A 106,937-nucleotide genomic window follows, 5' to 3' on the forward strand; every position below is an offset into this window, starting at 1 on the left:
GGTGCTGGAGGGCGTGCGCAGCGTGCCGCCTGCGATGATCGTTGGTTGCGCGGTGTTGTAGGCAGGGTCAAAATTATCCATCTTCTGGACAACGACGATGGTGCTGGAGGAAACGCCCAGATTGAGGGTTTGCGTCACAGCAACGCCCGACGATTTGACCCGCATGGCAACGGCTCGCGCCGTGTTATCCAGCAGAATGCCGGGGGCAAGATCCGTGGTGCCGATAAAGGTTGCCCGCAAGCTGACCTGTGTCGGTTGACCGACCAACGGCGTTACATCCCCCGTCAGGATCTCGTACCAGTCATCATCGCCGGACGGCTGGATTTCCCATATGACCGAGGTGCCAGCCGGGAAGATGCCGTTATAGAGCAGCTGGATCTCTGTCATGCCGAGAGGGCAATTCAGAGTGCCGAAGTTGATGACCGTGCGCGTTCCTTCGAACTTCGCCGCATTGATGCGAAACGCGAAGTCGTTCAGGTTGTCGCCCTGCGCCCAAACGCCATCGGTTGCCCAGAACAGCGAGCCTTGAGCAAACTTGTTGCCGCTCACGGTGCGCAGCGCATGGTTTCCAACCGTCACTGTGTACCAGGCGAGGCGCTTTCCGGCCTCAAACAGGATCGGCTTGTCGAAGGTGAACTTCACATAACCGATTGCAAGTTCGTTGGCTTCCCGGCTGGCATTGCCGATGACGCGGGTGAATGTCGGCTGCCCCGTCTGGCTGACTTCACAGACATAGAGATAAACCGCACCACTGGAGCCGACACGCTCAAACGGCAGATCGATGGACGTTGCCAGGAAGGTCTGACCGACAAGGAAGGTCTGACCGTAGATGGAGCCGTTGATGCCGTACTGCTTCACCTGCTTTTCCCAGTAGGTATAGGACCAGGTGTCGTATTGAACGGACTGGACAGCGTAGCCCTGATGGCCTTCCGATTGCGGGTTGGCGTTCCAGCCGGTGGCGTCCACCGTCTCGCCACCGAACTGGAGCGAGGGAAGCGTGCCTTCCACAAGTCCGGACGAGACATAGGATTGGCCGTTGACCGAGAAGACTTCGCCAGCGCGCGCCGCCTGCCCAACATCCGACCAGCCTGCCATATTTTCGCAGACATGGAACGACGGGCCGTAGCTGATGGAAACACCGGACGCCGTGCGTTCTATTGCCGTCTCAACCGTATGAACGCGGTCAGAGATATCCTTGTAGCCATCGTTGCCATCCACTTCGATGCGGACGACTTCGGTGTACTTCGGAAACGCCATGCCGCCGCGAAATGTCAGCTTCGGATCTTGAGCCGTTGTCAGAGCCAGCTGGTTATTGACGATCTGGTCATAGCTGGCGCGCACGCCTTCGCGAATGCGGGCAAGCCAGTCTGCGTGCGTCTTGTCCCATACCGTTTGCAGCAGGCCGTTATCATACCAGTAGGCGCGTGCCTCAGCCGGCAGATCCAGCAACCGGCGAGCGGCACCAATATCGCGCTGCATCTGGCGAATGATTTCCGGACGCGGAATCGTGGTCAGCTGCGAGGTGATGTTCGCAACGTTCGTTTCCAGTGCCGCCGTGCGCTGGATTGTGAGATCGAGGCGCCCTTCCAGAATGGTCACGCGTCCGTCGATCTCGTAGACGGATTTCACGCGCCATGCATTGCCGGGCTCTATGTCCTGAATGCCCGCCGTGGTGATGCGCACGAAGCAAACGCAGGTATCGCCCGCGTTGACGGTGGGCCGCACCTGCGGAGCGGGACCAAGCGGCCCGCCCTGAATGAGAAATGACACATAGCGACGGTCGATTTTTGGGACGCTGGTGTTGACCGGCACACTGGTCGTCAGCGGTTGTTCACCGGTTTCAATCGGGCGATCCGAATTGATAACTTCCGTTTCTGGTCGGGCGATGATGGCCACCCACCGGTCATCACTGGCGACGACCGGAGACCAAGACTGCAGATCGACGGTGGCAGCCACATCCATGCGGTAGACGATACCATCATCGTGCAGCTCGCCTGCCGTGATCGAGATCCGCGTGACGGAGTCCTGCGCAACAGTCAGCCTCGCCCAATGGTTTTGCCAGCCCAGACCGGATACGGTCACGCCATCCATGGCCTGACGGGCGAAAATACCGATATTGGTGAAATCCTGGGGCGGTGCGATTTCAGCCTGATTGAAGTTGAGGATCTTGTGCATGTGGTTTTCACCTGAGCGTTGAGCGCGGCCTGAAGGATCCGAACTTGGCGTTATCGCCGAACTTGATGCGGTCGCCGAACCGGATGCGGCGACGATGGGTAAAGCTTGCCGTGTATTCGCAGTGCTCAGCCTTCGCCGCGCGCGCGGCAGCCTTTGCCCGCTCGATCGGCTCCAGCGAGGGAGGGCGAAGTGCCGCAAGCCCAATGGCCGAACGACCGATGATGAAGGCGTTCACCGGCTTTTCGAGCGTGACCTTGATGAGATAGCGCGCCTTGAACGGCGGGTGATTGAGCGGCGTAATGCCCAGCGCCGACTGGCCAATGACAAAGCGGGCCGGATAGGCCACGCGGTCGAGGACTTCGGCGCCGACAAACCAGAGATAGCGTTTCAGACCCTCAAACGTGCCTTTCAGCTCTGCCAGCTGTTCGCCGGGATAGATGGTCGAGACACCCGCGCACTGCGCAATCATTTCCCGTTTCGTTGCCTCTGACCAGTCGTCATACCAGAGATCAACCGAGTGATGCGCCGCAAGCCAGGGCAGAAACCGCACAGGCGTCTGGTACGGGTCCATGATCTGCGCATATGGCACTGGCAAATCATCCGACATTCCTGCGGCTATCGCAAATTCGAACGGTCCTGACGAAGACGGCGGCATAATCGCCCGTACATCACTCATGATCGGACCTCCGGTGTGATCGTCAATGCAGTCATGGCCGGCACCTTGTATGGATCCGGCGGGATAGCGACCGGTGACAGGTCACGCACCTTGATGATATTTGCGCCGTAGGCACTGCCTGCCAGCAGACCACCGGGGATTTCGCCGCCAATCAGAGTGCGCTGTAGCGCAGCGGCTCGCACACGTGTTTCCGCTTCCGCGACCAGCACCGATGGTGCCGGACCTGCGCCCGGAACCTCAATCACCAGAGAGACCGCATATTCCACTCGCGTGGCCGCCAGCACTGAAACCGCCACACCTTCCGGCGAACGGTTCACTGCGCGAACCGCATTTCGAACCGCTGTCAACTCGCCAGACGTGGGCAGTCGCCCGGATGGGCCGATGATCACCACGTCCGTATCGCCGCGCCGCCCATGCACATCAAAGCCATTCACGCGGGCGTCCCAGAGACCAAGCGTTTTATCTGCCGACTGCGGCCATGCGCTCCAGGCATCGAACAAATAGCGACCGGCAGAACCCGCTGCAGGCGCATCATAGGAAAGCAGATAGCGCCGAAGAAGTGCCGCATCGCCTTCCATGACCTCGGCGGCATTCGCGGTGGCGGGCTGGGCAACCAGCCTCTCGATATTTCGGCTTGCGACCACGTTATCAAGGTCCGCACCGGTCGCACGAACGGCTAGAAGCGCCATGATCCCATCGTTGACGCGCTGACGATCATAAAGCCGCAGATTGCTCCAGGTGCGCAGTTCGGTGATGACGGGATCGGTCTTGATGTTCTCGACCGTGTATTCCTTCAAGCTCGGATCAATGGCACGCGACGCCGCATAATCGGCCACAAACCGCTCAACGGCTCCGGCAAACATCACATCGAAATCCAGCGGCTCAATGGCGGCAGGAAGCGGAATTCTGGAAAGGTCTATAGCTGTCGGAGCGTAGATCATGACAAGCTCCGCAGCGGCTTGGCCGCAATCGAGAGATCGACGGCAATCTCATAATTCCCATAGCGACCTTCCGGGTAGTAGATGCCGCCATGGCGAAGACCGAGCGCGCCAGCCTCCGAAAGCCGGACCAGCTGGATCTGCTTCAGCTCATATTCCGGCTCCCAGCGCGCGGCAGACGCGGCAAGCTCGCCATAGATCTGAAGGGCAAGGGCGGGTGTGAGATCTTCAGCCAGATAAGAGCGGAGCCGGTTCCCGAAATCGAGCAGCATCGGCATGGTATCGACCGGCGTCGACCAGATCTTGCCGAGCGATTGCGCGAGATGTTGCGGGCCGGTGATGATCTCACCTGTCCGGGCATCGCGTCCGCTCCTGTATCTGATCTCTCCTGCCATGCCTTTTTCAAATCCTCAAACCTGCCTCAAACGTCCTTTGAAGCCGCTTCTGTCGTCTCTTCCTCAGAAGCTTCGGGCAGCCCTTCCGGCCTGATGTGAAGCGCCAGAAGTTCGCCCCGCGCTTCCTCTTCCGTCAGGCGCAGCACATCGCCTGCCTGAACACGGCGACCGGCCACGCGCGGCGGTGCCTTGTCGCTCACCACATAAGCAGAGCGGTCGTCGATGATCGGGCTGACAGCTGCCGAGGATGTCTTGGACTGAGGTGCCTGACCTTCTTCGGGCTTTGTTGCCGACGGTGCCTCTGATGCGGATCGTGGTGCTTTCGCCATGAGGCGTTCCCTTCTTCGGTTAGCGAGGTGGCGGGCCGCTGAGATCGCCGCCCTTTTCAACATTGGTGTGGGTGTGGCCTTCGCCGATGTAGACATCCTCATGCGTCAGCGTTCCGCCTCCGGTGCGGACATTGCCGACGAGATAGATGTCTTCGGCCTCAATACGGATCGGCCCTGCCTTGCGCTTGAACACGCTGGTATCGCTGGCATCCGATGGCGATTGATGATCGCGGTCGAAAGAGGCTGGAACGGCAATCGAGCCTTCGCCGATCGTGCCGGACATCGACACCATCAGCATCTGTTCGCCTTCTTCCGGCTGGCTGTGAATGGAAAGCGCGCCGACGCCTGCTTCCTGCCAGCGAAGCCAAGGGGAAAGCACCGGCTCACCTTTCGACGTCTTGCCGAGCACGAGGCGAAGACGGCGCTTTTCCGGATCGACCGGGCCGACCTTGCCGGAGATCAGCATCTGGGCAAGCCGCCGCTCGGCGGCGTTGATCTGGGCTGCCTGCCTGCGCAATTCCAGCGAATAGGGATCACGCATCATCGGCGACTTCCCTTGCCGGTATCCAAGGCGAGATCTCCTCGATCTGTTGCGCCTGGTCGTATTCGATGAGGCCGGTATCCTCGTTGAAACGGCCGAGATGATCGGGGAAGATGCTGTCGCCGATATCGATGATCTCCTGCGACCAGGTGACGGCATAATAGGCGGTGCCCTGGTCGGCATCCTTGATGGTGAAGATCGGCTTCAGCTCCGGAATGCTGGAGCCGGGAACCGGCATCACGTTCGGGCGACCCCACATGGTCGTTTCCAGATCCGAGAGAATGCGCAGCAGCTGCGCGCCGATCGCAAGACCGACGGCTTCCTTCTCGACGCGCCGGTTTGCCACGGCCTTCGCCTCGGCGGCGATATAGGCGACCCATTCGACCGTGCAGCAGTAGGAACCGTCGGAGAGTGGTGTCGGGCGAATGCGCGACCAACCGATGCCGATGCCCGGAGCGACCACGACCTTCCGCGCCACCAGTTCGGAAAGATCCACCTTGCCCGGATGCAGTGTCACGGAAACACCGGGAAGCAATGGCTTCAGGGTTTCCACAATCGCGGCATGGGTCGCAGCCAGCGGATCGGAGGTCAGAAGAACGGAAAGGCTGACAGGCTCGATCATAGCAGCATCCCGAAGTGATCGGTGACGAGTTCAATGATTTCCCGCTCGTTCTCGGACGAGATCCCGATGAAGGGTCGGGCGGGAATGGTGACCTTTTGAGCGGTCACGTACTTACCGCCGATTTTGAATGACAGAGCATCTTTCTCCTTCGGCACGATGACAGCGCCGTCCTGGTGGACGTGGGCATATTCCCATGTGTTGCCCCATTCGGCCTGATCGGCAGAAGCCGTCCAGGCGAGCGAGGCCAGAAGATGCTGGCCGCTTTGCATCAGGATCGACGTGCCCTCGTGGTTCGGCTTCCAGGGCGTACCGTCAGGTGCGGTCTTTTCTTCTTCGATGCGACGGCGTGTTTGCGTCTCTCCGATCGACGCAATGTCGGTCATCAGTCCTTCAGCGTTGAAATCGAAGATCGGCCGCAGCTTCCTGAAGATGCCGTCGAGGTCGGCGGCATCGATGGTGATCGAGATCCCGCTCATATCCGGCCAAGCCTCTCGCGGGTGAACATCCGCTCCGGTGCGGTCAGCACGACCTCGTTCTGGCCGATGTCACCGGCCTCAACGCCTTCTGTTACCGGAGCGGTGCTGGTGACGGTTCCCAGCGCACCTTTGCCGGAAGCGATGGCCTCAAGCCGCTTCACCGCCTGGTCGTAGCGTTCCTTGATGTTTTCCGTCGAACGGCTGAAGTCGAGCGCGATCCGGTAGAACGCAATGTCGATGCAATAGAGCTTCAGAACCGCGAGAGAGGTTTCATCCAGCGCGGAAAGATCAGCCACTGAGTAGCGGGCAGCCAGAATGGCGCGGATCTCGGTCGAGGCATCCGCAATACAGGCCTCGATCCGGACATCGTCGCGCAAGCCCGTCTGTTCGTCAGCCGCCGTCAGCGTCAGCAGATCACGATACCGCGCTTCGATGTCTGCAATGGTGGCGTAAGGCTGCATGATAACGTCCTGTTTAAATGAGGTGCCGGTCTCTCCCGGCTGTCGCGTCCATTGTCAGACGTTGCAGGCTCCGTGCGCGCGGGCCTCGCCAACTTGCATCTCCCGTCATCAGATCCGCCGTTTAAGCTTTGGGGCGGGTGGCCTGACCGTTGTCGCCGGATGCTTTCGCTCGGTATTCTTCAGTCCGTTTCGTCGGCAGGCCGCTCTTCGTAACGGCCATCGATCTTGAGGTACGGGTCAGCGCGAAGGGCTTCAACGGTAGCTACCGGATCGTCACCCAGATCTTCCCCACGAAGCTCGACGGGGACCGGGCCGAACGAAATCCCAGCACGACGGCGCGGGCCTGCCGGAGCGGAAACAATGAGTACCTGTTCGCCGATCATCATTTGCGAGGCGACGGGTGCGTCCTTGGTGGACAGATCGGGATTATCCTTGGCAGCCAGAACCATGGCAGAGATTGCCTTGCTGAGGAGAACATCACGCTCAGTTTCTGGCAGCGCATTCCACTGCTCAACCGACAGACCAGACTCCTGCTGTGTCACGAACACGACTTCGCCGAGCTGCAATTTGAGGTCGGGCGCAATCTCAATCAGGTCCGGAAATGTGTTCGAGCCATTGAGCGTCTCGTTGTCCTTCAGCTTCTCGGTTGTCTTCGCAGGCTGCTTTGCCATGACTGTCTCCGTTGGGTTCTCGGGAAAGCGGCTCGATCAGCCGTTTGCCGGAAAACCCGCTGACCCGATTGCGCAGGTCAGCGGTGCTAAGCGTTTGGCTAAATCAGCCGAGCATCGGCGCGTGCATCAGCTGCACAAGGTTGCGGTCCACGTTCGTGGTGCCGTTGACCTGTTCGGACATCAGGATGTCGCGCGCCTTGAAGTGATTGGTGTTGCCGACGATGAGATGCGTGGGCTTGATGTTCAGCTTGCGGCCCTCGTCATCGGTGAAGTTCGTCATCGCCGTATAGGCGGCGCGCAGATTGGCGGCGGTCAGGTCCGCCTTGGAGCCGAACGCCATCTGCCAGAAGCCGAAACCGGCTGCCACACGGGCATCGACACCATAGAGATACTGATCGCGCATGAAGACGTGATCGGAGGTCTTGCCGTCTTCCTTGGTCGTGAAGTCGTAGTCGCGGCGGCGCTGGAATACGAAAGGCTTCAGCGGACGTGACAGGTCTGCCAGGATCCACGTCTCGCCAGAGCCTGCCTGCATGTTGGAAACAGAAACTTCCTGTCCCGGCTGGCCGACCGGATGATCGGTGTCGAAGAAGAACTGGCCGTCATAGCAAAGCGAGGTGAAGCCGCTGTTTATCAGTTCGAAGGTGATTTCGTCCGGATGCTGGGCGGCGGATTGCCCCATCATCTGGAAACGCGCCGAGTAGAGGCTCAGCTTGTCGTCTTCGATATCGTCCCGCTCGACGCCGATGGTCATTTCGAACTTGCGGTTGACGATGCTGTAGCCCTTGGCCGTCAGCTGCTTGACGCGGCGATCACCGATCCATTCGCGCATCTTTGGCATGTCGCCGAGCCACGAATAGACTTCCTCGCGGCTGTTGGACGGCACAACCGTCGCAACCGAAGTATACATGGCCGTCGTCGCAGCGAATGCCATCTGATAGGTCGTCTTGAAGCCCTTGAAGGCGGCATCAAGCAAGGCGGGCGTAATCACGCGTGCCATGGGGTTTCCTTTCTGGAGAGGTTAAGCGCCGATGCGCACGAAGACGCCATCGGCATCGACTTCGATGACCTTGCCCGCAATGGAGCGGGTATTCGTGCCGGAGGTCTTCGCCACCGTCTGGTCATCGACGATGTAACAATCCTTGCCGATATCGGCGGCGGTAACGGCATCGGTGGCAAGGTTCGCAAACTTGAACGTGCCGCGTTCGACCGGCACCTTCTTTGCGCCATCAGCGCCGGAGTTCACGACCGTCACTTGCGCGATGCCAAGCGCGATCAGGCCGGTGGCCGTGCGGCCGGGAACAGCGAGACCGCTATCCATGACGACAAGGCCGCCCTGGTGGATGGTCGTGGCACCCTTGACGGGTGGGTTATACTGGCGGCCCTCGGTCTGGACGACGGGTCGGGCCTGGCTCAAAGGGGTCATCTTTGTCTCCAGAGATTGAGGTTAGGCTGCCGTCAGGCCGTTGGCCTTGCGGTAATCGTCTTCGGCGATGCCGAGCTGCTTCATGATGTCCCGGTCTTCCGCAGACAGGGTGGCGACCTGATCGCCCGGCCGTTTCTCATCGAGATTGGAAGCCGCGAGCACGGAGGTCACGGTTCCGAGCAGTGCCGTGACTTGGCTCAGACCTTCCGGCGTGGCGCAGAGGGCGGCGTAATGATCGCGCTGGGCAGGCACGATCTTCTTCTCCTTCAGTGCACCCTCGATCAATGCATCGACCTTGGCCTGGTGTTCGCCCTTTCGGATCGTCTCCAGTTCGGCAGACAAGGTCGTGACCTTTTGCAATGCCTCCGCATGGATTGCGGGATCGATGCGGGATTTCAGGGCAGTCAGAGCAGACAGGCAGGACTGTTCGGACGCGTCCTCGGTCAGGCCGAGGGCGAGAGCAATGGCTTTCAGCATTATGGGCTCCTGGGAAGCAGACGGTGTTTTCGAAAGATCAGCCGAGGCAACGGCGGGCATGGATGCAGCGGGCGCTGCGACCAGGGCGGCGGAATGCAACCAATAGGCTTTGCCGTTGTCATCGTGCTTCAATGTGGGAGAGACGTAACGATGGGTTCGTGCGGCCAGAACCTTCAGGCCCTCGTCGAGCCATTCGACCTTACCATAGAGGCCGTCGGTGCGGGCTTCGAGCTTCGAGATCCAGCCAACTGCCGGAGCGCTTTCGCCAAACATCGCCTTCTTGACGGTGGCGTGATCGACATCAATGGGAAGATCGACTTCGTCTTGAGCAAAACGGGCAGCCAGCAATTCCGGATCGACATCGAACACCCGGCCGTCACGCGCCGTGAACTTGCCACGCGGCGCGACCTTGATCCATTCCGGGCCGGTCTTGGAAGCTGCCGCTGCCGGATCAGCCAGATAGGCATCGAGAACGGTCAGGCCCGTCATCGCATCGGCGAGGCCAGAAGCGTCGGGAGCAAGTGTCGAAAGGGTGAGTGGCTGTTTCGTCATCATGGCGGCAGTGATGCCACCGATTGAGCAAGGCGAGCGGCTGACAGCTGTCAGCAGGATCAAAAGGGATCAACTACGCCTGCACGCGTATCTAGCGCCGGTCGGGGGTGAGGATCAAGACCCGTTCGAAAATTGAAGCCGTTTTGAAGGCCGTGGACGCGCTTCATGGGCCAATCGCGGCCCATTGGTCGTCAGAACCTGTTCGTGCGCGTCTGTGGCCTTCCTTGCAAACTCACCCAGAAGAGATTATCTTAACCACTGCGCGGCGGTGAAACCGATTGGCCTCGATGCCCGCTGTGAGGATGCCCGGTGAAAGTCCGGGAATGTCGCCCTCCCTGCCGCGTTTCAATTTTCATTCGTCATTTTTTGCGCCTGAACGTCTCGTATCTGGTGCAACGAGGTTGCGCGCAAATAGCCGTTGATCGACTTCGTCACGAAGGATCGCCACCAAGTCTTGCCGATCTGCATTAGCACCGCCCGCACGGAACTGTCGCCACGCGGATCACTATAGATTTGCCCTTCGGTCAGGATCTCCGGCAAAAGTGCAAAGTCGTCGATAGGCATTTTGTGTTTCTCCATCCGTTCCTTGATCGTTTCGCTGGTAATCGAGACGACAGGGGAAACGGCACCCAGCTCGGCAGCGAGCGGTGCGCTATGCGCAGCCGGTAACCAGACCTTTTCCGGCAGCTTCGGCGCGATCTTGAGGTAGGGATCGGCCCACAAATCCTTGAGCACCCGCACGGCATCGCCGGGGTCAGCAACGGCCAGTTTCGTTTCAAGGTTCTGGATGAGTGTCGAGGCGCGCGCGAGACCCGGATTGGTTTGCCAGCCGGGATCGATGCCGGGCGGAACCATCGAGACTTCACCAGTGCGGCGATTGCGATATTCGAGATCCGGACCAAGATCCGGCACCTGGTCCGTGTAGCGGACGCGAATCTCGTTGCCGTCTGCATCCTTGCCGTAGACGCGCTCGGTTCCGAGCAGACGTTCGGCCTCACGGGCCGATATCATCCGCACCTGACATTTGCAGAGCCAGCCATTCGGTGGCCAGTGAGTGTTCCAGAACGGGTGATCGATCGGCAGGATGGTGCCGACCCACAGCAGATGTTCAGGCCTCGGATCGCCAGACGTGGTGCGCAAATAGAGCACATAAGGCAACGTCTTCTTCGATCGCTGGGCGCGTTCCCATTGTCCCGCGGCACGTGCGGAATTCATGTTCGACCAGAAGATCGTCTTCAACCGCCGATCGGACGAGAAGTTCACCATCCGCTCCGGCTGGATGCCGCTCGGATCGGCAACCATGCGCGGCTGCCACCAGCCGAGCTTGGTCAGTTCTTTTTCGATCAGCGGCTTCCAGTTGTCGAAGCCTTTGCCTTCCGCAATCGCCTGGGCAATCGTACCGCGAAAGGCGTTCAGCACATCCAGCTCCACCGCCTTGGCGACGGTGAACCTGTAGGCATGTTCCTCAGCCCAGACATCCGCCCAGGAGAAGGCAGGCGTTGCCGTCTTGCGGTCAAAGAAGCCGGTCACCTCGACAGGTGGTGCAAAGCCTTTGCGGATCTCAGCCATACGGTTCGATCCTTTCAGTCTGCTATGTCACCGATGCCGCGAGCGATCGCCGTCAGACGGCCGAGCCGATCGGCAAGCTTCGAGGCGTCCGGAAAGCGTGTTTGAAGCAGGCTCAAGGCCTCTTCAAACGATCCTGCCTGATTGACAATGTCGGCAATCGGCTGGGTGATCGGATCGACGATCACCTGCCAGTCATCCAGCGCATCGGCAAACAATGTTTCCACCTGGTCGAGCGCGTCGGGCTTGCCCGCTTCAGCCGCCAGAAGTGCGGTGCAGGCTCCACATTGGCAGGCGCGCTTGTGATCGGAAACGATGGCAGACAAAGCGGCGACCTTCGCCTTCACATCCTGCGGCTTGGCATCCGCATTCGGATCTTGCTTCGCTCCTGGCGTCTCCTTTGCGTCAGGTTTCACAGCCGGTGGCGCCAGCGGATCGGCAACCGGCTCCGGCCTGGACAGAAGTTCATCGCTATCGGCCGGGTCGGACAGCCCCAACTTCTCGCGGATCTCCGATTGCTTTACCTTCAGGCCGAGCGGAACGAGGACGCCCAGGCTGTCGGACAGAGCCTTGACGTCCTCCGGATCTGGCACCGGCAGTTGCACCAGGGGATAAACATCCTGCGGCCCGAAGTTCAGATCGACGAAGGGACGGATCAGATCGCGGTTGATCGTCTCGGCAAGCTGGCGTCCGTCAGCGCGCAAGATGTCGAGGCGAACTTCATTATGGATCTTGGCCTGACCGAGTGAAGAGCCATTGTCCGATGTCATGGTCTGGCCGACAACCAGCTTTGAGATCTGCTTATCGATATAGTCCAGCAAGCCGCCGAACACGGCAGCCCCGTTCGTCCCATTGACCTCATGAAACTCGATTTCCATGCCTGCCGGAATGATGGCAGCGGCATCATTGGCAATTGACGCAACTGCCTTGAGAAGGGTTCGCTTGTCTGATGCGCTGGCAGACGCGTTGTATTTGCCGACCCGGAGCGGCATGCCGTAGACTTCCGAGAAAGCTGCCCAATCCTGCAGCGTGAACTGCTGTATGAGATAGGCCCAGGCGGCGGGCCGTGCCATGCCACGCCGAAGAGGGAGGCCGGAGCGTGGACGCGGCAAATGCCGCAAGAACTTTGCCTCCGGCAAGGCCTCTCCCTCGATGGAGCCATCAACGGCAAGACGCAGCGTTCTCAGCGTCAGCCGATCCAATTGAAAAAAACGCGGATCGCGGTCAACATATTGAACCGGCCGCAATGCGCCACGTTCGAACTCCCACATCATCTCGACGACAGCATAGCCTTTTGAGATACCATCCGGCAGATGGCCGCGTGCTTCCGCGAACCCGTCAGCCTCGATCAGCTCGTTGACGGCATCGACGATTTTGGTGGGCACTCCCTCGCTTTCGACGGTGATGTCGATGCTCTCGATCGCAAGGCGGCGTGTCTGGAGCTGGGACGCATAATGCAGGTATCGCTCCTCCATCTCTTCCGCGAGCGTGAGATAGGATCGGGCATTGCCCTCGGCCGCATCACGCAGGATGGTGCCGAGGCGCTCCGGTGTGATGCCGGATGCTACCCGTTCTTCATGGGTGCGGCGAACACCGGCAACCGTCGGTGTCGCGACCTCTTCGCCAAGAGTACGGATGACGATTGGATTACCGTCTGGACCGAGAATGGATGAAGTGCGGTCTACCAATGCCGTCTCCCGAAATCTGTATCATCGTCGTCATCGAGCGCAGGCCCGCCGTTGTGTCCGGCCATCTGGGCGTAGAGATCGCGGATCGATGTATATTCGTACTGGAACCACTGCTGACGGCTGGCCCAATGGGCGAGCGCCAGCGCAATCGAGAAGTCGCCGTGACGCTTCTTCGAACCTTCGCCGGTTCGGACATCCGGCACCTTCGGCACGCCGTTGACCACGCGCACGATGCGCAGGTCTGTCAGATGCTCATCATCCTTGATGAGAGCGATCATGTTCTCGTCTTCGAAAGCAGCCTTCAGCGGCGGCATGTTGAAACGATACCAGTCGGTCGAGAACTTGACCGGCGCGATCAGCCCGCCGTCATTGTCTTCGGTTCTGAAGCCATAGATCCGGCCCATGTCTTCGGCAACCGTCCAGCCCATGCCGGTGGCATCGAAGGCAGCGCCGACCAGTCGAGGTGCCGCCTTCAGGATCATGCCGACCAGCATCTTCTGCTCATCTCCCGGCACGTTGCGCATTTCGAGTGTGAGCACTTCCTCGCGCTTCAGCAGGTTATCGATCGACAGCAGCGTTCCGACAGACAGGTCTGCAACGCGGGCAAAGTCGAAACCGAAGGCGTGGCGGCGCTCGCGCTTCAGTCCAGAGATGGCTTCCTTCACCTGGGCAATCGGCCCCGCCATCAGCATGGCGCGTTCAAGACGCGACAGGTGCAGGAAGTTCGCGGGCAGTTCGATCCGGATGATCGGGTTCGACACTGTCATGCGCGCTTCGATCAAGGGTGCAGGCAGCCATGCGCCGGTTCCGGCTGTTGGAATGCAGAAGAGTTCTTCGTCGGCACCATCGCCATAAAAATCGATGATCTCCTGACGCCACTTGGCCTCGCCTTCCGGCGTCCATTCATTGCCGTTGACGAGGCAGATCCGCTCGTAAAGCCCTTCCTTCAGCGCCTGGTCGAAATCGATCCGCAGGTGATGGTATTTCGAGCGGCCCGCCAGAATGTTCTGGATCTGCTTGTTGAACTCGTTCTCGGTCCCGTTATGCGTCGAGCAGACCACGACCTGGCCGCCCCACATAAGGAAGGCGAGCGCTGCCTTCAACAGTTCCGGCAGACTATCGACGAAGGCGGCTTCATCAATCATCACCACGCCCTGCTTGCCGCGAAGGGTGCGCGGCGCAGACGAAAGCGCCAAAATCTCGAAGCCCGATGCAAAGCGGATGCGGAATGCCTGAATGGACCGGTCGCCGGTCTTGTCGCTGTCATCGAACAGGAATTCGTCCACGGCCAGCGCCGCATTCGAAAAGGCACGCGCCCACATGGCGCAGGCGTCGATGAACTCACGCGTCATCTCCTGAGAATAGGAGATGTACATCACATCCATGCCGCCCGCCGATTTGGCACGACCGGCACGAAGGGCGGCGTAAGAAGCAAAGCCGAAGGTCAGGCCGATGCGCCGGCTCTTTTCGATGAAGAGCACCCGGCAGGCCGAACTTTCCAGAAGCTCCAGCGTTCGGGCCTGATAGGAAATCAGCGCCTTCGGCAACCCGACCTGATCGACGAGGCCCGGTAGAACCTCTGTTGCGGTTCTCCGGGCCTCGGCCCATTGCGCCTCGGTGATCGGTGCGCTCATGTCTTGACCCCGAGGATCTGGCTTAAGATGTCCTGAGTGGTCTCAGCAGACAGCCCCTTGGCCTTGGCGACCTTGGAGACGGCTTCTTCCGCCTGTTGCTTGAAGTCCGCCTCGATCTTCTTGCGCCGGTCACTGGATACGGTTTGCGCCTGCGTTGCCTTGTGGAGCGCGGCGGCAAGTGCCATGGCTCCCTTCGGATCAAGACCGGCCTCGCCCGAATTGGTCAGCAATTCGAACACCAGCGTCTTGATGGCCTCGGCCGCGATCAGCGTCAGATTATCGGAGGCTTGCGGATCGAACTTGCCTGCGATGGCGGTGGCAATCTCTCGCGTCTCATCCAGCCGCCGCGTCATGTTGGCAAGCTTGATCGAATAGCGATTGAAGGCTGAGAAGCTCGGGATCTTGATCTCCAGCTCGCCACGATACTCACGTTCCAGCGCCTGAAGCTGCGAGACAAACTCCGCATAAATATCCGTCTGGGTACGATCACGATCCTGAAGCGCATCCGCTGCCCAGGCGACGACCGGCCCGCATTCTTCCGGCAGAAGCTCGATGTGGTTGAGACGCCCGCGGCCCATGGATCAACTCCCCGGACGCGATGGACGCTTGACGCCCTCGATGTGGCAATGGCGATCCAGATGGCGACGGCCTGTCTCGGTCAGCGTGGCGATCTTCACCGATCCGGCCTGGATGACTGTGACGGCACCCATGGTTTCCAGATAATCGATCTGCTGGTGAACCCATGCCCGTTCCATGTTGATGGCAAAGGTTGCCAGCACCTGCTGCAGGATGGACGAGTTCAAGGTCTCGTTGGTCTGTTCGCCCAAGGCCTTCAATATGGTGAGGCGGGCTTCTTCCCGCATGATGCGGCTGAAGTCGGTTGCAAGTTCGCGGTCACTCATTTCTTCGCTTGCTCCACCAATAGCTCATTCATGCGTTCGGTTGTGGCGCGGATCGGCTTCAGGGTTTCCGCCATGGTATCGAGACGGCCGCTCATCTTCTCGACGGCCAGTTCCAGCCGGTGCGCCATGTCTCGATCTGGCAGATGCTTCATTTCGCTCTCGACCGCCTGAATTCTGCGGTCATGTTCAACAAGCTTCGTTTCGACTTTCGCCAGGCGCTCATCGAGCTTTTTCTCGCCCTGGGACATCATGGTCCGGATGTGAGCGATCAGGTTCAAAACCGAGACTGCCAGGGCTACCAAACCGCCAGTAACTGCGAGATCAAAAGTCATCTAAGGTATGCTTCCTTTTCCACGATCTCCTGACATTCCAGGCAGCGTGTAGCCGAGGGATGGACGCGACGGCGCGCAGGCGAAATGGTCGCGCCGCATTCGCATTGCTCGCGGCCTTCCTGTTTCAATGCGTGTCGGGCGGCAGCGATCCGGGCCTCTCGCTCTTGCTCAACGCGGGCTTCGCCCAGCTCCCGGTCAAAATCACTGTACATGTGCGGCTCCGACAGCTGCCGATCGGCGGGTTTCGCAAACGCGCAGCGCAGTGCGATCACGACCCCAGAGACTTCCGGTTTCCTGATCGGTCAGATCCCGATCGGGAAGTGTGACCGGAGCCGGGCATCTGATCTTGGCTTCTGCCGGGATCTCCGGTGTGACGATGACGGTGCGCACGATCGGCTCCGGTTTACTGTCGGTTGAGCAGGCGGACGCGATCGCGGCCAAGGCCACAAGCGCCGCCATCGGGCAAAGCCGCATTCTCGGCCTCCATTTCGGCAAGCTGTGCCGCATAGGCGGCGACTTCGGATCGAGCGGCCGCCTCGGCCGCCATGGTCTCTTTGAGCTTCTCAGCGATAAAGGTGGCTTTCGCCTCCTCAGATCTTGCGATCTCTGCCGTCCAATGCGCATCCCGTTCGGCCACGGCTGATGCCCTCGCTTTGTCGGCAATGCCGTCCACGGTGCGGAGTGCAAGCCAGCCCAGCAAGAGGGCGGCAACAACCATCGCACCCAGAACGATCAACGGCGTGACCGCCTTCATAAGCCACGCCGGGATCATGGGTGTTCCCCCATTCCGTCCGGAGAGTCCCGCGGGTTGAAGGCGAAAGAAGAGGACGAAGGCGTTTCAGGTGCCGCCTCGCGGGCTGCCCTATAGTCGAGCGAGCCAAAGCCGCGATGAATGCCGAGCATGGCCGCAATCAGGAAGATCATGGCTGGAACAATGGTCGGGGCGAGATCAACCGCCTGGCTTGAACCGGTGACCGCTTTGACAACAACCAGAAAGATGACCGCCCAGGCGAAAAAGAACGTCCACCACAGCTGAAGGCGACTTGTGCGATAGGATGGCTTGTCAGGCTTCATTGCGGGAAACCTCACCATATGCCGAGAGATCGACGCGACCGCCAACGGGATCGCCACCGGTCAGAGGCCAGCGGATCGCCGCAAGCCGCTCTTTATCAATGCGCGTGATGGAAACACTGTTCGACTGATTGCCGCCCAGGACGTGAAAGTGCGTCTCGTCTTCGCCGACGTATAAGCCGACATGACCGCCGCCTTCGCGCCGGAAGGTTAGGATCGCGCCGACAGAAGGCACCTTCAATGGCCGTCCGAACTTCGACCAGTTGAGCGCACCGAGCGGATTGGACGGTATCACCTCACGGGGCAGCGTGACGGAAATCCAGGCGGCAACAGCCAGACCGCACCAGGGCGTGTCATCATTTTTGTAGAACGAGGCAACCCAGCCACCGAGGCGGGCAGCCCAGCCAAGAATGGTCGGGTTGGATTTCGGACCCGCAATTTCGCGAAGGCCCATGTATCGACGCGCCTCGCGCATCCAGACAGGTTCGGGCGGGATATCAACCGACTTGGCTGGTATGCCGACAACAATCGAATTGTTCCGGGGTGCCTGACGCAACAGATCGACGGTGGCCTCATTCGCCAGACCCGTGACCGGCAGACCGTTCAGCTTCTGGAAGGCCTCGATCCCGCGTGACATTGCACGACCAGGCGCACCGTCGCCGCGACCCGTATAGAGGCCATGCGCAATAAGTCTGGAAATAACCCACTCGTCGAATGTCATGAAAAAAACCCCGATGTGCCGTGTGGCAGATGGGGCGACTATGCAATCTCGATGGGATTTGCTGGGCTGACAGCTGTCAGCAGGGCCATTTAGAAAAGGCTGCCCTGCGAGCCGTCATCTGCTTTCATGCGCCAAATCGTGCGCTCGTGCAAGCCGCTTATGCGTGCTGCCTCACGCACACTCTTGCCCTGATCCAGAGCCGACTGCGCCCGACGGCGGGCCGACTTCAAAAGCGCGGTCGGTCCTTTCGGAATGACCTCGGCCTGCACACCCTTAAGCTTACCGTCAGGATCGAGCGTGGCAAGGGCACGGCAGATCTTGTCGGCGACATCAATTCCAACGAGTTCAGTCAACCAATGTTCCGGCTGGGCGCGCGGAGGAATCGACACACGGGTGCCACCGTGGCTTTCCGCAATGAGGAAAGCGACGTCCTTGCCAGCGATGTCGGCGATCTCGCCGAGTATTCCAGGAAGTGTGCTCATCGTTTCCATGTGGTTTCGAGACGCAGTTCGATTTCGATTTGCTGGGCTGTCAGTTGCCGCAGCTGGTTTTCTCGTCTGATGCGGGTTCGGGCATCAACACCGCCCTTGGCGAGCTTCTGTTGCAGCTCACGCCGCTCTTTCCGGATACGATCCAGTTGGGAGCGATCAAAGAGCGGCAGCGAAGGTGTCATTTCAAATCGGGCTCCACCTGATAATGACACCCTCGAAGCGGCTGCCGGGGTTGTTTTCCCGCCAGAACCTCCCCATGGTTTCGCGAGCGGTGGAGCCGATCAGTTTGGCTGGTGCCAGCCCTCGCAACCGATCCGGCGCAAATCCGTCGCTGATCGCAAAGGCTTCGATCTCGTCGCGCCGAAGCGGCATGCCGTCGATCTCGATGTATGCGATGCCGCAGCTGATCAGGTCGGTTGACATGATCACAATCGGCAGCACTTGGCGGCAGATCGGATCGTCAATGATCTTGCGGCAGTGGATGGTCCGTAGGCCGGTGAACAGTTGCACCGGCTCGCCGGGATGCGCATGGCGGCGACGATGCCCCCTGATGGTGTGGGTCTTGGTGCCGTCTTCGATCTGCGGGCCGAAGAACTTTTTGAAGCCATAGGCGACCATAATCAGATACCTCCGGCCGTTTCTATCGCTGCGGCTTTGCAACGATCCCACGCCTTGGCACAAAGGCGATCCAGTTTGACGGCCATGATCCGGTTGGACGATCCTGCCGGATAGACCCAGAAACTGTTGGAGCCGAAACGCTTCTTGTAGAGACGGAACAGGCGATACTTCCTTCTGCGAAGTCGCGAAGGAACGGCCATCCAGTGGGGCCCACAAATCCACTCGCTGCAATCGTGCTTGGTCGTGCGCCGACAAAACGGAACACAGCAGGCAACCCGCTCGCTCATCACGCACCCGCCTTTCTGGAGCGGATCTGCTCACCAAATCGGTTCATGACAACTTGCCATTCCCGATCGGTGACAGCGGCCAGATAGAGCACGCGCTGGCCGATGATGGTGGCGACCGTCTGATCAAATCCACGCCGGTTGATGCGGTCGGCCGCTGGGTTCAGTATCCTCCACTGGGCCCAGGCGATCTTGGCGGTGTCGCGTTCCATCCAGTCGAGATTGTCATGGCCGGTAAACGTCACACCAGCTTCCCGCTGAAGCCACGCCTTCAGCGCTTCGATAGCCGATCGTGCGTCTTCGGCATGGTGGAGAAACCGGGCATGATCCAAACCGGTCTGACGCTTCACGAATGCGATCAGAGCAGCATCGCGGCGATCACGCACCACGCCAAGATTATAGCCAGAAATCCAAAGCGCCTGGAGCTTTTTCGCAAACTTGCCTTGAAGGCCTTTTTGAGATGTCTTTGAAGAGGCCTCAAACCCTTCATTGCGGAACACGGTCAGCACCTTCTGGCGCTCGGCCTCGGTCATATCCTTGGCAGAGGACTTGCCAGTGATGTTGGATAGCTTGGCACGGTAGGTATCTTCATCGAGACCGAGCTGCTTCCTGGCGATATGAATGGCTGCGATTGAGGAGGTCATTTCAGTCTCCTGTCGATCTGACGGGCAAGGGTATGAAGGTTGACGTCCATCATGTGGATGCTGCCTTCCGGTTCATCGGCAACAATTCGGGCATAGGTCTCGCCTTCGAAGCCGATGATCTCGCAGCCGTCTGCGGCATACTCTTCGATCAGGGCAGACAGGATGCGATCGATGCGGGGCAGATCATCCTGCATCTGTAATCCTCCGAATGAGCTGACCTTCAACAATCTCACCAAGGCCGCGCCGATCGGCGACCGCTTGGGCGGCATTTGCTGATGCCGCGATAATGGTGCCGCCGTAGCAGCGACCGTCTGCCGGATTGCGAAACGACGTGACGAAGATCAGGCCAAGCACTGTGAGATGTTCGCGGATCTCGTCCTGGAAACCGGATGCATCGTCGAAGCAAATGCCGTTTGCGATGGGGCGAGATGGGTGAACCGAGATCATCGCCACCTCACTTAACTAATCGGGCGATTGAGAAACCGATCGCCAAGGCAGCCATGAACAGGAATAGCCAGACGTAGACCTGAGAAACACCAAGCCGGATTAGCATCTTGCAGATCTGTTCAAGAACGAACGAGAACCCGAAGGCAAGTAGGAGGAAATCGAGCCGCATCACACCACACCTGCCTTCGCCGCATCCGCTGCGGCTTCCCGGTTGAGGGCTGCCGCAGCAACGTGGCTGCCGGATGGGCAAGGCTTCGAGACCGCGATTTCGTTGTTCGCGATCACGAACTCAGCCCCGCAGGCAAAGGTGCTGATGGCGAAGGCGATACCGCCGCCGCCATTGATGATAGTCTGTCCACAGGCTGGGCAGTTCGCCTGGGCAACAAGCTTGCGGACGCGGTAAGACAGGAGCGAGGTCAAAGGATTTGCTCCTTCGAAGGGGCTGCGTCTAAGGCCAAAAGGCGATTAGCCAATGCAGTAAAGAACCGAGAAAGTTCAGGGTCTAGTTGTTCTCTGGACTGCATTCTGCATTGATCAGCAAGCTCTGAGAGCGTCCACCTGTCAAAACGCCCTCCGTCGATCTCCGGCACTACATGTATTGAGGGCGTTGGATGCGCAGCAAGGAACTCGTTTGCTACCCGCAACGATGCAAATCTAGCACCCGCAAGAAACGCGGCGGCGATCCCCTTTGATGCGACGCTCTTGTCGGCCTCATAGGATTTTGCGACTACCTCAAACGGCGCAATCGTAGGGTAAATGTTGGCTTCAGGTGCCGCCGATGTTGACCGACCAACCTTTGCGAGTGCGGTCATCAGTTCGATCTGGAAGCCCATAGTAATCGGGCGTCCATAAAATGGACGTATGACCTCAAGAACTTCCTCATCCAGATCGGAGACTCGCAAAGGGGGTGCTGGATGTGCGGCGAGTTCGTACCTGAGCGAAGCAACAGCATCCGATAAGGGATCGCCGTCCCATTCCGGATGCATCTGCTCGCGGAAATGCTTTTCTGCCTCTATGACTTTTTGAGCCGCATCCCGAAGGCCTGGCCAGTCTCCGATGCGGCGGATCTCGTAACCATCAGCGGCAAGGCGCTCCATGATCCCCTTGACCTCTTCGACCTCGATGTTTTCGAGGCTCCACGTCAGTGCCAGAGCAAGTGCTACCCGCTCTTCATGCGTGGAGCCGACCGGCAAAGCAGGCTCCAGTTCGCCCACTAGAGGCTTCAGTCCCATTTCCTCAAGAACAGAGAGCAGATATTCAGCCGCTCGGGGAAAGGTGATTTGATCTGGCCAGAGCTTTTCGAATTGCTCCGCTGGCATAGAGATCTTCTGATCAACTGAACCGGCATCGGCCATTGTAACCTGATGCATAACGATCTGATCGCCATCATGCTCGGCGTAGAACAGTACGTTGATCCCCGGACGAATCTTTTCGATGTGGCAGAAGTTGAGTGCGTTAATCAATGCATCCCCCCGTCAACGATGATGGTTTGCGAGTTTGGACGGTTTGCGGCGATGAGCGCGGCGACCTGACGTGAAAGCTCTTTATCTACGGTCTGGCGCATTTGCTTCCGGATACGGCTATCCCCGATCGCTGCCATACTTTCCGCAAGGCTTGCTAAAAGAGCGCCGATCGCAGCATTGAGCATTGGCGTCTCAAACTGCTTGGCTGCCTCCTGCATTGCCGTCTCAATGGCCTTGTGAAGGATCTCAGTCTGCCGGGCACGTTCCGCCCGATAGGTGCTTTCAGATATTGTCATGCCGCACCTGCCATATCGCCGAGGGCATCCATCGTCAGCATGTTTGCCATATGGTTGGAGAGTGCCGGGCACGGATCGGCGGCGATGATCGTGCCCGTGGTCTCGGAAACGATGAACGAGGATCCGCACTGAAAGCGAGCGGAAACGCCAACGTGGCGCAGTGCCAAGCATGCGGGGCAGCGGGTCAAAATACTCAATCGAGCTTTGAGGAGATGTTTCACGCGCCTTCTCCCTTCTTGTGTTCCGCGGAAAGTTCATTGAGATTTTGACCCGGAAAGAGCTTCCGCAGATCGAAGCCACCCGTTGACCGAATGGTCATGGTTCCGTCTCTGTTGAGTTTCATCGAAACCGTTACCGGCTTCTTGCGAGGTTTCGACTTCTTAGCCATGTCCCACCTCAAGCCTTGGCGAGGTCGATGGTGATGGCCTCAAAGCCATCTTCCAGGGACTTGCGCTGGTAGAACCGGACATATTCCTTGGAACCGGTGACGCGGATCGAGGCCCGTATTGCTTCCATTGCCCGCTTCCAGCGATGATCGTCGATCTCCAGGCGCAAGAGCATGAACAGCTCGGATTTGTTGATCTGGCCTTCCTTGTCCGTGTTGAAAGCACGGGTCACGATGGACTGAATTTCGGGGCGGGAATCGGCTGACCATTCATTCAAGCACTGGTCGATCAGCACCTTGGCGATCTGGAGCTGCGGTCCGAATGCGATCTGATCAGCGACCTGCACCTTCACCTGCATCAGTCCATCGATGGACTGATAGGTCTTGTTGCCCTTCTTGCCACCGACGGATGTTCCGTACTCCTGGGCGAGCAGCTGATCGAAGCCGGAGATATCGGCCATGGTATGATCGCGGAATCGGGTGATCTGCGCATTCAGCTCGACCGCGAAACCGATGATCTTGCGGACCATCTCGTCTTCCAGCTTGTCTTCAGCCTTGATGTTGGCAACGGGCACAAGATTGCCCTTTGCATCTGTCATGTATTCCCGGCCGTTGACGATCGTGACGCCATCGGTGCGGTCTGTCTGTTCAATGAGGACGGCTTGCATATTGGTTCTTCCTGTCTGGAAATGACGTTTAAATGCGCTTCAAAGCGCAGGATCAGGGCTGGTGGCTGTGAGCTGACGGACGCCGGATAAACGGCACGACATTGCTCTTCTCGCCACGGAAGGCCGACAACACGGCAGCACCCCGTCCATTGACCAGGACACGGCAACTGATGCCTGCCTGCTGGAGCCGATCGGATTCGATCAGCCTGGCTTCCATGGAGCGAGCCTGTGCTGCAAAGCGGCTGAAGTTCTGGATCGTTTCTTCCAGTTCCTCGCCTGTCAGAACGATGCCGCCGTGGCGGAAATCTGCCATTCTGTCACGAGCTGCCTTCAAGGCGTCGGAGAGCTTTTCGAACTCCTGTGTCATCGTGCAATTCCCTTGATGTCGATGATGGGGGAAGAAACCAGCATGCCGTCGAGCGCCACATGCGGGCGGCCGGAAGCAATTTCGACGCGTTCCTCAAGATTGCGCGCCTCGATCTCGAAGGCGCGAAGCGAGAGCATGAAACTCGCCATATCTTCCGGCAGACCGTTGGCATGTACGCACTGGCGCAATTCGCGCAGAGCATCAGAGAGCATCGTCATCTCCTTTTGGTGAAAGTCGGCTGTTGGGGCAGTTGGCGCGGCAGGCATGAAACATTGCTGCCCTGTGCGACGAGGTCGCCGCGTAGGGCTTGGACTGCCAGTCGAGGCAAACGTTCCGGGCGATGTCGCCCAGCGCTGGGCAGATTACGGTTTCCGACATCAAAGCACCGCGCACCATCTGCTCGACGCGGCTGATGTCTCCTTTGTAGGAGTTGGAAAGCACGCTGCTAACGACAGCGGGCGAATAGTCGATGCGCTTGGCAACGGCTGACTGGCTGTTGTGACGGCAAGTTTCTGCCAGCACGACAACCCAATCCGGCAATGAGTTCCCCCATGCCGCATTTGCCTTTTCAACGGGATCGACAGTGCTTCTGGCCGAAAGAGGTCCGCGGTTCATGTGCGGTCCTCCTCGGCAATGAGATCACCCAGCACCTGATTAGAGTTCGGGTCGAAGACGAACTTCGCCTGCATGCGACGAGGAGGCTTCGGGCCAGTGTTTGCGGAACCCTTCAACACATAGATGTTGCGGTTCTCGCCACGCTTTCCGGCCTTTTGCAGAACAAGCAGGCCAGCCCGGTGCAAAAGGAGGCAATATTGCTTTGCCGTATTGCGGGCGACGATCGCATCATCTGTGCTTGCGTCGATCGTCAATTCGTCAACGGTGAAACCACCACGGCGACGGCGCATGACGTTCCACATAGCCTGAAGACGTTTGCCCATCAGGCTCTCACGCTCGTTGACCGAGACAACGGGGCATTGGCTCTGCCGCTTGATGAGCCGGAACGTACGGGCGCTTTCTGTGGTCGGTGTCCGTTCGATGATGCCCGCCTTTTCCAGCTTTCGCAGGAACATCCCGAGCTGCTTCTCGTGGTATGGCTCAGAGGCACCGTCCAGATCAGCATAGGTGAATGACTGGCCCTCGCGGGTCATATCGAGGATGAGCTGCCACCAGAAAGCACTACCATTGCGTAGAGGCCGCGAACCCGAAACGTCTATTCTCACCTGGGTACGCATCAGCGCGTCCTCCGGGGTGCCTGACCCGTGAAGTAGGTGCCGGAATAGTCTGCCAGGGCAATCGCTGTAAGGCCGTTGGCGCGGGCAAATTGCGCGATTTCCGCAAGCGACGTTACAATGCGGGATGCAACGCCTCGGGTTTTGGAAACCACTTCCGCCAGCAGATCGTCACCGAATTTCAGGTTGCGGTGATAGATGCCTGCCAGTGCCCTGGCATCGTCCAGATCCGAAGGGTTGGCCATGCCATAGGCCGTGACGCGATTTTCGCACCGCTCATAGCGGGCAAGCTTCTGCGGCAGTTGCTCTTCGCCGACCAGCAGCACCGGAATGCGCGCGCCCTTGTAGATGTCGCGCACCAGCTCGATCATGTTCTTGTCAACGAGCTTATCGGCCTCGTCGATGATCATCAGCCGGTTAGGATCGTCCTGAAGCAGGCGCAGCGCCTGCATCATCATGCCAGCGATGGTTCCTTTCGGTCGATCGACGCCCAATTCGGAGAGCAGGCTTTCGCAGAAGGTGCGCTTGGTCCAGAAGTCGAACACTTCAAGATAGATGGCACCCGTCTTGTTCTGGACATAGGTGCTGGCTTTGGATTTGCCGTAGCCGGATGGACCATAGAACAGGCCAAGCCCGTCCACGCCTGCCGGTCGGTCGATAATGCGCTGCGCGACTGCGTAAGCGCCAGCGACGTTCTTCAGCGGTGCGACAGTCCCAAATCCGGGTGATATGTTGACATTCGTATTCATGGTAGTCATCTTTCTGATTGCTCGTTCATCCCTAGAGGCCGTTGGGTTGCCGCCCATCAGGCCTCTCCTCGTTTCAGGTACGCAGTCCCGGTGCCTGATCACCGAAGTCGTCGTAGAGCGCCTTTTGTGTCTTGAACTCGGCGCTGTTGGCGTAGTGTCCCGCCCAGTAAGCCTCCTCTTCTGAGACCGGCGCTCCCGCCTTGAGACGCTGGTCGACATCCAGCCAGCGGCGGAATTTCTGCGCTGGCGTGACAGTGGTTCTGATGGGTTGGATGTTTTCAGCCGTCGCCTTCGGCGTCAGTTCCGCCATGATCTCGGCATGGATCTTCTCGCGCCGCTGGTCGGCATCCGCGAAGACTGCTGGAAGATCTGTTGCAGAAGGGACGTCGAGTGCCGCAGCGATCTGAGGCGTCACCTGTTGTTGCTCGCGCTTTGGCAACGGAATCACGTTCGGGACATCCCGGGCGGCAACCTCCAGAGCCTTTTCGATAAGGGCTGGACCGGAGGTGATCGCCTTGATCTCTGCCTTGATCGGGTCGACACGTTCCTTCAGCAGCTTAGCATTCAGTTCCTTACGGGCCTTTTCGAACGTCTGCGGATGAATGCCAGCCAGTTCCGGGCAAATCGCCTCGCCAAGAAACTCGGACTGGTCGAGGCTGAACACATAGGCGCGGCCGGAATCGGTTGGGTCCATACGCACAAACACTTCGGATCCGGCATGCAGACTGGCTGAACGGTAATAGTTGTGATTGATGCGGATGCCGAATTTCGTGACTTTGCAGCGACCATTGTTCCGGGCGACCGGCATCAGAAGCACGTCGAGAGCACGCTCCGGAACCATGCGCGGAATGTATCCGGAGGCGTTCGCGACGTTGAATGGTGTGCGCCTTCCGAGCCCTTCGTGCTCCCGGTGCTGGTACTTGTCCTCGCACCAGCGGTCGGACATCTCCTGGAACTCGGCGGCCGTGCATTGCACGTTGAAGGCCTCCGCCGTGTCCTGGCCCAGCCGATCGGCAAAGCTTTTGCGGTCCTCGATCGCCTTGCGATCCGCCACCGAGTGACCGACATACCCCGGCAACAGCGTGACAAACGAATGCTGCCATGTCTCGATCGCGCGTTCCACATGGCCCTTCTGGGCAGGGCTATAGGCGTCAGATGGATCAGGCTCAATGCCAAGAGCAGCGAAGAGACGCTTTGTTTCGTGCGCTACGAAATCCGAACCGTTGTCCGTCTTGATCGTCTTCGGCGTGCCCCAGGCGAGGATTGCCTTCCGGATCAGCATGCCGACAGCCGCTGCGCGCGGTGTCTTTGAGATGTAAGTCACCATGCGACGGGTCGCGATATCGATACAGACATAGACCGAATGGCGACCATCGGTGCAGAGAGCATCAACCGGGGACGCGTCAATCTGCCAAAGCTCATTCGGGGCTGTAATGTCGGAATACATGCCGCGGCCGGAGGGCAGCATCGTTGACCGAAACTTGTCTGGATTGGTGAGTTTCAGAAGCTCGACTTTGTGATTTTCCTTCAGCTCCTTGATGAAATGCTGAAAGGTACGAAGCGGCGGCATCGGAACGATGGCTATAATGCCCTTTGAAGCCACGTTTAACGTGTCTCCAAAATCCGCACGGATCTGTGTCCGGACTGCATCTGCTGAGAGCTGCGGGGCGCTGGCGATCAGGCCGAGGATACGCGCGCGAACCTTGCCGCTATTGGCGGTTTCCAGAACACCTGATCCGGCGCGAGCCTTTGAACGATCGACCGCCAAGGCATCCGTTATCCCAAGGCGCTGAATGCTCAGCCATCGCCATAGAGTGCGGCGGGAAACGGAAGGAATGAGTTCCTTCACCCAGTCATCAACCTTCACAGATCCCATCTGGTACTTGTCGCAGAACACCTGAATGCAGGCCTGACGATTCAGTCGAAGGCCGCGAGAGAAGATTTCGAAGGCATTCAGGATCGCTAACCGCGCATCGCGTTCGATGCCCGCCTTACCGGTGATGACGGGAGCTTCCGGAGCAGCGCTTAAGGCAGTCGCAGTCTCTCCGACGACCATGTGTTTCTGCACATAAGCAACCTGCGCCAGCGTCGGCAGAATGCGGTAATGGTACTCCATCCCGCCGCCGCGACCCTTGCGAGGCCGCGCATAGCTCGGATGCGAGTCCCAGGCTGATCGCTCTGCCAATCTAATGATCGCGCTTTCCGTCGTGGGCAAATCAGGCAGCTTTTCTGCTGAAATTTCGCGTGCTGTCAGCCACTCTTTCATCGGCATCCTCGTGAAACATCGATCCGCGGACCCGTTGCAGAGGGGTGGCTGAAACGGGTCCGCAGGACTCGGATGCCGGACGCAAAACCTTGGCGGCATCTGAAACTGAGAGAAGATTGAGGCGCGCCCGAAACGTGGGAGGCCGCACGGGCGCGCTGCGCCTTCAAGCCAACGAGGCAAGGGCAAATAGTCAGCCTGGTTGACGGGCGCATGTGCATTACAAGCCAAGCCCCGCGAGAAGGAGCACGGTTGCCAACAGAAGGCCGATCGCAAAGGAACCGTATGTCAGAGCCTTCTGAATCAGTGCTGGGCGGCGGAAGGCGTAGATCTGCAAAAACGTCGTGCCGATCGTGGTGCTGATCCAAAGGGCTATGACGATGACGCCCGCTTGAAATGCTGTGAGCTGGGAAAGAAAGCCTTCCATCAGGCAGCCCTTTCCATCTCGCTGGCGAGATCGCGCAAGAGGCCAACGATCAGACTGGTTGCATGACGCCGGGCATTCGCTTCAAACTCCGCGACCAGTTCATCCAGCATCTTGGTGCTGATTGCGCGCAGATCCTTTGCCATAGGCTCAACTGGCGCGATATCAGCCGGGAAAGCAGGCGAGAAAAACGGCTGTGTAAGGTCTGGCTGCTTCGGAGCTTCATCTGCGATCGACGCGCTGAGCGCCTCTTCCAATCCATTTATGTCCTGGACTTGTGCCGCTTCCAACACCTCTTGGCGTTTGTCGTCTTCCGTGGCCAGAGGGCGAGGGATCAGGCCCTGTTCCACTTTGCCAATCCACTCGTTCATGACAGGCTTCGTGGGCTTTTCGTACCCGATGAACTCCATGTCCTTGCAGAACCCGATATAGATCGCATGGTCACTGACAGTCTGGTGATGAGCGCGGTCCCACGCGGCCTGCAAGGCAGGCATCGCAAATCGCGGCAACCGGTCGAAATAAGGCAGTTCCTTCACGTTGGTGATATTCATCGCTGCTTCGCCCTCCATTCGGCGTCTGCTGCCTGCTCCTCGCGCTCAAGCAGCACCCGCAGTTCACGGGCGCGCTCGCGCTTCAGAAGCGCCTCATATTTTTTGGGAATGGCGATCAATCCGGCCTCTTCAAGCAGTACATTGAGAGCGCGGGCATCGCCGGTTATCGCGACCAGAGCGGCAAGCCGCACGGCCGAAATCTGGTTCTGTTCCTTGGCCTGGGATGTGTAGGCATCCAGCGTGGCTTTGGAGACGGTGGATTTGGTGACCTCAGAAAGATCGGCGGCGATCTGCTCACGCGTCATGCCGCTTTCTTCGATGGTCAGCGCGACAGCCTTTGCCAGCTTTCCGGCCAGCGACCATGCCTTGACCTGATCGTCAGCGAATCGCTCGACGACAGGCTCGGGCTGATAGTCCCTGAACAGATCCAGGCTAAAGGAGTCGCGCTTGCGGGCCATTACTTGCGGCCCCGTTTGGCGTACCAGCGGGAAACGGCTGCCTCATTGAGGTCAAAGAACCGATCCTGCTGCGGCTCCTGGAGACGGCCGAACTCCTTAGCCATCTTCTCCCAAGGTGCGATCGGCAGCTTCGGTCTGTTTTCAAGAAGAGCGAGAGCATCTTCGACCGTGACAGCCTTGCGGCTTACGATCAGATCAATGACCGACGCCTGCTTCTCCAGATCCTTGATGCCGCCCAGCTCATAAAGCTCACCTTCAGATCTGGAGAGCGCATGCAGCTCGATACGTTCGCGTTGAAGTGCAGGAATGGACGCGATGCGCAGCGCACGGAAAACAGCAGCGCGGGAAATGCCGAGGAAAGCCTGCGCAGCTTCTGAGAAGCTTGCTGTGAACTGCTCACTGGCGGTCGAAAGCTCATCGTCTGAATTGAGTCTAAACTTTAGACTCAATTCATCGCCGCTCTTCGTGGCAGGCTTTGGTCCCGGCTTAAGGACGGGTTGTGCCGCGCGATAGATCGCACACCAGTCCGCGATTGCAATGCTGCGGTAGAGAGCCGTCAGAGGATTCCGAAGCATGTTTTCGGAAATGGACCGCAGCCGCGGCTCTGCCTCGGAAATGAACTCCGAAGGCGTTTTAATGATCGCCGCAATGACAGGCAGATTAAGATGCGCAACAGCTTCAAGGCGCAGCCGGCCGAACGTCAGTTGGTAGCGGTCGCCAATGCTGAGCACTTCGATAGGCTGAAGTTGACCGCGAACTGCAATGTCCTCGGCCATGGCCTGGATAGCGAATTGCGGATGCTTCCGATGATCCTTGGGGACATCGATAAGCGAAACTGCGATGTTGTGCACTTCGGGAGCTTCGAGCGCCGTGTCAGCAGAAGGCGTTTTGATAGACACGATCGTCATGCAACGCTCCGAGCATTGTCAGCGGCGGAACCACGTTTTTGACTCGCCTTGCGATCGGCCTTGCTGGTAGTCTCGCCACCATCATGACGGCCCAAGGTGTAGCTGTCGGGAAACATCTCGCGAAACGGAATGCCAAGGGCTGTGGCAATTGCTTCAGCCCCTGGGCGACTGGCTCCGATGATGCCTGCTCGGCATGCGCTATCGTAAAGGCCAGCATCGCGGGCAATGCCAGTCAGGGTTTTACCCTGTCTAAGCAGCTCCGCCTTGATGGCTGCGCGGTCCCACTTTTTGGTGGCCGTCATGGTTGCTCCCTATTTTCTGACCTCTGCGAAAGGTCGGTTGGTTGGGGGTATCGGTTCAAACAATGTTGCAACTTCATATTCGCGTAATTGCTTGATTCGGTCAACAGATTTCACGCTATTCCGTGGTCAGAGTTCACCGAATTAAGTTAATCCAAGGAATTTAGGGAAAACCCCGTGAATTCAGTGGCTTGCAGACGCGATCAGACGCAAGGGGACTCTCTGACGTTAGGTCAGAGTTCACATAATTATGTCAGAGACATTCCAGCAAAGACTTGAAGAACTGATTGGCGAGGAATCGATTCACGCTTTTGGAAAACGCGCTGGCATCAATGACACCTCTATGCGCGCCTACTTGAAAGACACCATGCCTGGGCTGGACAAGCTGGTCGCTATCGCGGAAACAGGAGGCGTTACACTGGACTGGCTCGCGCGTGGTATCGGGCCGAAGCGAGTAGATTCAGGGGTGGATGGAGTTATAAACACCCCTGACGGCCGTGCCTTAATGATCCAAGCCAAGCGCACGGCACCTGATGGTTTCGCGCTTGTTCCTCGCCTTGATATCCAGGCGTCGGCAGGTAATGGCAGGCTCGCAACAACCGAGGAACCTTTGGATTACCTTGCCTTTCAAGCCGATTGGCTGCGGGGACGGGGAATTAATCCAGCTTTCGCGCGTATCTTGACGGCGAAGGGTGACAGTATGGAGGAAACGATCCGTGACGGCGACGTTCTCCTCGTCGATACGTCGATCGACCGCGTGCGGGATAACTCTATCTATGTTGTGGTTTATGGGGATATGGTGCTCGTAAAGCGCATTCACGGCCGCATTAATGGCTCTTTACAGCTCATCAGCGACAATCCGCGCTATCCGCCCGAAGAAGTCGCGCCGGGCGAGGTCGACCAGCTAAACATAGCCGGTCGCGTCATGTGGTTCGGCCGGTCCATTTGATCGGTCGAATCCGGCTAGACTGCCAAGTGATTTTGCGCGGCAGTTTTTAGCCTCGTGTCAGCGGAAATTACTCAACGCCTTTGTTTGCAGGGCTTTTCCGCTGATTCCCGGATATTCTCGGATAATCCCGCTCACTGCCATCTGTTATTGCGGGTTACACCAGCGGGCCGTGGACCGAATGGGGCAGCAGGCGGCAGCTGTTGCGATTGCTCTGACGTTTGAGAAATATACGCGCGCCGAGATCAGCTCGCCGGGCGGGTATTTGCGGGCCATGACCGACCGCGCCGCGAGCGGAGACCTTCATCTAAACCGCTCCATCTTTGGGCTGGCAGCCCGCAACTCGATGGAGGCACACTCGTGATAGGAAATCGCTTGGTTGGAGCCGCGCTGGCCGCGCTTTTGTTCACCGCGTCTTCTGCAGCGGCCGACTATTCAGGCCGGGCGCGAGTGATCGACGGTGACACCTTCAGCATTCGCCAACAGAGGATCCGTATCGCGGCCATTGACGCCTGTGAGCGGGATCAGACGGGCTCCAAAAACGGTGTGATATGGAATTGTGGGATTGAGGCACGTCGCTTCCTCGCCCGCATGATTGATGGCAAGCATGTCCGCTGCGTTGAAGTCGATCGAGACCAGTACAAGCGCCTTGTCGGCCAGTGCTTCATCGACAACTCGGATATTGGCCTTCAAATGGTGAAGGCGGGCCAAGCCAGCCTCTTGTTGCGGTATCTGCCAAGATCCCATCCGATCGATCTGGACCAGTATCGCCGCGCCGAGGCAAGAGCCCGGCAGCTAGGCCAAGGCTTGTGGGGCGCTCAGGTTGAATCACCCTCCTCCTATCGCCGCAGCCATTCCGGCAATTGAACGACTGGCGGCGCTGATATGGGCAACAGATGGCGAGATCTCATGTTTTGGGGAAGCTCTGGGTTACCCCAGCCTCTTATTTCAGGCTGCTGGTTCGGCTGCATTCAGCACAATCCCGCCCTTGACCTGTGCCGAGGTCCCATTTGTCGAGGTGACGTATTGCTGCAAGCGCTCAGGCCCCACACCTCCAAAGTGGTTGCTCTCGATGCCCGTTCGCACGCCGACACGGTTGGCGCAAAGCCGTTCGTCTCCAAATTTTCCCCGCCTCTAGCTTCCTCGCGAAACAAAATTTGTCTCCGTCCAGCCTCCTTCGCTGCGCTCCGGCCTACGGTGCGCACCGCTTTTCGCCGTGCCTAATGAACGATCATCGCAACCACCATAGAGGAGTGATTAGCATGAGCATGACCAACTTCATTCAGTTCGACAAAGACGACATCGACAACGCCAAGGGATCCGGCCTCATCTCCACCATCGACCGGGACCTGGACATCAAGGTTACACCTTTCGACTCCACCAACGAAAAGGCTCCGACGCATCGCGTCTATGCCAAGTCACCTCGCGGCCACGACATCGAAGTTGGCGGCATCTGGAAGAAGACCAGCGGAGAAGGGAAGCCGTACTACACCCTCTCCATCAAGCGCCTCGGCTTCAACGCCAACTTGGGCCGCTACCCCGGCCAAGATGACGTGGCACTGCAGGCCATCATCGAATGGGAACCCCGCGATTGATTGCTCTGGGAGGCCCGATCAGAGATCGGGCTCCCACCATAAAAGAGCCGCTTACCCCGCATTCGCTGGATATTTGGCTCTTTTTGTGATAGGTTGATCAGTAACTGGAGGCTCTGCCAATGAGGCGCCTGCCCTTAGGCGAGACGACATAATAGTTCCGCTTCGGGATTGCGGTTGCGACGATCTCGATCTGCCGTTCATTGAAGCCGATGCGCTCGTATAGCTCGCGCGTACCCGGCTCCCGCGCAGCACCATTCGGCAGGCAGATTCGTCGGGCAGGATTCCTTCAACACGTCGATGATGCCGGAGCGTTCCGCATCCGAGATCGACTGGGTTGCAAGCACCACGGCGCAATTGGCCTTGCGCAGCACCTTCAGCCATTCCCTGATCTTGTCGCGAAACGCCGGGTGGCCGAGCATCAACCACGCCTCGGCAAGGATGAGCAGGCTGGGCGCGCCCGTCATGCGCTTCTCGATGCGTCGGAAGAGATAGGTGAGGACGGGCACGAGATTGCGCTCGCCCATATTCATCAGTTCCTCGATCTCGAAGCACTGAAACGGTCCAAGCGCCAGGCCGTCCTCTTCCGCGTCGAGCAATTGGCCCATCGGTCCATCGACCGAATAGTGATGCAGCGCATCCTTGATCTCGCGCATCTGCACGCCCGATACGAAATCCGAAAGCGAGCGGCCACAGGACTTTGCCATCAGCGCCAACTGCTTGGAGATGGCGTTGCGATAGTCTGGTGTAATCGTCACGCCCTGGAGAGCCACGAGCATTTCGATCCACTCGGAAGCCCAGGCTCGGTTGCCGTCGGTCGAGAGATCCGCCAGTGGGCTGAAGGATAGCACCTGGCCCTCCCCTCCCCTCCTCCGCTTGGTCTGGCTGTTCTCCACCGATGTTGTAGTGGTCGCCATTCAGGCCAAGCGTCAGCGGCAGCATGGAGCCGCCGTTGTCGAAGACGAAGATCTGAGCCTCCGCGTAACGCCGGAACTGCGCCGCGATCAGCGCAAGCAGCGTGATTTGCTGGAGCCGGTTGGCCGAAAGATCAGGGTATGACCGACATCATCAACATGCCGGTTGAGCCGGAATGGCGTTGATCCGGCTGCGACCTGCATGAGTGGTGGCGAGGCTGGTGGATAAAAGGGGCAAGGCGCGACCTGGCTACCGAACCAGATCGAATTGAGCGGAATCAGGTCGGCTAGATTGCGGGTGTTGATCAACGGCTCGCGGATATTGGCATAGGACACGCCCGGCAGGCTGCCGATATAGGCATCGGTGGCGTTCAGGGTTTCGATCCGGGCGCCGAAACCTTCCGCCTGGATCAAACGGCGGATCGCCTCGCAGTTCTCCTGAAGGCGCTGGTGGTCCTCATCGAAGATCGCAATGACCGGCGTATAACAGCCGTAGGCAACGAGTTGCGACGAGGCCTCGGCGATCGCGTCCTCTGTTTCCGCCACCATGAGCATGGCGTCCTGGTCGAGCGACCGCGACTGCGTCTGGAACAACTGGTCGAAGAACGGCCGCACCTTCTGCTGCCATTTCTTGCGCGTGCGTTCGAGCCTCGCCCTGGCTTCCTACGCATCGAGAAAAACGAAGCGCGACGACCACCGGTAGGTCAGCGGCATCCCATCCGGTCGAGCGTATTGAGAATGCCCGGCCAGCTTTCGGCGGGCAGCCCATCGATCGCCACCACGGCGAGAAACCCGTTCTCGACGAGTGGCGTCAGGCCATGCTGAAGTTCGGCTGTCACCAGCCAGTCGAGTTACATGGGGATTTCTGGCAACCGCATAGGGCGGTTCTCGCCTGTGATGCAGAAGCGGATGAACTGGAACAGCTCGTCGTATCGCGCGACTCGATGACCGCCGCGCCCGGACGTTTCGCGTGTGATCATCCGTCGGATCGACAGGACATTGGCAAGATACTGTTCGACCTCGCGGATCGACGTCAGGAAGGTTTCCAGCGCCTTGTCGGCATAGGTCGCAGACCGGCTCCCGGCGTCGGAATAGACGTATCGCGTGAGCCCCGACCGTCGAGGTTCCGGAGGGCGCCAGGTCAGGATCAGGGCATGGCGACTCTCGTAGTGCCCCCTCTCCCTTTGGAAATGCGCCCGCCGCTCGGCGTCGATGGCGCGGGTAACGGGATCAGGGAAATGGCTGGCTTGCTCTGGCGGGTAATCTTCCGTCGCGACCCGGACAGCCTCGACCTGGACCATCCAACCGGAACCGAGGCGCGACAGGACGGCGTTGATCTGGCGCGACACCTCGTTGCGCTCAGCGTCGGTCGAACTTTCGCTGTCGGGCCCGGCAAAATACCAGCCGGCCATCAACGAGCCGTCCCTCAGGAGAATAACGCCGTTGTCGACCAGTCCCGCGTACGGAACGAGGTCTGCGAAAGACGGGCCGGAATGACGGAAGGACTTGAGAGCGACCATGCCGATAGCCCTCAATAACTGCGCCACGGCGACGATGTTGCCCGGTAGAAGGTCTTGTAGGAGATATGCCGGATATAGACCCGACGCATCAGCGGATCGGCCTTGGCCATCATGCGAAGTGCTGCGACGGCAACCAGCCAGACCGCAATGCCGAACAGCGCGGCATACCAGGTCAGGACCACGAAGATCAGGATGACGGCGGCGAGCGCCGTCACGAGCACAAGCTCGCGATCGACGCCCATCAACATGTTCGGGCGTGACAGGGCGCGGTGCACGCGCGACCGCGCAAGGGACGAAGTGGTATCAGCCATGAGCCCCCTCCCCTGCTCTGGTCTCGGCAAGAGGCGGTGTTGGCGTGTGCTGCCCAGCCTGTGCAGGAGGCCTGCCGATCGAGGCCCCGGTTGCGCCGAACAAGGCGACGATCTGTGTCGCGCCAAGCAGTACGCCGCCGACCAGCGCCACATAGCAGAGCCTTCGGGCGAAATCGTTCAGCTCCCCTCCGAAGATCAGCATGGCGCCGACTATGGCGACCGCGGTCAGCGCAATGAAACGCGCAACGGGTCCGGTGATCGACTGCTGGATCTGTTGCAGCGGCGATTCCCATGGAAGCCCCCCTCCCCCGGAAGAGGCGACCGCGGGGTCGCAAAGGCTTGCGGCTGCAGTGGCGAATATCACGGAGGCAAGGATGAATTTTGTCTTATGCGACATGGCTGTCCTCGTCGATCTGGGCGTAGTGTTCGGTCTGGTAGTGGCCGTTCCGGTATCCTTCGATGTGGATGACCTCCCGGACGCGCCTCCCCTTCCCCGTGCGCTCGATGGAGACAACCAGATCCACGGCTTCGCCGATCACCTCCTGCATCGGCTGCTGGCTTGCCTCCGCCGTCAGTTGTTCCAGCCGCCGCAAGGCGGACATCGCTGTATTGGAGTGGATCGTTGTGATCCCGCCTGGATGACCAGTGTTTCAGGCTTTCAGAAGCGTCAGGGCAGCACCGTCCCTGACCTCGCCGACGATGATCCGGTCGGGCCGCAACCGCATCGTGCTCTTGAGCAGCCTCGCCATGTCGATCGTGTCGCTGGTATGGAGCGAGATCGCGTTTTCCGCCCCACACTGGATTTCGGCGGTGTCTTCGAGGATCACCATGCGATCGTCGGGAGCAGTAGAAACCACTTCAGCGATGATGGCATTCGCAAGCGTGGTCTTTCCGGAGCCCGTGCCCCCGGAAATGACGATGTTCATGCGAGAATCGATCGCGCTGCGTATCACGGAGGCCTGCGCCTCCGTCATGACCTTGGTCTTTACTTACTCGGTTAAAGGAATGAGACGTGATGCGCGGCGGCGGATCGTGAACGCCGGTCCAGACACCACGGGCGGCAGCAACCCCTCGAACCGGTGTCCGCCGATCGGCAGCTCACCGGAAATGATCGGCCGATCCGTGTCTGCTTCGGACTGCAAGGCGTGGGCGACGCTGCCAATGACGACCTCTGCAGCTGCAGCGGTCATCGCACCGGCTGGCGCCACGCCGTGTCCTAATCTCTCGATAAAGAGTCGGCCGTCAGGGTTGAGCATGATTTCGACCACCGTCGCATCTTCAAGTGCGACGCAGAGCTGATCGCCAAGCGCGTCCTGCAGCTTCCGGACCAGGCGTGGATGGGAACGGAGCTGGGTCACGCAGCGCTCCGGATATTTTGGCGCGCAACGTTCGAGAAAACGGACAGATAGCTCATTGGACGGACGCGATCGAAGCTCTCCTCATCGGCTGGCAGGGAGCCCGCGATCGCGATCGTATTGCCGATTTTCCTCGGCTCCCCGAGCCGCTTCATCCGCCAGCCGGCGCGATTGAGGATCCGCTCGAAGCGGAGGTCGGTCGCAGTGACGATCTCGCTGTAGCCGTTGGCCATCGACCATTCGACAATGCCGGCGAACATGGTGAGCGTGGCGAGATGAAGCTGGCCCCCTCCCCTCGCTTCAGCAAGAGACGTGTCGACACAAAACCTCGAACTTTCGACCATCGTCGGCGAGGCGCCGAGTGAACCGGTTCCAAGGAGCTGGGGAAAGGTTCTCTCCAGCATGGTCGGGCCTTGCGTAGGGAGAAGTCGTGCGCATCCGACCAAGCGGGCGTCGTCGGTGATCGCAAGGATGTAGGTTGGATCAAACCTGTCGTACTCGTCGAACTCGCCCGATTCGGTTACCGTAACATCCCATTCGAGGCGGCCGCGGAACACATTCGCGCGCAGACGATGCATCTGTGCCAGTTGATTCGAATGATCGGCATAGCGATCAGGTGGGACGGTCAGGATTCGCATTTTTCTCTCCGCTTGTTTCGGACATGCGGAGAAAGATCATCTGAAAAACGATGTGGCTATCTGCAGATCTGCAGCCGGTGATTCTCGTGAGTCGCAACGGCGAAACCGGAATCTGCGTCGGAAATCTCTTGGCTCGTTCTGCAGATCTGCAGGTAGCTGTTGAAAGCGCCGCGTTCTACTTTTGCTTTAAGTCGCGGATTCGGCTTCCTGAATCCGGTTGCAGCGCAGATTCCGGAAAATGCGTTAACCCCTCGTTAACCTTAAAGATCTTGCAAAGATTGTCGAAATGAGGTGTCTTTGGACACGGCAAATTGCTGTGTTTACGAAAATTACCGTGTGTACGAGAGGAAGTCGTGGAGAATCCCGCCAAGCTACAGAAGGCTATCCATAAACTGATAGCGGCGCACGCGCGAGATCTCTCTAGCGCGCTCCACGAACATCGCGTGAAGCTATATCCGCCTGAAGCGCGTAAGACGCTTCGATCTTTTTCGTCCATCGAAGCTGCCAAGCTCATTGGTGTGAATGATGGTTATCTCCGCCACCTGTCCTTGGAAGGGAAAGGGCCGCAGCCGGAAGTGGCCGCGAACAACAGGCGCTCATACTCCGTTGAGACCATCCAGGCTCTCCGCGAGTATCTCGACGAAAATGGCAAAGGTGATCGTCGATATTCTCCTCGACGAACGGGTCGCGAACATCTGCAGGTCATAACGGCCGTCAATTTCAAGGGTGGATCTGGTAAAACCACGACGGCTGCTCACCTCGCGCAGTTCCTTGCCCTCAACGGTTATAGGGTCCTCGCAATCGATCTCGATCCCCAGGCCAGCATGTCGGCCCTGCATGGTTTTCAGCCCGAGTTCGACGTCAAGGATAACGAGACCCTCTACGGTGCAGTGCGCTATGATGAGGAACGCCGTCCGTTGAAGGATGTGATCAAGAAGACGTACTTCACCAACCTCGACCTCGTACCAGGCAACCTCGAGCTCATGGAGTTCGAACACGACACGGCGAAGGTGCTTGGCTCGAATGATCGTAAGAACATCTTTTTCACGAGGATGGACGACGCAATCTCGTCGGTCGCTGATGACTATGATGTCGTAGTTGTCGACTGCCCTCCCCAACTCGGGTTCCTAACGATCTCAGCTCTCTGCGCTGCAACGGCAGTTCTGGTTACAGTTCATCCGCAGATGCTCGATGTGATGTCCATGTGTCAGTTCCTGCTTATGACGTCGGAGCTTTTGAGCGTGGTGGCCGACGCCGGTGGCAGCATGAACTATGATTGGATGCGATATCTCGTGACCCGCTATGAGCCTGGCGATGGACCACAGAACCAGATGGTGTCGTTCATGCGGACCATGTTCGGTGAGCACGTCCTCAACCACCCCATGCTAAAAAGCACGGCCATATCGGACGCCGGTATCACCAAACAGACCTTGTACGAGGTCAGCCGCGACCAGTTCACAAGGGCGACCTACGACCGTGCAATGGAATCGCTCGATAACGTGAACCGTGAAATCGAGCAGCTCATTCAATCGGCATGGGGGCGCAAGTGACCGATCGCTATCACTCTTTCCGAGAGGCATCGGCGGAAAAGTTGCCAGCCGGAAACTTTGATGAAGTTGGCCCTCAACCGCCTGCCTACGTCGAGCTTTGCGTGATTCAGAAAGGAGGCGCGGATGGCTAGAAAGCATCTACTCTCCGACCTTAAGATACCAAGTCAAACGGCTGCCGAGGTAGCTGAAACTCCAGACCAAGAATCAGCCCCTCCGCAATACGCGCCTAGGGGAGCTATCGGTGCGGTCTCGCGTTCTATCGAGCTGCTCAAGTCACAGTCACTGAGTGAACTTGATCCGGATCTAATCGATGCACCGCCGGTGCGCGACAGGCTTCCCGAAGACGAGACTGACTTCGAGGAGTTCGCGCGCAATATCCGCGAGAACGGGCAGCAGGTACCAATTTTGGTGCGGCCGCATCCGACGGCAGAAGGACGATATCAGGTCGCCTACGGGCGTCGTCGTCTACGCGCTGTCAAAGCAGCGGGGATGATGGTCAAGGCCTCTGTTCGCCCCCTCACCGATGAGGAGCTTGTCCGAGCCCAGGGGCAGGAGAATACCGGACGACGCGATCTTTCGTTCATCGAGCGAGCGCTTTACGCGGCCGAGCTTGAGGCAAACGGCTTTGACCGCCCGGTCATCATGGCGGCGCTTGGCGTCGACAAAAGTAATCTCTCGCGGCTCATTCAGGCTGCGACGCAACTGCCGAAGGACGTCATCCAATCGATCGGTGCGGCTCCAAAGACGGGACGCGACCGCTGGTACGAACTGGCGGCTCGGTTCGTCAATGAAGATACTGTCGGGTTGGCACGAGCGCTTTTGGTGGATCCGGGAACTCAAGCACTATCGTCGGACGAGCGTTTCTCGCGGGTCTTCGACGCCGTTGCACCTAAAAAGGCCAAGAAGGACAAGCCGCGGCCGCAGGTCTGGCAAGCCGACGACGGCGTCAAGGCACTAAAGTACCATCAGGACAAGCGGTCAGTCACACTGACGATCGACAAGAAGGCTGCGCCGGAATTTGGCGAATACCTTCTGTCGGCCCTCCCCGAAATCTACGCTTCGTTCAAGAAGGCGAAGCGGTAGATGAAGCCAACCAACGAAAGGTATCAATAGCGCAAAGAAAAAGCCCTCCGAAACGGTGTTCCAGAAGGCCTCTCTCAGTTTGGTCGCTTTAGAGAATCGCACTTCCCGGAATCACAGTCAAGAGTCAACGCCATTCAGGCGTAGCCTTTTCTTTGCCTTGTGAAAGGTGAAGGACATGGACACGGGAAGTTTAACGACGCCCTTTGGGCGGCGACCGATGACGTTTGCCCTTGTGAAGCGTCAGTTTGAGACGAAGAAGGCTGATACACCAACGGCGGTCGACAAGTGGCGCGTCTTCCGCGACATCGGTGACGCTCGTACCCGTCTTGGCCTCCAGGATCGGGCACTGGCGGTATTGAACGCCCTTCTGTCATTCTTTCCTGCCACGGAACTCGGCAGTGACAAGAACCTGATCGTGTTCCCATCTAATGCACAGCTATCTGCCCGCGCAAACGGCATTGCCGGGACGACGCTGCGTAAATGCCTTGGGACCCTAGTCGAAGCCGGCATCATCATTCGTAAGGATAGCCCTAACGGCAAACGATACGCTCGAAAGTCCGGCGAAGGAGACATCGAAGACGCCTATGGCTTCAGCCTTGCCCCCCTTCTCGCTCGCGCCGCCGAGTTCGCGGCCCTCGCGCAGGAGGTTGCCGCCGAGCAGCGACGGTTCCGCATCATGAAGGACCGCCTTACGATCGTACGTAGAGACGTGAGGAAGCTCATTACCGTTGGCCTAGAAGAGAACTTGCCAGGTGACTGGACGGCAGTCGAGGCACGCTTCATCGACGTCGTAAGCCGGTTCGTGAGGAGACCGACACTGGAGGACATCGCTGCGAGCCTCGAGGAGATGAGCTTTCTGCACGAAGAAGTCTCCAGAATGTTGGAAACGCATGAAGAAACCAGAGAAAGCGATGGCAATGACATCGCTTTTGGGCGCCACATACAGGATTCAAATACCGAATCCAGCGATGAACTTGAACCTAGCTTCGAAAAGAAGCAGGGCGAACAGTCCGCGCCAAACAAGATCACGACGAGGAAGAGCGAACCGGAGGCATTCCCGTTGTCGATGGTGTTGCGGGCCTGCCCAGAGGTAACCGCTTACGGGCCTGGCGGCTCGATCAGTAGCTGGCGAGAAATGATGGCGGCCGCCGTGACTATTCGCCAAATGTTGGGTGTCAGCCCGTCGGCCTACGAGGAAGCCTGCGAAGCCCTCGGACAAGCCGGTGCGGCGATCGCCATCGCCTGCATTCACGAGCGGGCGGGCCACATTAATTCGGCCGGCGGCTACCTCCGAGATTTGACAGCGAAGGCGCGGCGAGGGGAGTTTTCGCTTGGGCCGATGTTGTTCGCGCAAGTGAGAGCCCATTCCGGATCTTCCCAAAGATCAGCATGAAGGTTGTTTTTTGCTCAACGTGGCCGTATCTGTCTGATTTTACAAGGTTTATTCCCTTTCCGACCTGAAGTTTCCGGCCGGAAACTGTGCGGGTTACATTGGGACCGCTACGGCCGATGTTGAAAGCTTGCAGAGCCTCCCGAGTTTTATGGTGTCGGTCTGACTACGGCACGTGATAGGGAACAGGTGCTCCCATGGTGTTTTTATGCGTCTGAACTATTTTGCTTCCGTGTGCTCTTTCATCATCCTTCTCGACAGTGGTGCCAGCGCCCAGCTTTGGAGAAGTGCTGACCTATCATCTGTAGGCTGGTCCGTTGAACGGCTGAAGGCGGCGCACGCCGTTGCCACATCCCGAAAGCGCCAGCCTAACGCAGACGATCATGTGGCTGGCCGCGTGATTTCCGACGCGAGTGACGGCATTATTACAACGCGGCGCGACGGTTAATATCGATGACGAGGCGATGCAGAGCGAACTTGTACGCTTGGTGAGCCTGTACCCCGGGGAGTGATCGTCGGCTGAGACAACCGCTTAGAGTGCCATTTCACCCCCGGCTGAAACCGGGCCCTGGCCGTTAACCCGATTGCAGCGTCGATGCCTCTACAAGTCAACCTAGTATTTCGGGCCTTGCCTCATCGCCGGTAGCTCTTGCGACCGGCAACGCGACAGAGGGAGTTAATTTATGACTGTAGTTGCCTTTTTTGACGATCTCTACATAGTAGTTGCAGACATTCTCATGTCTATGGACTACAGCCAGTCCAATCATCTCCTCCCAGCTTCCGTCTTTTTGCCGTCCGCCCCCCGTGGCTATACAGTGCATCGGAGTGCCGTGCCGACCCGAATTGTGAGGAAGTCTTTCTCGGTCAACACCGAGTCATCTCGGGGTCTGTTTCTCGGCGCAGGAACCGTCAAGCACATCGAGGACGTCATTCAAAATACCCGACTGCTACGCAGCGGCCTTTTAATGCCGTCTCGATCGTTTTCCGCTCTTGATACACGCAAAGTCCAAGACCTTATGGCGCATGCCATGGACATCAGTGAACAAAACTCCTTGGGCGATTTTGAAATCCTTGGCCTATGCGACGGTGTCAGGTTTGACCGCGCGGCGACGATCGGTTCCTCCTATGAATTTCCCTACTTTGGCAAGGTGACGATTGCGGGTAGCGGGAAGGCGGCCCTTCGCGACTGGCTATTCCAGCGGGGCGAGCAAATCTCGGAAATGAGCATGGGAAATGAGTCGTTCGAAATGCGGAGGCATAGGACCGGCGGTTGGCTAATCAGTCGCCTTCTGGAAGAAGATGGGGCGGACAACCCTCTCACGCTTCCAGCAGGAGTAGGCGGCTACTACGAACTCTACGAATACGACCGCTCTGGGATGGCCCCGGTCGACGCGGTGCTGACAGTGTTTCTATCGCTCGGAACATCCAAAAATGCTGGAACCTTCGATCTGCAGAATCTTTTCTTTCACAAGTACATCGATGACCATCTATGCATCCTGACGTTACAGAACGTGCAGCGTTCCATCAGAATCGGTGACGAGATTCGCATTCAAATGTCGGATTTTGCGCTCTCAGTGGTTCCCAATTTGTATGAAAAGGTATCCGTGCCCAACATCCGGCCCGAACTGATCGCAACAATGGCCGGCAACGCTGACTTATTCAATCTTTCTCTATTCAGAGACTCGGCAACGGACTTTCCCGCCCAAGCCAAGCGCTTCATCGACACTCACAATAAGCTACTCAAGACGAGAGTCGTCGACGGCAACGTGCATATAAGCTTTAACTATGAGCTTCTGAAACAATGGTTTCAGCATTTCCCCAAGCGCCCTGCGCACGGCACTGAGGTCCTCTATTCAAAGTGAAGCAAGGAACAAATGTTGGCTTATTCCCCTCGACTTCAGATCCGCTGTTGGTGGCGTCGGTTCCGGGAGGGGGCGAAATGGCACTCTAAGCGCTTTAGTACCTGTTATGCGGTGTGATTGTCACCGGATCACACAACAACCGCCGTTGGATGCAACGGACCATCGACACTTCGATTTTGACAGATGGAAGCGAAGTCCACGAGAAATCTTTCAGCCATTTCTCGATTGGAGGGGGTCTTGAGAGTCTCAAGGATCAGTTCCGGCGTTTCCTTCATCACCGGAAGTCGAAAAAACAGGCTTTCATTGAAATTGGAACTTACCGTTGAAAGCACCGTCCGCAGGATGTTTAGCATGTCGTCTCCGCGGTGCGAGGCATGGACAAGAGCAATGGGTTTCCCAATCACCTGGTCACCAGAAACGAGCCAATCGATCGCATTTTTCAAGCCGCCGGGGATACTGCGAACGTATTCGGGGCTGGAAATGACTAACCCGTCACTCTCCGAAATCGCCTGTTTAAAAATCCGTACGATATCCGGCTCGTCAGAACCTTCGAGGTCGGGCGAAAAGACAGGCAAATCCCCTATGCCATCAAACACGTCGATGACAATACCTGTCGGAGCTATGACCTGCATCGCCTTCAACAATGCAGTGTTGGTGGACAGTCGGCGTGCGCTGCCTGAAATTGCGAGTATCTTCATCGATTCACCTATCGCGATGCACAATCGCTTGTATGTCACCCGTTAGGTCCTTGCTGAGGAACCAACTGAAAGGTGGCAGTGGGCCGGACTTTGTCATTTGCTTTCCACACGATTTCGCTTCGCTATATCGGCAACCGTATTCTTGCTGATGGCGAGGTCGCGAGCGATCCAGCGGTAGCTGCGACCTTCCTTGACCAATTCCATGACCTGAGGCGCAAGCCTATCCGATTCGCATTGTTGAACGGGCCTTCGGGATTGGTCCCAGCGCGCTCACCGAGGTGGTGGCAATGCTCGCGCAGAATCTCGATGCCAAATCCGCGTGACTGATGCGTAGCAATGCCTCTTCACAACCAATCGAAATTTTCGCAACAGAGCCAGAATACAGTCGCCGACATCGTTCAGCGCCGCAGATCAAATCCTTAGATGTCGCGCTTTCGCTCGCTCGTCCGATCCTGCCGCCCTGCAAAACATGAAATGTCCACCTTTTATCTCGGTGACCTATGTAGGTGAATCTCACGGATCCGGACCGGCGACGGGCCGGTCCGGGAGCGCGCTCCGGCCGGGTCAGTGCAGCAGCTTTTCGGTCGCCGCGTCGAATATCCGTACGTTTTTGCCGTCAGCGGCGAAGCAAAGCTTTTCGCCGGGACGATACACGCGGTCCGATGGTGCGCGCGCGACGATCGATCCTTCCGTGAGGTCGAGGTGGACAAAGGTCTCCGAACCGTGCGGCTCGGCGACCCGGACCGTACCCTCGATCAGGAAATCGCTCTGGCCACCGTCCGCCGTCATCAGCGTCAGCTCCTGCGGTCGCACACCGATGCTGACCTTGCGCTCACCAGTCCCGGATGGAACGCCTTCGCCGACATTCCAGCGGACAGAGCCGGAATTGGCGCCGAACTCCGGACGCCCGTCGCGCAAGGTGGCGCCGATCATATTCATCTCCGGGCTGCCGATGAAGCGGGCGGTGAAGATGTCGCCGGGGCGGTTGTAGAGGTCCATCGGCGCACCGACCTGCAGGATGTGGCCATCGCGCATAACGACGATCTTGTCGGCGAGCGACATGGCCTCGACCTGGTCATGAGTGACGAAGACGATGGTCGTGCCGAGGCGCTGATGGAGCTGCTTGATCTCCAGCCGCATCTGGCCGCGCAACTGCGCGTCGAGGTTGGAGAGCGGTTCGTCGAACAGGAACACCGCCGGGTCGCGCACCATAGCGCGGCCGATGGCGACGCGCTGGCGTTGGCCGCCGGAGAGCGCGGCCGGGCGTCGTTCGAGCAGCTTTTCGAGGCCCAGCACCTTCGCGGTTTCCCGGATGCGGGCGTCCTTCTCCGCCTTGCCGAGCTTGGAGGTGTAGAGGCCGAAGCCGATATTCTCGGCTACGGTCATGTGCGGATAGATCGCATAGTTCTGGAAGACCATGGCGATGTTGCGCTGCTTGGGCTCGCGCTGGTTGACCACCTCGCCGCCAATCCTGAGTTCGCCGCCGGAAATGTCCTCCAACCCGGCGATCATGCGCAACGTCGTCGACTTGCCGCAACCGGACGGGCCGACGAAGACGACGAATTCGCCGTCCTCGATGGCAAGGTCTATGCCGTGGACGGCCGTGACGGCTCCGTATTGCTTGACGATTTTGTTCAGTTCAATGCTTGCCATCACGCGCCTCCCGCAAGTTCGGCAACTTTCCGATTGAGTTCTTCCTCCGCGTCGGCTTCTTGCCGTGCACGGTCCTCCGCCCGGGCCGCGAATGCGGCCTCGTCCTGCCTATAGCCGGCGATCGCCGCCTCCAGCGCCTTTTCGCCCGGCCCGCCGAAACGCTCGCGCACGGCGACGAAGTTTTCCGCCGAGACGACATATCCAAACGTCTCCGCATCGATTTCCGGCGCGCGGCCGGTTGCCTCGGTAAAGGCCTCCACGAAGGGCGCGTAGCCGTCGTCCGACAGGTCGCCGTCCATTGCGACGACGCTGCGGGCGACGACGGCCGCGATCTCGTGCGCCTGTCGGAAGGACAGGCCCTCCCGGCGTACGAGCGTATCGGCAAGCTCGGTGATCGTTACGCAGGAGCGACGCAGGTTGACCGCCACCCGGCGCGGGTCGATCTCGGCGGCACGCACCACGGCGGCGAGAAGATCGAGCACGCGTTCGGCGACGCCGAAGGCCTGATAGCCCATGTCCTGCGTCTCGCCCTCGCTGTCGTTCATGTCGGTGAAGGGAGTGTTGTGCATGACGTCGAGCATGGCCCGTGCGCGCCCGACCGTCTGGCTGGCGAGATGGCGCAGATGCTCGAACGGCACAGGATTGCGCTTCTGGGGCATGATCGAGGAGATCTGCACGAAGGCGTTCGGCAGATAGAGCTGCCCAACCTCGAAGCTCGACCAGAACTGGAAATCCTGGATCGGGCGGCCGAGATGCAGGAACATCAGTTCCAGCGCGCCGTAGACGGAGGTCACGTAGTCGACCGCGGCGATACAGCTATAAGAGTTCTGCAGCGGTTCCGCGAAGCCCAGGAGATGGGCGACCCGGTGGCGATCGATCGGAAAACCCGAGGTGGTGATCGCCGCCGCACCCATCGAGGAGCGGTCGACGATCGCCCGCGCGGCCTCGATGCGCTCGATGTCGCGGATCAGGATCTCGATCACCGCGCCGAGATAGTGGCCATAGGTGCTGGGCTGCGCCGGCTGGCCATGGGTATAAGCGACGATGAGCGTGGTCTTGTCCCGCTCGGCAGTCTCGATCAGTGCGGCCAGCAGCGTCCGGCTTTTGGCAAGAAGCGCGTCTATGCGCTCCTTGAGGCCGAGCTTGAACAGCGTGTGGTCGATATCGTTGCGCGAGCGGGCGGTGTGCAGCCGGCCGCCGAGATCGGTGCCGACGCGCGTCTTCAGTTCCTTCTCCATCAAGAAGAAGAAGTCCTCGACCTCGCCGGTATAGGACAGTGCCTCCGGATCGATCTCGCGGGAGATGGCTTCAAGTGCTGCCGCGATGCGTCCACCCTGGTCGGCGGGGACGATGCCGGTTTCCACCAGCATCACAAGATGGGCGCGGTCGATCTTCTGAAGGGCGCGCGCATGGTGCTGTTTTGCATCGTCGAACAGCGGCTTGAGGACCGTGCTCGTATAGACGGGATCGGGAAATTTCGTCCGGTCCCGGGCTTGAGGTGTTGTCATGGTCTTATCCCTTCACGCCGCCGAGCATGACGCCGCGAACGATGTAGCGTTGGAAGAAGAGGAAAATGAGCAGCGTTGGGATGGTGGCGATGGCCGCCCCCGTCATGATCATTTCCCATTGAATGGATTGCTCGACGGCGAAGCTCGAAAGCCCGACCGGCAATGTGTAGAGGTCCTTGTCGGTGGTCACGATCAGCGGCCAGAAGAACGCCGTCCAGTTGCCGAGGAAGGTGAAGATGGCGAGCGCCGAAAGGGCAGGCGTCACCAGCGGCATGGCGATCTTCCACCAGATCTGGAATTCGTTCAGCCCGTCCACCCGCGCTGCTTCGAGGAAATCGTTCGGCACGGTTTCGAAGAACTGGCGCATCAGGAACACCCCGAATGCTGTCATCATGCCGGGGAACATGATGCCCCAATAGCTATCGAGCCAGCCTAATTTACTCGACATCAGATACCATGGGATGACCAGCATTTCGGTCGGGATCATCAGCGTCGAGAGGATCGCCAGGAAGATCACCTTACGGCCGGCGAAGTTGAATTTCGCCAGCGTGTAGGCAACCAGGCTGTCAAAGAACAGGCAGGAGACCGTGACAACGACGGCAATCAGGCTGGAGTTCAGGAACCAACGGACGAAACGGCCATCAGAGAGCACGCGGATATAGTTGTCGAGCGTCGGCGACGCGGGGATGAGCCGGAGATCATAGATCTGACCCGCGGACTTCAGCGAGGTCGAGAACATGAAAATCAGCGGTGTAACCATGATGATGCCGCCGATGAACAGCAACGTCCAGGCGACGATCAGGCCCGGGCGGAAGCGATACTTGGTTGCCGCCGTAACGATGGATGCGGGTGCTGTGGTCATGTCAGCGGCTCCTCAAGATCCAGAGCTGTCCCATGGAAATGGCAAACAGGATCAGGAATAGGACGACGGTTTGGGCGGAGGCATAACCCATCTGGTAGGACGAGAAAGCCGTCTGGTAGATCATCAGCACGAGCGGTTTCGTCGTGTTGAGCGGTCCTCCCGGATCGTTGCTCGTCATGTTGTAGACCTGATCGAAAATGCGCAGGAACCCGATGGACGAGAACACAACGAGGAAGATCGTAGTTGGTTTCAGGAGCGGGAGAGTGATCTTGCGGAGGATGGCAAATTCGCCCAGTCCATCGACGCGCGCCGCTTCGTGATAAGTGGCAGGGATCGCCCTGAGCCCTGCGAGGAAGATGATGATCTGGAAGCCGAGGCCGGCCCAGATTGCCGTTGCCATGATCGCCGGAAGGCCTTGGTCTACGGAGCGTAGGAATGGCTGCGCAGGAAGGCCGAACATGCCCAGAAGGCTGTTGATAATGCCGATCGGCGGCGGCTGGTAAAACCATCGCCATACCCAGGCCATGGCGGCAGCCGTGGTGAGGAAAGGCAGGAAATAGAGCGCGCGGATGAAGGCATGGCCGAATTCGATGCGATCGAGATAATAGGCAATCACGAAGGATAAGACGATGCTGATTGGCGTGCCGATCAGGAGATAGGTGAAGGTGTTGCGGAACACCTGCCAGAATAGCGGATCAGCAAGAAGCGTTCGATAGTTCTCAAGGCCGATGAAGCTTGCTGGACGCAGGAAGTCCCAGTCCGTCAAGGAGAGATAGAACGCTTCTGCCGTGGGGTAAAAGCGCACGACCGAGAAGAAAAGGATCGGCACGGCCAGGAATGTCCAGGCCCAGACGATCTGCTTGGTCGAGATGGACAACCGGTCCCACGCGCGGGGCTTCTGCCCCACGCCGACTGTCGATTGGTTTAACATGGTTCGGTCCTCAGTTGGCCTTGCGCTTGTCGATAAGCTGCTGTTCCTTGACGGCCGCCGCACTCAGCGCGGCAGAGGCGGACGTTCCCTGCAGGAGCACTGAGTTGACCATGTCGATAGATATCTGGCGCTGGGCAGCTTCATCGACAAATAGCGTCGTGTGTGCGTAGTTGAGGCCTCGGATAAACGGCCCGTAGATCGGGTTTGCGAGGTTCTTCTCCGACAGCGCCACGGTCTTACGTGCCGGCAGTTCGCCAACTTTCTCGAGCCACACGTTCATTGCTTTTTCGGACGTGATGAAGGCGAGGAATTTTTGGGCCGCTTCGAGTTTCTCGCCCTTGGCCGTGCCACCGATGGCATTGGCGAAGTAGCTGGCATAGTTCGAGCGCGTTCCATCCGCGGCAGCCGGCAACTCCGCTACACCCCATTCAAAGCCGGAGATCGTGTTGAATGAGGCCAGTCGGAACGTGCCATCGATGACCATAGCCGCCAGGCCTCCGCGGAACGCCGCCTGCCCCTCATCCATGAAACCTTCCCGCCCAACCTTCTCTTTGGTCTGGAGGCCGGTGTAGAATTCTAGTGCCTTGCGGCCGGCTTCACTGTCATAGGCGACCTTCGTCCCGTCGGCGGAATAGGGTGCGCCGCCGAACTGGCGAACGAGAATCTCCCGCCACCAATTGTGATCCTGGCGGGCGATGTCGAAGGCAATTCCCGCTGTCTGGAAATTGCCGGCACTGTCGCGTTTTGTTGTAGCCTGGGCGGCCTTGAGCAGTTCATCGAGAGTCTGAGGTGGCTTGTTTGGGTCGAGGCCCGCTGCTTTGAACAGGTTCTTGTTGTAGAACAGTGCCATCGAACGCACTGCGGTCGGCAACCCATAATAGTCGTTCCCCCGTTTCATTGCAGAAACGATCGGGAAGAAGTCCTTCTCAATGGTGGCGGCAGGAAACTTCTCCTTTGAGAGCGGCTGGACCAGGCCGCCAGCGACGAAATTGTCAAGCCAGCCGTAGAAGAGCTGCACCACGTCCGGCCCTTTGCCGGCAGCCTTGGCCGCGACGACGCGCGTCTGATAATCGGCATAAGGGAAGGTCACCTGTTTGACGGTGATGCCGGGATTTTCGGCCTGAAATTCCTTGATCAGCTCATCCATCGCCTTGACGCGGCTTTCGAAGACATATTGCCAGTATTCGATTTCGACCGCCGATGCAGGATGGGCGGCGAGAAGCCCGAGCGCAAGCGCTCCGGCTGACAGCATTTTTACCGATGAAAACAGACCACGAGTCGACGCGTGCAGCATCGTCAATCCTCCCTTTGAGACCTCTCCACAGCGCTACGCAAGCGCTTGCGTAAATTTGCAGAAGGCAGAAGATTTGTCAAGGAACACTGAATTGTCGGACAAAATGCAATAAGATATTGAATTTAAATCATTCACCTGTATTGTTTTTACGTTCAGATGGCGCTCACCTGAAAAGAAAAACCTAGCCTCACCGGAGGGAAAATGGTCGACCAAAGCAAGCCTTTGCGTAAATCGCAACGTGTCGACCTGAAGACTTTGGCCGAAGAACTGGGTTTGTCCCAGTCCACTATAAGCCGCGCGTTGCGCGCGCATCACTCGATCCCCGAAAGCACGCGCAGGCGTGTGACATCTGCTGCTGAAAGGCTGGGCTACAGCCCCAATGTCCGTGCCCGCGGCCTGGCCACGGGTAGGACCGAGGCGATCGGTCTGGTCTTCCCGCTCGAACGGCTTCAACTAGCGCAGACGAATTTCGTCGACGTATTGACCGGCATCAGCGATGTCGTGACGCGCCGCAACTACAGCCTTCTGCTGACGCCGTTTTCGGACAATGAGCAGGAGGTTCTTCGCAAGCTCGCAACATCAAGGACCGTCGACGGCATCATAATCACGCGCCCGCTCGTCGATGATCCGCGCATCCCGCTATTGCACGACCTCGGCATTCCCTTCGTCGTGCATGGACGCAGCGACGCGGATCTGCCCTATTCCTTCATCGACATCGACAACGCTGCCGTATTCGAGAAGCTTGGAGGACTACTGCTCGACTACGGCCACGAGCGGATCGCCGTTTTGAATTCCTTCCTGCGCTTTCGCTATGCCAACGCGCGACGCGAAGGCTACCGTAGGGCCCTTGAGGGCCGCGGAAGGGTTCCCGATCCGGATATGATGTTCGAAACCCCAATGACGGAGCAGGCGGGATACGATCTTGCGACCGCGCTCCTGGGTTCAGAAAACCCGCCGACCGCATTCCTCTGCGGATCGGTATTCCTGGCCCAGGGCGTCTATCGGGCCGCCACCGAACGCGGGCTGCGGGTGGGGCAGGACGTCTCCGTCGTTTGCCACGATGACGGCCTTCGCGGCATCAGGCCCGCTGACTTTGATCCGCCGTTGACTTCTACCTTCAGGTCGGTGCGCGAAGCAGGAGAGCACCTCGCCGAGACCCTGATCAACCTCGTCGAGACAAAGGGCAACAAAGAGCCCACAAGGGAAGTTGCAGAGGTGGACCTGATTCTTAGGGAATCCGTCGGGCTGCACAGGCATCATCGCTGATGCGCGGACGGAAGCGTAGTGGACGATATTAGGCTAAGGGTGTCATTTCGCCCCCTGCCGGAATCGACCCCAATTGGCATGACCGCAATGGGCCGATACTGTTGAAAAACTCGTATTCGTTCGTCTGGCGGTTATTCGATCATTTGCAGGCGGTGACTCGCGCCTCATTGTCAAAAATGTATCGTCCGGAGGTTTCGTCAGCGCAGCGGTCAATGTAGTCGTTGGCATCAATCAGTCCCTTCACGACCACGCCAACGCTGATAAGGACGCCAAATCCAATTGCTGCTGCAATATATCTAAAAGCTGGGCGCATTTTGTTTCCCGCTGCATGTCGTTGTCTGTGTTTCATTGGTATCTACCAACGGATTGTCTGTGCAAGCTCTCCCAGTGGTTAAACTGCTGAGTTCTCAATTCAGGGTTGCTTTTGTTGAGCCTCCCTGATTCAATCCTCCCATTGATTTGCGGAGGATTGAGCGATGATGGGATGTCAGACGGCTCCGGCGCAGCTCTTCTACGACTTCTGCCTCGATGATCACGTTCCTGCTGACCATCTGCTCCGCGGGATTGACCGCCATCTTGATCTTGATGGTGTGCGGGCGCGGCTGAAGCCGTTCTACAGTGGCACTGGACGGCCGTCCGTCGATCCAGAACTGATGATGCGGATGCTGATCATCGGCTACTGCATGGGCATCCGTTCCGAGAGACGGTTGTGCGAAGAGGTTCATTTAAATCTTGCCTATCGCTGGTTCTGCCGGCTCGGTCTGGACGGGAAGGTGCCAGACCATTCCAGCTTCTCGAAGAACCGACATGGTCGCTTCCGGCAAAGCGACATCCTGCGTCATATGTTCGAAACGGTGGTGGAGCGGTGCCTGGCTCAGGGCTTGGTCGGAGCAGAAGGGTTCGCTGTCGATGCCAGCCTGATCGCCGCCGACGCCAACAAGCAACGTTCGGTCCCCGGCGCGGAGTGGGATGTCAAGGACAAAGCCAGTCGCTCGGTTCGGGAGTATCTGTCGGTGCTCGATGATGCAGCGTTCGGCGCAGCATCGCCTGTGACGCCGAAGTTTATCTCTCCCTCCGATCCGGCGGCTCAGTGGACCGGAGCACATAAAGGCCATGCGTTCTTCGCCTATGCCGCAAACTACCTGATTGATACGGACCACGGTGTCATCCTCGATGTGGAGGCCACACGCGCTATTCGCCAGGCCGAGGTCGGCGCGTCCCGGAAGATGATCCAGAGAACGGAAGATCGGTTCGGTCTGAAGCCGGAATACGTCGTCGCCGACAGCGCCTATGGCTCTGCCGACAACCTTGCCTGGCTCGTCAAGGAGAAGAAGATCGCGCCGCATATCCCTGTCTTCGACAAGTCGCAGCGGACCGACGGGACTTTCTCACGATCCGACTTCACCTGGGAGGCCGAGAACGACCGCTACATCTGCCCGGCCGGCAAGGAATTGAAACAATTCCACCGGACATACGACACGCCGAGATCGGGCATTACCGCTGAAGGCACGCGACTTTACAGGGCAAGAAAGAAGGACTGCGATGCGTGCGAACTAAAGCCGCGCTGCTGTCCAAACGTGCCGATGCGCAAGGTGCCGCGGGACATCCACGAGGATGCCCGCGATGTCGCACGAACAATTGCAACCACGCCCGAATACGAGCGGTCATGCCATCGGCGCAAGAAGGTTGAGATGCTCTTCGCTCATCTCAAGCGTATTCTGCGAATGGCACGGCTAAGACTGCGAGGTCCATGCGGTGCCCGCGATGAATTCCTGCTTGCGGCGACCGCCCAAAATCTGAGGAGGCTCGCAAAGTTGCGACCACCGCATACGCCGCAAGGCGCTATCGCCGCCTGACGGCGGCGTAGATAATACCCTGCGCCGAGGCGCGGGGAACGACAACGCGTAGCCCGCTGCCGAAAAAGGCCCAAACTGACGGACGAGCAGATACTCCCTCGAGTTTTTCAACGATATCGGCCGACACCGGACATCAGAGGAGCCTTGTTGCCCGGCCGCTCCTCCTTGTAGCGCTGTTGTAATAGCTCGATGCTTGTTGAACGGAGCGATGTCTTGACTGCTCCATAGCTTCGGGTAGGGGGATACCGCGATTGGCGGCTTCCGTCAGATATCCCGATCGCAAACCGTGCGCAGAAAACTCTCCCGGCTCCAGCCCCGCCATCGCCGCCCGCTGCTTGACGATATGGTTGACCGCACTTGGCTCCAGCGCCCACTTAGAAACATTGCCCCAACGATCGACCTTCCGAAAAATGCTCCCACTTTCGATTCTCCCAGCCGCAAGCCAGGCGTTGAGCGCCTCCACCGGTCGGCCGGTCAGATAAACGACCTCATCGCTTTCGGCACCTGACGTCTTGGTGCGACCGAGGTGGATAGCGAGAGAGGGGAGGGGAGGGGCACCCTCGACGGTGATGGGTGGCTCAACGGTGAGCTGCTCCCTGCGCAGACCGGCAATCTCACTGCGACGACGGCCGCCCGAGGCAAAAGCCACCATCAGGATTGCCCGGTCGCGGATGTCACGAAGGCTGTCGGTGCTGCAGGTCGCGAGCAGCTTAGCCAGCACGTCGCCGGTGACGGCCTTCGCGCTCTTGCGTTTCCTTGGCCGCGGCGTCGCCCGAACGGCGAGGCGTATCGCCGATTTTAGCGAAGGGGATGAGAAGACGCCGGTCAGGCCGCGCCACTTCGTCAGCGTCGACCAGGTGGCCAGCCGCCGGCGCACCGTGTCGGGTGCATGCGGGCCGGAGGATCGAAGGAACCGCTGTTCGCGTAGGCTCTGCTCGACGGCGGCCGGCATGCCGTGGTGAGGATCGATCTCACGCTGTTCGGGCTGCCAGAGATGATGGGCAACGAATTTGAGAGCCAAGGCTTCGGGCGCTGGCCAGGGGAGGGAGGCGCCGGTTGCTACGAGCGACCAGGCCTGCAGATAGGCAAGATCGGAGGTGAGGGCGCGCAGGGTGTTTTCGCCCATGCCCTCATTGACCAGATGGCGCAGCGTTTCGATGTCCTGGTCGGTAAGCAGTTCGGCCAGTTCGTCGCGCCGGTCAATCGGCAGCACGCTGGCGATGGCGTCGAGTTCGTCGGCGCGGCGATCGATGGCGGTCTTGGAGTTGTCTGATTTGGCCACAGTAATGCTCCGGATCGACGGTTTCGACGGCCGAGGGACCGTGGATTGGACCGGATTCTTTCTGATTTGCGCCAGGAAATCAATCACCATCGATAAGGGTTACTTATCGGTGGTTATGACGCCAACCGTCGAGTATCCTATGTGAGGAACCACAATATTAAGATAGAGTTCCTTTAGCAAATCACTTACCATGATTTCAATGGCTTACGATCTTGCGAAAATCAGCATGGGCGACCTGATGCGGCCGGCTTTCGACGCCGGTGTCGCTCTGACCCGACTCGACGAGCGCATCGCCCGTTCTCCGGTCGGTCAGGGTTGGATCGAACGGCAAAATTTCGCCGATGCCTGTGCCTCGCTATGGATAGACGGCGAGCTCGTCCATCTCGAAGACCTCGTCCTCCACGACGCCACCTGCGATATTCGGACGCCCACCCATGAACTCACCATCGCCCGCGACGTTCTTCGCACCCGCCGGCGCATCGGTGCGCAGTCGCCGGATTGGGCGCTGTCGGCCGAAGGCGTTCGGACGCTCCGGCAGACATCCGAAATCACATCCGTCGTCCCTGACGATGCGCCGAAGGCCGACACCATCCAGCGCGCAGCTCCAGAGCGTGCGGAAGGGGAGGGGGATGATGGTAATGACGCCAAAGATCTGCCCGGTGTCGACTATGCCGCCATCGATGCGCTGCTAGCTCGGTCGGAAGCCGCGATCGAGCAGGCAAGGCGGCCCGGGCGCGCCGATACCCGCGAACGAGACTCTCTCGTCTATGATCTCGACTGGGACGAAGATGCCCGGCTCGACGAATGGCGTGGTATGCTGCGCCAAGCCGAACACCTGCCGGTGATGCTCCAGGCGATCGTTGCCCTCGACGCCTGGAACGAGCTGTCCGTCTTGCAGCACGCCCCCTGGCTCGGCCGGCTGTTTTGCGCGTCCATCCTGCGCCAGGCCGGGATTACCTCAGGGGCGCATCTGGCCGCCATCAATCTCGGCCTGAAAACCATTCCTGTCGGTCGTCGTCGGCATCGCGACCGGGAGACGAGACTACTCGCCATCGCCCACGGACTGATCGCGGCCGCCGAGATCGGCATGAAGGAACACGACCGGCTGACGCTGGCGAAGACGATGTTGGACCGAAAGCTGGAGGGGCGCCGGACGTCGTCAAAATTACCGGAACTGGTCGAGCTCGTCATGGCAAAACCGCTCGTATCGGCCGGGATGGTCGCGAAAGCGCTCGATGTCACGCCGCAGGCGGCGCGGCGGATTGTTGCGGAGCTCGGCCTGCGCGAGATGACGGGGAGGGGGAGGTTTCGCGCGTGGGGAGTTATGTGACCGCAACGTCTCTGTAACGATGACGGAATGCACACTTTCGATGACGCAAGCTTCTGTTATTGAGGCTCGGATTCACTCTTTCACTACTGTTCGCTTCGTGCTCATATCGCAAGGACAGGAGCGATCGATGGCGCAAAAGATTCCCACACTAAGCTTTGAATGCGGCCGCTGCGCCGAGCAGATCGAGGTCGATGACTTCGACCTTCCTGGTTATGACTATAGTGCGGAAGTGCATTCGGATGGTCGCGGGTGCGAGGACGTTGCCATTGAATGCCCGAACTGTCGCATGGAGTATACCGTTGAAATTAGCAATATGCTCGGCCAGTACGACGCGGAGGTCGTTGAAGACGCGAGTATTACTGTAGATCTGGATGTACCTTCCGAGCCAGACTATGGCGAATACGACTACGACGAGTACCTGAAATCGTATGTGCCGAAAGAGCCGTTTAGCCGCTACGTGCATTCGCTGGAATTGCTCGATGAGATGCTGAAGAACGCGGGAGTCTTGCAAAGCTATCCGATGTTCCATCGCATGATGCTGCTGCAGCACGTGGCGATGATGGAGGCCTACCTTTGCGACCGGCTTATTACATTGGTTGCAAGCGACAAGATTCGGGCGAACCTCATTTTAGGCTACACCAGCCTCAGCCAGCAAAAATATCCGCTGTCCGCCTTCGCTGGCAATCCGAGGCTGATGAACGAAAAAACCGTCATCTTCTTAAAAAATAAGCTTTACCATGAGCTGGATGAGGTTGAGAAGCTTTACATCGCAGCTCTTGGCACCACACCCTTCGTGGATGAACCCAGCAAGACTTTTCTTAAAGCGGCAATGATCAATCGTCACCATTGCGTTCACCGCGATGGAAAGGACAACGATGGTGTCGTCTTGGATGAAGTCGATGCTACCTATATCGTTGATGTGCGCAAAAACATTAGCGAGTTGGTGAACAATGTCGAGACGAGGTTCGGGGCAGAAATTGCGCAGGTGACGCCAAAGCCGCCCTTCTGACCAACTGGATACAACCATTCAATGCTTGAAGCGTGGGGTCCAGCTATCAATCAATTCCTGCTGCTCGTCGTCCTCGTCGGGCTCCAATTCTTGCCCAATCTTGGTCGAGGTGAGAATAGTCAGCACCTTTCCGTAGGCGCCAAGACCAAGGGACTCTTCCTTAACTGTCTCGCGCGTGTGGCCTCCCAACCACTCTCGGACATCGATCTCATCTTTTACCCGCTCGCCGGCAGCGACGCGCCTCGGATCAGCAGCAAGCGTGGACGTCACCGTACCTAAGGGCAACTTGATACCCTTTCGAAGCCAGTCGAGTTTTGGGAGAGATTTCATGGCCTCGGACATGAAGCAGTAATCAACGACACCGGCGGTGCTCATGATTACTGCGGTAGCAGCCTCGCTGACTTCTGCATATCGAATTGCCGCGGCCGTCTTTGAGGCGACGCAAAGATCAGCGATTGCTTCGATCGCCGACAAGCCAGGTTCCCGGCGGTCAATCTCCTTGCGGAACGGCTGTTCCGGCATCAGCAACCCAGCCGCGAAGTGATCGGCTTCAAGCTCGTAAGGATCATTGGTGACAAATCCGCCGCGAGAAACGTGAATGCCGTTCTGAATAACCTGATCCACATGACCCGGAAGAAAATAATGGCCAAGCTCGTGGGCGACGCTGAATCGTTGAAACCCTTCGCTGCGGATATGGGTCGCGTAGACGATGCCGAAGTCGTTTCCGTGTCGGAGCAGCATCCCTGAAACACCATCGACGTTTTCGGGTTTACCCTCCACCATGATGTCGCGGCTTGCGGCAATCGCAAAAGGATCAACCGGAAGCGATAGGAGTTCCTCCTCCTTGAGCAGAGCCTCAGCAGCTTGCCGTGCCATCTTAAGACTGAATACCTTGCTCATCCACCCGAACCCTTTTTCTCAGCCGCGCGCCGCGCGAGCATTTGCAAAAAGTCTTTTGCAATTTCACGGTCATTTCCTGTCAGCTTGCTCATGTCACGGAAGAGAGGATCGCCATCCTTCGCAAGCTCTGGCTCTTCGGATCGCCCCAGCAGGTAATCAGTCGTAATCTCGAGAGCATTTGCGAGTCGGCGTAGTGAGTCGAACGACGGCTTGCGTGTGCCTGTCTCAAAATGAGCAATGGAGCTCGCTGGCATCCCTGCTCTTTTTGCGAGTTCATCCTGATTGTAACCCCTCAGAATCCGGGCACTTTTCAGCCGTTCCTGAAAAATCTGCGACGGGTTCTCTTTTTCTGGCATGTCTACTCCGGCATGTAAATCTTGACGATTTGTAAACCAAATCATATATGGTTAGACAGTTATCTCATGTCGAACACGACAAGTCCAAGAGAAAGAAGCGATGGTGGCCGGTAGTTCAGATGAAGTTGCAGGTGCCACGTCGCCAGATAAAGGGGACGTTTCGCCGCTCAAGCGCCCGTTCCGTGTCCTTAGCCTCGACGGTGGTGGAATGCGCGGGATCTACACCGCCGCGTTTCTCGCGCGGCTTACTGATCAGTTCGCGCGAATTCGCGGCACAGCCGCGCTCGATCTCGGCGCAGGCTTCGATCTCATCACTGGTACGAGCACTGGCGCCATCGTCGGATGCGCCCTTGCTGTCGGACGCCCGATGCAAGAGGTCGTCAGCCTATATCGCGATCACGGGCCTAAGATCTTTCCCCATCGCATTACTGGAAAGCGCAGCGCGCTCTTTCGCGCGGGACGCGGCAGCACCTACGTGCGCCAAGGTGATAAAGCACTGCGCGAGGCCCTGACAGCTGTTCTTGGCACCAGGACGATGCTCGACGTCTTCCAGAGGCGTAATATTTCCCTTTCCATCCCTGCGGTTCTGATGAGCACGCATCGAGCGTGGGTTTTCAAAAAGACGCCCCGCAGCGGTGTAAGGGACGATCTCTATCCTCTTGTCGACGTCTGCATGGCGACAAGTGCCGCGCCAATCTACCGGTCGCTTGCTGCCATTGATGACCCCAATTCGGTTGGCGGACCGAAGCAGGTCTTCGCCGATGGCGGACTCTGGGCGAACAACCCTATCATGGTTGGTCTCGTCGATGCCCTGACCATTGCGGGACCCGATCAGCCTATAGAAATTTACTCGCTCGGGACCTGCCCGCGTCCCGAGGGCGATCACCTTGATGAGGAATCGGCTCATCGGTCGATGCTGGACTGGTCCCTCGGAGCCGACGTCGCCCCGTTGAGCATTTCCGCACAGGAATTTGCATTCGACAATATGGCGCGCCTTCTCGCCAATGCGATGAGCGACTGCGGACGCTCGATCCGGCGCGTCAGGTTCCCTAACAAGGCAGTGCCCGCCAGCATGATGGCCTATCTCGCTTTGGACGATACCCGTCCAGAGGCGATGGATCGACTTGTTCATCAGGCTCACACGGATGCGGATTTGACGAAAAGTGCCTGCGACGATCGCAACAACCCTGAGGGGGTAATGATCTCGCGTCTGATGAATGATCTGCCGGCTATGCCGGTCTCGGGTGTTGTGTGGCCGACTGATGATGGCCGGAAAGGATAAGGCATGTTCGACTGTTCAAAAGATGTCCGGGCCTATCACGACCAGGATGTGACCCTGCCGCAGACCGAGCAGGATAAGATGCGCAATCGGCGTGACGCCAACCGCACGCGTTTGCGCAACGGCTTGTATAAGGCAAACAAGGCCAGCCCTCTGGAATTCGTTAAGCAGGGCAGTTACGCGATGAAGACGATGGTCCGCGACCCTGACAATGATTACGACATCGATGACGGCGTCTATTTCGCCAAGGAGGATCTGGTCGGGGAGCGTGGCGCCGAGATGACCTCTCTCCAAGCGCGCTCGATGGTGCGTGATGCCGTTGACGACGGAAAGTTCAAGCGGGCACCAGAGGTGCGTTCGAATTGCGTTCGCATCTTCTATGAGGCGGGCTATCACGTCGATCTTCCCGTCTATCGTCGCGTCACGACGTCCACGGTCTTCGGAGACGTATACCACTACGAGCTGGCTGCCAGCAGCGGCTGGAAGCGATCCGACGCACGCGATGTTTCGGCCTGGTATGAAACCGAGCGTTCGAACTCTTCCGATGGTCGCCAGCTGCGCCGCATCAATCGCGACCTGAAAAAATTCGCGCGCAGCCGGTTCAGCTGGCGGTCGTCGATCTTGAGCGGCTTCGGCATTACCGTCCTTTTGACTGAGCGCTACCAATATTCCACCCGTGAGGACAAGGCGTTCTATGACACGATGGTGTCGATCCGAAACAGGCTCGCTTGGAACTTGCAGATCGCCCATCCCGTAACGCCGGACAGCTACATCACCAACGGAAATGATGACGCGCGCGCCCGATTTTTCCGCGACAAGCTGACCGATGCGATCGATATGCTTGCGCCTCTGTTCGACGCTGACTGCACCCGCGAGAAGGCCCTGAAATGCTGGGACAAGGTCTTCGCAACGACCTTCTTCAGTGAACGGTTGGAGGAAGAGAAACGGGCCGCCGCATTTGCGCCGGCGATCATCGGATCAGCGGCACTTCTTGGTCAGGCGGGGGCGGCTGCCGCTGCGGTGAGCAGTGCAGGTGGCGGACGCCATGCATGACTTTAATCCATCGCTCAAATGGCGACAGGCCGCGCTTCAGCTTGAGGCACGGCTGCGGGACCTCCTCGGTCAGGCGCCAGAGCGGCTGGATGGTCACACAATTTCGACCTCCTATCCCAAACGGAATTGGGTCGCCGCCTGGAGGGTGCCCATCGTGTTTAGCGACGACAAGACACGGCGTATCGATGTTGTTGCGACCCAAGCCTTTCCAAGGATTCCCGTTCGGACCGCATTGGTCGATCATCCCGAGACCTTAATCTGGCCGCATGTTGAGGGTGACGGGATACTTTGCTTGCTGCCGAACATGTCCGAGATTGATCCCGATGACCCAACGGCAGTCGCCGAAAATCTCCTGATCCGCTCAGTTCGGTTGATCGAGGAGTTGTTGCAGGGCGATATCGTTGAACGGGATTTCAAGGAAGAGTTTCTGACCTACTGGGCCTATAAGACCCATTTCGATGGCAGTCGACTGTTCAGCCTGATCCGCCCAGCACCGCCATCGCGCTCCGTCTGCGTTTGGAAAGGTGAGGGCATCACTGTCGTTGGCGAAAACGAGGAGGCGCTCCTGGCATGGGTTGCGCGGCGGTACGGTGAAAGCACAACGGGCAAAATTACGCAGGGCACGTTCCTCTGGATGGAAACCCCACCGCTTCCCGCACAGTACCCGGACACGGCGGCCGACCTCTATTCGCTGGCGGCAGAATTAGGACCGGATTCCGTTGAGGCGCTCGAGGATGCAGCCCGGCAAATACCTGAAGAGATTGTCACCGTCATTGGCGCCGAAGGCCGTGGCGGCGCTGGCCTTGTTGCGGTCCGGGCATTGAATCCGAAGTTTGCGCAGAGTCGGCCATCACCGATTGCCGAGCCAGTGACGAAAGGGTTTCGGGCCGGCAAGGCACCGCCAGTATTGATCAGTCAGCGATTTTTCGGGAGGACACCCGTCGTGAGATCGTCAGTGCAGCGCGCGGATGCGGCCTGGATACACGGACGAGGGCAGGATCCCCGAACTGAGAGACTTCTATCTTCCACCGTCGTGGTCATCGGTTGCGGTTCGGTCGGGGCGCCCGTCGCCTGCTCACTGGCGCAAGCTGGGGTCGGCCATCTCGTTCTTGTGGATCTCGACGAGTTAAGCTGGCCGAATGTCGGCCGCCATCCTCTGGGGGCGAGGGCGATCGGCAAGAACAAGGCGATTGCACTGGCTGAGGGCTTGCAGATGGATTACCCCCATCTTCTTATTGAAAGCCGGTCAATCAGCATGACCGCTCTCCTTCAGCTCGACACCGAATTGCTCTCCGAGGCCGATCTTATCATCTCGGCGACGGGCAGTTGGGCGGCGGAGCATGCTTTGAACGACTGGCATATTGAGCAAGGCAGGAAAAAGCCAGTCCTCTATTGCTGGACTGAGGCGCACGCTTGCGCAGGGCATGCCGTTGCAATAGCCGAACATGGCGGATGCTTGCAATGCCATCTTGGGCGTACCGGTACCCCAGATTTCAAAGTGGTGGATTGGCCAGATGGTCTTGGTCAAAATAGGGAGGAGCCAGCGTGCGGTGCGCATTTCCAGCCTTACGGCCCAGTGGAGCTTTCGTTCGTGAACGCGATGGCCAGCGACATGGCGCTCGACTGCTTGCTTGACGCGCCGACTACCTCCTCCCATCGAATCTTTGCTGCTTCGCAAAAGCGCATTGGGATGCTGGGTGGGGCCTACAGCGCTGAGTGGCGTTCCGAGTTCGGAACAAAAGATGGGGATGGTAGGATAGTCGATCGTAACTGGAGCGGACCCGGTTGCGCCGGTTGCCGCCGGCCGCCCCCTGATAAATAATAATGACGTCCAGAACGTTGAGCCTCGGGCTGATTGTTCTCTGGGAGATAACGGAAGTTTAGGCGTGGGCACGCTGCGGAAGCAATGAACGCCTCCTTATTATGTGAGAGCCAGGAAATGGCAGATCGCATTGTACATACCGGCCGGGGCAAGTGGTCTTCGCCAGGAATTCCACACAAAGGTTGGACTTGCGTAGGCATCGATGATCTGGAAGCGCGGTCGCAGGAATGCGAAATGTGCGAAAGCGCTGATGTGCGCTATGTTCACTACATGGAGCATCCGGACTATCCGGAGACACTTGCTGTGGGCTGCGTCTGTGCAGAGCATATGGAGGATGACTACGTTAGGCCGAAGCAACGGGAGACGGGAATGCGTCTGATTGCCCGCCGGCGCAAATCCTGGGCGGGGAAGACGTGGCGTGTTTCGCAACTCGGCAATCATTTCCTCAATACAGAAGGCTTCAATCTTACCGTCTTTGAACGGGCCGAAGGGTTCGGGATCGCTGTCGCGCGTCGCGGAACGGAGAGACATCAGACTGGTAGGAAGAGTTATCCGACGCGGGAGGAGGCGAAGGTGGGTTCAAGGATGAAGTGCGACTTGCGAATGATACCAATGGGTTGTCACTCGCAAGGAGAATGCAATGGAACGCACCTACTCCCACATTGACCTCGATGAACGTCGCAAGATTGCTCGCTGGAGAACGGCTGGCCTAAGTGTCGAGGTGATTGCCGAGAAGCTTGGTCGACATCGCTCGACGATCTTTCGAGAGATCAAGCGCAACCTGTTCGTCGACAAGGTCGTATCTGATCTCAGTGGCTACTACTGCGTGACCGCGCACAGCATGGCTTGCGAAAGACGCACCAAGCTGCGGAAGTTGGTGCGCTTCTCAAATGTCCGGCAGTCCGTTATCGACCGGATCATGCATGGTTGGTCACCCCAGCAGATCGCTGGCCGGATGCGTCTGGAACAGCACCCGATCTCGGTCAGTCACGAAACGATCTACAAGTTCGCCTACTCGGCCGACGGACACGCAATCAAGCTTTGGCGTCACCTGCCAGAGCATCGCGCTCGACGACGCCCACGACATGCAAGACGCAAGCACGGGCAGAGGTTTAGCCCTGAACTGAACATCCTGCGGCGCCCGGATGCTGTTGCTGATCGCAAGCAGTTTGGTCACTGGGAATGTGACCTGATCCAGTTCCGGAAGAAGTTTGGGAAAGCCAATGTGACCTCGCTTGTCGAACGAGTCAGCCGGTTCGCAATATTCCTGCGCCACAATGATCGGCAATCTCGGCCCGTTATGGACGGTCTTGTGCAAGCGCTCCAGGCGCTGCCCCACCTCGCCCGCCGCTCGATCACGTTCGACCGCGGCACTGAGTTTACAGACTGGCCTTATCTGCAAGCCAGCATTGGCACGCAGACTTGGTTCTGCGACCCGCAATCGCCTTGGCAGAAAGGCACGGTCGAAAACACCAACAGGCGAGCGCGAAAATGGCTTTCGAGAGAGGTCGATCCCTTATCCGTAAGCGACGCGGATCTTGTCGCGATCTGCAATCAGCTCAATGAGACGCCTCGTAAATGCCTGGGATACAGGACACCGGCAGAAGTCTTCCGCAAGAAGCTGCTCGCACAGCTGAGGCATACCAGATAGCTTCGCCCTGCCCGCGAGTCGCGCTTCACCATGAACTCACAGAAAGCCGCCGCACTAAGCGCGCTCTTATGGGCGAAAACGCATCTGTGAGCTGCCGTCTCATCGAAGCACTGATGTAATCGACGCGAAGCTCGATTGCGCCGGTGCTCCCGCGAGATAGATATCACGCAGATCCGTGTCACGGCTGCGAGCGAGCATGTCTGCGTGCTCAACTTCCTTCCAACGGGCGACGTGAGCGGTGGAAGGATTCCTGAGCATCTGATCGATAACGGCCATTGAAGCGGGTGGTCGCGAGAGATGATAGCTATATTCTGCCGCACCCGGCCGTATCGCCTCGTCGAGGATGATAACAGCGCCCGGCGGAGTAACGTCGGGGCGGTCCACAACATGGAGACCAATATCGATCTTCATGCCGTCGAATTCGAGCCAGGCATGTGAGATCATAATGTCGTCGGTGCCATCGTTGACGTACCCAACAATGGTTTTGCTAGCTATCCCATGCGCCTCCGCGAGATATTTCTCAAGTGTCATGGTGATCTGATAGCAAGCGCCAGTAAAATGGTTCGGCAGGATAAACCGATCGAAGAGATTAACCGCTGATTCCGCGACGATGCGATGTTGGCCACCGTGGCGATCCAGCAGACGTTGCCTTGATCTCTCGTAGATTTGCCTTCGACTTCTTGCCTCGCCCATGACTGTCCTCCAATGTCGAGCGTTCTTAAATGCACAGACCAACGAAATATGCTCGATGAACTATCGCAAAGATTGAAAGCCCGGTTAATAACCTCGCTCGCCATCCTTGTATTTTCTCTCCTTCTCGTCCACTGTTAGATGGTGGTCGGGGAGGGGATTTTGGCTGAAGTTGATTTCATGCGTGCAAAGTCGGTTCGTCGCGCACCCGACGATCTCCCGACCAGCCTCCGCAATTACATAGACTATCGAAAATCAGGACTGAGCCTCAACCATATCGTTGGGTGCCCATTGGACTGCGGCTACTGCGTGCGCCACTTGTTCGACAACTTTTCGATGAAACGGCCCCACCTCATTGTTGATGACGAAATCGCAGTGCAGAACCTGGTCGGCCATTGGGCGTTCCGAGTTGGCGTAACACCCATCCAGATTTTCAACCGAGCGACCGACCCGTTTCTTCCCGGAGTGAAGAAGCATCTGTTTAAGACGCTCGAAGCTCTTGACAGGCGAGGATTGAGCAATCCCGTGCTGGTGATCACGCGTTGGCGAATCGAGCCATCCGATGTACAACGTCTCGAAGCGCTGAAAAATCTTCAGCTGACCATCCTGGTTACTTGGTCAGGGATCGATGATGAACGGGTCGAACCGGTATCTTCGGCGATTGCCGCCGAGAGCCTGGGGGTGTTGGCCAAGTCCGCCTCTCGCGTAAAGAAGATACTCTACTGGCGTCCGATCATCTCCGGTTTGAACGATACGGTTGGACACTTTCGATCCGCCCGCCAGCTTTCGGATTTGGCAGACGCGACAGTCTTTACGGGCCTATTTTACCGGGACGAAATTCGTGCCTTTTTTCGGGAAGTCGGAGTCCCCGACCTTTACGCGGCCGTAGCAAGGCGCAAGATCCTTCCGAGGGAAACTGAACGTCGGATCCTAGCCCATTTTGAAGGCAAGCCGATCTTCCGCAAAACCTCGTGTGGTGTCGCTTTCGCCCATGGTGTTCCCGACTTCAATGGCCATTTCGGTATAAGCGAAATCTGCGACATCTGTCCGAAAGCCCAGCGCAAGATCTGCGGCGAACATCACCATACGCCTGACTTGGTAACCGTGAAAGAGCTCGCGCGGATGGTATCACTGGCGTGCGTTGACGAAATCGAGATTTCGGATCGCCGCATCGAAGTCAGTGGCAGCTCCGAGGCCCAGCGCTATTTCATGCAACATTCATTGAACTTTCAGGTCCACGACCGGGAGCAGCCCCACAGGCTTAATCGGCACGGCCGAGCGGAGGTTGGATGGGAATGATTTGGGAAAAGGCCTGGGTGGTCGATGTGGAGGGCAACGGCGCGACGCCTCCCGAGATTGTCGAGATTGCTCTGTTAGAGCTTGTTGATCTGCGGCCAAGTGGCCGCTCGTTCCATTGGCTGGTCAAGCCAGATCAACCTATCAGCGCTGCTGTGACTAGGATACACGGTCTCACAGACGAAGATGTCGAAGGTGCTCCGGATATCGACGATATCGTCGAAGACATCGTCAGGTGGACCGACCGAAGTGCAATTATCGGCCACAACGTGCGTGTTGAGCTCGACGTCATTGGACGTTCAATTCCAGAATGGAAACCGTCAGCAGCAATTGATACTTTGAAGCTCGCTCGGGCTCTCCGGCCCGGCCTCGCTTCCTATAGTTTAGAGAAGCTCGGCTCCGCGTTGGGCCTGACCGCCGAGGCGGAGCGTCAAACAGGGCTGAAGCACCACTCAGCCCAGTTCGATGTCGCACTGACGGCACTTCTGTTTGCTTCGTTGCTCGATCCGCTGGATCGAGAAGAGCGCGATTTTCGCGCTCGTGAGGCCGATATTCTTTTCAAGGCGCAGGAGAGTTTTCTATGAGCGTAAGGAAAGTGAAAGTCGGCATCGCCGGTACGCATTCTACCGGAAAATCAACCTTTCTCGAGCAATTACATACTCTTCTTTCTGCGGAAGGAGTTCGGATCGGTAGGGTGGGCGATTTGGCAACAGCCGCTCGAGGCCGAGGTTTCCCTATTCTAACGGACCACAATTTCGAAAGCACCCTTTGGATCATGGCAGAGGGCATGAGGCAGGAGGTCGAAGCCGCCTTGTCCAGCGAAGCTATTCTTGTCGACCGGCCGGTTTTTGACGCCCTTGGTTATCTCCACGCGGCTCTCGAAATCTCAGGGCGTTCGTTGCCGGACCGGCAGCTCGAGGAACTCCGCTCGATCGCCATCGCTCACGCCGGCGACTACGACGTGCTTGTCATGACGTTGCTTGATCCAGCAATTATTCTTGGCGAGGGGCGCGACAAAAACCAGGAATTTCGGAGTGCAGCCGGTAACAAGATCCGTGCGATCGCTGAGGAAGCGGCCCTGAAACCTATCATCCTAACCTCTAGCAATGGTGACGAAGTGTTGGATCAGGTCTTGGCGAGTGTTCGGAGGCACTTGGCAAAATAGGCGAGGGGAGCGCGCCCGCGCCACGTACGGATTTTTTGGAAACACAATGGTGGGGAAACATGCAGGAGCTTTTGAATAAGGTCATCAAGGATCCGATCCACGGGTTCATCGATTTCAACGGAGCGCGCGAGAACGAACTCAAGGATTTGCTCTCCGATCCCTTTTTCCAGCGCCTGCGCCGCGTGAAGCAACTCGGCTTCTCCGACTACGTCTTCCCCTCGGCCGCCCATTCCCGCTTCGCCCATTCTCTCGGCGTCTACAAGATCGCCAAGCGAATGCTAACGATTATCGAGCCCGAAGGATCAAGCGGGAATTGGTCGCAAAAGGCCGAGGCATGCCTCGCGGCCGCGCTCCTGCACGACGTGGGCCATGGTATGTTCAGCCACGCCTTCGAGAAAGCGATGGAATTCTTCCTTGCACGCAATAAGCTCGAGGATGAAAAACGAGAAAGTCTCGAAGACGCCGTCGACCATGAAAAGGTCAGCCGAAAAATCATTACCGACTCTACAATCGGCAAGGCACTGACCAATTTCGGCGGCACGGAATTCCCCGTGATGGTCCGCGACATCATCAAGAAAGCGGACAAAAACTGCATATACACTTCCGTCGTTTCCAGTCAGCTGGATGCTGACCGGCTCGACTATGCCAAACGCGACGCCTATTTCGCCGGCGTGTCCTCCGGAGGCATCGATCTGGATTGGTTACTGCGAAATCTCAGGGTGGGAGAAAACGGCGATGCGCGATTCCTTTATGTCGACAGCAAAGCCTACATCTCGCTCGAACAGTTCACGGTGACGCTCTTCCAGCTCTATCCCACTATATATCTTCACAAGAAGACCCGCGGGCTCGAGTTCATGTTCGCCCTGCTTCTGAGCAGGGTTTTCGAGCTTATTGCAGCAGATGATGTGTCTGCTACCGGCCTTTCGGATACTCACCCATTCGTTCGATTTTTCCGCGACCCAAGCAATCTCGACCACGCGCGCCTGCTGGACGACACGCTCTTTTGGGGATCGCTCCATCAACTTCGAGAGGCAAGTGACGCCTCCGTCAGCGATATCGCTACGCGGCTCTCCGATCGCAGAATCCTACCGATGATCGATATCTGGAAAGTCACTGATGAAGTTCTCGCCTTGAAATCCAACATCGTCGAGCTCACCGCGAAAGCCCGCGTCGAGCGGATCGAAGCAATATGCAAGGCTGTTGCTGCAAGACTCCAGGAGGAAACCTCAATTTGGAGCGACGGCTGCTACTATGACACCTACAATCGTCCCATCTATAATCCGATGGGTGTCGTAGGTGGAAATCCTCAGCAGATAAATGTCAGTGTTGGCGGGCAGATCCTGGACATCGCGTCCATTTCTCCCGTTGTAGCAAGCGCCGCGTCGTTCAACATCCATCGTATCTATTACGATGATCGAAAGGTCCAGAAAGAAGATGATTTGAAGAGATTCATCCGCGAGACGGTCGAAACGGAACTGGTCCGCGTGAAAGACCAGACGCCCGCTGCGGTAGGTTCCTGAACAGTCGGTCGTTAACGACGTGTGGCGCGTTGAATTCGCGTGGCATTTTTCTTGTCTTGCCCGGATTAGACTCTGCTTCAGCCGCGGGGCAGATCTGGCATTACGCGTTGGAGACCGTGAAAAGTAAACACGACATGATAGCAGCCGAATACTGGCGGATAATGCTTTCCCTGAGGTACATCGCGCATATGCGTCGACTTTGCATGGGCTCGTCCGTCATTTCCTTGAGTGTGCTCTATCGGATTTCCCAGCCTCGCCTGTACATTCTCCAGCATATCAGACGGCTGCCCCTGCAACAGATATGCAACCATTGCCCCGGACGGAGAAAACGGACCGTAGCGGCAGGTGAGAAACTGGTCCCTGATATCGGCCAGATAATGCGCGATCGCACCTGGCGTTTCGATCACCTTGGCCTCGATGGGCCACATGATCCGGGGATCGGCTCTGAATACGAAAGCTAGATCGTAGGCTGGCGGTTGGGCAGGAGGACGAGCCATTGTCTCGCGTTCATACGGCCCATGCTGCATGTAATAGGGCTCGTCACCAGACATTGCATCACGTATCATCACGTCAAGATTTTGCGTTATGCTGCGCTCAAGATCGCGACCGTCAATCGGTGGAGACCTTCGCTCCATCGTTTCGAAGCCAGTCCAAATGTGGTCGACGAATGTGGTTTCGCATCCGCTCATCCAGTTGACAACTGCGCTCAGGAAATCGGGTTCGATTCGAGGAGCAAACGGATTCCACCTCTGCATCATGCGAGTGCCTTGCTTTCCGTCGCAGCCCGCATCCAGCTGAAAAATTCAATTGCCACCTCGTCGGCCTCATTCAACGCCGTCGAGCGTGTCCAATAGCGAACCGCATCGGGTTTAAGAATGTAGATCGTCGGATACTCGCCGCTCTCATAGATGCGCGCCGTGCGCTGACGCAAGATGGACCGGTAATCGGTTGAGCCGGCAACGCTGAGGGCTTCGAATCGCATAAGGAGTTCCGCAGCCTCCATCGGTAGATGGCGTATCGCGGTGTCATCCGCGTCGATCAGCTCGAACGCGACCAAACGGTACGCGAATCGTTCATTGGCGGGTGGAACAAAGATAGATGACCGTATCCCCTTCGACTTCCCAAAGCCGGCTTTGAGCACGCGCGTGAAATAGGCACAATACGTTTCGAGAACACTGTCGTCGGCAGGCTTTTGACCAGGCCGATCATACTCGCTGCGAAGGTCGGCCATGGTGATGTTGACCATATCTTCGATCAAAGCGCGCTCAGCATCCTTTAGGCCAAAGGCGTCGAAGATCTGTCTGTCAATGTCAGCTTGTGACGTCGCGAGCGCGATATCGACTGCTCTGTTCGGTAATGGCACCTTGAGAAGATCTGCAACAGCCACTTCGGGGCGATAGGCCGCCATTCTCCCGCTGGATAGCTGCAAGAAGTAGGTAGCAAGAATGCTGTTGTAGACAAGGCATGCGGCACGCAAGAGTTCCTCTGAGCCGTGAACGCTGACATAGCTTTGATTGCATAAGACGCCTTGTCCGTCAGTGGAATAGACCATGCGAGCTTGAAAGCGGCGCGCTTCGAGCTGCCAACCCTGTTTTACAATCATCTGTGGAAGGTTGAATGCCTCGAAGTTCGTCGAGTCCCTACTATGAACACGCAGATCACCAGCCAGCGGCAGGTCGTTGGCCAACATATGCGTAAGTGGGGTTTTCGGAAATGCTTTAGCGTCAAACAGACGCCACTCGGCCATGGCTGATAATCGGCGTGTCCTGTCACCGAAGATGATGCCCTCCCGGGTAATCGCAGACCCGTTTGCTTTGGCGGTATCAAGCGTCGGGAACGCACTCAGACGCCGCAACAGGTCGAGGTCGCGGCGGGTACCCCACATCATAGCAGTCCAGATGAAGGGGTCAGTGGATGCATCGATCGATGAAATCCAACGGTAGTTCTCAGCTTCAATCACTATCGCAAAGTCGTCGACAACGGTCGGCAATGTTTTGGGACTGACATAGGCGACAAAGTGCCCGTTCGCTTCCGGCTTTGGCGCTCGTAAGACGACGATACAAGATGGCGATGAGGAAACCGTCGTAGTGTGGTTCTTGCGCTTGAAAACCTTGAAGCGCAATGCCGACAGATTGTAGATGGCTTCAACAGTATGGGTTCGAAAGAGCTGCTGCCGGAAGCTTGTGGCGTTTCTGGAGGTATTGAAAAGCAAAGAACCAGCCGACTGAATAAGGGCCAGCTGTCCGCTTGGGGCGAGTAGCATCGCTCCCTTCGCTAGAAAAAGGCTTCCGATATCCTTGTTGGCGATCGGCCATCGATGCGCCGGAGCCTTTGCCCATTCTATGGCGGCCTCTGTCACCAGATCCTTTCCCCAAGGCGCATTACCCACGATTAGATCAAAACGATTGCTCGGATTGTTGCTGTCAAACCCGTCTCCCTCGATGAAGAAGTCGGAGCAGATCAATTGTCGGTCTCGCATCGATGGAAACCGAACTTGTGTCCAATAATGGCGCGGCTCTATTTCATCGCACATTGCCAAATAGAGACTGAAGCAAGCCACCCGCACGGCATGCGGATCCTTATCGACGCCGATGAGATTACGTTCCAGCATCCGGCGCAGCAATTTTGCCGAAATCACCTGTTGGCCGGTTGCGAACCGCCAGCGATGAATTAGACGCTGAAAGGACTTTACGAGAAATATCCCGGACCCGCATGCTGGATCGAGCACACGAATGTCCCAGTGAACATCGTCCCACGGCAACACGCGATCGAGCACAAAATCGACCAAGTGGGGAGGTGTGTAGAAAATACCGTCCTTAGCAGCTCTCTCGACGACAAATGTTTCATAGATACTGCTTATAAACTCCAGTGGGATGACATCAAATGAGTATTGCGGCCATAAGCTCGCCTGCCCGGTTGGTAGATCGATTTCTCCTCCAATGAAGTCGGCCAAAATCACAAGATGGTGCGGCTTCACCTGCGTCTGCTCGGCCATCCAGCCAGCAGCGCGCTCTTCCGTCGTGTCACCCTTTCCGGGGAAAAGGTCCCCGTTAAACTTGTCGTTCAGCCATTCGAACAGCCGATAGCAGTCGTCGTAGTGATGCAATATATCCGTGAAACGCCGGTAGATACTGCTTAGAACGCCCTCGTTGAACAACAGCTTCAATTTATCAGGATTCAAGGCAGCTGTCCCATCACTGTCCTTGCGGTCGAACAGGAACTGCACGAAAATCACGCGAGCAAGAAGGTCGTGACAAACGTCGTCGTCGGTCAGACCGCTCCGTAGAAGCTTTTCACGAATAAATCTCAGGTTGGTCAGGAGGGTCTGATCTGCTCGGCCGTCACGGTTAAATCGGTCCGCCAAATCAGCAAAGAACTTCCCGGAGACGAGATTGATCCAATGCAACGCGCGAACCGCTCCGTTCTCAAGCCTTGCGTGATGATCGTCGGAGAACTGCGCGGCGGAGACGGTGTGAACGACGAAGGAATCGACCAGCATGTCATCGGAGGGTGCCTCGCAGCAGCTCCATACCTTAACAACATCCGGCTCGATCGTGATCAATGTAGGCGCGTGGGAGAAGTTCCAGGCGAGCCGATGTAGCTCCCGCAATGTCTGGGCAGATACACGCGCGCCGAACTCCGCGACGAGCGCAAACGGTGGATCAGTCTGCGCACTATCGGGATCGGCGACAAGAACTCCGATACGCCTGAAGCCGTCCTTTGCCGACCGACCAAGCTCCCGGCCGACCTTTGTCTGAACGAGCCGCGCAAAATGGGCCGGCCCGGCGCCGACTGGTTCGATAAGAGAGGAGACATCTGGCCATCCAAGCGTGGCCGATACTTTCTCAAGCGTCAGCTGATGAAGGGTCATCGTGACAGATCCAGCACTTGCTGGCGATCCCCGCCAAATCGACCTGGTCCAGCGCCACGTGGTTTCTTCTGAGAAATTGTTGCGCGCTCAACGGCCGGCAGATAATCGATCCCGTGACCATGCAGATCAGCTATCAATGCCGCAATCAATCCGAGATGGGCGGGGATATCACGACCGGCGTAATTGGAAATCGAGTTCGGGTTCATGCGCACGAGTGCTGCAAAACCGCGAACGCTGAGCGACGCCCGCTGCAATTCACCTGTAAATTCCTCGTAGGTCATTGGCCATCGTTAGCACACAAAATCATGAGCCACGGCACACTAAACCCTGTGTCCCGAAAAGTAAAGCATGGGGCAAATCCGTCACTCCAAGCAGCGCGGGTATGACTTTAGGAGCGACGCGACGAAAACCGGCTAGTGCATCTTCGATCTCGTGCTTCTAGTGAGCGTGAGGCCACGGAAGCCTTGCAGTCATGGGGAACCAATCCCCTCCGGTTAACAAAAAGGGAACTCAACGTCGGTGGTCGGCTGAGCTACTTTGAATGTAACTCAAGAACGATCTCTACACTTTCCCGCGGCTCAGGACAGCTGTGACTATGTTGGGCGCAAAAACATAAATGGACCATCCACCATGATTGCAAAACGCGATTTCTGTAACCAATTTAGCTGTTTAGCTTTAGGGTATTCGGAATCAGGTGAGCTTCCACGACTTCAGAGTGAGCACGAACGCTCGCCTATACAAGATAAGCGAGGCGCTACTTCTCGGACGACCTGGCATGAGCAATCGCTGCTATGATCTGTTCGTCCACACGTTGAAGTTGCTCCTCAATCTCTTTTCCCGAGACGCCAAGGGCCTCCGCGTAGGTGGCAACATTGCCTGGCGCGCGGGAGTAAAACGATTCGATAGCGAAGGTCTCGCTGTCCAGCTCGAATGCGATCTTGTCCTCCCTGACGTGATGCATGACAATCTGGTACTGGCTGGGTTTAGCCAGCTCTTCAAGAAGGTCAGTGGGGGCAGGTTCCTCACCGCTCCAAATGCGTTTGACGCCCACGCGATTTCTAAAGACAGTATTTTGTGGGCCTCGATGATCGTGAATGACACCGAACCAGGCAGCTTCAAAGAAGCGCGTAAGAGCCGACCAGTCATAGATGTAAATTCCATCGATACCTTCCGGGAATGAGAATGTCTCGTTGTGCAGCAGGCAGTGAACGACCGTCTTGCTCGTCACTTGCGGGCCGAACTCATTCGTGAGGATGTCAGGCCACTTTACCAAGCCATCCCTCAAGCGCTGAATCTGACGTATGCTCGACCCTACTTCGTGCAAAAAATGATACGCCCTTTTTGGATCGTTACCCGACAGGCCATGGTTTTTGCATTCGAAGTGGAACAGATAGTCGCCCCATGGGACCACGACGTCATAATCGTATTCGGCGCCGTCTCGCTTAACCTTCACGCGGCGCGCATCTAGGCCGCGAAGCTTGAATAGATCGACAACCCGGCTCTCAAAAGCTGAACCTTTGCGCAAAAGCTGCACGTCCATCGATGCCAAGGTGGAGGGGACGATCTTTGCCATCCGAGGAGCAAATAGCGCTCCCCCGATGACGAGCCACTTTTCCTGAGCCCGAACAATCGGGGCATCAAAAAAATCACGTGAGCCCGCGCCAAAGCTAACCGCATCAAGGAAAATGTCAGCTTCGTCCCGCGTGAGTGACATCCGCTGGAGGAGGCCGCGCGCCTCCACTGGATCAATCTCCAAAATTAGCTTCTGCTGATCCCCGCGTTGCTTCGAGGCCCATGCAGCAAGAGCCATATAGCCGCGCACCCATTGCACCAGTCGCAATCCGCCCGGCCTTTCGAGGTCCTCAGCGATATTGTAGCCAACTGCTTCGCTCAACGACAACGAGTTGAGTGCCTCATGCTCCGAAATCCACTCCATGGGAGGCAATTTCACTGGGCTATCAATGCCTTTGCCGATGCGCCCGATATTGGTTGTCCCCAAAAGGTCGGCCGCGGACTTCCCTTCGCGATCGATGGCCCGTTCGTTTGCAATGAAGTCGGCGATCATGCCTCCGGCATCGCGCTCGTACACACGCTTTACCCCCGCGGGTGCGCCGTCGGGCAACTGATCCGATCCAACTGTGTTAATCCCAACGTCAAAATACCGCGCTTTTTCATGCAATCGCTCCCAACGCGCCCAGGCCATCGCCAGGAACTCGGCTTGTTCGGCCAGATAGATTTCCCTATCGGTTACTTTTGGCAGCAGCGGCAGTGTTAGCCACTGGCGGTCGCCAGAAAACCATTTGTTGGCGTAGCCCTCCATAAGCAAAGTTCCTCTCAGGGCTTCCAACAGCATCCCCAGAAACGAGTCAGCATCGACACGATTTCCGTCAGCATCCTTCACTTCAGGTCCGCCAGGCAAAATCAAATGACCCGCTGCTTTCAGCGCGGCGTCCAAGTCAGCCGCCAGTGCGATCCTATTCGCCTCAGCGCGTGCGATAACCGCAGCTGCTCGATTTGGAGCAGGCTCCTTAGAAAAAGCGGTCTTCTGCAGCGAGGCCAATATCCGGTGATGGCCATCTTCGGCGACTTGAAGAAGTGCCGCTGCTTTGTCATATGGTCCGAAATCGAGCGTCGGCGCTGCCCGCTCTAAGAAACCTCGAACATCCGCAAGCAGCTTGTCACGTGACGCTTGACTGGCAGGATTCGGTCTCGCATGAATAAGAGCTGAGCAGTGCCGAATAAGCGTAGCTAATTCGTCGGCCAACTCCTGATTGACAGGAAACTCCGCGAGATGGAGGAGCAACTTTGTCGCGTTTTTTGTCTTCGCGGCTTTGGCGAAGATATCCTGACTAATCATCTATGTCTCCTGCTGAGTTCACGATATCTCTCGTGCAAGGCGCGAGTAACCCCGATCAGCAAGCTAGCTTGAACGGTTCCGAAATCAATCTTGAAGTTATCGCGGTTGCATGTCAGCTGGTTCCTTCCGTCATCGGCGCGAAGGAGGCAATCAGCGGTGACATTCCGCATATCCTGCTAACTTGTTACACTGTGCGAAAGATGGTGAAGCGGCAAGGGTTTGGCGAAATCGATTCGGGTGCCAAAGGTTCGATTCCCTTCAAGAGCAAAATACGCTGTGAGAATTCTCCGGCACTGTCATGAAGTCATATTGGTCGGTGTGACTTTCTGTCGGTGGCACCCGAGGTCCGATTTCGCCCCCAATCCAATAGCACTTTGCCAGGACTCAGAATTTCTCTTGGATCAAGGCATGCTGTCACCTGCTTTATCAACATCAACTTGCCCGGATGTGCATTATGATCAACGTGCGCGCTCTTCTACGCCGACACCCTGCTCACTCCCAGCACGCAAAGATAAACACGGAATTCACTCAAGACGCTTGACTCCAGGTGCCGGCGAAATAGATTGTAAACAGCAAACTATGGTTGCACCAGGCAGGCTGGGAGTGCCAATCGGTTTTAGATAAGGCGCATTTTCATCTCATCAGACCAAAATGAACGCGTTTCATTCATCTACCGCTAAACCGAGCTGTTGATTACAGCCGAGCCTTTGCCGGGTCAGTTTTTAAACAAGTGCATAATGCTGATGCGAGAACATTGTGCCTTTTTCCTAAATATCTGAAATCGTTGAGATCTCGTTTTCCACGCGTAGTGCATCTCTTCGATCTAAGTAAAGGGCAAATAAAGATCGCGTAGAGGTGAGGAGAAATGGAACGTCCTTATTTTTTCGGCGAAATGGATCTAGGCGATCCAGCCGACGATCCTGGGGTCGCAGATGGCAGCGACGCACTGAGCGTCGAGCAGCGAAAGTTCTTACCTAAACCTCCCGCGATTGCTGGCTGCACGTTCTTGCGCGCTGGTCAGGCAGCATACGAAGACCGTATGAAGACGGTCTACAACCGTCGAACGTTGATACGCCCCAGCTTGTTCGCAGTGTGCAAGAGTGCAATTGCAATCGGCAAGGTGGTTTCCTGGGCGCGAGACAATGCCATTGCCTTTTCGATCCGAGGGGGGGGGCACTCCTATGAAGGGTTCAGCGGCAATACGAGCGTCGTGATTGATGTCGGTGAGATCAATCAAATCTCTTTCGATAAGGTGGTGAAGACGGTTACTGTCGGAGCCGGGGCTAAGCTTGGGCAGATTCAGGCTGCGCTCAAAGGAACTGGGTATGCGCTCGTCTGCGGGACGTGCCCTACGGTCGGAGTTGCCGGTCATGTTCTGGGAGGCGGTTATGGGCTTCTGTCTCGAGCAAGAGGTCTTGCGGCCGACAGCCTGATCGGAATACGGCTCATCGATCCGAAGGGAAACATTCTCGTTGCGAACGCATCGACGAACAAAGATCTCTTTTGGGCGTGCCGCGGGGGAGGGGGAGGATCGTTCGGTGTGGTGTTCGAATTGACCATCCGAGTTCACCCTGTTGCGTCCGTCGATGTTTTTTCCGTCGGATGGACGCTTTCGAAAGAACGAGCGGCAAAGATCGTCGACGCTTGGCAGAAATGGGCACCCAAGGCTGATCGAGGCATCACTGCTCTTTTAAAGGTCAGCAAGTCAGGGAGTGGCCCGAACCTTTCGATAAGATGCCTTGGTCAAAGTGTCGCCAGCCGAACAGAACTTGAAAGAGCGTTAGCGGCTCTTGCGGCGATCGAAGCTCCAATTGGTCCGCGCGCGATCAAGACGTACATGTTTTGGGACGCATTCCAGAAATATGCGGGCACCGGGCGTGATCCCTATTTCCAAAAGGAGCGTTCCGACTTTTTGCAGTCTTTGAATGCAGCCGGGATAGAACAGATGCTTGAACAGGTCGTCACACAGCTCTTCAACGATGTCGGCCTGATATTGAACGCCTATGGGGGAGCGATAAATGATTTGACCGAAACCGAGACGGCGTTTCCGCATCGGTCAAGCGTCGGGTATATGATCCATTATTATGCTGGGTGGGACGATCCTCGTCTGACTCCCCGAAAAACAAGGGCCATGACGGCGTTTTATGATGGGCTGCAACGCTTCATGCCCGGAAAGGCTTACGTCAATTACAGCGATGTACAGCTTAGAGATTTTGCTACGGCCTATTGGGGGCAGAATCTCAAACGCCTGAAGCAGGTGAAGCGATCTTTCGATCCGGATAACCTGTTTGCTTTCCAGCAAAGCGTGCCGCTTTCGTGAACAATTGAGGAGACGATGACGGAGGACGCATCACCTTTTTTGCTTCCATCTCCAGATTTTACATGTGTCCAGCCTCAATGCCGGTATGTCGCAGGCGTGCGACCCTTTCGTCACGGAACATATCGGCTCGAGCACGAAATGATCAGGGAAAAATTCGTCGTCCACAATTACGGCCATGGCGGCGCTGGCATTTCAATGAGCTGGGGATGTGCGGATGTGGTGGCCAAGATTGTCCGAGGATACGCTTCGCCAAGCGAGCAAAAATCGATCGCTATTCTGGGTGCCGGGGTCATGGGCCTGACTGCGGCAACGCTCCTATCACCCGACTACAAAGTCACGATTTATGCGGAAAGACTAACCTGCACCACCTCCGACATTGCCGGGGGGCAATGGGCTCCCTCCGTTATTAAGTATGACGAACGCGATCCGGCGGCAAAGGCGCGGTTCGAGGATATCCTGAGAACCGCTTACCGCATGCATGAGCAAAGGATCGGGAGGGGATTCGGCGTTTCCATACGCATTAACTATACAAAAGCGAAAAGCGACACTTTCGCGAAAGTGCCGCCCGATTTGATCGCCAAGCCTACCTGGTTCGAGCCGCTACCATTCAAGCATATGGCTTCCAACGGCTGGGGTTATCGTACCCTGCTTGTCGAACCCCCAGTTTTTCTTCCAAGGCTCCGAAACGATCTCGTCAAACAGGGCGTGCAATCGGTTCAGAAGCTGTTCAAAAATGTCGCGCAGTTGGCAGAACTTTCCGAAACCATTGTGATCAATTGTACAGGCCTTGGATCAAAGACGCTGTTTGCCGATAATCAACTTCAACCGATCAAGGGCCACCTCGTTCTTCTTCCTGCTCAACCATCATTGACCTGGCTCTTTAGCAACGGTTCAACCTACGTCTTCCCGCGTGAAGACCATGTCGTCGTTGGAGGATCCTACGAGGAGAACATGAACGACGAAATCCCTGATCCCAAACGGTGCCAAGACATCATGCGAATTGCGAAGGATGTTTTTGCGGGTCGGGCATTGGCAAAGGAGTTTGAAGACGCACCCTGGCTGCTACGCAACAAATAGGAGGATCACTTGGCATATACTGTTGCAGATTACATCATTGATCGCCTGAAGCTGCAGGGGGTCGACACCTTGTTTGGAGTTCCATCAGTCTATTGTGCCCGGGTCTACGCCGCCGCCAGTCGCGCCTCGCAATTTAGGACCATTGTCACAAGTAGTGATCTGGAGGCAGGTTACGCAGCAGATGGCTACGCCCGTATCCGGGGTCTTTCGGCAGTGGCTGTATCCTACGGGCCAGGGACTTTGAGCCTGGTGAACGCGGTCGCGGGCGCCTATGTTGAGCGGAGCCCGATCGTGGTGATCAACGGAGGACCTTCAACAGAGAGCATAAAGACGCAAACCAATACTGGCGTTGTCTTCTCGCACTCGATCGGAAAACCCCATACCGATCTCGAGGTTTTTTCGGCGGTTACCGCATATCATGAACGGGTCGAAAATCCTGCCCAGGCTTGTTCAATGTTTGACGAGGCCGTCCGGGTGGCGATGGTGCGAAAGCGGCCTGTTTATATCGAGATCCCGCAAGGGATGCTGGCAAGTGCGTGTCCGCCACCTACAAGTAAATTCGATCCGCCGACCCCGCCGGGAAACGCTATTCAGGTTGCCGATCAAATCTTGCAAGCCGTCGCTCGTGCGAAGTCGCCTTTTTTGATCGTCGGTGTCGAGGTACAACGTTACGGCTTAGCCGGCGATGTCCTGGCTATCATCGAGAAGCTGAAAATGCGCTGGGCGACAACTTTGTTGGAGCGCACGACGATCAATGAAAGTCACAGCCTATTCCAAGGCATCTTCAACGGCGACAAGGCGCCTGACACCCTTAAGACCAAGATCTGGAATGCCGACCTCTTAATATCCTTGGGCGCTGTCTTCGGGTCCGGCCATTCAAGCATTATAGTGCCCAAAATTGAGCGGAACCAGGTTGTCAGGATCTGGGACGGTACAGCACATGTTAAAGGAGCTAGTGCGGTCTCCTGCGGGCTTGCCTCTCTCATCGCAGAACTTAATAAGCACGCTATCGCTGACGTCGGCCGACCGAAAGAGGAGATGAATGAGCCGCCGCCGATCGGGGAAGAGGCCGCATGGGACGGTGACCGAGACGATGTGTATACCGCAGAAGAACCCGAGGTGTCCGGAGACCTCGCGGTACCGGCGGTCTCAATGATAGCCTATAATGAACTTTTCGAGGAGATTGAGCGGTCAGTCACATCCGATCCAAAGCTGATGTTAATTGCCGATACTTTTCTTGGGATCTACCCGACGGCTCGAATTAAGATGGTCGGGACAAACATTTTCATGGCGGGCGCTATTTGGGCAAGTATTGGCCATTCCGTAGGGGCTGGCGTCGGTGTCTCCGCCGCAGAAGGGAAAAAGGGAAAGAGAGCTTTCGTGGTCTGTGGAGATGGCGGATTCCAGATGGTCGCACAAAGCCTCTCGACCATGGCGCGCTACAGGTTGAACACGATCACCCTTGTCGTCGACAATACCCTCTACGGATACGAACAATTTCTGCTTGATAAGAGCTTCTACACCGGCGGACCTAAGAACCCTCTTCCCTACGCCGTTCTAAATGACTGGGATTACGGGTCCGTTGCCAGAGGTCTTGGAATAGCTGCCGTTTACAGCGCGACGTCAGGTCCTGAGTTAGCTGCGGCAATCTCCGCAGCGAAGGCGCAAGATGGGCCGGCCTTCATTCACGCATCCGTTGGGGCCCGTTCGCTTCCACCCGGCTTGTGAAGCCTCTGGGCCTCAACCCGTACACGTTCGAGACGTAGTCTATTCTTGAAATCAGCTCAACCGACCGACCCGCCGGCCACCGTTCTAATACAAATAGGATCGGCGGTCGTGATGGATCAAACCTAAGATCAAACAGCCACCATACAGATATTGCTATCATGGGCGGATGGTCAGGCTTCTTTCCCTTCTTCAACTGGCGGCAGTGCAAGTAACCATGTGATCCGACCGACCTCAAACTCTCGGTAAAGTTGCCGGGCAAAGATCTCGTATTGCCGATTCCAGTACTTGGGCGGTATCTGCACCAGGATACGCAGCCATGACTCCGGCGGAAGGAACTGCGCTTGGAATGGCACTGTTGTCCCGCTTGCCGCCAATTCCACATTCAAGGTCCCGGGTTGATATCCGGGCCCGAATGCCAAGCCGGTCGCAGGTCGGATCGTATCAGGCATTGAAATCCTAAGCCGAGAACCAGGTGGGAGATCGGCGCAAATCTCCACCCTCATGTCGACGAACGGGCCTGGGTCCGGATTCGGCACCATGAACGGGAGGACAGCAGCTTCCTCATTACCACGGGGGCGGATGTCAGCCACATCGAAATTGCGCCACGCGACATTGTTGTTGGCCTGGATGAACGCCGAGAAATTCTGGATAGGATCAAGCGTCGCCAGGACCGGTGCCATGTCGAACATATGCGACACTGTGGCGATGAAACAGTAGTGGCCTGGACCGGGTACGGAAGCTTGGGGCCAGTTGAAGGGTCCAACGACGGTAAGCTTGTTTCCGTTTGGGACATCGATTGATTTTGAACCGATAAGGCGCCAGTTCTTTGGGGTGATCAATGTGGAGGGTGGCGACCAGTAGAGCGACACGACAGCGGCATTGGCTGGCACGTCTGATTTGTTACGCACACGCACATAGCCATAATTGTCTGCGCCGCTCGCGACAGCTTCGCTCAACATCGCATTGTTTTCGGTTCCGCTACCTTCACCAAATGATGCTTGCGGATGGGTGACCGGCCTCTGGCGGACGACGATATCGGGACTGAAGGAAGCAATACCGTTATGCGGTACTCCAGTGTCGTTGATTGTATCGCGGATATAGAGCTCGGGAGCGAGTTTAAGCACCGATCCGGCAATTCGCTGGAGGTTAGGCATGACACCGATTTTGTCGACGGATGGGTTCGCCGAGCGCGTTCCAAGGGTCGGGTCCGACAAGATTGCACGAAGCGTAGCAGGGCTGAGTGGCGCCTTATCAAGGCCCCCGCGTTTCATCCCCTGAACTGCCAAAGCGGCGCCGGTAACGATCGGTGATGCACTCGACGTTCCGTTGAATGCCGCCGTATAAAGATTGGTCGCGGCAGCCGGGTTCGAAAATGTCGTATCGACGTTTTCTCCCCATCCGTAACAGTCAATGCGGCTGCCGAAGTTCGAAAAAGACAACCGGTCATGAGGGGCGGCTGCCGAGCCAGCGCCGACGACCAATGCGCCGGAGTCCCGAAATCCAGGATCACCCCTGCGCAGAGGAAATGCTCCATTCAAGTGATATGTATCCAGGTCGTGGCTGCCGTTGCCAGCAGCCTCGACCACGAGATGGCCGAGCTGGGTCGCAAGCCTAATGGCATCGAACACATCGCTCGCGACCTCAACGATCATGTTCGGATAATTGCCGTTCCAATTCACCCACTGCTGCTCGATGAGGATCGTGCCGACATCTTTGACGACATTGGTCAGGTGGGCAACGCTTGCCAAAATTGCATTTGCGACTGAAGAACCGCTTGTTGACGAGGCAGATACGCTTGCAAGACCTGGCACGATGCCGACGCAACCCTTCTGATTATCCACCGCACAAAGCTCACCAAGAACTGCTGTCCCGTGGCTGCGCGACGAATCGGAGATCCGACCGTGAATGAGTGAAACATTCTTGGCCGCGAGGTCTTCGTGATTGAACGTCCATCCTTGTTCAACGTCGACCAGATGTTGGCCAGCGCCGTCACCTCCGGGTAGCCCCCAAGCGAACACGGCGTTGATTCCAGCCGGCGCAGCACGCAAGTAACCTTGATTGAAAAAGCGCGGATCGTCGCTTGGACTGACCGCTGGATCGCTTGGAATCGGCTCGACGTAAGCTGTCTCAACCGTATCCCATTCAAGTATAGCGGCCAACAGTGACCGCGGATCAACGCTGTCTGGTACATTCAGAACAAAATAGCTGGTCAGCGAGGAGGCGCCGGGTCCTTTGGTAAGGGCACTTCCCTCCAGCGCACGTATTTCAGGTTCGGAGATCGCAGTAAAATGCGGCTCAAGCGAAAGGTTCCCGAACTTCGATGATAGTCGCGTCCAGTCTGTCTGCTGAGAGGCATCCAGACGTTTTTGCGCGGCTGCACTATACGGCGGCGCTGAACCCCCAAGAAATTTGACGATGATCTTCTGATTGCTCATCTCATTTTCCTAGATATCAAGTTGACGCATGCAGCAAGAGCTAGCGTAATACGAAAATGATTACTGCGTTGCTTATTCAAGCGCCCGGACTAATTTCGAAAATTTACTTTAAGTTGATTTCTCTGTAAATCCTTATCTCTGTCTGGCGCCCTGACCATCGTCCGAAAATGCGGGACAGTCGAGACCACCACGACCCTAGACACTCATACGTCTTTCATCGAGCCTGAATTCGCAGCTCTGGATTTTTGAGCGTACGAGTCGCAAGCGATGGCGCCCTAGCCACCAAACCATTTCCCGTTCCAGCGTCGGGATCTTGCAGATCCCATTCCAATCGAAGCGCTTCGAAGCCAGAGTGTCCGACGAACTTCAACATATTCGCGGACGCGGTAAGTAAACCTCTCGAGGGAAGGGCGGCATCTTCTGGATCTGAACGATGTCGTTCATTTTGCTTCTCCAAACTTAATGACGGCCATTACCCCACCGTGGCGTCTATTGGTGTCGGTGCCATTCAGAGAGAGCAAGTAGTTGCTTGCACTAGAAAATTTGGTGTTAATAGAAGCTGGTTAATAGCCGGATCGACGGTTCGTATCCCTTCAAGGCTTCGGTGTTATTGGCTGATGTCGCGGGCCGATCTCAAATACATAGTAGATGCGCTAGGCTTGCACCTCCTTGAGAATCCAAGCCTCGAAATTTTGCGCGGCAACCTGGGTTTTCTTACTCTCCGGCCGCACGATGAAATATGCGTTTTCTGTTTGCATAGGCAAGTCGGCCAGAGGCCTGAGAGTGCCGGATTGCAACTCACTTTCAATGAGATAGGTTGGCAGCAAGGCAAAGCCCAAACCTGCTGAGGCCGCTGCAATCAGCATCGAAAACTGGTCGAAACGAATCCCCTGATAAGCCTGCGGGAGATCTATGCCGCGAAGTTGTGCCCAATCTGACCACAGCTTCGGTCGAGTGGTGAGATGCAGGAGCGGAATTTGTTCAAACCGTACCTCGGTTCGCTGCCCAACACGATCTATCAAAGCTGGGCTGGCAACTGGCAAAACCGTTTCACTGCAAAGAAAGGTACAGGATGCATTCGCCCAGGTCGGTTGGCCGAAATGAATCGCGAGGTCGAAATTCTCCTCTGCGAAACTAAACTGGGTGGAACGCGACTCGATGGAAATGGCAACAGCGGGATTAAGGGCTATGAAGCGGCCAAGTCGCGGGACAAGCCACTTTCCGCCAAACGTGGGCAGCGTCGCAATCCTTAAGGATGCTGTCATTTGCCCGGTTACTACTGCGCTGATCATGAGCCGCTCTGCCTGCACAAGCAATTGCTTAACCTCCGGAAGCAGCCGTTCGCCCGCCTCTGACAGGATGACGCGCTGACGGACCCGTTCGAACAGCTTGAGGCCCGTCTGCTGCTCGAGATCCGCGATCTGGCGACTGATGGCGCTCTGCGTCAGGTTCAGTTCCTGCGCCGCGCGCGAAAAATTCTGATGCCGCGCCGCGCATTCGAAGGCCTGCAGGTTGATAAAGTCAGGAGCCAGGCTGCGACGTATAGTCATTCCATTTCCGCATCAATTGAACCGAAATCTTCACAACACGGCCGCTATCCGTCGGGATATGGTGCTGTTTCAGAATGATCTCGCATATTGCAGAGGAAATGGCCATCATGACCGCGAAGGTTTCTCCAGATGATATCCGCGCTCGCTTTTCTAGCGCCATGTCGGTGATGTACCGCGACGAGGTTCCGGACTACGGAACGCTGATGGAACTGGTCGCCTGCGTCAACGATGAGACGCTCGCTGCCGAACCCGATCTGAAAGAGCGTCTGGATGCGACCGATAGCCTGGAGCGGATATCCGAAGAGCGTCACGGCGCGATCCGCCTCGGCACGGCGGAAGAACTTGCAACGATGCGCCGAATTTTCGCTGTCATGGGTATGTGGCCGGTCGGCTATTACGATCTCTCCACCGCCGGCGTGCCCGTGCATTCCACAGCGTTCCGCCCGGTTGGCGAAGAGGCATTGAAGCTTAATCCCTTCCGCGTCTTCACCTCGCTGCTGCGGCTCGACCTGATTGCCAACGAAGCGTTGCGAGCCGAGGCCGCCGCTATTCTCGCGTCCCGGCAGATCTTCACGCCGAAGGCCCTTGAATTGACCGAGAAGGCTGAGAAGGAGAACGGATTGGATCAGGACGATGCCGCCCGTTTCGTCGCTGAGGTGCTGGAGACGTTCCGCTGGCACGACAAGGCCAATGTTGAGCTTGCCATGTATCACCGACTGCATGATGCGCACCGTTTGATTGCTGATGTCGTTTCGTTCAAGGGGCCGCATATCAACCATTTGACGCCGCGCACGCTGGATATCGACAAGGTGCAGGCGCGCATGAGCGAATACGGCATAGCCCCCAAGGCAGTTGTCGAAGGTCCGCCGACCCGCAAATGCCCGATCTTGCTGCGCCAGACTTCGTTCAAGGCACTGGAAGAATCCGTTTCATTTCACGATGGCGAAGGCGGCTGGCAGGCTGGAACGCATACCGCGCGTTTCGGGGAAATCGAGCAGCGCGGCGTGGCGCTGACGCCGAAAGGTCGTGCGCTCTATGACAAGTTGCTGGACGATACTCGCAGATTAGTCCGCCCGGCTGCCGATGGTTCCAACGCGGAGGCCTACCAGGCGGCACTTACCGAGGTTTTCAAGGCATTCCCGGATAACTGGGCGGATATTCGCGCTCATGGACTTGGCTATTTCAGCTATTCGCTTACGGACAAAGGTAGAAGAGGCGTCGCTTCCGTTTCTGATCCGGAACAACTCATTGTCGACGGCTATATTTGCTTCGATGCCATCGTTTACGAGGATTTCCTACCCGTCAGCGCGGCGGGCATCTTCCAGTCCAACCTGGGCGATGGTGCGCAACAAGAGTTTGCCGCGTCTCCGAACCAGATGCGTTTTGAAGTCGATCTCGGCGCCTCCGTCCTCAATGAATTCGATCATTATACCAGTATCCAAAAGGCCTCGCTGGAGAGCTGCCTTGCAGCGCTTTCTGCGCGTCCAGCCGCCGAATAGCCTCTTTTTCTGGAGTGAAGACGATGAATATCGCCGTAAAGACAACTGCAATTGCCGCTGAGACCGCCGCCATTCTGGAACGCCTTGGCGTTGACAAGTCAGCCTATACCGGCGGAGAGATGACGTGCTTCTCGCCTATCACTGGCGAACAGACCGCAAGCCTCAAGACTGTTTCCGCCGATGCGGCAGCCGCCGCAATCGAACGCGCCGATGCCGCCTTCCGCACCTGGCGTCTCGTGCCCGCGCCAAAGCGCGGCGAACTGGTACGCCTGCTGGGCGAAGAACTGCGTGCCGCCAAGGCTGATCTCGGCCGTCTCGTTTCCATCGAAGCCGGCAAGATCCCGTCCGAAGGTCTTGGCGAAGTGCAGGAAATGATCGACATCTGCGATTTCGCCGTTGGCCTCTCCCGTCAGCTTTACGGCCTGACCATTGCCACCGAGCGTCCCGGTCACCGCATGATGGAAACCTGGCATCCGCTCGGCGTCATCGGCATCATTTCCGCCTTCAACTTTCCCGTTGCCGTCTGGGCCTGGAATGCGGCGCTGGCGCTCGTCTGCGGCAACAGCGTTGTCTGGAAGCCTTCGGAAAAGACGCCGCTGACGGCCTTGGCCGCTCAGTCTGTGCTCGATCGTGCCCTGAAGCGCTTCGGCGACGCGCCTGAAGGCCTGTCCCAGCTTCTGATCGGCGACCGCGCCATTGGTGAGGTTCTGGTCGATCACCCAAAGGTGCCGCTTGTTTCTGCTACTGGCTCCACCCGCATGGGCCGCGATGTCGGTCCGCGTCTCGCAAAGCGCTTTGCCCGCGCCATCCTGGAACTGGGCGGCAATAACGGTGGCATCGTCTGCCCTTCTGCCGATCTCGATATGGCCCTGCGCGCCATTGCCTTCGGCGCCATGGGCACGGCGGGCCAGCGTTGCACAACACTGCGACGTCTGTTCGTTCACGACAGTGTTTACGATCAACTCGTGCCGCGTCTGAAAAAGGCCTATGCCAGCGTCTCCGTCGGCAATCCGCTGGACGGCCAGGCCCTCGTCGGACCCCTGATCGACAAGCTGGTCTTTGACTCCATGCAGGAGGCTCTCGCCGAGGCCAAGGCCCATGGTGGTGCGGTCCATGGCGGCGAGCGGGTTGAGACCGGCAGCGCCGATGCCTATTACGTGAAGCCAGCGCTGGTTGAAATGCCTGCGCAGACCGGTCCGGTTCTCGAAGAAACCTTTGCGCCGATCCTCTACGTACTGAAATACAGCGACTTCGATGCGGTTCTGGCTGATCACAATGCAGTGGGCGCAGGTCTTTCGTCCTCCATCTTTACGTTGGACATGCGCGAGGCCGAGCGCTTCCTGGCGGCAGACGGTTCCGATTGCGGCATCGCCAATGTCAATATCGGCACTTCAGGTGCGGAAATCGGCGGTGCCTTTGGCGGCGAGAAGGAAACCGGCGGCGGCCGCGAAAGCGGATCAGATGCCTGGAAGGCCTATATGCGCCGCGCCACCAACACTATCAACTATTCGAAGTCTCTGCCGTTGGCGCAGGGCGTTTCCTTCGATATCGAATAAGGCAGAACAGCCATGACAATTGCGGTTAAAGTAGATGAGACGGGTTTCAGGCCCGCCTCGAGGATCGCCTCTGTCGGCGTTTCCAAAATTCTGCAGATCGGGGCAAAGGCTGCGGCGATGAAGCGCGAAGGCCTTCCCGTGATCATCCTCGGCGCAGGAGAGCCGGATTTCGATACGCCTGACCACGTCAAGCAGGCCGCGAAGGCCGCTATCGATGCCGGTGAAACTAAGTATACGGCGCTTGACGGCTCGCCTGCGCTCAAACAGGCGATTGCCGCAAAGTTCAAACGCGAAAACGGCGTTGATTATGCGCTTGATGAAATCACTGTTGGCACGGGCGCCAAGCAGATCCTTTTCAATGCCTTCATGGCAACCATCGATGCGGGCGACGAGGTGGTTATCCCGACGCCCTATTGGACCTCCTATTCTGATATTGTCGAGATTTGCGGCGGTCGCTCCGTTCTGGTGCCATGTTCCGCCGAGGCGGGTTTCCGTCTTCAGGCGGAACAGCTGGAAAAAGCCATAACGCCGAAGACGCGTTGGGTGCTTTTGAATTCTCCGTCCAACCCGTCAGGTGCGGCCTATGGTGCTGCCGATTACCGCCCGCTGATTGACGTTTTGCTGCGCCATCCGAATGTGTGGCTGATGGTGGACGACATGTATGAGCACATCGTCTATGACGGCTTCGGCTTTGTAACGCCGGTGGCGCTGGAGCCGCAACTGAAGGAACGGGCACTGACGATCAATGGCGTGTCCAAGGCCTATGCCATGACGGGTTGGCGCATTGGCTACGCCGGCGGTCCCAAGGCCCTGATCAAGGCCATGGCCGTGATCCAGAGCCAGGCGACGTCCTGCCCCTGTTCGGTCAGTCAGGCCGCCGCGATTGCTGCCTTGAACGGGCCCCAGGATTTCCTCAAAGAGCGTCAGGCAAGCTTCAAGCAGCGCCGTGATCTGGTGGTCGACCGCCTGAACGCCATACCTGAACTCGAATGCCGGGTCCCGGAAGGTGCGTTCTACACCTATTCCGGTTGTGCGGGCGTGCTCAACAAGGTTACGCCCAAGGGCAAGACGCTTGTGAGCGATGCGGATTTTACCGATTATCTGCTGGAAGAAGCGCATGTCGCCGTGGTGCCGGGTTCGGCCTTCGGTCTTTCGCCCTTCTTCCGGATTTCCTACGCGACATCGGAAGCGGAATTGGTAGAAGCGCTCTCCCGTATCGAACGGGCCTGCGCCGCGCTCAAAGAATAGCTGTTTCATCATGATTCCACGCCTCGATCGACCCGCATTCGTCGCGGATGCTCCGCCCAGCTTTTTCGAGCGGCTGATCGAAGCGGGGTTTTGCGGCGATATCGAAACCCGCGCTGGGTCCCGCATCGTCCATGCCACGGACAATTCCATCTATCAGATGGAGCCGCAGGCTGTGCTTTTTCCCCGTCGAGCGCAAGACCTGCAGATCATAGCCCGTACACTGTGCGAGCCAGCCTTTCAGAAGTTGGTCATTGCCCCGCGCGGTGGTGGCACAGGCACGAATGGGCAATCGCTGACCAACGGCGTGGTGGTCGATTGCTCCCGGCACATGAATCGGATCCTGCACATTGATCCCGTACGGCGCGTCGCCCACGTTGAGGCCGGCGTGGTGAAAGACCAGCTCAATCGGGCCCTCAAGCCTTACGGTCTGTTCTTTGCGCCCGAGCTTTCAACCTCCAATCGTGCTAGTATCGGCGGTATGATTTCCACCGATGCCTGCGGTCAGGGCTCCTGTCTCTATGGCAAGACCTCCAACCATGTTCTTGCGCTGCGTGCAGTGCTGATGGATGGCACGGATTTCTGGTCTCGACCGATGGTGGCCAAGGACCTCAAGGAAACGCTTCGGCGTCAGGACCGGATCGGCGACATCTACCGGGTCGTGGAGCGTATCACGCGGGAAAAGAGCCAGCGCATCGAGGAGGTCTTTCCGAATCTCAACCGGTACATGACGGGCTACAATCTAGCCCATGTTTGTCGGCACGACGGGCATTTCGATCTCAATGCCATCCTTTGTGGATCGGAAGGCACGCTGGCAATGATTGCGGAGGCGGAACTGAACCTCCTGCCGCTGCCGGCTGAGGTTGCGCTGATCAATATCCGCTACAACGACTTTAATGCTGCGCTTGAGGATGCCCGTAATCTCACCGCGCTCAAGGTCGCCTCGGTTGAGACGGTCGATGAGAAGGTGCTGGGTCTTGCCAAGGGTGATATCGTCTGGACGGCAATCAGCAGCTTCTTTCCAGATGATGAGGGGAGGGCTGCCAACGGCATCAACATTGTCGAGGTGCTGGCCGATAACGAGGCGGAGCTGGAGCAGAAGCTGGCGGCCGTGACCGGTGCGCTGCAAAGTCAGGCAAACCCCAACCGTCTGGGCTACACCATCGTGCGCGACCACAAGGACGCCGAAGCCATCTGGACGATGCGCAAGCGAGCCGTCGGTCTTCTTGGTAATATCGAAGGGGCGGTGCGTCCAGTCGCTTTCGTGGAAGACACCGCCGTGCCGCCGCAACATCTGGCCGCCTATATTCGCGAGTTTCGGGCACTTCTGGACAAGGCCGGCGTAGCCTATGGCATGTTCGGGCATGTCGATGCCGGGGTGCTACATGTGCGCCCGGCGCTGGATCTGGCGCGCCCCGATCATGTGCCGCTGGTGCGCGAGATCAGCGATGCGGTGGTGGCGCTTACCCGCAAATATGGCGGGGTGCTTTGGGGTGAACACGGCAAGGGAGTACGCTCGGAATATGTGCCGGAATTTTTTGGCGACCTTTATCCCTGTCTGCAGGAAATCAAACGCGCCTTCGATCCTGAAAACCGGCTGAACCCCGGCAAGATCGCCAGCCCGAACACAACGCCTTTGCTGAAGATCGATGCAGTGCCGCTGCGCGGTACACTAGACCGGGTGATCGGCAATGAGATCCGAGCCGCTTTCGATAATGCCGCCTATTGCAATGGGAATGGAGCCTGTTTCGATTTCGACGAGACAAGCCCCATGTGTCCGTCCTACAAGGCCAGCCGCGACCGCCGTCTCTCGCCCAAGGGGCGCGCCTCGCTGATGCGCGAATGGTTGCGGCTACTGACGGAAAAGGGCGTAGATCCGCGGCGGGAGGCATCAAACGCCCTGCGGACGAGCGCGTTGCAACGTCTTCTGAAGAGTCTAAATCCCAAAAATCGGCAGGATTTCTCCCACGAGATCAAGGCGGTCATGGATAGCTGCCTGTCGTGCAAGGCCTGTGCCGGCCAATGTCCCGTGAAGGTGAGCGTGCCATCCTTTCGGGCAAAGTTTCTGGAGATCTATCACGCCCGTTATCTACGCCCGCTGAAAGACCCGCTGATTTCCTCCATCGAGACATTGCTGCCAGCGATGGCGCGGCTGCGCCCGATCTATAACGGCTTTGTCAGCACAGAGGCGGGCAGGGCGTTGATGCGTGTTGTCGGTCTGACCGCGCTGCCGCGCCTAGCCGATCAGTCGTTGGACGATGAGGCGCGAAAGCTGGATGTGCCGTTCGCCGATGCCGAGACCCTGGCAAAATTAACACCAGAGCAGCGCAAGCACATCGTAGTTTTTGTGGTCGACACCTTCACCGCGCATTTTGAGCCTGCCGTGGCGCTTGCTGCCATCAGTGTTGCCCGCAAACTGGGTTTTCAGCCGATGCTTGCCCGTCGGCATGTCAACGGCAAGGCGCTGCATGTGCATGGCTATCTTGCCAGCTTCGAAAAGGCAGCCAGGCGGACATCAGCCTATCTGCAAAGCCTTGCCGACCTCGAGATACCACTCGTGGGGCTCGACCCGTCCATGACGCTTGCCTTCCGCAATGAGTACAAGATGGTGCAGGGCAAACCTCTGAAGGCGACCATTGTCCTTCCACAGGAATGGCTTTTGACCGTCCCAATGCAAGTGAAGCCCGCCATGGCTTCGGTTGTGGGCAAACTGATCCTGATGGTTCATTGCACGGAGCGCAGCAATGCAGCGGCGTCTATCGGGCAATGGAAGGCGGTGTTCGAGGCGCTGGGACAGGAACTACAGGTGGCCGATACCGGCTGCTGCGGCATGGCCGGCACCTTTGGTCATGAGGTGAAAAACCGGGCGATGTCCGAGCAGCTTTACACTATGAGCTGGAAGCCGGTGCTGGATCAGGCAGAGAGTACTGATCTTTTCATGGCCACGGGTTATTCCTGCCGCGCGCAGGCGAAGTTGATCGATGGTCGGCACTTACCGCATCCTCTCGAGTTATTGGATCGGATGATAACGTAAGCTGTCCGGGACAGTGAGACATGAAGCAGTGGAAGCACGTCTGTATAGATCTGCAAATCAAACTGCGTACCCCAGATGCGTGGCTTGCTAATCGCAGGTGCTGATAATCCGGTTGGGTGGCACGTCGCAAGGACTGTGTCATCAATCATACTCTTCACCCGGATTCTCAAAGAAACGAAGGCGCCGACATTCTCTGTCGGTGCCTTGTGTCCGGATTTGCACAGCCCGTCAGAAGTAGCGAACTTCTTCTGCCTTGGTGCTGAGCGGATCCTTACCCCGCTTGGACAGCCAGGAATAAACTGGCGGAACACGATCTGCGATCGATTCGACATGAATGTCGATGAGGCAGGGTCCATCGGTATGGGCAAAGGCTTCAGCAAGTGCGGCATCGAGTTCGTTTGCGTTCTTGGCCGTCCAGGCTTTCAAATCGAATGCTTCGGCGATAGCCTGACCCTTGGGCGGCATGAAGTCCACGCCGAAGCACTGGTTATGCCCTTTCAACCGGTGAAGTCCCTTGATCCAGCCGAAAGTGCCGTTGTTGAAGAGCAGCAGGATTGCAGGCACCTGCAAGCGTACCAGCGTTTCCAACTCACCGACGCTCATGCCGAAGGAGCCGTCGCCGAACATACCGATCGGCCGCTGCTCCTTGTTGGCAAACCAAGCACCGACAGTGGCGGGCAGCGCCGAGCCGAGACCGCCGAAGGCGCGGGGAATTGCAAAGCGCGTGCGCCGATCCTTAAGCTTCAGGAATCGAGTCATATGCGGTGTCGGTGTGCCGGCATCGGAATAAATGTGGGCAGGCTTGCCATAGGCCTCCAACGCCTCGTTGAAGCAGCGCACCGCCCGTTCGGGGCGCAACGGCGTAGCTTCGGAATTGAGCAGCGCTTCTGCATTTTCCCAGAAGTCCGCGCGCAGGTCGTTCAGTTCATCCACCCAATCCTGAGTGCGGCTTGCATCGTTTTCTTCTGGTGCCATGGCGATCAACTGCTCGAGAACCAGTCGCGCATCGCCTTGGACTGAAACGACGTTTTCGTAGTTGTTGGCCATGATTTCCGGATCAATGTCGATTTGTGCCACGCGCTTGTTCAGCGTGATTTTCGGGAAAGTCCAGCCAATTGTGACGACGCTGCCCATGCGCGAGCCGACGAACAGAACGAAGTCGGCATGTTCAAGTGCCCAGTTCGCATGGGGGTGGAAACCATTATCACCAATGACGCCGACGGCTAGACGGTGATCATCCGGCATGGTGCCCTGGCCGGTCATGGTGGTGCAAACGGGAATATTCAGCTTTTCTGCCAACGCCGTGACTTCCGGTCCCGCGCAGGAGCGATTGACGCCTCCGCCGGAGACAATCAAGGGTCGTTTGGAGGATGTTAGAAGATCGAGAACGGTCTCCAGTTTGCCCGGTGCCGGAAGCGTCGGATAGGCCGGGAACTGTTTGCACTCCGTCTCCACATGGAGCGAAACACGTGCCGGATCGACCTCGGCCAGCAGCATGTCTTCCGGGATTTGCAGATGTACCGCGCCGGGTTTACCGGAACATGCAATGCGGAATGCGCGACGGATAATTTCCGGTAGTTTTTCGGGGCTTTTGACTTGCACGGACATTTTGGTGATCGGCTCGAACAGGCGGGCACAATCCAGTTCCGTCAGCACGCCGCGTCCTTCGCCCGGTAGCGGGATGTCGATGGTCAGCAGGATGACTGGGACGGAGGAGGAATTGGATTCAGCAACCGGCGGCAGGGAATACATCGCCCCGGCACCCGATGGGCATTCGAAGACACCGGGTTTGCGGGTAAAGCGGCCGTAGGCATCGGCCATATAGCCTGCGGAGCGCTCGTCGCGCGCCATAACGTGGCGGATCTTGCCCTCATTTTGTTGGAGCGCTTCATAGAAGGGAACGTTGGTGTCACCTGGAACGCCAAAGATCACTTCAACTCCATAGCCAATCAGCATTTCTACAAGAATATCTGCACCGCGCACGGCAATCTCCAATGATGTGAGAGGGTAAGTGTCACGCCAGGTGACGATTGTTTTCAGCAGTGCCGTCTTGGACTGATCAGGCGGAGGATCTTATTGGTTCCTCCTCCTTCGCCATTAGAAGCGCTGCGGTGAAAAGGGTTTGAGATCGCGCTCCGGTGACTTGCCGCTGACGAGATCCGCAGCAAGCCGTCCGGTAATGGGTCCCGTGGCGAAGCCGACATGGCCGTGACCAAAGGCATAGATGACATCCTTCGAGCCAGATGCCTTGCCGATAACCGGCAGGCCGTCCGGCGTTGAGGGGCGATGTCCCATCCAGCGGTCGACGGTTAGGTTTTGCAGGTTTTCCAAGCTCGAATAGGTTTTACGAGCATGATCGAGCAGGATGTCAACTCGCTCCCAGTTGGGTGGCGTATCGACGGTTGCCAGTTCTACCTGTCCCGATAGGCGAAGCCCCTGCGACGTGGGTGTATTTGCCATTCTACCATCGCTGGGCATGACCGGATGGGCTGGACCGCTGACGGCTGCATTGACGACCCCATGATAGCCCCGCTCCGATTCCAGCGGAATGCGATCGCCGGCCATTCGCGCCAAGGCCTTGGACCAGATGCCAGCCGCGATCACCGCACCGTCGCAGCGCGTGTCTCCCCTGTCAGTCCTGATTGCCTGAAGCCTGCCATCTTTCAGAACAAAGCCCGTGGCACGGGCGTTCGTCAGGCGCGCGCCCTGCTTTATCGCTTCAGAAACCAGTGCAGACACATAGCGGCCCGGATCTATGCAATGGGCTCCTGCTTCTAACAGAATGCCAAACCTGTAATGGGCAGACAAAGCTGGCTCTCGCTCTCTCAAGCTTTTCTCGTCCAACTCCCGCCAGTGGAGGCCCGTCAACCGGCGCAAATGCCAGCTTAGCTTTTCTGCTTCAAACGCGGCGCGGTCAGGATAAGCGTAAAGCAGGCCCTCATGCCTGACGAGTTCCGGGTGGCCCATATGTTCAGCCAGAGCGCAATGCCTGGCCGGGCTGTCCTTCAAAAGTGTGGCAAGCGCTTTCGCCGTCTTCTCAACTCTCGACAGGGTTGATCCTGCCAAAAGAAAGCGGGTCAGCCACGGTAGAAGTTTCAAGATGTGCTTCCAGCGAATGACCAACGGTCCATTCGGGTTCAGCAGGTAGCCAGGCACCTGCTTCCAAAGACCCGGCATTGACATGGGAACAACGGACGCAGGGCTGATCCAGCAGCCATGGCCATAGCTTGCTGCCTGCCGCCCACCCGGTTCACCCGGTTCGATGATCGTGACCTCATGGCCATCCCGCAGCAATTCAAGCGCGGTACACGCTCCAACGATGCCAGCGCCAATGACTGTAACATGCATGTTCGGCCCCTTATGAAGTGCCATTTCGTTCCTGAGTCGAGGCAGACCTTCTCCAGCGCCCTGTCAGCATGCAGGGCGAGATGGAAAGACAGCCGTGTTTTGTGTGTCGGCGTGAGGCGAACCGGATCGACCCGCCTCACGGATCGGCGGCTAGTTCAAGCCACCGTGAAAATGACTTAGGAAGGCTTGCGTCGCCGGTTCTCTGGGTTGTTCAATAACTTGCCGCGCTTCGCCTTCTTCCACGACACAGCCATCGCGCATGAAGATCACGCGGTCGGCTACGTCCCTTGCGAAAGCCATTTCGTGGGTGACAAGCAACATGGTCATGCCTTCGGCGGCGAGCGAGCGAATAACGGCAAGCACCTCACCCACCAGCTCGGGATCCAGTGCCGACGTTGCCTCATCGAACAGCATGACCTCGGGTTTCATGGCCAAGGCACGGGCTATGGCAACTCGCTGCTTCTGTCCGCCGGAAAGGCTGTCTGGATGCGCTGTCGCCTTGTCCGCCAGCCCGACCTTTGCCAGCAAATCGCGGGCAATCACCTTCGCTTCTGCCTTTGGCGTTCGCAGCACTGTTACTGGCCCTTCCATGACATTCTGTTCCACCGTCATATGGGGAAACAGATTGAAGCTCTGGAATACCATTCCGGTGCGGGCACGAAACGCCGCCAGCGCCTTGTCACCCGGCAAACTGCGGGTGCTTGAGAAATCAATCGCCTGGCTGCCGACGCGGATAAATCCCTTTTCCGGAACGGTCAGAAGATTGACGCTTCGCAGCAAAGTCGATTTGCCGGATCCACTTGGCCCAATAAGGGCGACGACGTCGCCTCTTTTCACATTCAGTGTGATGTCCTTGAGTACCGGAAAGTCGCCGAAGGACTTCTGGACACCGATCAGTTCAATCATGGTCTCGTTGTTCATGTCATGACCTTTCGCGCCGGTTTAGTGGCTGCCGCGCGCTTCGAGGCGATGTGCGAAGCGGGTCAGTGGGAAGAGAAGAATGAAGTAGATCACTGCGATCATCGTGTAGGTTTCCAGCGGTCGGTAGCTGGAAGAGGTGATCAGCTGGCCCTGATACAAAAGATCTGGCACTGCAAGGACCGAAAGCAGAGAGGTATTCTTCAACTGCAGAACCGTCTGGTTCATCAGCGGGGGAACCATGCGGCGAAAGGCTTGCGGCAGAATGACCCGCGCCATCAACTGATGTCTGCGCATGCCAAGCGCGCGACCTGCATCCCATTGACCAAGATCGACAGAGATGATTCCGCCGCGGATGATTTCACCGAAGAACGAGCCGCCGTAGAGTGTCAACGTCACGAAAGCGGCGGTCCCTGCTGACATTTCAATGCCTGTAAGCATGGGCAGCGCGTAATAACACCAGACCAGTTGGACCAGAACGGGCGTACAGCGGAAGATTTCGGTAAATGCGATAACGAAGCCACCGACTAACCGCAGGCTGGAGAGCCGCGCCAGAGCAATGATGCATCCGAGCGCAAGACCTGAAAATGCTGTCCCGATCGTGAAGCCGATGGTGTAAAGAATGCCCGTCCAGATCAAGCCCTTGTATTGCATCAGGAACCCGAAGTCCCATTGGTACTGCATCTTTGAACCCCTTTTATTATTTGGCTTTTGACATCAAGCTTCTGGCTGGCTTGAGTGGAGCCATTTGCCGAGAGTCAGAATATCGAAAACCGGAAGCCCGAACTTTCGGGAAATGTCCGCCGAGAATGGAGGCAGGTTCGTGCACTCGAAGACAAGGGCTCCTATGTCGGAATGCTGCTGAACCAGATTCTCGACGGTTACAGCCAGTTCGTCTGCAAGAGCCTTGGCATTGTAGGGCATTCCCCCCTCGATAAGTCCCCGGAATGCCCCCCCGTTCGGCAAACCCGCGATTGGCGGAATTTGATGGACACCAACCGCGTGAAAATGCCGCTCTGTTAAGGAAGCGTGATCATAGGTGATCACGCCTACTGTTTTACCTTCTGGAAGCGTCGCCAAGAGCGACGGGATCTGCAAAAGGCTGGAGGTGGCGACGGGCACAGTCAGGCGCGCCGAAAGCTGCGACTGACGAAGAGCCAGAAAGCCGCAAGAGGTTGTCAGTGCGAAGGCACCTTCTGCCACCAGCTCCTGGCCTGCTGCAACGAAGGCATCGAGAAGGTCGTCATCGTGCCCGGAAACCACCTTGCGTGCCGTAGCCCCACTAATTCGCTTGTATAGCACAGGAAACGGCCAGCTTGCAGCGTTTCCCACATCTCCGACGGGGCGCTCGAATGATGTATCGAGCATCATGATACCAAGAGGTTTCGCCATTCTTGCACCATTAGCAGAGCATGCAGCCGGGATAGAAACCCCAGCCACACGTATGATTGCGCGTAACGGATCAGGCTGAAGCCGCCACCGACCTCAGAACTGGATATCTGAAGGAATATCCTGCTTCTGGACGCCAACCAGCTCAAGGCTCGAGGTGATCCATCCGCTCATGACACCGGATGACCTGTTGAATTCGAGCCAGTTGTCCACGAAGGTGCGGAAGCGCGGACTATCTTCTGCACGGACACCGGCACAGGTTGGCTGGCGAACAATCGGGCCGGGAACGACGATCTTGCCGACATTCGGGTTTTTCTTGACGGTAACCAGCGACAGCATGGCCACTTGGATCACCGCATCGGCGCGGCCGGACTGCACGGCAAGGGTGGCCTCATCCGGCGTCTTCAGTGCCACAAGTGTTGCCTTGGGCAGAACGCGGCGAGCGAACAGATCGTGAGTGGAGCCAATGTCGACGGCAATGCGAACTTCCGGCTTGTTGAGCTCTTCCCAGCTTTTCGGTTCCATGCCCGATTTGGCGATGATCGTGAAGGTGTTCTGCATGATGGGACGTGTGAACTCGACCACCAGCGCGCGCGACGGTGTCGGGCTCAGGCCGAACATGATATCGATCTTGTTGGATTGCAGATCAAGGACAGCATTGCCCCAGGTGGTTTCGCTGATTTCGACCTCAGCTTCCAGCGACTTTGCAAGATCGCGGGCCATGCTCATACAAAAGCCGGTCCATTCGCCCGTTGCAATGTCCTTGTGATAATATGGCTCCGTTCCAACGATACCAGCAACGCGCAGCTTTTTACTGCTGCGGATTTTGTCGAAGGTCGATCCTGCCGTTTGTTGTGCGATAGCCGGTGTGGCGAGAGCCGTTGCGGCAGCGCCTGCGCCAGCGAGGCCCAGAAGGCCTGCAAATTCACGTCTGTTCATGTCAAACCCCTCATTGTTGCTCTTGTTGCTTCATGCGCTCAAATCCACCGCGGGCTCCCAGTAGCCTGTGCAGATCCTGTGTCATGCCGTCGTGCCCTTGTCAGAGCTTTCGTTATCAACAATCGACTGACCGGGGAGAAGCTTGCTGCATCTTGCTGTCCGAGGGAAATTGCGAATACTCCGTCATGCATGAGTTTTTGTCATGATGGGAAGTCACAGAATGCGCCGCTACCTGCCTTCGCTCTCCGCCTTGCATGCCTTCGAGGCAGCCGCGCGCTACATGAATTTTACCCGTGCGGCAGATGATCTTGGGCTGACGCAGAGCGGCATTAGCCGTCAGATCCGAAATTTGGAGGAGTTTCTCGGTGCCACGCTGTTTCATCGATCGGGTCCTCGCCTGGTGCTGACTGAGACCGGCGCCAACTACTATCGAAACCTCGCGCTGACCCTGGATCGGCTGGAAGAAATTTCGATTGATGCTGTGCGCGGGCGCAGTGTCGATTCGTCACTGATCATCGGCACGCATCCGACGCTCGCCTCCCGCTGGCTGCCGGAGCGGCTCGGGTCTTTCATCGGCTCCTATCCCGACATTCCCCTTGAGATCATGCCCGCGATGCCCTCGACGGATTTCGAGACGACGCGGCTTGATGTCGCCATCCTGCGTGGTGCTGGAACCTGGCTGCATGGTCGTTCAATCGAACTCTTCCCAGAACTGTTGGCGGTTGTCTCGTCTCCCGCACTCATCCCCCCCGGTAGCAAGCTTGATCCATTGCAGTTTGCAGAGTTTCCGCTGCTTCAAAATGCAGGTCGTCCAAGCCTTTGGCTCAACTGGCTCAGACTGGCGAAACTCTCATACAGCGGCCGCATCCAGGGAACGCGCTTTGCCCATCATGAGATGATCATCAACGCCGCCATCCACGGGCTGGGGCTTGCGGTCGTGCCAACTCTTTATATTAGGAATGAAATCGCCAGCGGCCAGCTTCACATGCCCTTTGGCGAGCCGGTTCGGTCGGACGACTCCTATTACTTGGTTTATCCGGAGCGAAAATCTCATAATCCCAATGTCATCGTCTTTCGTGACTGGCTTCTTCGCAGTCTTCGAAAAACGCAGCCCAAATAGCGCAATAGCAACTACAGGTAGTGGCTAACGGTCCGAATCCCTTCAAGGCGAATAACCGTAGAATTTTAAGAAGGATCTGACCGCATTCGGTTGGCTCGGTTTTACATCGACAACAGGTCTGATGATCGTTTGTTCACAAATGAGGCGTGGGAACGAACGGCACGAAGGCTGCGTGCTCGCCAGGACCATCGAGATAGGCCCAGAGGTCTGTGCCGACGATCTCGATCTGCCAGGGTTTGAAGTCCGCGCTCAGATTGTGATTTAGTACGTCTGCCCAGGGTCTCGCCAGCTTGTTCTCGATCGTGAAGTGCGGCCGCCATGGCTGCATGTCTTGTGAGCCGATCCCGGGGCAGGAGTTGGCATTTTAACGCCGCAACAATTCCTTTGAGCTTTGGTCTTTCGATCGCGAAGGTGGGCATTCGCGAGCTGGTGAGGGGAGAAGCACCTAGAATCTTTCAAAATCGACCACGGCCGTGAAGTAGACCGCTGCGGACCAACCTTCGCGCATATCGCGTTTTATGGAAAGGATGTTGGAGAACATCCTGACTGCTGAAAGCTTGCCCAAACGTGGACAGACAAGCGCAGCCCCTGGTGCTGAAACCCTAGCAAAAGGAGATGGGCCGAATGGCCCACCCGTGACCTTTTGCTCTAAATGGACGTCGGCTTACCCATTTGTATATTCCTGACCTCCTCGTAGGCCAGCGAAATCAGGTAGGCGAGGAAGAGCTGATCTGCAGCAACGGCATCTGTTTTCAGGCGCAGGATTTCTTTGGCGACCTTGTCAACGTCGAACTGCCATTTCGTGTCACCTTGAACGTCATTATCAGGCATGAAGCTGCTCCCCGGCGGAATACGCGACCGTCGGTGCCGCGGTAAGAGGCAATCCTCCCCCGATTGAATGCAGCATTTTCAAGGTGCGTTCATCGAACTTGGCGAGCACCGCAACCACATCCTCACCCTCTATCTGTCGTGGTATGCCAAGCGGGGTAACCATAAAGTTCAGTTGCACAAGGCGTAGCAGCCAGATGGGCTCCATTTCGATCACGATCTGATCTACTTCGTGATCCATTCCCCATTCGACAATGGCGGTCAGAAGCTCAGTCGCTACAGGGCTCAGCTTTCGCCCACGCTCGCGGTGCGAACGCTTGACGCAGTATCGGGTCCATTCCCAGATATTGTCACCGCATGGCAGATCGAGATCGCATAATTGTCTCAGAACAGTTGATAGTAGATGCGGCTTGGTAGTCGGAAGCAATCGCTGATACCCGACGATCTCGCCCTCTCGCTCGCACAGCATGTGGACCGCGTCGTCGTTATCGAATTGATCGATCTCTCGACCATCTGATTTGGCAAGATCACTCCACCCTTTTTCTTCGACGAATACTTGGTGGCGGAGTCGAAATGCTTGTTCCAACTTCAGTTGGTATATCGGCAGATTATCTGAAGTAACAATGTGCATCATGGCGTGCCTCCGTAAATGGTAGGCAAGCAGTATTTCCGAAACTATGGCTCAAGAAGTGGGGAAAACCCCACCTTGACGGCCATTCATGTGATTAATCCGCATCGGATGCACTCTGCGATTGCATGCGTTCTATTAACTGCACCAGTCTTGATACGAATATTATTGACGTGCTTGGCAATAGCCTTTTCAGAGACGCCCAGGATTATGCTCGTTTCCCAGTCGGTCTTTCCTGCCGCAATCCATTGAGCAACTTCGTGTTCGCGCCGAGTCAGTCTGACTGCGTGCTCTGAAGCACTTCGTCGGATTTCAAGCGCTCTGGCGAAAGCGAAACTCGAAAGCAGCGTCATTACACCTTTAGCCTCTGGAGACGCATCTACGTGTCGACCCGCGAACGAGAAGCCGACATATTCGCCATCCAGTGAAAGCATCGGGACCGTACATCCGGCGCGCAATCCAAATTCGCGCGCCTTGTCCATCACCCGACGCTCATTTACGGACAGTGTGTCAGCCGTGGTCAGGTCAGACCAGACGAATGTCTGCTTACCGAGCAGGATATGGCGGATGGTCGGATCTCTGTAGAGCATATTATGGGCAAAATAAATCTTCGCCCACTCCTCCGGCCAATGTCCAACCAGCACGTTCTTGCTCTGGTCTACAGGGCGTTGAGTCAGTCTCGGGATGAAGCCGCCAATAAAACTCTCGATGCCGAACGAGTTCGTCGTCTGTAATATCAAACGGTTGATCTCATCTACATCGTTGCAATTCTTAATCGATGTCAGAAACGAGAGTGTATTTTGAATATCAGTCGAACCAAGGCGCATTGGATAATGATCCAAATTTCTTTATTGAAATAGATGGGCTAAAAGGGGTTGCCATATGAAGGACAGTTTAACGTATGCACTATTTGTACTGGTCGGCTTAGGAGCACTTATCTCGTTGGGACGAGCCTTGAATTCTTTGATCGGACCCTGAACATAACAGACAACTCACCGTTTCTCTATTGGCATGGCCTCCTGAGACCCTTGTACGACTGCGAGCTGCCGTAGCAGCTCGACTGCAAGCATCCGGTTGCCCGCATTCAAGCGTCGAAAATATGTATTCAGCTCCATCCCGGTCTGGACGGCCGACATCCACTCATCATTGGCATGGTCATGCATGACTGACGAACAGTACCCTTTTGAGAGCCCCTGCAGAATTTGCTTCAATGTCTCCTTATCATGTTGCTTCTCAGCGAAAATTTCCATCTCCGAAAGAGATTGTGATGGGTTCTCTTCCTGAATTTTCTTCATCGTAATTTAGGTTCCTCTACGGTCAATCGTCATTTCTGATTTTAATAAAGTAATACTTGGGGAGACTATCTGAGATGGTTGAAACCTGCAATCGTTGAAGCTGTAGCGACGCCATTGACAGCGCATCAAAAGAGAACATAATAGGAACAAATTCCACCTATTGCCGGTGGGTCCTTACCCATTTCACGCGCTTTGGCGCGAAGGAGAGCGCATGTCTGCAGGCAAGAAAACAAACAGCGAGGATCAGGTTGAGATCAGCGATCTCGACGCGGCACTTGCCTATCATGACGGCGATCCGATGGCCACGATCGAGACCCTCCTGGAAGATCTGAGGCATCTTAGGCAACAGCTGGTATTGGCCGAGGGTGCAATGAGCCGAGGCATGACAAGGGGCTGGAGCCCAAGTTTCGAGCGTGCCTGATGCCAGCCGGACATTATGGTGGGCTTACCTACGCCCAGAGGAACAAGGTTCCCCGCCTTTCTGACGCGCATGAAATCGGCCAGTTCGTTCGTCTGGACTGCGCCATCTGCAAGATAAGCCGCCACTACCTGCCGGAAGATATTCAGAAGCTTTGCGGAGACGTGAATGCCTTTCAACTGAGGGGGCAGTTCCGCTGCGAGCGATGCGGGCAAAAGGATTCTGTCTCGGCCTCATTCGTCACACTCCTGGCACGTGAAAAGGTCGGCCTGGTTATTCGGAGGCTGGAGCGGATTGAGATCAAGCACGTTCCTATCTGGCGCGATGTTACCTTATGATCCGCTTGAATGAGGAGGCTACGGCATGTGCAATCTCTACAATGTTTCGACCAACCAGGATGCGATACGCGCATTGACCAAAGCGCTTGACCGGCTGGGCAATATGCCGCCTTCGCTGGATGTCTATCCGGACTACCCCGCGCCCATCGTACGCAACAATGATGGCGAGCGCGAGCTGGTGATGGTGCGTTGGGGTATGCCTTCTTCAAAGAAGGCACTTCTGGATGCAGCAACGAAGAGGGCGGATAAACTTCGAGCCAAAGGCAAAGAGGTTCATTTCGATGAACTGCTGAAGATGGAGCCCGACGGTGGCACTACGAACATTCGCAACACGAGCAGCCAGCACTGGAAGCGCTGGCTGGGTGTCGAAAACCGATGCGTGGTGCCGTTGACGCGCTTTGCCGAGCCAGATCCGGCCAGCAAGGTTGAGGGTGGGCGTACTCCCAATGCCTGGTTTGCAGGCGACGAAAGCCAGCCTTTGATGTTCTTCGCAGGTCTATGGGTGCCGCAATGGGAAAGTGTTCGGAAGGTCAAGGAGGGGCTGATCAAGACGGACTTATTCGCATTCTTGACGACACAGCCGAATGGCATTGTTGGACCGGTACATCCGAAAGCCATGCCTGTCATCCTGCGCACTGAAGAGGATATCGAGACATGGATGACCAAGCCTTGGGACGTTGCAAAAGCGTTGCAGAGGCCACTCTCAGATCGTGATCTTCTGCTGTTGAATCTGTGAAAACAATCACTCGTCAAAGCGTGACTTGGCGCTTCCGATCAGTTCCACTAACCTCGAAGAATTTAATCGAGACCTGTTTCATGAACCACAACCTTAAGACGACCGCTGACGTTCCCAAATTCGTAGATGATCTCATTGCAGCCAGTCCTGACGTGTCAGCTATAGGAGACGTCGGATATTGCGTCATCGATTTGGACGGGTCAGAAGCCGCGGCAAAGATTGCGCAAATTCTGATGGATTTTGGACCGCGTGATCATCTTTACCAAGAAATTATCGCCTGCTTCAAGGACCGTGGACGCTACATCACGATCCAAGAAGACGAACGGATCGATGACGCCTTAACATCGGGTTAGACACGTGCATCCTTACTGACGGGCGAGTCACCCGTCTCGTTTGGCCTGAAAGAAGGGCAAGCCGCCCGGTGGCCGCGTGCCATGCCTGTGGCACCGAACCTGCTTCGCCATCTCGGCCTTACGGGTCACGCCCGCTCGTCCGGAATCGTACGGTAGAAGGGTGCGGCAGGCAACCGGATCGCAGCTCTTCAGATATCAGCGCATCACAGATAAGATAGCTGAACAGCTCGAAGCAGGCGTTTGCCCATCGCATCAGCCTTGGGGCGCAAATTGTTGAGCCACCCGGTCGCTGCGCCAAAACGGCATTCCATATCCTAGCATCAATACCGTTCTCCTTTGGATGGAAGCCGCGGCGAACGGCTACAGCTCGCCTTTCTGGATAACTTACAATCAGTCGCAGGAAATCGGTGGCCAGGTCCGTAAGGGTGAAATTTGCCCTCGTCGTCTATGCCTGCGCCACCGAAGAGACCGAGGAGAGGGCAAACGGTGAAGAGATCGAGCAGAGGATCTCTTTCCTCGAAGGCTACTGCGTTTTCAATTGTGGACAGATCGACGGGTAGCTCGAAAATTTTCAGGCCGACGATTAAAACTGTCGAGGCCAAGGAACGTCTCGACCATGCCGATACGTTCTTTGCGGACACCGGAGTTGACATTCGGTTTGGCGGCAAGAAAGCCTTCAACATGATCTCTGACGATTTCATCGGAATGCCGCCCTTCGAGGCGTTCGAGTCCAAGCAAACCTTAGTGTCCACACTCGCACACGAGACGGCTCTCTGGACGCGTCATGCTGGTGGAATTGCTTCGCCCGTTTCTCAAATGATCGCCTAAAATTAGTCGGGCCTTGTGAGCTTGATTTCCGACGCTCTGCCGGCTTTGTGGCCAAGGGATCGTTGGGCATGAATCGGTTTTCTCACGGAAAATCGGCTCACACGACCAAAGGTAAGTTCCATAATTCTCATATGACGCTTTTTCTAAGGCATTGAAATAAATGAATTATTGTTCGGTTTTGATGTAGGGTGCTATCATCTAGGTCATCCGCCGGACAGCAGCGTGCTCAACCCGCAGACCGAAGACCGTGCGCTGTCAGATTGCAGCACCAGATGCACCCCAACCCCGCTTTTTATGGATGGCGTCCTGAAACAGGCCCGGGTCTCCGCCGATCAACCCTCAAGGGGTCGGTTAGCTAAAGCTACCGCCGCTCCATCTTCGCCTGCGCGGTGATCGCGACCGTTCCTGTTTCTTCCAGGAGCCATCAGCGGGAATTGGCCCGCTTCCGATGGAGCACACGAACATGGCGCACGATCTTTCTCTCGCTCAATCTTTCGCTTACCAGCTTTGCCACGACCTGATGGTGCCGATCACTCTCTTCAAATCGGGCGACGAATTCGGCGTCCTTCCGTCCGACGAACTCGATGACGAAGACGATCTGGAGATCGTGCACCAGTTCTTTCCCAACGGGTCTCATTGAGACCCGTTCGACCCTGCCGCTGGCGAGCGGTCGGCCACAAGGGAAGCTCCGCCGCGGCTGGTGCAAATCTGCACCTTGATTGCCGCACCCTTGCCCCCTCCGCTCTTCGCGGCGGGACGAAGGTGGCCCGCAGATTGCGGGAAAATGAAGGGACGGTCGCTGTGCGGCCGAAGAAAAGATGAAACGAGAAGAGCTAGAGGCGCTGCGCGCCAGGGTCAGTTGTGAAGCCCTGCTGGAGCAGGCCGGATATGAACTCGATGCGAAGGAAAGCACGCGTCGTGCCGTCAAATACCGGCGTGGCGGCAGCATCATTATTGTGACCCATGACGGACGAGGCTGGTTCGATCCGCTGAGTGACGAGAAGGGTGACGTCTTCGGCCTCGCGATGTTTCTGGCGCAGACCACGTTTCCGGCCGCCGTGGACGCTGTCGCAGCGCTGGTCGTGTTTCAGCTTTCCCGGCCGGAATGGCGTCCGTCGCGGTCTGTGGTGGCAGACGAGGCCATTGCTGACCGTTGGCGATGCCGGCGCTCGCCTTGGCCCGGATCGGGCGCGTGGCGCTATCTATCTTGGCAGCGCTTGATCCCGCCTGCCATAATCCGGCAGGCCATTCGGGAAGACATCCTGCGGGAAGGACCTTTCGGCAGCACGTGGGCGGCGCATGTTGATAGCCATGGCCGAGTGATCGGCTGGGAAGAGCGAGGGCCCGAGTGGCGCGGGTTTTCGACCGGGGGCTCCAAGCTTCTGTTCCGCTTGGGTCCGAGTGACGCCAACCGCCTTTGCATCACCGAGGCCGCGATTGACGCGATGAGCCTCGCGGCACTCGAAGGTCCACGCGAGCAAACCCTTTATCTCAGCACCGGCGGCGGGTGGTCTCCAGCGACAGATGCGGCGCTTGCCGAACTTACTCTGCGACCCGGACTGACATTGGTCGCGGCCACGGATGCCAATTCCCAAGGGGACATTTACGCAGAACGATTGCGTGCGGTCGCTGAAGCGTCCGGCTGCGACTGGCAGCGGCTCCGTCCGCCGGCAGAGGACTGGAACGAAGTCCTGAAAACCAAGGATAAGGAGAGACGGGAAAAGAAAATGGCAAAGAAGATGAGGCCTGCCGCATGCGTGCCGGCCGCATCAAGGGAAGCTTCGCCCGGCAAGAGCCGGCCCTTGACCCGTCCGGACACGGACGCAGCAACGCGGGAGGGGTCATGAA

114 protein-coding genes and 3 pseudogenes are annotated in these 106,937 nt (G+C 57.4%); 36 read left to right on the forward strand and 81 right to left on the reverse strand.

The features are described 5' to 3' along the window. The 48 genes from E8M78_RS19390 to E8M78_RS19615 form a co-directional block, all read right to left on the reverse strand. The coding region (locus E8M78_RS19390; RefSeq protein ID WP_205910263.1) for a hypothetical protein at positions 1–2,175 on the reverse strand (2,175 nt) is incomplete at its 3' end. 7 nt (positions 2,176–2,182) lie between these two features. Then, on the reverse strand, positions 2,183–2,851 hold the full coding sequence (locus E8M78_RS19395) for a phage tail protein I (protein WP_137136615.1): 669 nt from the start codon (positions 2,849–2,851) through the stop codon (positions 2,183–2,185). Beyond that, a complete protein-coding gene (locus tag E8M78_RS19400) occupies positions 2,848–3,792 on the reverse strand; it encodes a baseplate J/gp47 family protein (protein WP_246658401.1) in 945 nt (314 codons plus the stop codon). The genes E8M78_RS19395 and E8M78_RS19400 overlap by 4 nt, the downstream gene beginning before the upstream one ends. Then, positions 3,789–4,184 (reverse strand): integrase, encoded by a 396-nt coding sequence (locus tag E8M78_RS19405; protein ID WP_137136616.1) that lies wholly within the window; start codon positions 4,182–4,184, stop codon positions 3,789–3,791. Before E8M78_RS19405 ends, E8M78_RS19400 begins: the two co-directional genes overlap by 4 nt. Before the next feature lie 26 nt (positions 4,185–4,210). Continuing rightward, positions 4,211–4,513, reverse strand: coding sequence for a hypothetical protein (locus E8M78_RS19410; RefSeq protein WP_137136617.1), 303 nt, complete (start codon positions 4,511–4,513; stop codon positions 4,211–4,213). Between the two features lie 19 nt (positions 4,514–4,532). Further along, positions 4,533–5,057, reverse strand: coding sequence for a phage baseplate assembly protein V (locus E8M78_RS19415; protein WP_170973483.1), 525 nt, complete (start codon positions 5,055–5,057; stop codon positions 4,533–4,535). After that, complete coding sequence (locus E8M78_RS23435) at positions 5,047–5,676, reverse strand: hypothetical protein (RefSeq protein ID WP_170973484.1); 630 nt, start codon at positions 5,674–5,676, stop codon at positions 5,047–5,049. Before E8M78_RS23435 ends, E8M78_RS19415 begins: the two co-directional genes overlap by 11 nt. Then, a complete protein-coding gene (locus E8M78_RS19420; protein ID WP_137136619.1) occupies positions 5,673–6,152 on the reverse strand; it encodes a phage virion morphogenesis protein in 480 nt (159 codons plus the stop codon). Before E8M78_RS19420 ends, E8M78_RS23435 begins: the two co-directional genes overlap by 4 nt. Continuing rightward, positions 6,149–6,613 carry a DUF1320 domain-containing protein gene (locus tag E8M78_RS19425; RefSeq protein ID WP_137136620.1) on the reverse strand — a complete coding sequence of 155 codons (465 nt, stop codon included), beginning with the start codon at positions 6,611–6,613 and terminating at the stop codon, positions 6,149–6,151. The genes E8M78_RS19420 and E8M78_RS19425 overlap by 4 nt, the downstream gene beginning before the upstream one ends. A gap of 179 nt (positions 6,614–6,792) precedes the next feature. Further along, positions 6,793–7,284, reverse strand: coding sequence for a hypothetical protein (locus tag E8M78_RS19430; protein ID WP_137136621.1), 492 nt, complete (start codon positions 7,282–7,284; stop codon positions 6,793–6,795). A gap of 103 nt (positions 7,285–7,387) precedes the next feature. Further along, entirely contained in the window at positions 7,388–8,284 is an 897-nt protein-coding gene (locus tag E8M78_RS19435; protein ID WP_137136622.1) for a Mu-like prophage major head subunit gpT family protein, read from the reverse strand. A gap of 21 nt (positions 8,285–8,305) precedes the next feature. After that, entirely contained in the window at positions 8,306–8,710 is a 405-nt protein-coding gene (locus E8M78_RS19440) for a hypothetical protein (protein WP_137136623.1), read from the reverse strand. Between the two features lie 21 nt (positions 8,711–8,731). Further along, positions 8,732–9,742 carry a phage protease gene (locus E8M78_RS19445; protein WP_137136624.1) on the reverse strand — a complete coding sequence of 337 codons (1,011 nt, stop codon included), beginning with the start codon at positions 9,740–9,742 and terminating at the stop codon, positions 8,732–8,734. A 342-nt stretch (positions 9,743–10,084) separates the two neighbouring features. Beyond that, positions 10,085–11,308 carry a phage minor head protein gene (locus E8M78_RS19450; RefSeq protein WP_137136625.1) on the reverse strand — a complete coding sequence of 408 codons (1,224 nt, stop codon included), beginning with the start codon at positions 11,306–11,308 and terminating at the stop codon, positions 10,085–10,087. Positions 11,309–11,322: 14 nt separating this feature from the next. After that, positions 11,323–12,993 (reverse strand): DUF935 domain-containing protein, encoded by a 1,671-nt coding sequence (locus tag E8M78_RS19455; protein WP_137136626.1) that lies wholly within the window; start codon positions 12,991–12,993, stop codon positions 11,323–11,325. After that, complete coding sequence (locus E8M78_RS19460; RefSeq protein WP_205910264.1) at positions 12,987–14,627, reverse strand: hypothetical protein; 1,641 nt, start codon at positions 14,625–14,627, stop codon at positions 12,987–12,989. Before E8M78_RS19460 ends, E8M78_RS19455 begins: the two co-directional genes overlap by 7 nt. Continuing rightward, positions 14,624–15,205, reverse strand: a complete 582-nt coding sequence (locus E8M78_RS19465) for a DUF3486 family protein (RefSeq protein WP_137136627.1) — start codon at positions 15,203–15,205, stop codon at positions 14,624–14,626. The genes E8M78_RS19460 and E8M78_RS19465 overlap by 4 nt, the downstream gene beginning before the upstream one ends. Before the next feature lie 3 nt (positions 15,206–15,208). Next, on the reverse strand, positions 15,209–15,529 hold the full coding sequence (locus tag E8M78_RS19470) for a hypothetical protein (RefSeq protein ID WP_137136628.1): 321 nt from the start codon (positions 15,527–15,529) through the stop codon (positions 15,209–15,211). Then, on the reverse strand, positions 15,526–15,861 hold the full coding sequence (locus E8M78_RS19475; RefSeq protein ID WP_137136629.1) for a DUF2730 family protein: 336 nt from the start codon (positions 15,859–15,861) through the stop codon (positions 15,526–15,528). The genes E8M78_RS19470 and E8M78_RS19475 overlap by 4 nt, the downstream gene beginning before the upstream one ends. After that, the gene (locus E8M78_RS19480; protein ID WP_137136630.1) at positions 15,858–16,073 is read right to left on the reverse strand and encodes a TraR/DksA C4-type zinc finger protein; all 216 of its coding nucleotides are present in this window, start codon (positions 16,071–16,073) and stop codon (positions 15,858–15,860) included. Before E8M78_RS19480 ends, E8M78_RS19475 begins: the two co-directional genes overlap by 4 nt. Further along, the gene (locus E8M78_RS19485; RefSeq protein WP_170973485.1) at positions 16,063–16,251 is read right to left on the reverse strand and encodes a hypothetical protein; all 189 of its coding nucleotides are present in this window, start codon (positions 16,249–16,251) and stop codon (positions 16,063–16,065) included. Before E8M78_RS19485 ends, E8M78_RS19480 begins: the two co-directional genes overlap by 11 nt. Before the next feature lie 13 nt (positions 16,252–16,264). Continuing rightward, positions 16,265–16,633 (reverse strand): hypothetical protein, encoded by a 369-nt coding sequence (locus tag E8M78_RS19490; RefSeq protein WP_137136631.1) that lies wholly within the window; start codon positions 16,631–16,633, stop codon positions 16,265–16,267. Next, positions 16,630–16,935 carry a hypothetical protein gene (locus E8M78_RS19495; RefSeq protein WP_205910265.1) on the reverse strand — a complete coding sequence of 102 codons (306 nt, stop codon included), beginning with the start codon at positions 16,933–16,935 and terminating at the stop codon, positions 16,630–16,632. The genes E8M78_RS19490 and E8M78_RS19495 overlap by 4 nt, the downstream gene beginning before the upstream one ends. After that, positions 16,925–17,653, reverse strand: coding sequence for a TIGR02594 family protein (locus E8M78_RS19500; RefSeq protein ID WP_137136632.1), 729 nt, complete (start codon positions 17,651–17,653; stop codon positions 16,925–16,927). The genes E8M78_RS19495 and E8M78_RS19500 overlap by 11 nt, the downstream gene beginning before the upstream one ends. Before the next feature lie 89 nt (positions 17,654–17,742). Beyond that, a complete protein-coding gene (locus E8M78_RS19505) occupies positions 17,743–18,135 on the reverse strand; it encodes a hypothetical protein (RefSeq protein WP_137136633.1) in 393 nt (130 codons plus the stop codon). Continuing rightward, positions 18,132–18,326: a hypothetical protein gene (locus E8M78_RS19510; protein WP_137136634.1), complete on the reverse strand. Its 195-nt coding sequence runs from the start codon at positions 18,324–18,326 to the stop codon at positions 18,132–18,134. The genes E8M78_RS19505 and E8M78_RS19510 overlap by 4 nt, the downstream gene beginning before the upstream one ends. Before the next feature lies 1 nt (position 18,327). After that, positions 18,328–18,762 carry an ASCH domain-containing protein gene (locus E8M78_RS19515; RefSeq protein WP_137136635.1) on the reverse strand — a complete coding sequence of 145 codons (435 nt, stop codon included), beginning with the start codon at positions 18,760–18,762 and terminating at the stop codon, positions 18,328–18,330. Between the two features lie 2 nt (positions 18,763–18,764). Further along, on the reverse strand, positions 18,765–19,049 hold the full coding sequence (locus E8M78_RS19520; protein WP_137136636.1) for a hypothetical protein: 285 nt from the start codon (positions 19,047–19,049) through the stop codon (positions 18,765–18,767). Next, on the reverse strand, positions 19,049–19,690 hold the full coding sequence (locus tag E8M78_RS19525) for a regulatory protein GemA (RefSeq protein WP_137136637.1): 642 nt from the start codon (positions 19,688–19,690) through the stop codon (positions 19,049–19,051). The genes E8M78_RS19520 and E8M78_RS19525 overlap by 1 nt, the downstream gene beginning before the upstream one ends. Further along, on the reverse strand, positions 19,687–19,884 hold the full coding sequence (locus tag E8M78_RS19530) for a hypothetical protein (RefSeq protein WP_137136638.1): 198 nt from the start codon (positions 19,882–19,884) through the stop codon (positions 19,687–19,689). The genes E8M78_RS19525 and E8M78_RS19530 overlap by 4 nt, the downstream gene beginning before the upstream one ends. Beyond that, positions 19,874–20,137: a hypothetical protein gene (locus E8M78_RS19535; protein ID WP_137136639.1), complete on the reverse strand. Its 264-nt coding sequence runs from the start codon at positions 20,135–20,137 to the stop codon at positions 19,874–19,876. The genes E8M78_RS19530 and E8M78_RS19535 overlap by 11 nt, the downstream gene beginning before the upstream one ends. A 168-nt stretch (positions 20,138–20,305) precedes the next feature. Continuing rightward, positions 20,306–20,557 carry a hypothetical protein gene (locus E8M78_RS19540; RefSeq protein ID WP_137136640.1) on the reverse strand — a complete coding sequence of 84 codons (252 nt, stop codon included), beginning with the start codon at positions 20,555–20,557 and terminating at the stop codon, positions 20,306–20,308. Further along, on the reverse strand, positions 20,554–21,600 hold the full coding sequence (locus E8M78_RS19545; protein WP_137136641.1) for a hypothetical protein: 1,047 nt from the start codon (positions 21,598–21,600) through the stop codon (positions 20,554–20,556). The genes E8M78_RS19540 and E8M78_RS19545 overlap by 4 nt, the downstream gene beginning before the upstream one ends. Beyond that, entirely contained in the window at positions 21,597–21,896 is a 300-nt protein-coding gene (locus E8M78_RS19550; protein WP_137136642.1) for a hypothetical protein, read from the reverse strand. Before E8M78_RS19550 ends, E8M78_RS19545 begins: the two co-directional genes overlap by 4 nt. Then, positions 21,893–22,117 (reverse strand): hypothetical protein, encoded by a 225-nt coding sequence (locus E8M78_RS19555; protein WP_137136643.1) that lies wholly within the window; start codon positions 22,115–22,117, stop codon positions 21,893–21,895. The genes E8M78_RS19550 and E8M78_RS19555 overlap by 4 nt, the downstream gene beginning before the upstream one ends. Next, positions 22,114–22,284 (reverse strand): hypothetical protein, encoded by a 171-nt coding sequence (locus E8M78_RS23440; protein ID WP_170973486.1) that lies wholly within the window; start codon positions 22,282–22,284, stop codon positions 22,114–22,116. The genes E8M78_RS19555 and E8M78_RS23440 overlap by 4 nt, the downstream gene beginning before the upstream one ends. An 8-nt stretch (positions 22,285–22,292) precedes the next feature. After that, positions 22,293–22,949 (reverse strand): DUF3164 family protein, encoded by a 657-nt coding sequence (locus tag E8M78_RS19560; protein ID WP_137136644.1) that lies wholly within the window; start codon positions 22,947–22,949, stop codon positions 22,293–22,295. A gap of 52 nt (positions 22,950–23,001) precedes the next feature. Beyond that, positions 23,002–23,316, reverse strand: coding sequence for a hypothetical protein (locus E8M78_RS19565; RefSeq protein WP_137136645.1), 315 nt, complete (start codon positions 23,314–23,316; stop codon positions 23,002–23,004). Continuing rightward, on the reverse strand, positions 23,313–23,528 hold the full coding sequence (locus E8M78_RS19570) for a hypothetical protein (protein ID WP_137136646.1): 216 nt from the start codon (positions 23,526–23,528) through the stop codon (positions 23,313–23,315). The genes E8M78_RS19565 and E8M78_RS19570 overlap by 4 nt, the downstream gene beginning before the upstream one ends. Next, positions 23,518–23,931: a transcriptional regulator gene (locus E8M78_RS19575; protein WP_137136647.1), complete on the reverse strand. Its 414-nt coding sequence runs from the start codon at positions 23,929–23,931 to the stop codon at positions 23,518–23,520. Before E8M78_RS19575 ends, E8M78_RS19570 begins: the two co-directional genes overlap by 11 nt. After that, positions 23,928–24,548 carry a hypothetical protein gene (locus E8M78_RS19580; protein WP_137136648.1) on the reverse strand — a complete coding sequence of 207 codons (621 nt, stop codon included), beginning with the start codon at positions 24,546–24,548 and terminating at the stop codon, positions 23,928–23,930. Before E8M78_RS19580 ends, E8M78_RS19575 begins: the two co-directional genes overlap by 4 nt. Then, the gene (locus E8M78_RS19585; RefSeq protein ID WP_170973487.1) at positions 24,548–25,294 is read right to left on the reverse strand and encodes an ATP-binding protein; all 747 of its coding nucleotides are present in this window, start codon (positions 25,292–25,294) and stop codon (positions 24,548–24,550) included. The genes E8M78_RS19580 and E8M78_RS19585 overlap by 1 nt, the downstream gene beginning before the upstream one ends. A gap of 73 nt (positions 25,295–25,367) precedes the next feature. Then, entirely contained in the window at positions 25,368–27,560 is a 2,193-nt protein-coding gene (locus E8M78_RS19590) for a DDE-type integrase/transposase/recombinase (RefSeq protein WP_137136650.1), read from the reverse strand. 217 nt (positions 27,561–27,777) lie between these two features. After that, entirely contained in the window at positions 27,778–27,984 is a 207-nt protein-coding gene (locus E8M78_RS19595; protein WP_137136651.1) for a hypothetical protein, read from the reverse strand. Continuing rightward, positions 27,984–28,532 (reverse strand): hypothetical protein, encoded by a 549-nt coding sequence (locus E8M78_RS19600; RefSeq protein ID WP_137136652.1) that lies wholly within the window; start codon positions 28,530–28,532, stop codon positions 27,984–27,986. Before E8M78_RS19600 ends, E8M78_RS19595 begins: the two co-directional genes overlap by 1 nt. Continuing rightward, positions 28,529–28,990 carry a hypothetical protein gene (locus tag E8M78_RS19605; protein ID WP_137136653.1) on the reverse strand — a complete coding sequence of 154 codons (462 nt, stop codon included), beginning with the start codon at positions 28,988–28,990 and terminating at the stop codon, positions 28,529–28,531. The genes E8M78_RS19600 and E8M78_RS19605 overlap by 4 nt, the downstream gene beginning before the upstream one ends. Then, positions 28,990–29,898 (reverse strand): ParB N-terminal domain-containing protein, encoded by a 909-nt coding sequence (locus tag E8M78_RS19610; protein WP_137136654.1) that lies wholly within the window; start codon positions 29,896–29,898, stop codon positions 28,990–28,992. The genes E8M78_RS19605 and E8M78_RS19610 overlap by 1 nt, the downstream gene beginning before the upstream one ends. Continuing rightward, entirely contained in the window at positions 29,895–30,200 is a 306-nt protein-coding gene (locus E8M78_RS19615; protein WP_137136655.1) for a helix-turn-helix domain-containing protein, read from the reverse strand. Before E8M78_RS19615 ends, E8M78_RS19610 begins: the two co-directional genes overlap by 4 nt. Before the next feature lie 247 nt (positions 30,201–30,447). Between E8M78_RS19615 and E8M78_RS23945 the strand changes: the two genes are divergently transcribed. From E8M78_RS23945 to E8M78_RS19635, 4 genes and pseudogenes are all read left to right on the forward strand, one after another. Then, positions 30,448–31,146, forward strand: coding sequence for a helix-turn-helix transcriptional regulator (locus E8M78_RS23945; protein ID WP_246658402.1), 699 nt, complete (start codon positions 30,448–30,450; stop codon positions 31,144–31,146). Between the two features lie 160 nt (positions 31,147–31,306). Then, positions 31,307–31,507: pseudogene (gene repC, locus E8M78_RS19625) on the forward strand (replication initiation protein RepC); the annotation flags it as partial. Next, positions 31,507–32,010: a thermonuclease family protein gene (locus E8M78_RS19630; protein ID WP_246658407.1), complete on the forward strand. Its 504-nt coding sequence runs from the start codon at positions 31,507–31,509 to the stop codon at positions 32,008–32,010. The pseudogene repC (E8M78_RS19625) and the gene E8M78_RS19630, both read left to right, overlap by 1 nt. Before the next feature lie 395 nt (positions 32,011–32,405). Next, positions 32,406–32,738, forward strand: coding sequence for a DUF736 family protein (locus tag E8M78_RS19635; RefSeq protein ID WP_137136656.1), 333 nt, complete (start codon positions 32,406–32,408; stop codon positions 32,736–32,738). A gap of 121 nt (positions 32,739–32,859) precedes the next feature. Here E8M78_RS19635 and E8M78_RS19640 read toward each other — a convergent pair. The 5 genes and pseudogenes from E8M78_RS19640 to traI form a co-directional block, all read right to left on the reverse strand. Further along, positions 32,860–35,169 (reverse strand): annotated as a pseudogene (locus tag E8M78_RS19640) (conjugal transfer protein TrbE); the annotation flags it as partial. A gap of 11 nt (positions 35,170–35,180) precedes the next feature. Next, on the reverse strand, positions 35,181–35,480 hold the full coding sequence (locus tag E8M78_RS19645; RefSeq protein WP_137136657.1) for a conjugal transfer protein TrbD: 300 nt from the start codon (positions 35,478–35,480) through the stop codon (positions 35,181–35,183). After that, positions 35,473–35,877 (reverse strand): conjugal transfer pilin TrbC, encoded by a 405-nt coding sequence (gene trbC / locus E8M78_RS19650; RefSeq protein ID WP_137136658.1) that lies wholly within the window; start codon positions 35,875–35,877, stop codon positions 35,473–35,475. Before trbC ends, E8M78_RS19645 begins: the two co-directional genes overlap by 8 nt. Continuing rightward, positions 35,867–36,838 (reverse strand): annotated as a pseudogene (trbB, locus tag E8M78_RS19655) (P-type conjugative transfer ATPase TrbB). Before trbB ends, trbC begins: the two are co-directional and overlap by 11 nt. Continuing rightward, a complete protein-coding gene (gene traI, locus E8M78_RS19660; protein ID WP_137136659.1) occupies positions 36,835–37,473 on the reverse strand; it encodes an acyl-homoserine-lactone synthase TraI in 639 nt (212 codons plus the stop codon). The pseudogene trbB and the gene traI overlap by 4 nt, the downstream one beginning before the upstream one ends. A 353-nt stretch (positions 37,474–37,826) precedes the next feature. On the opposite strand from traI, the gene repA reads away from it, so the two are divergent. The 5 genes from repA (at position 37,827) to E8M78_RS19685 (ending at position 43,358) form a co-directional block, all read left to right on the forward strand. Continuing rightward, positions 37,827–39,023, forward strand: a complete 1,197-nt coding sequence (gene repA / locus E8M78_RS19665; protein ID WP_137136660.1) for a plasmid partitioning protein RepA — start codon at positions 37,827–37,829, stop codon at positions 39,021–39,023. A 123-nt stretch (positions 39,024–39,146) separates the two neighbouring features. After that, complete coding sequence (repB, locus tag E8M78_RS19670; RefSeq protein ID WP_137136661.1) at positions 39,147–40,106, forward strand: plasmid partitioning protein RepB; 960 nt, start codon at positions 39,147–39,149, stop codon at positions 40,104–40,106. A 175-nt stretch (positions 40,107–40,281) separates the two neighbouring features. Then, positions 40,282–41,499 carry a plasmid replication protein RepC gene (repC, locus tag E8M78_RS19675; protein WP_137136662.1) on the forward strand — a complete coding sequence of 406 codons (1,218 nt, stop codon included), beginning with the start codon at positions 40,282–40,284 and terminating at the stop codon, positions 41,497–41,499. Positions 41,500–41,704: 205 nt separating this feature from the next. Then, positions 41,705–41,944 carry a hypothetical protein gene (locus E8M78_RS19680; RefSeq protein WP_137136663.1) on the forward strand — a complete coding sequence of 80 codons (240 nt, stop codon included), beginning with the start codon at positions 41,705–41,707 and terminating at the stop codon, positions 41,942–41,944. Between the two features lie 235 nt (positions 41,945–42,179). Next, a complete protein-coding gene (locus E8M78_RS19685; RefSeq protein ID WP_137136664.1) occupies positions 42,180–43,358 on the forward strand; it encodes a hypothetical protein in 1,179 nt (392 codons plus the stop codon). A 128-nt stretch (positions 43,359–43,486) separates the two neighbouring features. Here the strand turns inward: E8M78_RS19685 and E8M78_RS19690 are convergent, their stop codons facing one another. The 6 genes from E8M78_RS19690 to E8M78_RS19725 form a co-directional block, all read right to left on the reverse strand. Further along, positions 43,487–44,056 carry an NADPH-dependent FMN reductase gene (locus tag E8M78_RS19690; RefSeq protein ID WP_137136665.1) on the reverse strand — a complete coding sequence of 190 codons (570 nt, stop codon included), beginning with the start codon at positions 44,054–44,056 and terminating at the stop codon, positions 43,487–43,489. A 564-nt stretch (positions 44,057–44,620) separates the two neighbouring features. Beyond that, a complete protein-coding gene (gene ugpC / locus E8M78_RS19705; RefSeq protein ID WP_137136666.1) occupies positions 44,621–45,709 on the reverse strand; it encodes a sn-glycerol-3-phosphate ABC transporter ATP-binding protein UgpC in 1,089 nt (362 codons plus the stop codon). After that, a complete protein-coding gene (argH, locus tag E8M78_RS19710) occupies positions 45,709–47,217 on the reverse strand; it encodes an argininosuccinate lyase (protein WP_137136667.1) in 1,509 nt (502 codons plus the stop codon). The genes ugpC and argH overlap by 1 nt, the downstream gene beginning before the upstream one ends. 4 nt (positions 47,218–47,221) lie before the next feature. Then, a complete protein-coding gene (locus E8M78_RS19715) occupies positions 47,222–48,079 on the reverse strand; it encodes a carbohydrate ABC transporter permease (protein ID WP_137136668.1) in 858 nt (285 codons plus the stop codon). 1 nt (position 48,080) lies between these two features. Next, positions 48,081–49,010, reverse strand: coding sequence for a sugar ABC transporter permease (locus E8M78_RS19720; protein ID WP_137136669.1), 930 nt, complete (start codon positions 49,008–49,010; stop codon positions 48,081–48,083). Positions 49,011–49,020: 10 nt separating this feature from the next. Further along, positions 49,021–50,262, reverse strand: a complete 1,242-nt coding sequence (locus tag E8M78_RS19725; RefSeq protein ID WP_210238155.1) for an extracellular solute-binding protein — start codon at positions 50,260–50,262, stop codon at positions 49,021–49,023. Between the two features lie 243 nt (positions 50,263–50,505). Here E8M78_RS19725 and E8M78_RS19730 point away from each other — a divergent pair, with 243 nt between their 5' ends. Further along, the gene (locus tag E8M78_RS19730; protein WP_137136671.1) at positions 50,506–51,570 is read left to right on the forward strand and encodes a substrate-binding domain-containing protein; all 1,065 of its coding nucleotides are present in this window, start codon (positions 50,506–50,508) and stop codon (positions 51,568–51,570) included. Positions 51,571–51,709: 139 nt separating this feature from the next. On the opposite strand, the gene E8M78_RS19735 is transcribed toward E8M78_RS19730, so the two are convergent. After that, positions 51,710–51,919: a hypothetical protein gene (locus tag E8M78_RS19735; protein ID WP_137136672.1), complete on the reverse strand. Its 210-nt coding sequence runs from the start codon at positions 51,917–51,919 to the stop codon at positions 51,710–51,712. A gap of 127 nt (positions 51,920–52,046) precedes the next feature. Here E8M78_RS19735 and E8M78_RS19740 point away from each other — a divergent pair, with 127 nt between their 5' ends. Next, the gene (locus tag E8M78_RS19740) at positions 52,047–53,426 is read left to right on the forward strand and encodes a transposase (protein WP_137136673.1); all 1,380 of its coding nucleotides are present in this window, start codon (positions 52,047–52,049) and stop codon (positions 53,424–53,426) included. Positions 53,427–53,559: 133 nt separating this feature from the next. Here E8M78_RS19740 and E8M78_RS19745 read toward each other — a convergent pair whose 3' ends face one another. Next, the gene (locus E8M78_RS19745) at positions 53,560–54,708 is read right to left on the reverse strand and encodes a site-specific integrase (protein WP_137136674.1); all 1,149 of its coding nucleotides are present in this window, start codon (positions 54,706–54,708) and stop codon (positions 53,560–53,562) included. A gap of 190 nt (positions 54,709–54,898) precedes the next feature. On the opposite strand from E8M78_RS19745, the gene E8M78_RS19750 reads away from it, so the two are divergent. Both E8M78_RS19750 and E8M78_RS19755 read left to right on the forward strand, forming a co-directional pair. Continuing rightward, positions 54,899–56,038, forward strand: a complete 1,140-nt coding sequence (locus E8M78_RS19750) for an RHE_PE00001 family protein (protein ID WP_170973488.1) — start codon at positions 54,899–54,901, stop codon at positions 56,036–56,038. A 127-nt stretch (positions 56,039–56,165) separates the two neighbouring features. Further along, complete coding sequence (locus E8M78_RS19755; protein ID WP_137136676.1) at positions 56,166–57,047, forward strand: hypothetical protein; 882 nt, start codon at positions 56,166–56,168, stop codon at positions 57,045–57,047. Between the two features lie 18 nt (positions 57,048–57,065). Here E8M78_RS19755 and E8M78_RS19760 read toward each other — a convergent pair whose 3' ends face one another. Together E8M78_RS19760 and E8M78_RS19765 are read right to left on the reverse strand one after the other, a co-directional pair. Further along, entirely contained in the window at positions 57,066–57,830 is a 765-nt protein-coding gene (locus tag E8M78_RS19760) for an ImmA/IrrE family metallo-endopeptidase (protein ID WP_246658403.1), read from the reverse strand. 113 nt (positions 57,831–57,943) lie between these two features. After that, positions 57,944–58,303 carry a helix-turn-helix transcriptional regulator gene (locus tag E8M78_RS19765; protein ID WP_137136678.1) on the reverse strand — a complete coding sequence of 120 codons (360 nt, stop codon included), beginning with the start codon at positions 58,301–58,303 and terminating at the stop codon, positions 57,944–57,946. A gap of 100 nt (positions 58,304–58,403) precedes the next feature. On the opposite strand from E8M78_RS19765, the gene E8M78_RS19770 reads away from it, so the two are divergent. The 4 genes from E8M78_RS19770 (at position 58,404) to E8M78_RS19790 (ending at position 64,108) form a co-directional block, all read left to right on the forward strand. Further along, positions 58,404–59,585, forward strand: a complete 1,182-nt coding sequence (locus tag E8M78_RS19770) for a CBASS cGAMP-activated phospholipase (RefSeq protein WP_137136679.1) — start codon at positions 58,404–58,406, stop codon at positions 59,583–59,585. Positions 59,586–59,588: 3 nt separating this feature from the next. Then, complete coding sequence (locus tag E8M78_RS19775) at positions 59,589–60,635, forward strand: cyclic GMP-AMP synthase DncV-like nucleotidyltransferase (RefSeq protein ID WP_137136680.1); 1,047 nt, start codon at positions 59,589–59,591, stop codon at positions 60,633–60,635. Further along, the gene (locus E8M78_RS19780) at positions 60,628–62,457 is read left to right on the forward strand and encodes a ThiF family adenylyltransferase (protein ID WP_137136681.1); all 1,830 of its coding nucleotides are present in this window, start codon (positions 60,628–60,630) and stop codon (positions 62,455–62,457) included. Before E8M78_RS19775 ends, E8M78_RS19780 begins: the two co-directional genes overlap by 8 nt. A 640-nt stretch (positions 62,458–63,097) precedes the next feature. Further along, positions 63,098–64,108, forward strand: coding sequence for an IS30 family transposase (locus E8M78_RS19790; protein WP_137136682.1), 1,011 nt, complete (start codon positions 63,098–63,100; stop codon positions 64,106–64,108). Between the two features lie 99 nt (positions 64,109–64,207). On the opposite strand, the gene E8M78_RS19795 is transcribed toward E8M78_RS19790, so the two are convergent. Further along, the gene (locus E8M78_RS19795; RefSeq protein WP_137136683.1) at positions 64,208–64,801 is read right to left on the reverse strand and encodes a hypothetical protein; all 594 of its coding nucleotides are present in this window, start codon (positions 64,799–64,801) and stop codon (positions 64,208–64,210) included. A gap of 159 nt (positions 64,802–64,960) precedes the next feature. Here E8M78_RS19795 and E8M78_RS19800 point away from each other — a divergent pair, with 159 nt between their 5' ends. From E8M78_RS19800 to E8M78_RS19815, 4 genes are read left to right on the forward strand one after another with little or no spacing between them, the layout of a single operon-like run. Further along, complete coding sequence (locus E8M78_RS19800; RefSeq protein ID WP_246658404.1) at positions 64,961–66,097, forward strand: radical SAM protein; 1,137 nt, start codon at positions 64,961–64,963, stop codon at positions 66,095–66,097. Continuing rightward, complete coding sequence (locus tag E8M78_RS19805; RefSeq protein ID WP_246658405.1) at positions 66,088–66,678, forward strand: 3'-5' exonuclease; 591 nt, start codon at positions 66,088–66,090, stop codon at positions 66,676–66,678. The genes E8M78_RS19800 and E8M78_RS19805 overlap by 10 nt, the downstream gene beginning before the upstream one ends. Beyond that, positions 66,675–67,259 carry an AAA family ATPase gene (locus E8M78_RS19810; protein WP_137136684.1) on the forward strand — a complete coding sequence of 195 codons (585 nt, stop codon included), beginning with the start codon at positions 66,675–66,677 and terminating at the stop codon, positions 67,257–67,259. Before E8M78_RS19805 ends, E8M78_RS19810 begins: the two co-directional genes overlap by 4 nt. A 59-nt stretch (positions 67,260–67,318) precedes the next feature. Next, positions 67,319–68,779 carry an HD domain-containing protein gene (locus E8M78_RS19815; RefSeq protein WP_137136685.1) on the forward strand — a complete coding sequence of 487 codons (1,461 nt, stop codon included), beginning with the start codon at positions 67,319–67,321 and terminating at the stop codon, positions 68,777–68,779. A gap of 77 nt (positions 68,780–68,856) precedes the next feature. Here E8M78_RS19815 and E8M78_RS19820 read toward each other — a convergent pair whose 3' ends face one another. The 4 genes from E8M78_RS19820 to E8M78_RS19835 form a co-directional block, all read right to left on the reverse strand. Continuing rightward, positions 68,857–69,468 (reverse strand): hypothetical protein, encoded by a 612-nt coding sequence (locus E8M78_RS19820; protein ID WP_205910267.1) that lies wholly within the window; start codon positions 69,466–69,468, stop codon positions 68,857–68,859. A 65-nt stretch (positions 69,469–69,533) separates the two neighbouring features. Next, positions 69,534–72,650 (reverse strand): N-6 DNA methylase, encoded by a 3,117-nt coding sequence (locus E8M78_RS19825; RefSeq protein WP_137136686.1) that lies wholly within the window; start codon positions 72,648–72,650, stop codon positions 69,534–69,536. Continuing rightward, positions 72,647–72,931: an XRE family transcriptional regulator gene (locus E8M78_RS19830; protein WP_137136687.1), complete on the reverse strand. Its 285-nt coding sequence runs from the start codon at positions 72,929–72,931 to the stop codon at positions 72,647–72,649. Before E8M78_RS19830 ends, E8M78_RS19825 begins: the two co-directional genes overlap by 4 nt. A 473-nt stretch (positions 72,932–73,404) precedes the next feature. Further along, the gene (locus E8M78_RS19835) at positions 73,405–75,507 is read right to left on the reverse strand and encodes a hypothetical protein (protein ID WP_137136688.1); all 2,103 of its coding nucleotides are present in this window, start codon (positions 75,505–75,507) and stop codon (positions 73,405–73,407) included. Between the two features lie 865 nt (positions 75,508–76,372). On the opposite strand from E8M78_RS19835, the gene E8M78_RS19840 reads away from it, so the two are divergent. The 3 genes from E8M78_RS19840 (at position 76,373) to E8M78_RS19850 (ending at position 80,632) form a co-directional block, all read left to right on the forward strand. Next, a complete protein-coding gene (locus tag E8M78_RS19840; RefSeq protein ID WP_137136689.1) occupies positions 76,373–77,827 on the forward strand; it encodes an FAD-binding oxidoreductase in 1,455 nt (484 codons plus the stop codon). 138 nt (positions 77,828–77,965) lie between these two features. Next, entirely contained in the window at positions 77,966–78,904 is a 939-nt protein-coding gene (locus E8M78_RS19845) for an FAD-dependent oxidoreductase (RefSeq protein WP_170973489.1), read from the forward strand. A 9-nt stretch (positions 78,905–78,913) separates the two neighbouring features. Then, on the forward strand, positions 78,914–80,632 hold the full coding sequence (locus E8M78_RS19850; RefSeq protein ID WP_137136691.1) for a thiamine pyrophosphate-binding protein: 1,719 nt from the start codon (positions 78,914–78,916) through the stop codon (positions 80,630–80,632). Positions 80,633–80,802: 170 nt separating this feature from the next. Here E8M78_RS19850 and E8M78_RS19855 read toward each other — a convergent pair whose 3' ends face one another. Both E8M78_RS19855 and E8M78_RS19860 read right to left on the reverse strand, forming a co-directional pair. Further along, the gene (locus tag E8M78_RS19855; RefSeq protein WP_137136692.1) at positions 80,803–83,067 is read right to left on the reverse strand and encodes a S8 family peptidase; all 2,265 of its coding nucleotides are present in this window, start codon (positions 83,065–83,067) and stop codon (positions 80,803–80,805) included. A gap of 653 nt (positions 83,068–83,720) precedes the next feature. Next, positions 83,721–84,617, reverse strand: a complete 897-nt coding sequence (locus E8M78_RS19860) for a LysR family transcriptional regulator (protein WP_137136693.1) — start codon at positions 84,615–84,617, stop codon at positions 83,721–83,723. Between the two features lie 107 nt (positions 84,618–84,724). On the opposite strand from E8M78_RS19860, the gene E8M78_RS19865 reads away from it, so the two are divergent. The 4 genes from E8M78_RS19865 to E8M78_RS19880 are packed head-to-tail and all read left to right on the forward strand — an operon-like array spanning position 84,725 to position 91,951. After that, entirely contained in the window at positions 84,725–86,116 is a 1,392-nt protein-coding gene (locus tag E8M78_RS19865; RefSeq protein WP_137136694.1) for a VOC family protein, read from the forward strand. A 23-nt stretch (positions 86,117–86,139) separates the two neighbouring features. After that, positions 86,140–87,672 carry an aldehyde dehydrogenase family protein gene (locus E8M78_RS19870; RefSeq protein ID WP_137136695.1) on the forward strand — a complete coding sequence of 511 codons (1,533 nt, stop codon included), beginning with the start codon at positions 86,140–86,142 and terminating at the stop codon, positions 87,670–87,672. Between the two features lie 12 nt (positions 87,673–87,684). After that, on the forward strand, positions 87,685–88,920 hold the full coding sequence (locus tag E8M78_RS19875) for a pyridoxal phosphate-dependent aminotransferase (RefSeq protein WP_137136696.1): 1,236 nt from the start codon (positions 87,685–87,687) through the stop codon (positions 88,918–88,920). Positions 88,921–88,930: 10 nt separating this feature from the next. Continuing rightward, the gene (locus tag E8M78_RS19880) at positions 88,931–91,951 is read left to right on the forward strand and encodes an FAD-binding and (Fe-S)-binding domain-containing protein (protein ID WP_137136697.1); all 3,021 of its coding nucleotides are present in this window, start codon (positions 88,931–88,933) and stop codon (positions 91,949–91,951) included. Positions 91,952–92,179: 228 nt separating this feature from the next. Here the strand turns inward: E8M78_RS19880 and E8M78_RS19885 are convergent, their stop codons facing one another. The 6 genes from E8M78_RS19885 to E8M78_RS19910 form a co-directional block, all read right to left on the reverse strand. Then, entirely contained in the window at positions 92,180–93,934 is a 1,755-nt protein-coding gene (locus E8M78_RS19885) for a thiamine pyrophosphate-binding protein (protein ID WP_137136698.1), read from the reverse strand. Positions 93,935–94,048: 114 nt separating this feature from the next. Continuing rightward, positions 94,049–95,323, reverse strand: coding sequence for an FAD-binding oxidoreductase (locus E8M78_RS19890; protein WP_205910268.1), 1,275 nt, complete (start codon positions 95,321–95,323; stop codon positions 94,049–94,051). Positions 95,324–95,449: 126 nt separating this feature from the next. After that, complete coding sequence (locus E8M78_RS19895; RefSeq protein ID WP_137136699.1) at positions 95,450–96,220, reverse strand: amino acid ABC transporter ATP-binding protein; 771 nt, start codon at positions 96,218–96,220, stop codon at positions 95,450–95,452. Between the two features lie 21 nt (positions 96,221–96,241). Next, positions 96,242–96,901, reverse strand: coding sequence for an amino acid ABC transporter permease (locus tag E8M78_RS19900; RefSeq protein ID WP_137136700.1), 660 nt, complete (start codon positions 96,899–96,901; stop codon positions 96,242–96,244). 33 nt (positions 96,902–96,934) lie between these two features. After that, a complete protein-coding gene (locus tag E8M78_RS19905; RefSeq protein ID WP_137136701.1) occupies positions 96,935–97,609 on the reverse strand; it encodes an aspartate/glutamate racemase family protein in 675 nt (224 codons plus the stop codon). Positions 97,610–97,702: 93 nt separating this feature from the next. Further along, complete coding sequence (locus E8M78_RS19910) at positions 97,703–98,545, reverse strand: transporter substrate-binding domain-containing protein (protein WP_137136702.1); 843 nt, start codon at positions 98,543–98,545, stop codon at positions 97,703–97,705. Between the two features lie 220 nt (positions 98,546–98,765). On the opposite strand from E8M78_RS19910, the gene E8M78_RS19915 reads away from it, so the two are divergent. After that, on the forward strand, positions 98,766–99,665 hold the full coding sequence (locus E8M78_RS19915; protein ID WP_137136703.1) for a LysR substrate-binding domain-containing protein: 900 nt from the start codon (positions 98,766–98,768) through the stop codon (positions 99,663–99,665). A 133-nt stretch (positions 99,666–99,798) separates the two neighbouring features. On the opposite strand, the gene E8M78_RS19920 is transcribed toward E8M78_RS19915, so the two are convergent. The 5 genes from E8M78_RS19920 to E8M78_RS19940 all read right to left on the reverse strand — a co-directional run bounded on the left by E8M78_RS19920 (position 99,799) and on the right by E8M78_RS19940 (position 102,416). Beyond that, complete coding sequence (locus tag E8M78_RS19920) at positions 99,799–99,993, reverse strand: hypothetical protein (RefSeq protein ID WP_137136704.1); 195 nt, start codon at positions 99,991–99,993, stop codon at positions 99,799–99,801. 320 nt (positions 99,994–100,313) lie between these two features. After that, a complete protein-coding gene (locus E8M78_RS19925; protein WP_137136705.1) occupies positions 100,314–100,496 on the reverse strand; it encodes a hypothetical protein in 183 nt (60 codons plus the stop codon). After that, positions 100,489–101,127 (reverse strand): GNAT family N-acetyltransferase, encoded by a 639-nt coding sequence (locus E8M78_RS19930; protein ID WP_137136706.1) that lies wholly within the window; start codon positions 101,125–101,127, stop codon positions 100,489–100,491. The genes E8M78_RS19925 and E8M78_RS19930 overlap by 8 nt, the downstream gene beginning before the upstream one ends. Positions 101,128–101,210: 83 nt before the next feature. Next, entirely contained in the window at positions 101,211–101,948 is a 738-nt protein-coding gene (locus tag E8M78_RS19935; RefSeq protein ID WP_137136707.1) for a LuxR family transcriptional regulator, read from the reverse strand. A 165-nt stretch (positions 101,949–102,113) separates the two neighbouring features. Next, positions 102,114–102,416, reverse strand: coding sequence for a hypothetical protein (locus tag E8M78_RS19940; protein WP_137136708.1), 303 nt, complete (start codon positions 102,414–102,416; stop codon positions 102,114–102,116). Between the two features lie 211 nt (positions 102,417–102,627). Here E8M78_RS19940 and E8M78_RS19945 point away from each other — a divergent pair, with 211 nt between their 5' ends. The 7 genes from E8M78_RS19945 (at position 102,628) to E8M78_RS19980 (ending at position 106,936) form a co-directional block, all read left to right on the forward strand. After that, positions 102,628–102,837, forward strand: coding sequence for a hypothetical protein (locus tag E8M78_RS19945; protein WP_137136709.1), 210 nt, complete (start codon positions 102,628–102,630; stop codon positions 102,835–102,837). After that, a complete protein-coding gene (locus E8M78_RS19950) occupies positions 102,837–103,172 on the forward strand; it encodes a hypothetical protein (protein WP_137136710.1) in 336 nt (111 codons plus the stop codon). The genes E8M78_RS19945 and E8M78_RS19950 overlap by 1 nt, the downstream gene beginning before the upstream one ends. 25 nt (positions 103,173–103,197) lie before the next feature. After that, positions 103,198–103,908, forward strand: a complete 711-nt coding sequence (locus E8M78_RS19955; protein ID WP_137136711.1) for an SOS response-associated peptidase — start codon at positions 103,198–103,200, stop codon at positions 103,906–103,908. Between the two features lie 80 nt (positions 103,909–103,988). Further along, positions 103,989–104,261 carry a hypothetical protein gene (locus E8M78_RS19960; RefSeq protein WP_137136712.1) on the forward strand — a complete coding sequence of 91 codons (273 nt, stop codon included), beginning with the start codon at positions 103,989–103,991 and terminating at the stop codon, positions 104,259–104,261. Between the two features lie 486 nt (positions 104,262–104,747). Then, on the forward strand, positions 104,748–105,089 hold the full coding sequence (locus E8M78_RS19970; protein WP_137136714.1) for a zincin-like metallopeptidase domain-containing protein: 342 nt from the start codon (positions 104,748–104,750) through the stop codon (positions 105,087–105,089). Positions 105,090–105,552: 463 nt separating this feature from the next. After that, positions 105,553–105,729, forward strand: a complete 177-nt coding sequence (locus E8M78_RS23445; protein WP_170973490.1) for a hypothetical protein — start codon at positions 105,553–105,555, stop codon at positions 105,727–105,729. Between the two features lie 178 nt (positions 105,730–105,907). Then, entirely contained in the window at positions 105,908–106,936 is a 1,029-nt protein-coding gene (locus E8M78_RS19980; RefSeq protein WP_137136716.1) for a DUF3991 and toprim domain-containing protein, read from the forward strand. Position 106,937: the final 1 nt, after the last annotated feature.

Source organism: Rhizobium sp. FKY42, assembly GCF_005222835.1.
Lineage (GTDB): Bacteria > Pseudomonadota > Alphaproteobacteria > Rhizobiales > Rhizobiaceae > Neorhizobium.

Coding starts and splice junctions, on each gene's coding strand:
- E8M78_RS19395 (WP_137136615.1), bottom strand. CDS start 2,851: ATGAGTGATGTACGGGCGATTATGCCGCCGTCTTCGTCAGGACCGTTC.
- E8M78_RS19400 (WP_246658401.1), bottom strand. CDS start 3,792: ATGATCTACGCTCCGACAGCTATAGACCTTTCCAGAATTCCGCTTCCT.
- E8M78_RS19405 (WP_137136616.1), bottom strand. CDS start 4,184: ATGGCAGGAGAGATCAGATACAGGAGCGGACGCGATGCCCGGACAGGT.
- E8M78_RS19410 (WP_137136617.1), bottom strand. CDS start 4,513: ATGGCGAAAGCACCACGATCCGCATCAGAGGCACCGTCGGCAACAAAG.
- E8M78_RS19415 (WP_170973483.1), bottom strand. CDS start 5,057: ATGATGCGTGATCCCTATTCGCTGGAATTGCGCAGGCAGGCAGCCCAG.
- E8M78_RS23435 (WP_170973484.1), bottom strand. CDS start 5,676: ATGATCGAGCCTGTCAGCCTTTCCGTTCTTCTGACCTCCGATCCGCTG.
- E8M78_RS19420 (WP_137136619.1), bottom strand. CDS start 6,152: ATGAGCGGGATCTCGATCACCATCGATGCCGCCGACCTCGACGGCATC.
- E8M78_RS19425 (WP_137136620.1), bottom strand. CDS start 6,613: ATGCAGCCTTACGCCACCATTGCAGACATCGAAGCGCGGTATCGTGAT.
- E8M78_RS19430 (WP_137136621.1), bottom strand. CDS start 7,284: ATGGCAAAGCAGCCTGCGAAGACAACCGAGAAGCTGAAGGACAACGAG.
- E8M78_RS19435 (WP_137136622.1), bottom strand. CDS start 8,284: ATGGCACGCGTGATTACGCCCGCCTTGCTTGATGCCGCCTTCAAGGGC.
- E8M78_RS19440 (WP_137136623.1), bottom strand. CDS start 8,710: ATGACCCCTTTGAGCCAGGCCCGACCCGTCGTCCAGACCGAGGGCCGC.
- E8M78_RS19445 (WP_137136624.1), bottom strand. CDS start 9,742: ATGATGACGAAACAGCCACTCACCCTTTCGACACTTGCTCCCGACGCT.
- E8M78_RS19450 (WP_137136625.1), bottom strand. CDS start 11,308: ATGGCTGAGATCCGCAAAGGCTTTGCACCACCTGTCGAGGTGACCGGC.
- E8M78_RS19460 (WP_205910264.1), bottom strand. CDS start 14,627: ATGAGCGCACCGATCACCGAGGCGCAATGGGCCGAGGCCCGGAGAACC.
- E8M78_RS19465 (WP_137136627.1), bottom strand. CDS start 15,205: ATGGGCCGCGGGCGTCTCAACCACATCGAGCTTCTGCCGGAAGAATGC.
- E8M78_RS19470 (WP_137136628.1), bottom strand. CDS start 15,529: ATGAGTGACCGCGAACTTGCAACCGACTTCAGCCGCATCATGCGGGAA.
- E8M78_RS19475 (WP_137136629.1), bottom strand. CDS start 15,861: ATGACTTTTGATCTCGCAGTTACTGGCGGTTTGGTAGCCCTGGCAGTC.
- E8M78_RS19480 (WP_137136630.1), bottom strand. CDS start 16,073: ATGTACAGTGATTTTGACCGGGAGCTGGGCGAAGCCCGCGTTGAGCAA.
- E8M78_RS19490 (WP_137136631.1), bottom strand. CDS start 16,633: ATGATCCCGGCGTGGCTTATGAAGGCGGTCACGCCGTTGATCGTTCTG.
- E8M78_RS19495 (WP_205910265.1), bottom strand. CDS start 16,935: ATGAAGCCTGACAAGCCATCCTATCGCACAAGTCGCCTTCAGCTGTGG.
- E8M78_RS19500 (WP_137136632.1), bottom strand. CDS start 17,653: ATGACATTCGACGAGTGGGTTATTTCCAGACTTATTGCGCATGGCCTC.
- E8M78_RS19505 (WP_137136633.1), bottom strand. CDS start 18,135: ATGAGCACACTTCCTGGAATACTCGGCGAGATCGCCGACATCGCTGGC.
- E8M78_RS19510 (WP_137136634.1), bottom strand. CDS start 18,326: ATGACACCTTCGCTGCCGCTCTTTGATCGCTCCCAACTGGATCGTATC.
- E8M78_RS19515 (WP_137136635.1), bottom strand. CDS start 18,762: ATGGTCGCCTATGGCTTCAAAAAGTTCTTCGGCCCGCAGATCGAAGAC.
- E8M78_RS19520 (WP_137136636.1), bottom strand. CDS start 19,049: ATGAGCGAGCGGGTTGCCTGCTGTGTTCCGTTTTGTCGGCGCACGACC.
- E8M78_RS19525 (WP_137136637.1), bottom strand. CDS start 19,690: ATGACCTCCTCAATCGCAGCCATTCATATCGCCAGGAAGCAGCTCGGT.
- E8M78_RS19530 (WP_137136638.1), bottom strand. CDS start 19,884: ATGCAGGATGATCTGCCCCGCATCGATCGCATCCTGTCTGCCCTGATC.
- E8M78_RS19535 (WP_137136639.1), bottom strand. CDS start 20,137: ATGATCTCGGTTCACCCATCTCGCCCCATCGCAAACGGCATTTGCTTC.
- E8M78_RS19550 (WP_137136642.1), bottom strand. CDS start 21,896: ATGACAATATCTGAAAGCACCTATCGGGCGGAACGTGCCCGGCAGACT.
- E8M78_RS23440 (WP_170973486.1), bottom strand. CDS start 22,284: ATGGCTAAGAAGTCGAAACCTCGCAAGAAGCCGGTAACGGTTTCGATG.
- E8M78_RS19560 (WP_137136644.1), bottom strand. CDS start 22,949: ATGCAAGCCGTCCTCATTGAACAGACAGACCGCACCGATGGCGTCACG.
- E8M78_RS19565 (WP_137136645.1), bottom strand. CDS start 23,316: ATGACACAGGAGTTCGAAAAGCTCTCCGACGCCTTGAAGGCAGCTCGT.
- E8M78_RS19570 (WP_137136646.1), bottom strand. CDS start 23,528: ATGCTCTCTGATGCTCTGCGCGAATTGCGCCAGTGCGTACATGCCAAC.
- E8M78_RS19575 (WP_137136647.1), bottom strand. CDS start 23,931: ATGAACCGCGGACCTCTTTCGGCCAGAAGCACTGTCGATCCCGTTGAA.
- E8M78_RS19580 (WP_137136648.1), bottom strand. CDS start 24,548: ATGCGTACCCAGGTGAGAATAGACGTTTCGGGTTCGCGGCCTCTACGC.
- E8M78_RS19585 (WP_170973487.1), bottom strand. CDS start 25,294: ATGAATACGAATGTCAACATATCACCCGGATTTGGGACTGTCGCACCG.
- E8M78_RS19590 (WP_137136650.1), bottom strand. CDS start 27,560: ATGAAAGAGTGGCTGACAGCACGCGAAATTTCAGCAGAAAAGCTGCCT.
- E8M78_RS19595 (WP_137136651.1), bottom strand. CDS start 27,984: ATGGAAGGCTTTCTTTCCCAGCTCACAGCATTTCAAGCGGGCGTCATC.
- E8M78_RS19600 (WP_137136652.1), bottom strand. CDS start 28,532: ATGAATATCACCAACGTGAAGGAACTGCCTTATTTCGACCGGTTGCCG.
- E8M78_RS19605 (WP_137136653.1), bottom strand. CDS start 28,990: ATGGCCCGCAAGCGCGACTCCTTTAGCCTGGATCTGTTCAGGGACTAT.
- E8M78_RS19610 (WP_137136654.1), bottom strand. CDS start 29,898: ATGACGATCGTGTCTATCAAAACGCCTTCTGCTGACACGGCGCTCGAA.
- E8M78_RS19615 (WP_137136655.1), bottom strand. CDS start 30,200: ATGACGGCCACCAAAAAGTGGGACCGCGCAGCCATCAAGGCGGAGCTG.
- E8M78_RS23945 (WP_246658402.1), top strand. CDS start 30,448: ATGTCAGAGACATTCCAGCAAAGACTTGAAGAACTGATTGGCGAGGAA.
- E8M78_RS19635 (WP_137136656.1), top strand. CDS start 32,406: ATGAGCATGACCAACTTCATTCAGTTCGACAAAGACGACATCGACAAC.
- E8M78_RS19645 (WP_137136657.1), bottom strand. CDS start 35,480: ATGGCTGATACCACTTCGTCCCTTGCGCGGTCGCGCGTGCACCGCGCC.
- trbC (WP_137136658.1), bottom strand. CDS start 35,877: ATGTCGCATAAGACAAAATTCATCCTTGCCTCCGTGATATTCGCCACT.
- traI (WP_137136659.1), bottom strand. CDS start 37,473: ATGCGAATCCTGACCGTCCCACCTGATCGCTATGCCGATCATTCGAAT.
- repB (WP_137136661.1), top strand. CDS start 39,147: ATGGCTAGAAAGCATCTACTCTCCGACCTTAAGATACCAAGTCAAACG.
- repC (WP_137136662.1), top strand. CDS start 40,282: ATGGACACGGGAAGTTTAACGACGCCCTTTGGGCGGCGACCGATGACG.
- E8M78_RS19680 (WP_137136663.1), top strand. CDS start 41,705: ATGCGTCTGAACTATTTTGCTTCCGTGTGCTCTTTCATCATCCTTCTC.
- E8M78_RS19685 (WP_137136664.1), top strand. CDS start 42,180: ATGACTGTAGTTGCCTTTTTTGACGATCTCTACATAGTAGTTGCAGAC.
- E8M78_RS19690 (WP_137136665.1), bottom strand. CDS start 44,056: ATGAAGATACTCGCAATTTCAGGCAGCGCACGCCGACTGTCCACCAAC.
- ugpC (WP_137136666.1), bottom strand. CDS start 45,709: ATGGCAAGCATTGAACTGAACAAAATCGTCAAGCAATACGGAGCCGTC.
- argH (WP_137136667.1), bottom strand. CDS start 47,217: ATGACAACACCTCAAGCCCGGGACCGGACGAAATTTCCCGATCCCGTC.
- E8M78_RS19715 (WP_137136668.1), bottom strand. CDS start 48,079: ATGACCACAGCACCCGCATCCATCGTTACGGCGGCAACCAAGTATCGC.
- E8M78_RS19720 (WP_137136669.1), bottom strand. CDS start 49,010: ATGTTAAACCAATCGACAGTCGGCGTGGGGCAGAAGCCCCGCGCGTGG.
- E8M78_RS19725 (WP_210238155.1), bottom strand. CDS start 50,262: ATGCTGTCAGCCGGAGCGCTTGCGCTCGGGCTTCTCGCCGCCCATCCT.
- E8M78_RS19730 (WP_137136671.1), top strand. CDS start 50,506: ATGGTCGACCAAAGCAAGCCTTTGCGTAAATCGCAACGTGTCGACCTG.
- E8M78_RS19735 (WP_137136672.1), bottom strand. CDS start 51,919: ATGAAACACAGACAACGACATGCAGCGGGAAACAAAATGCGCCCAGCT.
- E8M78_RS19740 (WP_137136673.1), top strand. CDS start 52,047: ATGATGGGATGTCAGACGGCTCCGGCGCAGCTCTTCTACGACTTCTGC.
- E8M78_RS19750 (WP_170973488.1), top strand. CDS start 54,899: ATGATTTCAATGGCTTACGATCTTGCGAAAATCAGCATGGGCGACCTG.
- E8M78_RS19755 (WP_137136676.1), top strand. CDS start 56,166: ATGGCGCAAAAGATTCCCACACTAAGCTTTGAATGCGGCCGCTGCGCC.
- E8M78_RS19760 (WP_246658403.1), bottom strand. CDS start 57,830: ATGGTGGAGGGTAAACCCGAAAACGTCGATGGTGTTTCAGGGATGCTG.
- E8M78_RS19765 (WP_137136678.1), bottom strand. CDS start 58,303: ATGCCAGAAAAAGAGAACCCGTCGCAGATTTTTCAGGAACGGCTGAAA.
- E8M78_RS19770 (WP_137136679.1), top strand. CDS start 58,404: ATGGTGGCCGGTAGTTCAGATGAAGTTGCAGGTGCCACGTCGCCAGAT.
- E8M78_RS19775 (WP_137136680.1), top strand. CDS start 59,589: ATGTTCGACTGTTCAAAAGATGTCCGGGCCTATCACGACCAGGATGTG.
- E8M78_RS19780 (WP_137136681.1), top strand. CDS start 60,628: ATGCATGACTTTAATCCATCGCTCAAATGGCGACAGGCCGCGCTTCAG.
- E8M78_RS19790 (WP_137136682.1), top strand. CDS start 63,098: ATGGAACGCACCTACTCCCACATTGACCTCGATGAACGTCGCAAGATT.
- E8M78_RS19795 (WP_137136683.1), bottom strand. CDS start 64,801: ATGGGCGAGGCAAGAAGTCGAAGGCAAATCTACGAGAGATCAAGGCAA.
- E8M78_RS19805 (WP_246658405.1), top strand. CDS start 66,088: ATGGGAATGATTTGGGAAAAGGCCTGGGTGGTCGATGTGGAGGGCAAC.
- E8M78_RS19810 (WP_137136684.1), top strand. CDS start 66,675: ATGAGCGTAAGGAAAGTGAAAGTCGGCATCGCCGGTACGCATTCTACC.
- E8M78_RS19815 (WP_137136685.1), top strand. CDS start 67,319: ATGCAGGAGCTTTTGAATAAGGTCATCAAGGATCCGATCCACGGGTTC.
- E8M78_RS19820 (WP_205910267.1), bottom strand. CDS start 69,468: ATGAGCGGATGCGAAACCACATTCGTCGACCACATTTGGACTGGCTTC.
- E8M78_RS19825 (WP_137136686.1), bottom strand. CDS start 72,650: ATGACCCTTCATCAGCTGACGCTTGAGAAAGTATCGGCCACGCTTGGA.
- E8M78_RS19830 (WP_137136687.1), bottom strand. CDS start 72,931: ATGACCTACGAGGAATTTACAGGTGAATTGCAGCGGGCGTCGCTCAGC.
- E8M78_RS19835 (WP_137136688.1), bottom strand. CDS start 75,507: ATGATTAGTCAGGATATCTTCGCCAAAGCCGCGAAGACAAAAAACGCG.
- E8M78_RS19840 (WP_137136689.1), top strand. CDS start 76,373: ATGGAACGTCCTTATTTTTTCGGCGAAATGGATCTAGGCGATCCAGCC.
- E8M78_RS19845 (WP_170973489.1), top strand. CDS start 77,966: ATGATCAGGGAAAAATTCGTCGTCCACAATTACGGCCATGGCGGCGCT.
- E8M78_RS19855 (WP_137136692.1), bottom strand. CDS start 83,067: ATGAGCAATCAGAAGATCATCGTCAAATTTCTTGGGGGTTCAGCGCCG.
- E8M78_RS19860 (WP_137136693.1), bottom strand. CDS start 84,617: ATGACTATACGTCGCAGCCTGGCTCCTGACTTTATCAACCTGCAGGCC.
- E8M78_RS19865 (WP_137136694.1), top strand. CDS start 84,725: ATGACCGCGAAGGTTTCTCCAGATGATATCCGCGCTCGCTTTTCTAGC.
- E8M78_RS19870 (WP_137136695.1), top strand. CDS start 86,140: ATGAATATCGCCGTAAAGACAACTGCAATTGCCGCTGAGACCGCCGCC.
- E8M78_RS19875 (WP_137136696.1), top strand. CDS start 87,685: ATGACAATTGCGGTTAAAGTAGATGAGACGGGTTTCAGGCCCGCCTCG.
- E8M78_RS19880 (WP_137136697.1), top strand. CDS start 88,931: ATGATTCCACGCCTCGATCGACCCGCATTCGTCGCGGATGCTCCGCCC.
- E8M78_RS19890 (WP_205910268.1), bottom strand. CDS start 95,323: ATGGCACTTCATAAGGGGCCGAACATGCATGTTACAGTCATTGGCGCT.
- E8M78_RS19895 (WP_137136699.1), bottom strand. CDS start 96,220: ATGAACAACGAGACCATGATTGAACTGATCGGTGTCCAGAAGTCCTTC.
- E8M78_RS19900 (WP_137136700.1), bottom strand. CDS start 96,901: ATGCAGTACCAATGGGACTTCGGGTTCCTGATGCAATACAAGGGCTTG.
- E8M78_RS19905 (WP_137136701.1), bottom strand. CDS start 97,609: ATGGCGAAACCTCTTGGTATCATGATGCTCGATACATCATTCGAGCGC.
- E8M78_RS19910 (WP_137136702.1), bottom strand. CDS start 98,545: ATGAACAGACGTGAATTTGCAGGCCTTCTGGGCCTCGCTGGCGCAGGC.
- E8M78_RS19915 (WP_137136703.1), top strand. CDS start 98,766: ATGCGCCGCTACCTGCCTTCGCTCTCCGCCTTGCATGCCTTCGAGGCA.
- E8M78_RS19920 (WP_137136704.1), bottom strand. CDS start 99,993: ATGCAGCCATGGCGGCCGCACTTCACGATCGAGAACAAGCTGGCGAGA.
- E8M78_RS19925 (WP_137136705.1), bottom strand. CDS start 100,496: ATGCCTGATAATGACGTTCAAGGTGACACGAAATGGCAGTTCGACGTT.
- E8M78_RS19930 (WP_137136706.1), bottom strand. CDS start 101,127: ATGATGCACATTGTTACTTCAGATAATCTGCCGATATACCAACTGAAG.
- E8M78_RS19935 (WP_137136707.1), bottom strand. CDS start 101,948: ATGCGCCTTGGTTCGACTGATATTCAAAATACACTCTCGTTTCTGACA.
- E8M78_RS19940 (WP_137136708.1), bottom strand. CDS start 102,416: ATGAAGAAAATTCAGGAAGAGAACCCATCACAATCTCTTTCGGAGATG.
- E8M78_RS19945 (WP_137136709.1), top strand. CDS start 102,628: ATGTCTGCAGGCAAGAAAACAAACAGCGAGGATCAGGTTGAGATCAGC.
- E8M78_RS19950 (WP_137136710.1), top strand. CDS start 102,837: ATGCCAGCCGGACATTATGGTGGGCTTACCTACGCCCAGAGGAACAAG.
- E8M78_RS19955 (WP_137136711.1), top strand. CDS start 103,198: ATGTGCAATCTCTACAATGTTTCGACCAACCAGGATGCGATACGCGCA.
- E8M78_RS19960 (WP_137136712.1), top strand. CDS start 103,989: ATGAACCACAACCTTAAGACGACCGCTGACGTTCCCAAATTCGTAGAT.
- E8M78_RS23445 (WP_170973490.1), top strand. CDS start 105,553: ATGGCGCACGATCTTTCTCTCGCTCAATCTTTCGCTTACCAGCTTTGC.
- E8M78_RS19980 (WP_137136716.1), top strand. CDS start 105,908: ATGAAACGAGAAGAGCTAGAGGCGCTGCGCGCCAGGGTCAGTTGTGAA.